Annotated in this window: 101 protein-coding genes, 1 tRNA gene and 1 pseudogene (1 of these 103 only partly in view); 47 read left to right on the top strand and 56 right to left on the bottom strand. The window is 69.0% G+C overall.

Features of this window, described 5'->3' with window-relative positions; genetic code table 11:
• Together ACFO8M_RS21290 and ACFO8M_RS21285 are read left to right on the top strand one after the other, a co-directional pair.
• Positions 1–159, top strand: the 3' portion of a protein-coding gene (locus tag ACFO8M_RS21290; RefSeq protein ID WP_387979303.1) for a pectate lyase family protein. Its footprint begins 846 nt before the window's first position; only the last 159 of its 1,005 coding nucleotides appear in the window; its start codon lies off the left edge, out of view; its stop codon occupies positions 157–159.
• Positions 160–350: 191 nt separating this feature from the next.
• A complete protein-coding gene (locus tag ACFO8M_RS21285; protein ID WP_387979301.1) occupies positions 351–1,301 on the top strand; it encodes a pectate lyase family protein in 951 nt (316 codons plus the stop codon).
• 72 nt (positions 1,302–1,373) lie between these two features.
• Here the strand turns inward: ACFO8M_RS21285 and ACFO8M_RS21280 are convergent, their stop codons facing one another.
• The 7 genes from ACFO8M_RS21280 to gcvT all read right to left on the bottom strand — a co-directional run bounded on the left by ACFO8M_RS21280 (position 1,374) and on the right by gcvT (position 10,290).
• Positions 1,374–2,465 carry a hypothetical protein gene (locus tag ACFO8M_RS21280; RefSeq protein ID WP_387979299.1) on the bottom strand — a complete coding sequence of 364 codons (1,092 nt, stop codon included), beginning with the start codon at positions 2,463–2,465 and terminating at the stop codon, positions 1,374–1,376.
• Between the two features lie 117 nt (positions 2,466–2,582).
• Positions 2,583–3,701 (bottom strand): Gfo/Idh/MocA family protein, encoded by a 1,119-nt coding sequence (locus ACFO8M_RS21275; protein ID WP_387979297.1) that lies wholly within the window; start codon positions 3,699–3,701, stop codon positions 2,583–2,585.
• Entirely contained in the window at positions 3,698–5,071 is a 1,374-nt protein-coding gene (locus ACFO8M_RS21270; RefSeq protein WP_387979295.1) for a mannitol dehydrogenase family protein, read from the bottom strand. Before ACFO8M_RS21270 ends, ACFO8M_RS21275 begins: the two co-directional genes overlap by 4 nt.
• The gene (locus tag ACFO8M_RS21265) at positions 5,056–6,351 is read right to left on the bottom strand and encodes an enolase C-terminal domain-like protein (protein ID WP_387979293.1); all 1,296 of its coding nucleotides are present in this window, start codon (positions 6,349–6,351) and stop codon (positions 5,056–5,058) included. Before ACFO8M_RS21265 ends, ACFO8M_RS21270 begins: the two co-directional genes overlap by 16 nt.
• Complete coding sequence (gene uxaC / locus ACFO8M_RS21260) at positions 6,352–7,785, bottom strand: glucuronate isomerase (RefSeq protein ID WP_387979291.1); 1,434 nt, start codon at positions 7,783–7,785, stop codon at positions 6,352–6,354.
• A gap of 6 nt (positions 7,786–7,791) precedes the next feature.
• Positions 7,792–9,129, bottom strand: coding sequence for a Gfo/Idh/MocA family protein (locus ACFO8M_RS21255; protein WP_387979289.1), 1,338 nt, complete (start codon positions 9,127–9,129; stop codon positions 7,792–7,794).
• A 78-nt stretch (positions 9,130–9,207) separates the two neighbouring features.
• Positions 9,208–10,290 carry a glycine cleavage system aminomethyltransferase GcvT gene (gene gcvT / locus ACFO8M_RS21250; protein WP_387979287.1) on the bottom strand — a complete coding sequence of 361 codons (1,083 nt, stop codon included), beginning with the start codon at positions 10,288–10,290 and terminating at the stop codon, positions 9,208–9,210.
• A 75-nt stretch (positions 10,291–10,365) separates the two neighbouring features.
• On the opposite strand from gcvT, the gene ACFO8M_RS21245 reads away from it, so the two are divergent.
• Positions 10,366–11,823, top strand: coding sequence for a leucyl aminopeptidase (locus tag ACFO8M_RS21245; RefSeq protein ID WP_387979285.1), 1,458 nt, complete (start codon positions 10,366–10,368; stop codon positions 11,821–11,823).
• Between the two features lie 129 nt (positions 11,824–11,952).
• On the opposite strand, the gene ACFO8M_RS21240 is transcribed toward ACFO8M_RS21245, so the two are convergent.
• Complete coding sequence (locus ACFO8M_RS21240) at positions 11,953–12,285, bottom strand: oxidoreductase (protein WP_387979283.1); 333 nt, start codon at positions 12,283–12,285, stop codon at positions 11,953–11,955.
• A 247-nt stretch (positions 12,286–12,532) separates the two neighbouring features.
• On the opposite strand from ACFO8M_RS21240, the gene lpdA reads away from it, so the two are divergent.
• The 7 genes from lpdA to ACFO8M_RS21205 all read left to right on the top strand — a co-directional run bounded on the left by lpdA (position 12,533) and on the right by ACFO8M_RS21205 (position 19,728).
• A complete protein-coding gene (gene lpdA / locus ACFO8M_RS21235; protein WP_387979281.1) occupies positions 12,533–13,921 on the top strand; it encodes a dihydrolipoyl dehydrogenase in 1,389 nt (462 codons plus the stop codon).
• A 27-nt stretch (positions 13,922–13,948) separates the two neighbouring features.
• On the top strand, positions 13,949–15,670 hold the full coding sequence (gene sucB, locus ACFO8M_RS21230) for a 2-oxoglutarate dehydrogenase, E2 component, dihydrolipoamide succinyltransferase (protein ID WP_387979279.1): 1,722 nt from the start codon (positions 13,949–13,951) through the stop codon (positions 15,668–15,670).
• Positions 15,671–15,859: 189 nt separating this feature from the next.
• Positions 15,860–16,291 carry a hypothetical protein gene (locus ACFO8M_RS21225; protein ID WP_387979277.1) on the top strand — a complete coding sequence of 144 codons (432 nt, stop codon included), beginning with the start codon at positions 15,860–15,862 and terminating at the stop codon, positions 16,289–16,291.
• A gap of 102 nt (positions 16,292–16,393) precedes the next feature.
• Positions 16,394–17,365 carry a phosphotransferase family protein gene (locus tag ACFO8M_RS21220; RefSeq protein WP_387979275.1) on the top strand — a complete coding sequence of 324 codons (972 nt, stop codon included), beginning with the start codon at positions 16,394–16,396 and terminating at the stop codon, positions 17,363–17,365.
• Positions 17,362–18,327, top strand: a complete 966-nt coding sequence (locus tag ACFO8M_RS21215) for a phosphotransferase (protein WP_387979273.1) — start codon at positions 17,362–17,364, stop codon at positions 18,325–18,327. Before ACFO8M_RS21220 ends, ACFO8M_RS21215 begins: the two co-directional genes overlap by 4 nt.
• A 56-nt stretch (positions 18,328–18,383) precedes the next feature.
• A complete protein-coding gene (locus ACFO8M_RS21210) occupies positions 18,384–19,199 on the top strand; it encodes a class I SAM-dependent methyltransferase (RefSeq protein ID WP_387979271.1) in 816 nt (271 codons plus the stop codon).
• Positions 19,200–19,383: 184 nt separating this feature from the next.
• Positions 19,384–19,728, top strand: coding sequence for a hypothetical protein (locus ACFO8M_RS21205; RefSeq protein WP_387979269.1), 345 nt, complete (start codon positions 19,384–19,386; stop codon positions 19,726–19,728).
• 102 nt (positions 19,729–19,830) lie between these two features.
• Here the strand turns inward: ACFO8M_RS21205 and ACFO8M_RS21200 are convergent, their stop codons facing one another.
• Positions 19,831–20,355, bottom strand: a complete 525-nt coding sequence (locus ACFO8M_RS21200) for an acyl-CoA thioesterase (RefSeq protein ID WP_387979267.1) — start codon at positions 20,353–20,355, stop codon at positions 19,831–19,833.
• A 281-nt stretch (positions 20,356–20,636) separates the two neighbouring features.
• On the opposite strand from ACFO8M_RS21200, the gene ACFO8M_RS21195 reads away from it, so the two are divergent.
• A complete protein-coding gene (locus tag ACFO8M_RS21195) occupies positions 20,637–21,377 on the top strand; it encodes a class I SAM-dependent DNA methyltransferase (RefSeq protein ID WP_387979265.1) in 741 nt (246 codons plus the stop codon).
• Between the two features lie 397 nt (positions 21,378–21,774).
• Here ACFO8M_RS21195 and ACFO8M_RS21190 read toward each other — a convergent pair whose 3' ends face one another.
• Positions 21,775–22,803, bottom strand: a complete 1,029-nt coding sequence (locus tag ACFO8M_RS21190; protein WP_387979263.1) for a hypothetical protein — start codon at positions 22,801–22,803, stop codon at positions 21,775–21,777.
• Positions 22,804–22,933: 130 nt separating this feature from the next.
• On the opposite strand from ACFO8M_RS21190, the gene ACFO8M_RS21185 reads away from it, so the two are divergent.
• The 3 genes from ACFO8M_RS21185 (at position 22,934) to ACFO8M_RS21175 (ending at position 28,191) form a co-directional block, all read left to right on the top strand.
• Positions 22,934–23,563: a flavin reductase family protein gene (locus ACFO8M_RS21185; protein WP_387980771.1), complete on the top strand. Its 630-nt coding sequence runs from the start codon at positions 22,934–22,936 to the stop codon at positions 23,561–23,563.
• A gap of 74 nt (positions 23,564–23,637) precedes the next feature.
• On the top strand, positions 23,638–25,278 hold the full coding sequence (locus tag ACFO8M_RS21180; RefSeq protein WP_387979261.1) for an FAD-binding dehydrogenase: 1,641 nt from the start codon (positions 23,638–23,640) through the stop codon (positions 25,276–25,278).
• 255 nt (positions 25,279–25,533) lie between these two features.
• Positions 25,534–28,191 carry a transglycosylase domain-containing protein gene (locus ACFO8M_RS21175; RefSeq protein WP_387979259.1) on the top strand — a complete coding sequence of 886 codons (2,658 nt, stop codon included), beginning with the start codon at positions 25,534–25,536 and terminating at the stop codon, positions 28,189–28,191.
• Between the two features lie 64 nt (positions 28,192–28,255).
• On the opposite strand, the gene ACFO8M_RS21170 is transcribed toward ACFO8M_RS21175, so the two are convergent.
• Positions 28,256–29,488, bottom strand: coding sequence for an amino acid deaminase/aldolase (locus ACFO8M_RS21170; RefSeq protein WP_387979257.1), 1,233 nt, complete (start codon positions 29,486–29,488; stop codon positions 28,256–28,258).
• Positions 29,489–29,581: 93 nt separating this feature from the next.
• Between ACFO8M_RS21170 and ACFO8M_RS21165 the strand changes: the two genes are divergently transcribed.
• On the top strand, positions 29,582–30,889 hold the full coding sequence (locus tag ACFO8M_RS21165) for a D-arabinono-1,4-lactone oxidase (protein ID WP_387979255.1): 1,308 nt from the start codon (positions 29,582–29,584) through the stop codon (positions 30,887–30,889).
• Between the two features lie 6 nt (positions 30,890–30,895).
• On the opposite strand, the gene ACFO8M_RS21160 is transcribed toward ACFO8M_RS21165, so the two are convergent.
• Positions 30,896–31,336, bottom strand: a complete 441-nt coding sequence (locus ACFO8M_RS21160; protein ID WP_387979253.1) for a type II toxin-antitoxin system VapC family toxin — start codon at positions 31,334–31,336, stop codon at positions 30,896–30,898.
• Entirely contained in the window at positions 31,333–31,584 is a 252-nt protein-coding gene (locus ACFO8M_RS21155; protein WP_387979251.1) for a ribbon-helix-helix protein, CopG family, read from the bottom strand. The genes ACFO8M_RS21160 and ACFO8M_RS21155 overlap by 4 nt, the downstream gene beginning before the upstream one ends.
• 69 nt (positions 31,585–31,653) lie before the next feature.
• Here ACFO8M_RS21155 and ACFO8M_RS21150 point away from each other — a divergent pair, with 69 nt between their 5' ends.
• From ACFO8M_RS21150 to ACFO8M_RS21125, 6 genes are all read left to right on the top strand, one after another.
• Positions 31,654–32,397, top strand: coding sequence for a pyrimidine reductase family protein (locus tag ACFO8M_RS21150; protein ID WP_387979249.1), 744 nt, complete (start codon positions 31,654–31,656; stop codon positions 32,395–32,397).
• Positions 32,390–34,117 (top strand): ATP-binding protein, encoded by a 1,728-nt coding sequence (locus ACFO8M_RS21145; protein WP_387979247.1) that lies wholly within the window; start codon positions 32,390–32,392, stop codon positions 34,115–34,117. The genes ACFO8M_RS21150 and ACFO8M_RS21145 overlap by 8 nt, the downstream gene beginning before the upstream one ends.
• A gap of 50 nt (positions 34,118–34,167) precedes the next feature.
• Positions 34,168–35,322, top strand: coding sequence for an exonuclease SbcCD subunit D (locus ACFO8M_RS21140; protein WP_387979245.1), 1,155 nt, complete (start codon positions 34,168–34,170; stop codon positions 35,320–35,322).
• The gene (locus tag ACFO8M_RS21135; RefSeq protein WP_387979243.1) at positions 35,322–37,754 is read left to right on the top strand and encodes an AAA family ATPase; all 2,433 of its coding nucleotides are present in this window, start codon (positions 35,322–35,324) and stop codon (positions 37,752–37,754) included. Before ACFO8M_RS21140 ends, ACFO8M_RS21135 begins: the two co-directional genes overlap by 1 nt.
• 229 nt (positions 37,755–37,983) lie before the next feature.
• Positions 37,984–38,778, top strand: a complete 795-nt coding sequence (locus tag ACFO8M_RS21130) for a carbonic anhydrase (protein ID WP_387979241.1) — start codon at positions 37,984–37,986, stop codon at positions 38,776–38,778.
• Positions 38,779–38,846: 68 nt separating this feature from the next.
• A complete protein-coding gene (locus ACFO8M_RS21125; RefSeq protein WP_387979239.1) occupies positions 38,847–39,770 on the top strand; it encodes a hypothetical protein in 924 nt (307 codons plus the stop codon).
• 69 nt (positions 39,771–39,839) lie between these two features.
• Here ACFO8M_RS21125 and ACFO8M_RS21120 read toward each other — a convergent pair whose 3' ends face one another.
• The 7 genes from ACFO8M_RS21120 to ACFO8M_RS21090 form a co-directional block, all read right to left on the bottom strand.
• Positions 39,840–40,529, bottom strand: coding sequence for an aggregation-promoting factor C-terminal-like domain-containing protein (locus ACFO8M_RS21120; RefSeq protein WP_387979237.1), 690 nt, complete (start codon positions 40,527–40,529; stop codon positions 39,840–39,842).
• A 333-nt stretch (positions 40,530–40,862) separates the two neighbouring features.
• Positions 40,863–41,930, bottom strand: coding sequence for an HAAS signaling domain-containing protein (locus ACFO8M_RS21115; RefSeq protein ID WP_387979235.1), 1,068 nt, complete (start codon positions 41,928–41,930; stop codon positions 40,863–40,865).
• A gap of 56 nt (positions 41,931–41,986) precedes the next feature.
• Positions 41,987–42,268 carry a hypothetical protein gene (locus tag ACFO8M_RS21110; RefSeq protein ID WP_387979233.1) on the bottom strand — a complete coding sequence of 94 codons (282 nt, stop codon included), beginning with the start codon at positions 42,266–42,268 and terminating at the stop codon, positions 41,987–41,989.
• Between the two features lie 3 nt (positions 42,269–42,271).
• Entirely contained in the window at positions 42,272–42,601 is a 330-nt protein-coding gene (locus tag ACFO8M_RS21105) for a PadR family transcriptional regulator (RefSeq protein ID WP_387979232.1), read from the bottom strand.
• Positions 42,602–42,693: 92 nt separating this feature from the next.
• Positions 42,694–44,160 (bottom strand): glutamate--tRNA ligase, encoded by a 1,467-nt coding sequence (gltX, locus tag ACFO8M_RS21100; protein WP_387979230.1) that lies wholly within the window; start codon positions 44,158–44,160, stop codon positions 42,694–42,696.
• Positions 44,153–44,929, bottom strand: coding sequence for a fumarylacetoacetate hydrolase family protein (locus ACFO8M_RS21095; RefSeq protein ID WP_387979228.1), 777 nt, complete (start codon positions 44,927–44,929; stop codon positions 44,153–44,155). Before ACFO8M_RS21095 ends, gltX begins: the two co-directional genes overlap by 8 nt.
• Positions 44,930–45,058: 129 nt before the next feature.
• Positions 45,059–45,400, bottom strand: coding sequence for a hypothetical protein (locus ACFO8M_RS21090; RefSeq protein ID WP_387979226.1), 342 nt, complete (start codon positions 45,398–45,400; stop codon positions 45,059–45,061).
• 212 nt (positions 45,401–45,612) lie between these two features.
• On the opposite strand from ACFO8M_RS21090, the gene ACFO8M_RS21085 reads away from it, so the two are divergent.
• Complete coding sequence (locus ACFO8M_RS21085) at positions 45,613–46,728, top strand: hypothetical protein (RefSeq protein WP_387979225.1); 1,116 nt, start codon at positions 45,613–45,615, stop codon at positions 46,726–46,728.
• Positions 46,729–46,798: 70 nt separating this feature from the next.
• On the opposite strand, the gene cimA is transcribed toward ACFO8M_RS21085, so the two are convergent.
• The 7 genes from cimA to rimO form a co-directional block, all read right to left on the bottom strand.
• Positions 46,799–48,511, bottom strand: a complete 1,713-nt coding sequence (cimA, locus tag ACFO8M_RS21080; RefSeq protein ID WP_387979223.1) for a citramalate synthase — start codon at positions 48,509–48,511, stop codon at positions 46,799–46,801.
• 280 nt (positions 48,512–48,791) lie between these two features.
• Complete coding sequence (locus ACFO8M_RS21075) at positions 48,792–49,529, bottom strand: RICIN domain-containing protein (RefSeq protein WP_387979221.1); 738 nt, start codon at positions 49,527–49,529, stop codon at positions 48,792–48,794.
• Positions 49,530–49,610: 81 nt separating this feature from the next.
• Positions 49,611–50,405 (bottom strand): phage shock envelope stress response protein PspM, encoded by a 795-nt coding sequence (gene pspM / locus ACFO8M_RS21070; protein WP_387979219.1) that lies wholly within the window; start codon positions 50,403–50,405, stop codon positions 49,611–49,613.
• 14 nt (positions 50,406–50,419) lie between these two features.
• On the bottom strand, positions 50,420–51,280 hold the full coding sequence (locus ACFO8M_RS21065) for a PspA/IM30 family protein (protein ID WP_387979218.1): 861 nt from the start codon (positions 51,278–51,280) through the stop codon (positions 50,420–50,422).
• A 115-nt stretch (positions 51,281–51,395) separates the two neighbouring features.
• A complete protein-coding gene (locus ACFO8M_RS21060) occupies positions 51,396–51,815 on the bottom strand; it encodes a helix-turn-helix domain-containing protein (protein ID WP_387979216.1) in 420 nt (139 codons plus the stop codon).
• A gap of 69 nt (positions 51,816–51,884) precedes the next feature.
• A complete protein-coding gene (pgsA, locus tag ACFO8M_RS21055) occupies positions 51,885–52,466 on the bottom strand; it encodes a CDP-diacylglycerol--glycerol-3-phosphate 3-phosphatidyltransferase (protein ID WP_387979214.1) in 582 nt (193 codons plus the stop codon).
• Positions 52,463–53,941 carry a 30S ribosomal protein S12 methylthiotransferase RimO gene (gene rimO / locus ACFO8M_RS21050; RefSeq protein ID WP_387979212.1) on the bottom strand — a complete coding sequence of 493 codons (1,479 nt, stop codon included), beginning with the start codon at positions 53,939–53,941 and terminating at the stop codon, positions 52,463–52,465. The genes pgsA and rimO overlap by 4 nt, the downstream gene beginning before the upstream one ends.
• A gap of 225 nt (positions 53,942–54,166) precedes the next feature.
• On the opposite strand from rimO, the gene ACFO8M_RS21045 reads away from it, so the two are divergent.
• The gene (locus ACFO8M_RS21045; RefSeq protein ID WP_387979210.1) at positions 54,167–55,249 is read left to right on the top strand and encodes a hypothetical protein; all 1,083 of its coding nucleotides are present in this window, start codon (positions 54,167–54,169) and stop codon (positions 55,247–55,249) included.
• A gap of 56 nt (positions 55,250–55,305) precedes the next feature.
• Here ACFO8M_RS21045 and ACFO8M_RS21040 read toward each other — a convergent pair whose 3' ends face one another.
• Positions 55,306–57,897: a DNA translocase FtsK gene (locus ACFO8M_RS21040; protein ID WP_449267476.1), complete on the bottom strand. Its 2,592-nt coding sequence runs from the start codon at positions 57,895–57,897 to the stop codon at positions 55,306–55,308.
• 74 nt (positions 57,898–57,971) lie between these two features.
• Here ACFO8M_RS21040 and ACFO8M_RS21035 point away from each other — a divergent pair, with 74 nt between their 5' ends.
• Entirely contained in the window at positions 57,972–58,673 is a 702-nt protein-coding gene (locus tag ACFO8M_RS21035; protein ID WP_387979209.1) for an SDR family oxidoreductase, read from the top strand.
• Between the two features lie 325 nt (positions 58,674–58,998).
• On the top strand, positions 58,999–59,628 hold the full coding sequence (locus tag ACFO8M_RS21030; protein ID WP_387979208.1) for a hypothetical protein: 630 nt from the start codon (positions 58,999–59,001) through the stop codon (positions 59,626–59,628).
• A 190-nt stretch (positions 59,629–59,818) separates the two neighbouring features.
• On the opposite strand, the gene ACFO8M_RS21025 is transcribed toward ACFO8M_RS21030, so the two are convergent.
• The 3 genes from ACFO8M_RS21025 to thyX all read right to left on the bottom strand — a co-directional run bounded on the left by ACFO8M_RS21025 (position 59,819) and on the right by thyX (position 63,283).
• Entirely contained in the window at positions 59,819–61,510 is a 1,692-nt protein-coding gene (locus ACFO8M_RS21025) for a ribonuclease J (RefSeq protein ID WP_387979206.1), read from the bottom strand.
• Positions 61,510–62,403: a 4-hydroxy-tetrahydrodipicolinate synthase gene (gene dapA, locus ACFO8M_RS21020; protein ID WP_387979204.1), complete on the bottom strand. Its 894-nt coding sequence runs from the start codon at positions 62,401–62,403 to the stop codon at positions 61,510–61,512. Before dapA ends, ACFO8M_RS21025 begins: the two co-directional genes overlap by 1 nt.
• Before the next feature lie 127 nt (positions 62,404–62,530).
• On the bottom strand, positions 62,531–63,283 hold the full coding sequence (gene thyX, locus ACFO8M_RS21015; RefSeq protein WP_387979202.1) for an FAD-dependent thymidylate synthase: 753 nt from the start codon (positions 63,281–63,283) through the stop codon (positions 62,531–62,533).
• A 206-nt stretch (positions 63,284–63,489) separates the two neighbouring features.
• On the opposite strand from thyX, the gene ACFO8M_RS21010 reads away from it, so the two are divergent.
• Both ACFO8M_RS21010 and ACFO8M_RS21005 read left to right on the top strand, forming a co-directional pair.
• Positions 63,490–63,981, top strand: coding sequence for a hypothetical protein (locus tag ACFO8M_RS21010; protein ID WP_387979201.1), 492 nt, complete (start codon positions 63,490–63,492; stop codon positions 63,979–63,981).
• Between the two features lie 13 nt (positions 63,982–63,994).
• Complete coding sequence (locus ACFO8M_RS21005; RefSeq protein WP_387979199.1) at positions 63,995–64,816, top strand: DUF4097 family beta strand repeat-containing protein; 822 nt, start codon at positions 63,995–63,997, stop codon at positions 64,814–64,816.
• A gap of 55 nt (positions 64,817–64,871) precedes the next feature.
• Here the strand turns inward: ACFO8M_RS21005 and ACFO8M_RS21000 are convergent, their stop codons facing one another.
• The gene (locus ACFO8M_RS21000) at positions 64,872–65,378 is read right to left on the bottom strand and encodes a DUF2752 domain-containing protein (RefSeq protein ID WP_387979197.1); all 507 of its coding nucleotides are present in this window, start codon (positions 65,376–65,378) and stop codon (positions 64,872–64,874) included.
• Positions 65,379–65,655: 277 nt separating this feature from the next.
• Between ACFO8M_RS21000 and ACFO8M_RS20995 the strand changes: the two genes are divergently transcribed.
• Both ACFO8M_RS20995 and ACFO8M_RS20990 read left to right on the top strand, forming a co-directional pair.
• Positions 65,656–66,342 (top strand): LppM family (lipo)protein, encoded by a 687-nt coding sequence (locus ACFO8M_RS20995; protein ID WP_387979195.1) that lies wholly within the window; start codon positions 65,656–65,658, stop codon positions 66,340–66,342.
• 115 nt (positions 66,343–66,457) lie between these two features.
• A complete protein-coding gene (locus ACFO8M_RS20990; RefSeq protein WP_387979193.1) occupies positions 66,458–67,321 on the top strand; it encodes a hypothetical protein in 864 nt (287 codons plus the stop codon).
• A gap of 45 nt (positions 67,322–67,366) precedes the next feature.
• Here ACFO8M_RS20990 and dapB read toward each other — a convergent pair whose 3' ends face one another.
• The 6 genes from dapB to ACFO8M_RS20960 all read right to left on the bottom strand — a co-directional run bounded on the left by dapB (position 67,367) and on the right by ACFO8M_RS20960 (position 73,804).
• Positions 67,367–68,104: a 4-hydroxy-tetrahydrodipicolinate reductase gene (gene dapB, locus ACFO8M_RS20985; RefSeq protein WP_387979191.1), complete on the bottom strand. Its 738-nt coding sequence runs from the start codon at positions 68,102–68,104 to the stop codon at positions 67,367–67,369.
• On the bottom strand, positions 68,101–69,399 hold the full coding sequence (locus ACFO8M_RS20980) for a M16 family metallopeptidase (RefSeq protein ID WP_387979189.1): 1,299 nt from the start codon (positions 69,397–69,399) through the stop codon (positions 68,101–68,103). The genes dapB and ACFO8M_RS20980 overlap by 4 nt, the downstream gene beginning before the upstream one ends.
• On the bottom strand, positions 69,400–71,844 hold the full coding sequence (locus tag ACFO8M_RS20975) for a polyribonucleotide nucleotidyltransferase (RefSeq protein ID WP_387979187.1): 2,445 nt from the start codon (positions 71,842–71,844) through the stop codon (positions 69,400–69,402).
• Positions 71,845–72,182: 338 nt separating this feature from the next.
• Positions 72,183–72,458, bottom strand: coding sequence for a 30S ribosomal protein S15 (gene rpsO / locus ACFO8M_RS20970; RefSeq protein WP_387979185.1), 276 nt, complete (start codon positions 72,456–72,458; stop codon positions 72,183–72,185).
• An 85-nt stretch (positions 72,459–72,543) separates the two neighbouring features.
• Positions 72,544–73,473: a bifunctional riboflavin kinase/FAD synthetase gene (locus ACFO8M_RS20965; protein ID WP_387979183.1), complete on the bottom strand. Its 930-nt coding sequence runs from the start codon at positions 73,471–73,473 to the stop codon at positions 72,544–72,546.
• 91 nt (positions 73,474–73,564) lie between these two features.
• Positions 73,565–73,804 (bottom strand): hypothetical protein, encoded by a 240-nt coding sequence (locus ACFO8M_RS20960; protein WP_387979182.1) that lies wholly within the window; start codon positions 73,802–73,804, stop codon positions 73,565–73,567.
• Positions 73,805–74,046: 242 nt separating this feature from the next.
• On the opposite strand from ACFO8M_RS20960, the gene ACFO8M_RS20955 reads away from it, so the two are divergent.
• A complete protein-coding gene (locus ACFO8M_RS20955) occupies positions 74,047–75,150 on the top strand; it encodes a phospholipase D-like domain-containing protein (protein ID WP_387979180.1) in 1,104 nt (367 codons plus the stop codon).
• A 45-nt stretch (positions 75,151–75,195) separates the two neighbouring features.
• On the opposite strand, the gene ACFO8M_RS20950 is transcribed toward ACFO8M_RS20955, so the two are convergent.
• The 3 genes from ACFO8M_RS20950 to ACFO8M_RS20940 form a co-directional block, all read right to left on the bottom strand.
• On the bottom strand, positions 75,196–76,149 hold the full coding sequence (locus tag ACFO8M_RS20950) for a carbohydrate ABC transporter permease (RefSeq protein ID WP_387979178.1): 954 nt from the start codon (positions 76,147–76,149) through the stop codon (positions 75,196–75,198).
• Complete coding sequence (locus tag ACFO8M_RS20945; RefSeq protein WP_387979176.1) at positions 76,146–77,123, bottom strand: carbohydrate ABC transporter permease; 978 nt, start codon at positions 77,121–77,123, stop codon at positions 76,146–76,148. The genes ACFO8M_RS20950 and ACFO8M_RS20945 overlap by 4 nt, the downstream gene beginning before the upstream one ends.
• Before the next feature lie 88 nt (positions 77,124–77,211).
• The gene (locus tag ACFO8M_RS20940) at positions 77,212–78,543 is read right to left on the bottom strand and encodes an ABC transporter substrate-binding protein (RefSeq protein ID WP_387979174.1); all 1,332 of its coding nucleotides are present in this window, start codon (positions 78,541–78,543) and stop codon (positions 77,212–77,214) included.
• A gap of 316 nt (positions 78,544–78,859) precedes the next feature.
• Here ACFO8M_RS20940 and ACFO8M_RS20935 point away from each other — a divergent pair, with 316 nt between their 5' ends.
• A complete protein-coding gene (locus ACFO8M_RS20935) occupies positions 78,860–80,206 on the top strand; it encodes a GH1 family beta-glucosidase (protein WP_387979172.1) in 1,347 nt (448 codons plus the stop codon).
• A 114-nt stretch (positions 80,207–80,320) separates the two neighbouring features.
• Here the strand turns inward: ACFO8M_RS20935 and ACFO8M_RS20930 are convergent.
• A pseudogene (locus ACFO8M_RS20930) lies at positions 80,321–80,836 on the bottom strand (thiamine phosphate synthase); the annotation flags it as partial.
• An 81-nt stretch (positions 80,837–80,917) separates the two neighbouring features.
• Here ACFO8M_RS20930 and ACFO8M_RS20925 point away from each other — a divergent pair.
• Together ACFO8M_RS20925 and ACFO8M_RS20920 are read left to right on the top strand one after the other, a co-directional pair.
• Positions 80,918–81,700: a maleylpyruvate isomerase family mycothiol-dependent enzyme gene (locus tag ACFO8M_RS20925; protein ID WP_387979170.1), complete on the top strand. Its 783-nt coding sequence runs from the start codon at positions 80,918–80,920 to the stop codon at positions 81,698–81,700.
• 139 nt (positions 81,701–81,839) lie between these two features.
• On the top strand, positions 81,840–83,126 hold the full coding sequence (locus ACFO8M_RS20920) for a YibE/F family protein (RefSeq protein ID WP_387979168.1): 1,287 nt from the start codon (positions 81,840–81,842) through the stop codon (positions 83,124–83,126).
• On the opposite strand, the gene ACFO8M_RS20915 is transcribed toward ACFO8M_RS20920, so the two are convergent.
• Positions 83,123–84,043 carry a LysR family transcriptional regulator gene (locus tag ACFO8M_RS20915; RefSeq protein WP_387979166.1) on the bottom strand — a complete coding sequence of 307 codons (921 nt, stop codon included), beginning with the start codon at positions 84,041–84,043 and terminating at the stop codon, positions 83,123–83,125. The genes ACFO8M_RS20920 and ACFO8M_RS20915 overlap by 4 nt on opposite strands.
• Before the next feature lie 102 nt (positions 84,044–84,145).
• Between ACFO8M_RS20915 and ACFO8M_RS20910 the strand changes: the two genes are divergently transcribed.
• Entirely contained in the window at positions 84,146–85,393 is a 1,248-nt protein-coding gene (locus ACFO8M_RS20910; RefSeq protein WP_387979164.1) for a pyridoxal phosphate-dependent aminotransferase, read from the top strand.
• A 1-nt stretch (position 85,394) separates the two neighbouring features.
• Here the strand turns inward: ACFO8M_RS20910 and ACFO8M_RS20905 are convergent, their stop codons facing one another.
• The 3 genes from ACFO8M_RS20905 to ACFO8M_RS20895 form a co-directional block, all read right to left on the bottom strand.
• Positions 85,395–85,745 (bottom strand): DUF1707 domain-containing protein, encoded by a 351-nt coding sequence (locus ACFO8M_RS20905; RefSeq protein WP_387979163.1) that lies wholly within the window; start codon positions 85,743–85,745, stop codon positions 85,395–85,397.
• A 179-nt stretch (positions 85,746–85,924) separates the two neighbouring features.
• Positions 85,925–86,215 carry a 4a-hydroxytetrahydrobiopterin dehydratase gene (locus ACFO8M_RS20900; RefSeq protein WP_387979161.1) on the bottom strand — a complete coding sequence of 97 codons (291 nt, stop codon included), beginning with the start codon at positions 86,213–86,215 and terminating at the stop codon, positions 85,925–85,927.
• Positions 86,216–86,268: 53 nt separating this feature from the next.
• Positions 86,269–86,880, bottom strand: coding sequence for a carbonic anhydrase (locus tag ACFO8M_RS20895; RefSeq protein ID WP_387979159.1), 612 nt, complete (start codon positions 86,878–86,880; stop codon positions 86,269–86,271).
• A 236-nt stretch (positions 86,881–87,116) separates the two neighbouring features.
• On the opposite strand from ACFO8M_RS20895, the gene ACFO8M_RS20890 reads away from it, so the two are divergent.
• Positions 87,117–87,797 (top strand): winged helix-turn-helix transcriptional regulator, encoded by a 681-nt coding sequence (locus ACFO8M_RS20890; RefSeq protein ID WP_387979157.1) that lies wholly within the window; start codon positions 87,117–87,119, stop codon positions 87,795–87,797.
• Here ACFO8M_RS20890 and ACFO8M_RS20885 read toward each other — a convergent pair.
• A complete protein-coding gene (locus ACFO8M_RS20885) occupies positions 87,794–88,609 on the bottom strand; it encodes a putative hydro-lyase (RefSeq protein WP_387979155.1) in 816 nt (271 codons plus the stop codon). The genes ACFO8M_RS20890 and ACFO8M_RS20885 overlap by 4 nt on opposite strands.
• A 204-nt stretch (positions 88,610–88,813) precedes the next feature.
• On the opposite strand from ACFO8M_RS20885, the gene ACFO8M_RS20880 reads away from it, so the two are divergent.
• From ACFO8M_RS20880 to ACFO8M_RS20865, 4 genes are all read left to right on the top strand, one after another.
• Positions 88,814–91,849, top strand: coding sequence for an AfsR/SARP family transcriptional regulator (locus ACFO8M_RS20880; protein WP_387979153.1), 3,036 nt, complete (start codon positions 88,814–88,816; stop codon positions 91,847–91,849).
• A gap of 51 nt (positions 91,850–91,900) precedes the next feature.
• On the top strand, positions 91,901–92,170 hold the full coding sequence (locus ACFO8M_RS20875) for a hypothetical protein (RefSeq protein WP_387979151.1): 270 nt from the start codon (positions 91,901–91,903) through the stop codon (positions 92,168–92,170).
• Entirely contained in the window at positions 92,167–92,490 is a 324-nt protein-coding gene (locus ACFO8M_RS20870) for a type II toxin-antitoxin system PemK/MazF family toxin (RefSeq protein WP_387979149.1), read from the top strand. Before ACFO8M_RS20875 ends, ACFO8M_RS20870 begins: the two co-directional genes overlap by 4 nt.
• A 161-nt stretch (positions 92,491–92,651) precedes the next feature.
• On the top strand, positions 92,652–93,632 hold the full coding sequence (locus ACFO8M_RS20865) for a zinc-binding dehydrogenase (protein WP_387979148.1): 981 nt from the start codon (positions 92,652–92,654) through the stop codon (positions 93,630–93,632).
• 314 nt (positions 93,633–93,946) lie between these two features.
• Here ACFO8M_RS20865 and ACFO8M_RS20860 read toward each other — a convergent pair whose 3' ends face one another.
• Positions 93,947–95,146 carry an MFS transporter gene (locus ACFO8M_RS20860; protein WP_387979146.1) on the bottom strand — a complete coding sequence of 400 codons (1,200 nt, stop codon included), beginning with the start codon at positions 95,144–95,146 and terminating at the stop codon, positions 93,947–93,949.
• A 190-nt stretch (positions 95,147–95,336) separates the two neighbouring features.
• Positions 95,337–96,185 (bottom strand): helix-turn-helix transcriptional regulator, encoded by an 849-nt coding sequence (locus ACFO8M_RS20855; protein WP_387979144.1) that lies wholly within the window; start codon positions 96,183–96,185, stop codon positions 95,337–95,339.
• A gap of 101 nt (positions 96,186–96,286) precedes the next feature.
• Between ACFO8M_RS20855 and ACFO8M_RS20850 the strand changes: the two genes are divergently transcribed.
• Positions 96,287–97,033: an SDR family oxidoreductase gene (locus tag ACFO8M_RS20850; RefSeq protein ID WP_387979142.1), complete on the top strand. Its 747-nt coding sequence runs from the start codon at positions 96,287–96,289 to the stop codon at positions 97,031–97,033.
• Positions 97,034–97,158: 125 nt separating this feature from the next.
• Here ACFO8M_RS20850 and ACFO8M_RS20845 read toward each other — a convergent pair.
• A tRNA-Ile gene (locus tag ACFO8M_RS20845) sits at positions 97,159–97,232 on the bottom strand.
• 371 nt (positions 97,233–97,603) lie between these two features.
• On the opposite strand from ACFO8M_RS20845, the gene ACFO8M_RS20840 reads away from it, so the two are divergent.
• Genes ACFO8M_RS20840 through ACFO8M_RS20825 form a run of 4 tightly spaced genes read left to right on the top strand, consistent with a single transcriptional unit; the run spans position 97,604 to position 101,728 of the window.
• Positions 97,604–98,926, top strand: coding sequence for an ABC transporter permease subunit (locus tag ACFO8M_RS20840; protein ID WP_387979140.1), 1,323 nt, complete (start codon positions 97,604–97,606; stop codon positions 98,924–98,926).
• A 9-nt stretch (positions 98,927–98,935) separates the two neighbouring features.
• Entirely contained in the window at positions 98,936–99,979 is a 1,044-nt protein-coding gene (locus ACFO8M_RS20835; RefSeq protein ID WP_387979138.1) for a branched-chain amino acid ABC transporter permease, read from the top strand.
• Positions 99,969–100,883, top strand: coding sequence for an ABC transporter ATP-binding protein (locus ACFO8M_RS20830; protein WP_387979136.1), 915 nt, complete (start codon positions 99,969–99,971; stop codon positions 100,881–100,883). Before ACFO8M_RS20835 ends, ACFO8M_RS20830 begins: the two co-directional genes overlap by 11 nt.
• An 8-nt stretch (positions 100,884–100,891) precedes the next feature.
• Positions 100,892–101,728 (top strand): ABC transporter ATP-binding protein, encoded by an 837-nt coding sequence (locus tag ACFO8M_RS20825; RefSeq protein WP_387979134.1) that lies wholly within the window; start codon positions 100,892–100,894, stop codon positions 101,726–101,728.
• Between the two features lie 183 nt (positions 101,729–101,911).
• Here ACFO8M_RS20825 and ACFO8M_RS20820 read toward each other — a convergent pair whose 3' ends face one another.
• Positions 101,912–103,036: an ABC transporter substrate-binding protein gene (locus ACFO8M_RS20820; protein WP_387979132.1), complete on the bottom strand. Its 1,125-nt coding sequence runs from the start codon at positions 103,034–103,036 to the stop codon at positions 101,912–101,914.
• A gap of 407 nt (positions 103,037–103,443) precedes the next feature.
• On the opposite strand from ACFO8M_RS20820, the gene ACFO8M_RS20815 reads away from it, so the two are divergent.
• The gene (locus ACFO8M_RS20815) at positions 103,444–104,550 is read left to right on the top strand and encodes a hypothetical protein (RefSeq protein WP_387979131.1); all 1,107 of its coding nucleotides are present in this window, start codon (positions 103,444–103,446) and stop codon (positions 104,548–104,550) included.
• Between the two features lie 161 nt (positions 104,551–104,711).
• Positions 104,712–105,644 carry a carbohydrate kinase family protein gene (locus ACFO8M_RS20810; RefSeq protein ID WP_387979129.1) on the top strand — a complete coding sequence of 311 codons (933 nt, stop codon included), beginning with the start codon at positions 104,712–104,714 and terminating at the stop codon, positions 105,642–105,644.
• A gap of 33 nt (positions 105,645–105,677) precedes the next feature.
• On the opposite strand, the gene ACFO8M_RS20805 is transcribed toward ACFO8M_RS20810, so the two are convergent.
• The 5 genes from ACFO8M_RS20805 to ACFO8M_RS20785 form a co-directional block, all read right to left on the bottom strand.
• Entirely contained in the window at positions 105,678–106,841 is a 1,164-nt protein-coding gene (locus tag ACFO8M_RS20805; RefSeq protein ID WP_387979127.1) for a hypothetical protein, read from the bottom strand.
• 62 nt (positions 106,842–106,903) lie between these two features.
• A complete protein-coding gene (locus tag ACFO8M_RS20800) occupies positions 106,904–107,440 on the bottom strand; it encodes a GNAT family N-acetyltransferase (protein ID WP_387979125.1) in 537 nt (178 codons plus the stop codon).
• 42 nt (positions 107,441–107,482) lie between these two features.
• The gene (locus tag ACFO8M_RS20795) at positions 107,483–108,331 is read right to left on the bottom strand and encodes a glutaminyl-peptide cyclotransferase (RefSeq protein ID WP_387979123.1); all 849 of its coding nucleotides are present in this window, start codon (positions 108,329–108,331) and stop codon (positions 107,483–107,485) included.
• A 152-nt stretch (positions 108,332–108,483) separates the two neighbouring features.
• Positions 108,484–109,356, bottom strand: a complete 873-nt coding sequence (locus tag ACFO8M_RS20790; RefSeq protein ID WP_387979121.1) for a putative RNA methyltransferase — start codon at positions 109,354–109,356, stop codon at positions 108,484–108,486.
• Positions 109,353–109,934 carry a TetR/AcrR family transcriptional regulator gene (locus ACFO8M_RS20785; RefSeq protein ID WP_387979119.1) on the bottom strand — a complete coding sequence of 194 codons (582 nt, stop codon included), beginning with the start codon at positions 109,932–109,934 and terminating at the stop codon, positions 109,353–109,355. The genes ACFO8M_RS20790 and ACFO8M_RS20785 overlap by 4 nt, the downstream gene beginning before the upstream one ends.
• Positions 109,935–110,120: 186 nt before the next feature.
• On the opposite strand from ACFO8M_RS20785, the gene ACFO8M_RS20780 reads away from it, so the two are divergent.
• Positions 110,121–112,598, top strand: a complete 2,478-nt coding sequence (locus ACFO8M_RS20780; RefSeq protein ID WP_387979117.1) for a glycoside hydrolase family 3 protein — start codon at positions 110,121–110,123, stop codon at positions 112,596–112,598.
• Positions 112,599–112,606 lie beyond the last annotated feature (8 nt).

The raw sequence follows: 112,606 nt of genomic DNA, 5'->3' as shown, positions 1-112,606 counted from the left end.
TCGGAACCGGGCCGACTCGTCGAGATGGACAACGTCCTGGACGGATCCGGCGAGATCCTCACGGCGGGTTCGGTGGACACCTCCCTGCCGTACAGCTACACGGCCGACCCGGCCGACCAGATTCCGGGCATCGTGGGCGAGGGCGCGGGGGCGAGTTAGCTCCCGTCGGTACCACCGATTGCCAAACGCCCGACGGGGCCGACGAATCATCGTCGGCCCCGTTGGTGTCTATTTCGCCCCCAACCCTTGCAAACGCTGTCCGAAGGGGTTTACCGTCTTATATTGAGACACATCGATGTCTTTGGCCATCGGTTCCGGCGTGTCTCCCCTCCTAAGAAAGGACATCGTCAATGTCGACGATCACCCTCCACGCGCGACGGACCCTCGGGCTCCTCGTGGCAGTGGTCCTGACGACCCTGTCGCTCAGCGTCTACCACCCGGCACCGGCGCTGGCCCAGACCGGCGTCACCGGCTACGCCGCCATGAACGGCGGCACCACCGGCGGCTCCGGCGGCTCCACCACTACGGTCTCCTCGGCCTCCGCGTTCACCGCGGCGGTCTCGGGCGACTCACGCAAGATCGTCCGCGTCAGCGGCACGATCGCCCTCTCCGGCATGGTCAACGTCGGATCCAACACCAGCATCATCGGCAACTCTGGCGCCCAGTTCACCGGGGGCGGGCTCAACTTCGACTCCGACCGCAACGTCATCGTCCAGAACATGCGCTTCAACAACTGGTCCGACGACGCGATCAACGTCCAGGACGCCTCCACGAACCTGTGGTTCGACAACAACACCTTCGGCACCGGATACGACGGCGCGCTCGACATCAAGCGCGGCTCGGACTACATCACGGTGTCCTGGAACCGTTTCGACGGCACCGACAAGACGATGCTCCTGGGCCACTCCGACTCCAACGGCAGCCAGGACATCGGCCACCTGCGGGTCAGCTACCACCACAACTGGTTCAACGGCACCAACCAGCGCACCCCCCGGGTCCGCTTCGGCTCCACCGTCCACGTCTACAGCAACTACTACGTCAACATCGGCGCGTACTGCGTGGCCACCACGATGAACGCGGGCGTCCTCTTCGAAGGGAACTACCTGGAGAACGCGAACGACGCCGTCCACATCGGCGAGGGCGACTCCGACCCCGGCCGGATCCTCTCCCGGAACAACCACCTGGTGAACACCAGCACGCCCGCCTCGAGCGGGTCGGTCTCCGGTGTCCCCTACGGCTACTCGCTCGACACCCCGTCGCAGGTCAAATCCATCGTGACCGCCAGCGCGGGCGCGAGCTAGCCGCTCTCCCTCCCCGATGAAGCGTTCGGGCCCTCGGCGTCGCTGCCGGGGGCCCGGACTCCGTGCACGCGGCTAGCGCTGTCGGCGCACCGAGTCGCGGCGGTACCAGCCGTACTCCTGGACCGCATTCGGGTAGTACGACCACGGGAGCGTGAGAATGTAGCCATCGACCGCCCGGAACTGCTCGGCAGCCTCACCGTGTCGGCCAAGCCGATTCAGGAAGTACGCCAGCACATGCCTGACCTGGCGGACGATGTGCGAGTCGACTTCCCCGAAAGACGACAACTCCTCCAGGCAGGAATCGACCGCCGACGTCACCTGGGGCGTCCGGTATTGCCTGTGCGCCGTCAGCCCATGCTCCTCGAACGCTGCGATCAGGGGGAGCACACTGAGGAAAGTGCCCTGTGGGGCGTTCTCGGCCGCCTCAGCGGCGAAGGAACGCGCCTTGTCGTTCGAACCTCGCCACTTCGCGCACCAGTATTGGAGTGCTGACAGGTGGCCGTCGAATCCGTGGGGGTGCCTGCTGGTGAACTCCCCCCAGAGCTTTTCCATGGCCTCGTGGGGCCAACCTCTGCCCCTCGCGATACGAATCATGTACCGGTACGGGGTCGGATCCTCAGGGGCGGCGGCGATCGCCTTCTCCATGAATCCCTCGGCAAGCTCGATGTAGTGCCGAAAGCCGTGAACCTGCTTGCCGGTGAGGTGTCCGGCGGGCAATGCCCCGCGGACGTCCCAGGCGTACCGGACCGTTCTGTTCGCACGGACCAGCAGCGCTCCCGGATCATCCGGTTCGGACGCCTCCCACTCCGTGAGCCAGGAATCGTTCTTCGCCGCGGCCCTGGAAAGGAGGTAGGTGACGTGTGATCGCTCGTCCCATCGCCGCCAGGTCTGGTCGAGCAGCGAAGCCGCCGTGCGCCAGTCTCCGGCATTCGCGGCCTTGTCGATTTCGAGCTCGGTTTCGGAGGGCGGCGCGTACCGCTCGGTGTCGAGGTCGCGGAGGGCCTTGAATCCGGCGAGGGGCTCGGGTTCGTAGTCCGGTGTGAGTCCGGCGGGGTACAGGCCGGTGATCTTGCGGGTCGCGGCGGCTCCGGCGTCGGGGCCCTTGGTGATCGCGAGATAGGCGAGGTAGCGCACTTGCAGGTATTGGGGCAGGTGTCGGATCATGTCGTTCCTCTTATATGGGGGGAGGAGGAACGCTATCAACTTCGGCGGCGAGGTTTCCGGCGCTCTCACGCGGGCGCCCGCGGCCCCGTCCAGACGGGGCCGCGGGCGTCGGTGGTCTCAGGCCCAGGGGAGGCCGAGTTCGCTGAAGAGCTTCCCTTGGCGGGCGGCGTCCTCCACGGCCTGGTCGGCTCCCTTGAGGATGGTGACGGGGTCGTCGCCGACGCGTTCGAGGTGCTTCGCGTCCACCAGGCGCGGGATCGGGTCGTTGAGGACCGTTTCCAGGACACCGGTGAAGGTCTTCGCGCGGCGCAGGCCCGAGATGAGGCCGACGCCCTTGTTGCGGTGCGCGAGCAGGTTGTCGAGGAGGTCGGTGCGGCCGTACTGCTTCGGTTCGGACTCGCCGGGGAGGATGAGCCGGTCGGTCGGGTACTCGAACCAGGCCTCGCCCTTCGTGCCGCGCACGTAGACGTCGCCTTCGAGTTTGCGCTCGCCGCAGAGGGTCACCGCGACGGTGATCTGGACGCCGTTCTTGTTGGTGGCGCGCCAGACCGCGGTGTCGTCCACTTCGATGTTCTCGCGGCAGCGCAGGCGCTCGAGCTCGATCGCGCCGTCGAGCGGCCAGTCCCCCGCGAGGGCGATGGCCTCCTGGGAGGCGTGCGCGAACGGGTTGGCGAGGGCGCCGTCGGCGATCAGGGTGCCGTTCGCCTCCCGCTTTCCGGCCCAAGGGGACCGGCGGTAGTAGGAGTCGGGGCGGCGCCAGGAGCCGGCGACCGAGACGGCCTCGACCTCGCCCAGCCGCCCGGCTTCGACGGCGTCGCGGAGGGCGTTGAACGCGTGCGAGCCGAGGGCCTGGAAGCCGACCTGGACGTTGCGCCCGGTCTCGGTCATGACCGCGTAGAGGGCCGCGTACTCCTCGAGGTTCGCCACGGGGGGCTTCTCGAGGTAGACGTCCGCGCCGTGGCGCATCGCGGCGGTCGCGATCGGCAGGTGGGTGGGCGGCGGGGTCGCGATGATGACGACGTCGGGGTCGGTGGCGTCGAGCATCGCCCGGTAGTCGTCGAAGACCGGAATGTCGCCCACGGGGATGTCGGCGTCTTCGTAGATCTCGGCGGTGTCGCACAGCGCCACGAAGTCGAGCTCGCCGCTGCGGCGGCGCGGCTCGAGGTTGTGGCGGTGGTGCAGGCCGTATCCGTTGGCGCCCACGAGGGCGATGCGCGGCTTGCGGGTTTCGGTCACAGGTGCTCCAGGGTGGTGGCGACGCCGTGCCGGTCGAGTTCGCGCAGCCACTTCGTGGCGGCCCGGCGCAGCCGGTGGTCGTCGGCGACGGATACGGGGACGATCTGGTGGAGGCCGAGGATAGCGTCGATGCGCGCGGCCGGATTGGTCCCGGCCGCCGCAAGGCTCTGGCGGATGACGTCCTTCAGCGGATCGTCGAGGGGCAGTTCGGCGCCGCCGTCGCTGCGGCCGGCGCAGAAACGGGTCCAGGCGGCCAGCGGCAGCGCGATCAGATCGGGGTCGACGCCGGCTTCGGCCAGGTCGGCGATGGTGGCGAACAGGCGCTGCGGGAGCTTCTGCGAACCGTCCATGGCGATCTGGAGGCACCGGTGGCGGATGCCGGGATTGGCGAACCGCTCGAGGACGCCTTCGCCGTAGGCAACGGTGTCCTGCCCGTCGGGCGGGGTGAGGCTCGGCGCGATCTGCTCGCCGATGAGCCAGCGCGCGAAGCTCTCCGCGCCCGGGAGGGCGAGGGTCTCGCTGATGGTCTCGACGTCGGCGAGGGCGCCGAGGTAGGCGAGCGTGGAGTGGACGCCGTTGAGGGTGCGCAGTTTCAAACGCTCCCAGCCGGCGACGTCATGCGTGTAGGTCGCATCCCAGTCGGGGCGGGGCCCGGCGAAGTCGTCTTCGATGACCCACTGGGAGAACGGTTCGGCTTCGACGGCGGCGAGGTCGGTGACCCCGAGTTCGCCGAGGGCGCGTTCGTAGGTGGCCTGCGTGGAGGCCGGGACGATCCGGTCGACCATGCTGGAGGGGAAGGTCACGTGCTCGTCGGCCCAGGCGCGGGTCGCCGGATCCAGGAGGGGTTCGACGGCGGCGCGGGTGGTCTTGCCGTTGTCGGGCAGGTTGTCGCAGCACAGGATCGTGAGCGGCGGACCGTCTTGGGCGGCGCGTTTGGCGAGCCCGGCGGCGAGGAGCCCGGGGACGCCTTCGGGGTCCCGGTAGGCCTTCTCGGTGACGGTGAGGGTGACGACGTGGGTGGTCTCGGCGGCGACGAGGTCCACGGCGCGTTCGCGTTCGGAGGCGATGTGGACGGTGTCCACGATCGAGCCGATCACGCGCATCGAAGCGCCTTCGGGACCGAGGGTCGCGACGGAGAACAGGCCGTCCTGGCCCGCGAGCGCGTCGATGACGTCGCGCGAGCGGGGCGCGGCGACGGTGATGCCCCAGTCGGTGTCGTCGGTGTAGACGGCCTGGTGAGCGCGATGGAACGCTCCCGCACCGAGGTGCAGGATGCCGGAGGTCTGGGGGCGGTCCCCGGGGACTTGCACGTCCCCGGGGAGCCGCTTCAAGACCGAGTTGGTCAGGTGGTCGTTCAAGAGCGCAGCCATGCCGGCCCGTTCGGGAACGAGAACTCGGCGATCGACTCGTCCTTCAACGTGACCGAGTAGCCGGGCTGCGTGGGCAGCTGGTAGCGGCCGTCGATGACGCGGACGGGGTCGGTGTAGTGCTCGTGCAGGTGGTCGACGTACTCGATCATGCGGCCCTCCAAGGTCTTCCCCACTCGAAGGTATTCGAACATGCCGAGGTGCTGCACGTATTCGCAGAGGCCCACCCCGCCGGAGTGCGGGCAGACCTCGACGCCGCGCTTGGCGGCCATGAGGAGGGTGGCGAGGACCTCGGGGATGCCGCCGACGCGGCAGGCGTCGATCTGGCAGACCCGGATGGCCTCGGCCTGGAGGAGCTGCTTGAAGATGACGCGGTTGGCGGCGACCTCGCCGGTGGCGACGCGGATCGGGGCGACGGCCTTGGCGATCCTGGCGTGGCCGAGGATGTCGTCGGGGTGGGTGGGTTCTTCGATCCAGTACGGGTCGAAGGCCGCGAGCTGCTTCATGTTCTCGATGGCCTCGGGGACGGACCAGATCTGGTTGGCGTCCATCATGAGCAGGCGGTCGGGGCCGAGCACGTCGCGGATGATGCCGGCGCGGCGCACGTCGTCGGCGACGTCGGGCGAGCCGACCTTCATCTTGGCGGCGGTCCAGCCTTCGGCGACGGCCTGCTCGGTGAGGGCGCGGACCTTGTCGTCGGAGTAGCCGAGCCAGCCCACGGAGGTGGTGTACGCGGGGAAGCCGTCGGTCTGGAGGACCTTGAGGCGGTCCTCGTAGCCGATGCGGCCTTCTTCGAGGATCGCTTCGGCTTCGGCCGGGGTGAGCTCGTCCTCGATGTGCCGGTAGTCGATCTGCGCGGCGAGTTCGGCGGAGTCCATCTCGGCGAGGAGCTGCCACATGGGCTTGCCTTCGAGCTTGGCGCGCAGGTCCCACACGGCGTTGACGATGGCGCCGACGGCCATGTGGGTGGCGCCCTTCTCGGGGCCGAGCCAGCGGATCTGCGGTTCCTGGACGATCGAGCGGGAGAACTCGACGGGGTTCGCGAAGATCTCCTCGATGGTCTTGCCCACCACCAGGTGCGCGAAGGCCTTCACCGCTTGGGCGACGATCTCGGTGCCGCGCCCGCCGGTGAAGGTGAAGCCGGTACCCGTGGGGCCGCCGTCGGTGAACAGCTCGACGTAGCAGGCCGAGTAGTCGGCGCGGTTGATCGAGTCCGAGCCGTCGCCGGCGGTCGCGGTCGGGAACCGCACGTCGTGGACTTCGAGGCGTTCGATCTGCGTCACTTAGCTGTCCAATCCATAGATCTTGCGGGGCTGGTTGTAGGCGAGGTCGATCGCGACCTCGGCGGCTTCCTGCTCGGTCATCCGGTGCTCGGCGACGAGGCGGGCCAGGTAGGCGGCGTCGATGCGGCGGGCCACGTCGTGCCTGGCCGGGATGGAGCAGAACGCGCGCGTGTCGTCCACGAATCCGGCGGTGTTGTAGAACCCGGCGGTCTCGTGCACGGCTTCCCTGAAGCGGCGCATGCCTTCGGGCGAGTCGAGGAACCACCAGGGCGCGCCGATGAACACCGAGGCGTAGCCCCCGGCGAGCGGGGCGAGCTCGCGGCTGAACACGGTCTCGTCCAGGGTGTACAGGACGATCCGGAACCGCGGGTGGTTGCCGAAGGCGTCGAGCAGCGGCTTGAGCGCCTTCGTGTACTCGGTCGAGTTCGGGATGTCGCCGCCGACGTCGCGGCCCCAGCCGCCGTAGAGCCACTGGTTGTGGTTCCGGTTCGAGCCCGGGTGGAGCTGCATGACCAGGCCGTCATCGACGCTCATGCGCGCGAACTCGGTGAGCATGAGCGCCGGGAAGCGCAGGATCTCGGCCTCGTCGGCCTCGCCCTTGAGCGCCTTGGCGTAGATCTCGGCGGCGGCCTTCGGGTCGTCCTCGGTCGCCGCGGTGAGGTTGCCGTGGTCGGTGCAGGTGGCCCCGGCGGCGATGAAGTCCTGGCGGCGCTGGCGCAGCGCCCCGAGGAAGCCGTCGAACGTGGACGTGTCGAGGCCGGTGATCTCCGCCAGACGCTCGATGCGCTCGTGCCAACCGGGCCAGCCGGGTTCGACCATGTTGTCCGGCCGGAACGTGGTGACGACCTTGCCGCCCTTGCCGCCCCACTTGCGGCCGCCGGAGGCGGGCATCCCGGCCAGCGCGGCGTGCGGCGCGAGCGAGTCCACCGGGGACTCGGTGGTGGCGAGGACCTCGATGTTGAAGCGTTCGAACAGCGCCCGGGGCCGGTAGGCCGGTTCGGTGAGCCGCGCCGAGAGGTGGTCGTAGAACTCGTCGGCGGTGTCGGAGCCGAGCTCCTTGTAGATTCCGAAGACCTCCGCGAACGTGTGGTCGAGCCACAGTTTCGAAGGGGTGCCGCGGAACAGGCGGTAGTGCTCGGCGAAGCGGCGCCAGATCGTGCGGCCGTCGACTTCGGAGGGCGTGCCGTCGATCGAGGGGACGCCGAGATCGGCGGGGGTGACGCCCTGGCTGTAGAGCATCCGGGTCAGGTAGTGGTCGGGGACGACGAAGAGGCGGGCCGGGTCGGGGAACGGCCGGTTCTCCGAGATCAGGCGCGGGTCGACGTGCCCGTGGGGGCTGACCAGCGGCAGGTCGGTGGTGCGCTGGTGGAGTTCCCTGGCGATGGCGCGCGTGCGCTCGTCGACCGGGAACAACCGGTCGGGGTGCAGACTCATGGTGTCCTACTTGCTGTGCTTCATGGTCGCGGGCTTCGCCGCGAGCAGATCGGCGACTTCGACCGGGAGTCCGGTCGCGATGGAGGCGTTCGAGGCCAGGCCCGCGGCGAGGGCGTTCACGCCGTCCTGCGCACTGGCGGAGCGGTCGTGCGGGTCGGTGTCGCCGTCGAAGAGGACGCCGAGCATCCGCACGTCGCCGCCGCCGTGTCCGGCCCGCTGGTAGTCGCCGAGGTCGATCTTGACGGGCTTGGTCCAGAAGGGGTGGACGTGGAGCTCGTACCAGCCCTCTTCGGGGGAGGCGTCGGTGCCGTGGAGCGAGGCGCCGTTGGGGCCCTTGAGGTTCGGGTTCACGTGGTCGTTCTCGACGACGAGGAGTTCGAGGCGGCCCTGGGTCCCGTTGAAGTGGACCCGGTAGCCCTCCCAAGGGGAGTAGGCCGTGAGCCGGTAGGAGAGCGTGACGCCGGAGTCGTAGTCGATGAGGGCCATCATGTCGTCGTAGATGGTGATGCCGGGGGCGAACACGGACTGGTCGCGGATGTAGCCGTCCTCGTCCTCGGCGTCGAGGTACATGGTCTTGAGGCCGGGGTTGTCCTCCATGTGGAGGGCGAACGGGTCGTCCGCGGCCTGCTCGGAGCCGTGGACGCGGTCGTAGCCGCGGTCGTGGCCGGTGCGCTTGCCGTTGTCGCCGTAAAAGGCGAGCTTGCCTTTGGCGAAGGCGCGCACGGGCGCGGCGTCGAGCCACCAGTTGACGAGGTCGAAGTGGTGGCCGGACTTGTGGACGAGGAGGCCGCCGGAGTTGGCCTCTTCGCGGTGCCAGCGGCGGAAGTAGTCGGCGCCGTGGCGGGTGTCGAGGAGCCAGTCGAAGCCGACGGAGGTGATCTCGCCGATCGCGCCGTCGCGCAGGAGCTCGGCGACCTTCTCGTGCAACGGGTTGTAGCGGTAGTTGAAGGTGACGGTGACCGTGCCCTTTGACTTCGCTTCGGCCTCGAGGATGGCGGCGGCGTGCTCGCCGGTGGTGGTCAAGGGCTTCTCGCAGATGACGTCCTTGTCCGCGGCGAGTGCGGCGAGGAGGTACTCGTGGTGCGTGGCGTCGACCGAGGTGACGATGACGGTGTCGGGATCGGTCTCGGCGAGGAGCTTGTCGAAGTCGGCCGCAGCGTAGGCGGCGGGGGCGGGCTGGCCCGCGGCTTCGACGGCTGCCGTGTGGTGGGCCATGCGCTTGGGGTTGGTGTCCGCGACGGCGACGAGGCGGGCTTTGCCGCTCCGCTCGGTGATGGCCTTGCGGTACATCGTGGCGCGAGATCCGGTCCCCACGAGGGCATAGCGATGCGGCTTGCCAGGCATGTGACTCCTTCGTCGGCGAGGTTTTGGTAAACGCTATCGGAGAACCTCGCGGCAATCAAGAGCCGGGTTGGCCTGCAACTATTTCGGCGTGGCTTTTGTGAAGGGGGGCTTGACAACTCGAATTGGCAACCGGCGGCCACGAACGTCGAGTTCAAGCTCCGCGCCGGGCTTGTACGCCGCGTCGAGAAGCGCCAGCGCCACGCCCTTCTTGAGGGTCGGCGCGTGCGTGCCCGAAGTGGTCTCCCCGACCACCGTGTCGCCGTCGAGGACGGTCATGTGCGCGCGCGGCACGCCCTTCCCGGTGGCCTCCAGGCCCCAGAGCCGGCGCTTCGGACCCTCGGCCCGCTCCTTGGCGACCGCCGCTTTGCCCCAGAACTCGGGCTTGTCCCAGCCGATCGCCCAGTTCAGGCGGGCCTGCACCGGGGAGATGTCAAGGCTCAAGTCCTGGCCGTGCAGCGGATAGCCCATCTCCAGGCGCAGCGTGTCGCGCGCGCCGAGCCCGCACGGGGCCGCGCCCGCGGTGAGGATCCCGTCCCACAGGTCCACGGCGGCCTCGTTCGGCACGACCAGCTCGAAGCCGGTCTCGCCGGTGTAGCCGGAGCGGCAGACGATGACGTCCGAGTGGTTCACCAGGTGCTCGCGGAACGTCATGTACTCGTGGTCGTGCGGCAGGCCCAGGTACTCCAGGATGCGGGGCGACTCCGGCCCCTGCACCGCGATCACCGCGAAACCGCGGTGCACGTCGCGCACCTCGACCCCCTCGGGCGCGGCCTCGCGCAGCCGGCGCGCGACCTCGGCCGTGTTGGCGGCGTTGGGGATCAGGAAGACCTGGTCGTCCGCGAAACGGTAGGCGATGAGGTCGTCGACCACGCCGCCGCTCTCATCGAGGCACAGCGTGTACTGCGCGCCGCCCGCACCGATCCTGTCGAGATCGTTGGCCAGGCACCGGTTCACGAACGCCGCCGCGCCTTCGCCGGTGACCCAGACCTTGCCCAGATGCGAGACGTCGAACGCGCCGACACCGGTGCGGACCGCCTGGTGCTCGGCGAGCACACCGCTCGGGTACTGGAGCGGCATGTCCCAACCGGCGAACTCGGCGAATTTCGCGCCGTGGGCCAGGTGGCGTTCGTGCAGGGGCGAGGTGAGCAGTGTCTCCGACATGGGACAGAGACTATCGCGACCGTCCCAGTGGCTAGGATCGGAGCATTTGGTCCCCCGAACAGCTAAGGATGGATCGTGACTGATCTGATCTCCGCCTCCGGCGACATCGCCTCCGCGGAAGCCGAGGTGCTCGTCGTCGGCGTGTTCTCCGGCGAGGACGCACCCGTGCTCCCCGAGAGCCTCGCGGGTGTCGACGCCGCCTTCGGCGGACGCCTCGCCGAGCAGTTGGCGGTCCTCGGCAACACCGGTGCCGCCTCCTCGCTCACCCGCCTGCCCGCACCCGACGGCCTCGCCGCGAAGCTCGTGTACGCCGTCGGCCTCGGCGACGGCGATGACCTCGACGACGAGACCCTGCGCCGCGCCGCCGGCACCGCCGTGCGCGCCGCGTTCGGCAAGGACAGCGCCGCCATCGTGTTCGAGGGCGACCCCGAGGCCACCGCCGTGGGCGCGGCCCTGGGCGCGTACAAGTTCGAGGGCTTCAAGACCGAGGGCAATGGCGACGCGGCACCCGCCGAGGTGCGGATCTACGGCGCGAGCGAGGACGCCGTGGCCAAGGCCACAGTGCTCGCCGAGAGCGTCTCGCTCGTCAAGGACTGGGCCGACACCCCCGCGAACCTCCTGCGTCCGCCCACGTTCGCCATCGAGATCGAGCAGGCCGCCACCGCCGCCGGCATCGAGGTCGAGATCCTCAACGCCGAGGCGCTCTCCGCGGGCGGCTACGGCGGCGTCCTGGCCGTCGGCGGCGGCTCCGACGCCGAGCCGCGCCTGGTCCGCCTCTCCTACCGCCCCGAAGGCGCGACCAAGCACGTCGCGTTCGTCGGCAAGGGCATCACCTTCGACTCCGGCGGCATCAACATCAAGCCGGGCGCGGGCATGTGGGACATGAAGGGCGACATGGCCGGAGCCGCGGCCGTGGTCGGCGCGACCGTCGCCGCCGCGAAGCTGGGCCTCGGCGTCAACGTCACGTGCACGGTGGCGCTGGCCGAGAACATGCTCTCGGGCTCCTCGTTCCGTCCTTCCGATGTGATCACCATCCGCAACGGCATGACCGTGGAGATCCTGAACACCGACGCCGAGGGCCGCCTCGTGCTCGCCGACGCGATCTCGCGCGCCATCGAGGACGAGCCCGACGCGCTCTACGACGTGGCCACGCTCACCGGCGGGCAGCTCATCGCGCTCGGCCGGCGCACCATGGGCCTCATGGGCACCGACACCGAGACCGAGCGGCTGCGCCGCATCGGCGAGACCACCGGCGAGCACGGCTGGCCGATGCCGTTCCCCGAGGACATCGTGAAGCTCATGGAGTCCTCGATCGCCGACGTCTCGCAGTGCGGCACCGGCCTCAAGCGCGACGGCCACATGATCCAGGGCGGGGTCTTCCTGTCGAAGTTCGTGCCCGAGGAGCTGCCTTGGGCGCACCTCGACATCGCGGGCCCGGCCGACTCGGACTCAAGCTTCGGGTACGTCGCCAAGGGCGCGACCGGCGTTCCGGTGCGCACGCTCGTGGCGCTGCTCGAAGAGTTCGCCGCGTAGTCACAGCGACGTGACGCAGGGGCCCGGCATCAGCCGGGCCCCTGTTCCATGTCCGCGGGCCTCACCACCAAGCGGCGGGACAGTGCGGCGAATATTGCGCAATCGTTGTGTTGACGGCAGCGGAAATCGCTACTGGCGGCGCTGCTGCTCCAGCTTTCGGCGCGCGTCGAAATCCCGCTTACGCTGCGGATATCCCGTCTTCGCGACCTCATAGACCGGGGTGTTGTACTTGCGGCCCAGGGCGAATGCGCCCGCCGGGCCGTCGACGCGGCGCCGCGTCCACTCGCCGTCATGCGCGATGAGCATGACCGTGGTCTCGGTGACAGTGGTCTTCGGCTCGAGGTAGGCCTCGACGCCCATGCGCGTCTTGATGAAATCGATCAGATGTCGCTGGTCAACATTGTCAGAGGCCCGGTCCAGCGTTCCCTTGCCCTGTTTCCTCTTCCGTCCGAACAAGCCCACGGCCGCTCCTCCCGCACCACTTGAGGCGTGACTTCCAAGCGTACACACGCGCTACGACAGCTGTGTCCAGCCGCACACGAACGGGACTTTCCGAATGCTCGCAGCAAGCGGTTGAATGGTGTTGCACACTCCAACCGCCGGGTCTGGACGATCACGAGTCGCCGCCGGTGGAAGGATGGGCTCCGAACCTAAGCACACACGGCGACGCTTGCAAGCCGTAAATTTGCAGAGTTATGTGGGGAGAGCAATGAGCGACCCGAACGCAGGATACGACGTCGTCATCCTGGGCGGCGGCAGCGGCGGCTATGCCAGCGCGTTCCGCGCGGCTGAGCTGGGGCTGACCGTGGCCCTGATCGAGAAGGACAAGGTCGGCGGCACCTGTCTGCACCGTGGCTGCATCCCCACCAAGGCGCTGCTCCACGCCGGCGAGGTCGCCGACACCGCCCGCGAGTCCGAGCAGTTCGGCATCCTGGCCGAGTTCAAGGGCGTCGACATGCCGGCCGTGAAGAAGTACAAGGACGACGTCGTGTCGAAGTTGTACAAGGGCCTGCAGGGCCTGGTCAAGGCCCACAAGGTCGAGTTCATCCAGGGCACCGGCAAGCTCGTCGGCCCGAACACCGTCCAGGTCGACAACGGCCAGACCGTGACGGGCAAGAACGTCGTCCTCGCCACCGGCTCGTACTCCAAGACCCTTCCCGGGCTTGAGATCGACGGCGAGAAGATCATCGCCTCCGAGCACGCGCTCGAGCTCACCGAGCTGCCGAACAAGGCCATCGTCATCGGCGGCGGCGTCATCGGCGTCGAGTTCGCCTCCGCCTGGAAGTCCCTGGGCGTCGAGGTCGAGATCATCGAAGGCCTCCCCCGCCTCATCGCGGCCGAGGACGCCGACTCCTCGAAGCAGCTGGAGCGCGCGTTCCGCAAGCGCGGCATCAAGTTCCACACCGGCAAGTTCTTCGAGAAGGTCGAGAAGACCGCCACGGGCGTGCAGGTCACGATCCAGGGCGGCACCGTCGTCGAGGGCGACGTCGTGCTCGTGGCCGTCGGCCGCGGCCCCGTCACCGCCGGCATCGGCTACGAGGAGCAGGGCATCACCCTCGACCGGGGCTTCGTCCCGGTCAACGAGAACCTCCAGACGAGCGTCCCGGGCGTGTACGCCGTCGGCGACATCGTCCCCGGCATCCAGCTCGCGCACCGCGGTTTCCTCCAGGGCATCTTCGTGGCCGAGCACATCGCGGGCCTGAACCCGGCCCCGATCGACGAGACCGGCATCCCGCGCGTGACCTTCACCGAGCCCGAGGTGGCCTCCATGGGCCTCAACGAGGACAAGGCGAAGGAGAAGTACGGGGCCGACAAGATCAAGTCGGTCAACTACAACCTGGCCGGGAACGGCAAGTCGAACATCCTCAAGACCCAGGGCTTCATCAAGCTCGTCGCGGTCGAGGACGGCCCGATCGTGGGCGTCCACATGGTCGGCGCCCGCATCTCCGAGCAGATCGGCGAGGCGGAGCTGATTTACAACTGGGAGGCGTACGCGACCGACGTCGCGAACCTCATCCACATGCACCCCACCCAGAACGAGGCGATCGGCGAAGCGGCGATGCTGCTGGCCGGCAAGCCGCTGCACGCCCACGACTAATCCACAACCGCAGGAGTTGAACGAACGATGCCGACATCGGTAACGATGCCCGCTCTCGGTGAGTCGGTCACCGAGGGGACTGTCACCCAGTGGCTCAAGAAGGAAGGCGACACCGTCGAGGTCGACGAGCCGCTCCTCGAAGTGTCGACTGACAAGGTCGACACCGAGGTGCCTTCGCCGGTCGCGGGTGTGCTGCTGAAGATCGTGGTCCCTGAGGACACGGACGTCGAGGTCGGCGGCGAGCTGGCGATCATCGGCGACCCGTCCGAGGCCGGTGCCGCTCCTTCGGCTCCGGCGCCTTCCCAGGAGCCGCTGCCGACGCCTGGGCCGGAGGCCGCTCCGGCCCCGGTCGCCGCGGCTCCGGCCGCTGAGGCTCCGGCCGCCCCGGCCGCTCCCGCTGCGGGTGCTGCCGAGGGGACCGAGGTCCTGCTCCCCGAGCTGGGCGAATCGGTCACCGAGGGCACGGTGACGACTTGGCTGAAGGCCGTGGGCGACACCGTCGAGGTGGACGAGCCGCTGCTGGAGATCTCGACTGACAAGGTCGACACGGAGATCCCGTCCCCCGCCGCGGGGACGCTGCTGGAGATCCGGGTCGCCGAGGACGAGACCACTGAGGTCGGTTCCGTGCTCGCGATCATCGGCTCCGGTTCCACCGCCGCTGCGGCTCCGGCGCCTGCCGCCGAGCCGACGCCGACTGTCAAGTCCGAGCCTGAGCCCGCCGTTTCGGCTCCGGCCGCTTCGACGCCGACGGCTCCGGCCCCGGCCAAGGTCGAGTCCGCTCCGGCTCCGGTTGCGGCGCCTGCCGCTCCGGCGTCGAAGCCTTCGGGTTCGTACGTGACGCCGCTGGTGCGCAAGCTCGCCTCGGAGAACGGTGTGGACCTCGCCGAGGTCACCGGTTCCGGTGTGGGCGGACGTATCCGCAAGGAGGACGTCCAGGCCGTCATCGACGCCAAGAAGGCCCCGGAGCCCGCTCCGGCGGCCGCCGCGCCTGCCAAGGCTGCTCCGGCCCCGGCCGAGGTCAGCCCGCTGCGCGGTCGCACCGAGAAGATGAGCCGCCTGCGTCAGGCCGCTGCCAAGGCGCTGCTCAACTCGATGCAGTCCACGGCGCAGCTGACGACGGTGCGCGAAGTGGACGTCACGAAGGTGGCGAAGCTCCGCGCGGCCAAGAAGGACGAGTTCCTCTCCCGCCACGGCGTGAAGCTCTCCTTCCTGCCGTTCTTCTCGATCGCCGCGATCGAGGCACTGCAGCAGTACCCGATCGTCAACGCCTCCATGAACATGGAGGAGAAGACGATCACCTACCCCGAGGCCGAGCACGTGGGCTTCGCGGTGGACACGCCGAAGGGCCTCATCGTCCCGGTCGTCAAGAACGCCGGCGACCTGAACATCCCGGGCCTGGCCAAGCGGATCGCCGAGATCGCCAAGAAGGCCCGCGACGGCGGCCTGGCGCCCGACGACCTGTTCGGCGCCACGTTCACCATCACCAACACCGGTTCTGTCGGCGCGCTGTTCGACACGCCGATCGTCCCGCTCGGACAGTCCGCGATCCTCGGCACCGCCGCGATCGTCAAGCGTCCCCGCGTGATCAACGACCCTGAGCTGGGCGAGGTCATCGCGGTGCGTTCGGTCATGCACCTGACGCTGAGCTACGACCACCGCCTCATCGACGGCGCCGACGCCGCCCGCTACCTCGAAGCGGTCACCAAGCGCATCGAAGAGGGGAACTTCGAACACCAGCTGGGCCTGTAAGGACGGCGAACGACCCTGAAGGGGCGCAGCGGGACGATCCCGCTGCGCCCCTTCTGCATGCGAATGCCGTTCTCCTGCATCTGCAAGCGGCCTCGACAAGTCGCGCCTTCTACCCGTAACCGGCAAAGCGTGTCCTCGTTGTTCCTACAACCCACCTTTTGTGACCCCACGCGGAAGTTAGGAACTCGAATGTCTATCGAGTACAACGAACTCCTCGCCATGTTGATGGAGACCCGCCCCGAATTCGCGACCGATCTGTACAACTGGACCGACGGACCCGACCTCCCCGACTACGACGACATCAGCGTCACCCGAAGAACGATCACCCTGCCCGAGCAGCCGGGCCGGCTCCGCGTCTGCGTCGCGGCGGCCTACTCCAAGGACGGCGAACGCGTCGTCGCCCTCCTGTTCGACGCGGTGCTGCACCAGGACCCCGCGCAGGCCGAATCGTGGCTCCAGTTCATGACCGACGCGCAGCGGACGCTCAGCTGCATGGTGGCGTTCGTAGTGCTGTGCCGTGACGCGCAGACGGCGAACTGGGCCCTCACGTACAGCGCCGTGGGCGACATCGGCTGCTATGTACTGCCGGTGGTGATTCCCTCTTTGCTCGCGAGCGCCTAGAATGAAACCCGGCCCTCGCCGCCGTCCCCACCACGGCAGCGAGGGCCGCTTGCGTCCCTAAACCGATTGCGCCCCTCGCACTTCGCCTCCACACTCGAACCCATGTCCCGATTCGGACCCACGGTCCCCTACGACGCCACAGCCGTCCGCGACACCTGGGCGACCCTCCCCCCGTACGTCCAGGAGCGGATCATCACTGAGCTCGGCGGCGAGCCCGCCGAGATCCGCATGGCCGGCGGCGGTTTCAGCGGCGGCTTCGCCGCCCGCGTCCGCGCCGACTCCGGGGCCGAGCTCTTCGTCAAGGCCACGGGCAGCGACAAGCCCTTCGCGCTCAACGCCTACCGCCAAGAGGCCCGCGTCAATCCCGCCCTCCCCCAAGGCGTCCCGGCCCCGCGCCTCGAATTCGCCGCCGACTTCGAGGACTGGATCGTCCTCGGCTTCGAAGCGGTCGAGGGCCGCGCCCCGACCCTCCCCATGAGCGCCCACGACCTCGACCTCATGCTCGACGCCTGGGCCGCGGCCGCCGCCGCTCTCACCCCGGCCCCGCAGCAGCTGCTCGACCTCGGGGTGAGTGCCGTCCCCATCGATGAAAACCTGCGCCTCTTCGCTCGAGTCGCCGCGGGCGAGGCGGACCCGTTCCCGGTTCCTCCAGCTTTCAAGGACCGCATCGATGAACTGGCCGAAATCGAGAGCCGCATCGACGAAGCCATGACCGCCGACGCCGTCATGCACTTCGATCTCCGTCCCGACAACATGATCGTGAGCGCCGATCGCGCCTGGATCTGCGACTGGAACTGGGTCCAGGTGCACGCACCCTGGTTCGACACCGCGTGCTTCCTCGTTGCGGCCCATGGCGACGGCCATGACGCCGACGCCCTCTTCTGGAGGCACTCGACCGCTGAAGGCGTCAGCCCTGAAGACCTCGACACGGGCCTGGCCGCGATCGTCGGCTACTACCTGTCCCGGTCCGTTGAACCGCCTATCCCGGACGTGTCCCCCCACCTCCGCGCCCACCAGCGCTGGAGCGGCCTGGCCGCCGCCGACTGGCTCGCCCGACGCCGAGGCTGGACGTGACCGACGCAGGCCCGCCGACCGCGCTGGACGCCACCGCGATACGACCGGACTACGCCACACTGCCGGCCCCGGTCCGCGAGCACATCGAGCAAGCCCTCGGCGGCAGGCCCGCAAGCGTCCGGCTCGCGGGCGGCGGCTTCACGAGAGGCTTCGCCGCCCGCCTCCACTCCGACTCCGGAGCCGAACTCTTCATCAAGGCGGCCGGTCCGCAGACCCCGCAGGTGCAGGCCATGTACCGGCAGGAAGCCCGCTACAACGCCGCACTGCCACCGGCCGTGCCCGCGCCCGCGGTCGTCTTCGCCGATGACGTCGAGGACTGGACGGTCACCGGATTCGAAGCGGTGCAAGGCGACGCCGTCACCCTGCCCATGACGCCGGAAACGGTGCGGCAGCTCCTCGACACGTGGGCCGAAGCGGCCGACGCCCTCGACCCGCCCCCGAATGCGCTGGTCGAACTGGGCGTCGGCGTGAAGACCGGTCGGAGTCTGCGCCTCTTCAACGCTGTCGCTTCAGGTGAACGGCCGTCCTTCGCCCTGCCGCCCAGACTCCAAGGCCGCATCGACGAACTCGCAGCGCTCGAAGCCCCGGTCGACGCCGTGATCGCCGCCGATCGGATCTCGCACACCGACCTCCGCCCCGACAACATGCTCATCGGGGACGGCCGCGCCTGGATCTGCGACTGGACCTCACCGCGATACATGGCCCCTTGGGTGGACACGACCCTCATGCTGCTGACCGTTCACGGCGACGGACACGATGCCGACAGCCTCTTCTGGAACCACCCCACCGCCGTCGGAGTCACCGGCGACGAGCTCGACACCATGCTCGCGGCCATGACCGGAGGCCTCCTGCACGGCTGGTCGGACCGCCCCGAGAACCTGATCTCCCCCGCGATCGACGGCATGATGCGCTGGTCGGGTCTGGCAGCGGCCGACTGGCTCGCGAACCGTCGACAGTGGTGACCACATATTGGATTTTTTCTCCCACTGACTGGAACGCCTGGGTTACGGTCTTCCCCATGAAGAAAGAGACTGCGACCTACATCCACGGTCACCACGAATCGGTCCTGCGTTCCCACACTTGGCGAACGGCGGAGAACTCGGCGGCGTACCTGCTGCCGGAACTGCGGGCGGACAGCACGATCCTCGACATCGGCTGCGGCCCGGGCACCATCTCGGCGGACTTCGCCGCCCTCGTTCCGGACGGCCACGTCACGGCGGTCGACTACGCGCCGGCCATCGTGGAACAGGCCGCGAAGGAGGCCGAATCCCGAGGCCTCACCAACATCGCGTTCACCGTGGCCGATATCCACAATCTGGAATTCGCGGACGACAGTTTCGATGTGGCGCACGCCCATCAGGTGCTCCAGCACGTGGGAGACCCGGTCCAGGCACTGAGAGAGATGCGGCGCGTGACCAAGCCGGGCGGCGTGGTCGCGGCGCGGGACAGCGACTACCGGGCTTTCACGTGGTTCCCGGACTCGAAGGGCCTGACCGACTGGCTCGACCTCTATGAGGAGGTCGCCAGGGCCGGAGGCGGCGAACCGGACGCGGGACGGAGGCTGAAGTCCTGGGCCCTGCAGGCGGGCTTCCCAGAGCCGTCGGTGGAAGCGACTTCCTCGACGTGGACCTTCGCCAATGAGCGGGACCGAACCTGGTGGGGCGACCTGTGGTCGGCGAGAAGCCTGCATTCGGACTTCGCGAAGCAGGCGGTGAGCGGCGGCCACGCGACCCTTGAAGCACTGCAAGCGATCTCGGATGCATGGAAGGCCTGGGGACAGGACGAGCAATCCTGGCTGATGATCCCCCACGGCGAAATCCTCTGCCGGGTCTGACCACCGAGGACGAACGCCGACCAGTCGTAGCGCCCGACACTGGTCGGCTCGAGTCGCGTGGACCCCGAATTCCTCGATCTGAGTCCCGCGTCACTCGAACAGAAGAACTGTCGGTGGTCGTCTCTACACTTTCCGCAACGAGGCGATTCGCCCCGGCACAACTGCACAACAACAGGAGGCACCGATGTCAGCACCCGAACTCGAGAACCTCGCCGAATCCATAACCGCGCTCGCCGGAGCCCGCAAGCGGATCCCGCTCAATCACCTGCTCCGCGAGACCGCGCTGAACATCCTCATTCTCGCCCGCATCGCCTCGAACCGCCTGGACGACCGGCTCCGCCGCGAGGAGATCGAATCCGCCGCCGACCATCTGGTCACCCGGATCCGCCACGCCGCCTGGGAGCTCCCGGTTCCGCCCCCGATCGCGCCGCCATCGCCGCCCGATCCGTCCACGCCGCCACCGACTCCGCCGAAATATGCTCCGCCCTCCCCTCCTCCATCACGGCCTGCGCTTCCGCCGGCGACTTAGCAGGAGGACACCAAATCCGGCCCCAGCACCCGGGGCCGGACGCCAGATCAATCCTCAATACTCACCCATTCAAGAAAGAAGGATCACCGGCCAGGCCGAGCCTTACCGCGGTTCGTTGACGCGGGTCGCGGCAGTCCACTGCAGCAGCCACTCGGGCAATTCCAGCTCAGAGGGAAAGCCTCCAGTGAGCTTCTCCAGCTCATCGTGCTCCACCGATCCGCCGGACTTCTTGAGGAAGCGAGTCCGCACGAAAGCCTGGGCATACACGGTCTCGCCGACGCAGAAGGTCTGCTCGATGTATCCCCACCGCTCGTCGAAGCCGAGCACCCGGGTACGGAGCTCGAACAACTGCCACGGCCGCAACGACTTCCGGTAGGTGATGGTCTGCCCGGCCACCACCGGGTACCAGCCCTGCTCCTTCATCTTCGACCAGAACCCGGATCGCATCATCAGTTCGATGCGACCGACGTCCATGATCGTCAAGTATCTCCCGTTGGTCATGTGTCCCAAGGGATCAAGATCAGTGGGCACGACCCGGAAAGGAGTCTCAGCCGTATCCCACAGCCCCATCGGCTCCTGCCGTCGCAAGCGCAGCCACAGCAGCAATAGCCGGAAGTAGAGATTCATCAGAGCACCACCGAGGTTTCGTCGGCATCATTACCTGGAGCGAATATTACTCAACAGTAGCAACACCGGCGACCCCCGCTGCAGGCCCGAACTAACAAGTGCAGCGAGGCCGATACGGAACGGACTGCTGGTGCGGAGCGTGTACGCGGCACAGGGCGGTCGGCATGGAACGGGTGGGCGGGTGGGCGGAATGAGGGTGGGGTGGGGGCGGGGGGGAGGGTCCCCCGAAGCCGATCGAAAAACCTTGGTTTGCAGGCCCTTGCAGCCGTTACGATCCCATGATGATCGAGCTCACGGACCACTTCAGCGGCAGATCGGCGGCCACGTACGACGAGAGTTCGTCCGAGATGTTCGCGCCGGAAAAGGTCGATCCGGTGGTCGACGTCCTGGCCGAACTCGCCGGCGACGGTCGCGCACTTGAATTCGCCTCCGGCACGGGCAGAATCGCACTGCCGCTCGCGGCCCGCGACGTCCCGGTCAGCGGCATCGACCTATCCCCCGACATGACCGCGCAGCTGCGCGCCAAACCGGGCGGTCAGGACATCGACGTCACCATCGGCGACATCGCGGCGACCCGCGTCCAAGGCGACTTCCGCGTGGTCTACCTCGTGTTCAACACGATCGGCAACCTCACCACACAGGACGCCCAGGTCAGCTGCTTCGAGAACGCCGCAGCCCACCTCGAACCCGGCGGCTGCTTCGTCATCGAGTCCGGCCTCCCCGACCTCCGGACCCTCCCGCCCGGCCAACAAGCCGTCCCGTTCGCGATCGGTCCAGGCAGGTTCGCCTTCGACCTCTACGACTGCGCGACCCAGCAGATGAGCTCCAACTACATCACCGTCAACGACGACGGCACCGCCCGCCAGAAGTCGATCCCCTTCCGCTACACCTGGCCCGCAGAACTCGACCTCATGGCCCGCATCGCCGGCATGCGACTCCGCGACCGCTGGGAAGACTGGAAAGCCACGCCCTTCACCCACGAAAGCAAGAACCACATCTCCATCTGGGAAAAGCTCGGCTAAGCCTTGCCTCGCAATCGTTCGGGAGTGACTGGCGTGCATCGCAGCCAAGATCGGTCAGCCCTTGGTGCGTCTCGCGTTGTCACCGAGGTGCGACGCCGCTTCGTGTCACGGCTTTGGCTGGTGCGTGATCCCACCTAGTGCCAGCAGGAAGAGCTGAGCGAACGCATCGCGGAGCTCCGCATCGCCTGCCAACGGCGTGAGAGCGGCGTACCGTGCGGGAGTCAGATCGATGGTGGTGATGCCGTTGGTCGACACGGTACTAGCGGTCGGGCACACGATCAGACACCGATAGGCCCTCACGGCGCCATGTCGTTCCTCTCGCATCAGCGACTGCAAGAGAACCGGTGCTGGTCTGAGCTGGCTGCGGAGTACCGCCATTGAGAACCATCTCCGAGACCTACCTGTTGGAGTCCGTTGATGCATTGGTCCTCATCGATGCCGCGCTCACAGGCCATCCGACGAACTGGCCGTCCTCTTCGAATACCAGTTCGATACCAACGGACGCAATCAGGCTCTTGAGGTCCTCGTTGGGGGCCTCCGGCAGAAGGATTGCCAGCGCTGCGGGTTGAGGGTCGATGTGCCGCTGGTAGTCGAAGAGTTGGCCGATGGCAAGTCGAATCGAGTTCCGGTCGGCCTGACCCTTGGCCTCGTAGAGGATTTTGTCGGCCACGTCGAAGACGTCACTCAGCAATACCGCGTTGAGACCAGGGATGGGGATTTGGCACCGCTTGACTTCGTGGCCTTCCCCTTCCAGATAGGCCCTGAACCTGTCAACCAGTTCCGCTTCCCGACGTCGAACCTCAGTTTCCTCCACGGCCTTGCGCACAATTGCGGACGCAGCGTTGTTCTCAAGCTCAACCAACTTGCTCGTGATCACCTCGACCGGTTCGACCTCCGTGACGGAGTGGAAATCGGTGTAGGAGATGCCGGGCACTACTGGCATCGAGTCGACGGATGGTTCTGCTGTCGGACCGACCGGTCGAAGCTGGAAGACGATAACCTTCCGGAGCTTGCCGTTCTCGTCAGGCGCCTCCGAGATGATGTGCGTCGTCGGCAGGTCAACCTGGTACTCGCCGAGATATCTGTGGAGTCGCGCAGCCGATTTCCCGACGTACCCGACCGCCTCGAAGAGCCGCAGTGATCGCCCGTCCTCGTGGTGGTTGAGGATCGCGGCATTGCCGGGCGTCATCTTTTGGTCGTCGACACGGCCTTCACCGGTGTAGCGCACGAGCGGACCTTCACCGTCGTAGAGGGCAAGGTGGTCGATGTATCCGTAGGTTCGGCCCTTGGGAGGGTCGGAGAAGATCATCACGTTGGGTGTCTTCCTGGAGTGCGCGATTCCGCTGTACCGGGAGCCTCCCCAGTTCTCAACAATCTCGTCGCGGTCGTAAGTCCGACCGAGCTCGAACTCAGGTACCTCCGCCATTGGGTCAATCTACCGTTCCCGCAAGGTTTTCACGTTCCCCTCTTGGCTGAGCGCGAGGTCGTTTTGTGGCCAGCGGGGCCGGGTTCGGGCGGGTTGAGTTGGGGGTGGAGTGGTTGGAGTGGAGGCCTTTGTGCATGTGAGTTCGGATCTCAAGGTGTTGTATTTCGGGACGCCGGTGGTGTTGATCAGTTCTCGGAATGAGGATGGGTCGGCGAATGTGGCTCCGATGTCGTCGGCGTGGTGGCTGGGGCAGAGTTGCATGTTGGGGATGGGGAACCGGTCGAAGACGACTGGGAACCTGTTGCGGGAGCGGGAGTGCGTGTTGAACCTGGTGCCTGCTGAGATGGCGGGCGCGGTTGATCTGCTGGCGCCGCTGACCGGCAGCGATCCGGTGCCGGAGGGCAAGGTGGCCAGGGGGTATCGGTTCGAGGCCGACAAGTTCGGGGCGGCCGGACTGACTCCGCAGGCGTCGGAGCTGGTCGAAGCGCCTCGGGTTCTGGAGTGTCCGATCCAGCTTGAATGCGTGGTCGAGGCGGTCCATGAGTTCGCGAAGACGGCTACCGCGTTCGAGGTGCGGGTCGTGCGTGCGCATGTTGAGGAGCGGCTCTTGATCCCTGGAACCGACTATGTCGATCCGGTCGGGTGGGACCCGCTGATCATGAAGTTCTGCGAATTCTTCGGCGGCGGTGAGAACCTCCGCTCGTCGGCGCTCGCCGAGGCTTGGCGGATGCCGCATCAGGGGATGCTACCGATCAGTTGACGGGTCGTCGCGGTACTGGTATATCTGCGCTACGCGCCAGTAGGCGTTGTAGCTGCTGCTGGGAGGCGTGGGCGATGGACAGTGACGTCATCGTGGTCGGGGCGGGGTTGGCCGGGTTGGCCGCCGCTTCGGAGTTGGTCAGGCTCGGGAAGACCGTGACGGTGGTCGACCAGGAGGGCGAGCAGTCGCTTGGGGGGCAGGCGTTCTGGTCGTTCGGGGGGCTGTTCCTCGTGGATTCGCCCGAGCAGCGGCGGATGGGGATCAAGGACTCGCACGAGCTGGCGTGGCAGGACTGGGTCGGGACCGCCGGGTTCGATCGGCCGGAGGACGAGTGGCCTCGCAAGTGGGCCGAGGCGTATGTCGATTTTGCCTCTGGGGAGAAGCGGGCCTGGCTGCACGCCTTGGGCGTTCGGTTCTTTCCGGTGGTCGGGTGGGCCGAGCGCGGGGGCTATACGGCGCAGGGGCACGGGAACTCGGTGCCGCGCTTCCACATCACCTGGGGCACGGGGCCGGGGATCGTGGAGCCGTTCGCGCGGCGGGTGCAGGAGGCCGAACGCGAGGGGAAGGTGCAGTTCAAGTTCCGTCACCGGGTCGATGAGCTGACGTTGACCGACGGGATCGTGACCGGGGTTTCCGGGACGCTGCTCTCTCCTGACGAGTCCGCCCGCGGTGTGTCGACCACCAGGGAGGCGCTCGGCGAGTTCGCACTGTCCGCGGAGGCTGTCGTCGTCACTTCCGGGGGCATCGGCGGGAACTTCGACCTCGTGCGGCAGAACTGGCCCGAGCGGATGGGGACGCCGCCGAAGCGGCTCGTCTCCGGGGTGCCCGCCCATGTGGACGGCCGGATGCTGGGGATCGCCGAGGCCGCCGGGGCGAACCTGATCAACCGCGACCGGATGTGGCACTACACCGAGGGCATCGAGAACTGGGACCCGATCTGGCCCCACCATGGGATTCGGATTCTGCCCGGGCCCTCGTCGCTGTGGCTCGACGCCACCGGGAAGCGGCTGCCCGCGCCGCTGTTCCCCGGCTTCGACACCCTGGGAACGCTCAAGCACATCATGACCACCGGGCACGAGTACACCTGGTTCGTCCTCACCCAGAAGATCCTCGAGAAGGAGTTCGCGCTCTCGGGGTCCGAGCAGAACCCCGACTTGACGGGGAAGGACATCAAGCTGCTGCTCAAGCGGGTGCTGCCCGGTGCGCCCGGGCCCGTGGAGGCGTTCAAGAAGCATGGTGCGGACTTCGCGGTCGCCGCGACGCTGCCCGAGCTGGTCGCGAAGATGAACGGCATCACCGGGGAAGGGCTGCTGGAGTATGAGACCGTGCGCGCGGCGGTCGAGGCCAGGGACGCCGAGATGGACAACAAGTTCACGAAGGACCTGCAGGTCACCGCGTTGCGAGGGGCCCGGAACTACCGCGGGGACAAGCTCATCCGGGTCGCGACCCCGCACCGGCTGCTCGATCCGAAGGCCGGCCCGCTCATCGGCGTTCGCCTGAACCTCTTGACGCGCAAGACCTTGGGCGGCTTGCAGACCGACTTGGAGGGCCGGGTACTGCGGGCCGACGGGATGCCGCTGCCGGGGCTGTACGCGGCGGGAGAGGCGGCCGGGTTCGGCGGTGGCGGTATGCACGGGTACCGGTCGCTGGAGGGCACGTTCCTGGGCGGGTGCCTGTTCTCGGGAAGGCAGGCCGCGAGGGGCGTCGCGGGTTGATCGTCCCCGGATCGTAACGGTGTGTACCCGTTCGTCCTGAGCATGCCGGTTGCGGTGTGGCACTGAAGGTCTAAGGTGGTCGATAAGCGGCCTTCCTCACCCGCGAAACCGAGGACTCATCGCCTACCGGGCGTGGTCCGCTAACATCCAAGGTTCTGCGAGCGACTGCCTTGCTGCTCCTCAGCAGCGCTCGCCGAAGCCGACCGCGGGCCGCACGCCGCGGGTCGGCACCTCACAACTCGTGGATGGTTGAGCATGAGCGATTTTCAACACCCCGCCCCGTACCAGCCGGCCGGTCCCCCTCCCGGCCCGCCCGTGGGTCCACCGTCCGTCGCCGGATGCGGCGGCAACGTGGGCCGTGCGTCGGTGGTCGGTGCCGCCAGGCCCAAGCCCGTTCCCGGGGCCGCGAAGCAGGGCCGCAAGAAGAAGCGGATGTCCAAGCGCCGCCGCCGCGTCTACGCGGCGCTCATCATGGCCTGCCTGATGATGCTCGGCGCCGTCACCGTGGCCGGGTCTTGGTTCTTCAGTGACATTCCCGCGCCGAAGGACCTCAAGTTCGGCGAGTCCACCACTTTCACCTACTCGGACGGCGAGACCCAGGTCGCCGGGTACGGCGAGTACACCCGCAAGCTGGTCGACAAGTACGAGGACATCCCGGACGAGGTCATCTGGTCGCTGCTCGCCTTGGAGGACAAGGACTACTTCGAGCACGAGGGCGTCGACTACAAGGGCACCATGCGCGCGCTCGTCAACAACCTCAAGGGCGGCGACACGCAGGGCGCCTCGACCATCAGCCAGCAGTACGCGGGCATGGTCACGGAAATCCGCGGCGACATCTCCTACGGCCGCAAGGCCCGTGAGGCCGTCATGGCCATGAAGTTGGAGCAGGGCACCTCGAAGGAGGACATCCTCCTCCACTACCTCAACCTCAACTTCTACGGCCGCGGCACCTACGGCATCGAGGCCGCCGCGGAGATCTGGTTCGGCAAGAAGGTCCAGGACCTCACCTGGGCCGAGGGCATGATGCTGGTCATGCAGGTCAAGGCCGGTGACGGCTCCTTCGACCCGCGGGTCGCCGAGGAGGGCAGCACCGCCCCGCTCGACCGCTGGACCTTCGGCATGGAGACACTGCTCACCATGACCGAGGACCTCAGCGACGAGCAACTGGCGGACGTCCAGGCGCAGCTCGACGCCGGGATGCCCGAAACCAAGAAGGCCCTGGAGAACCCGGGCTCGTGGGGCCACAACACCCCCACCGGCTTCATCACCAACCCGACCGACGGCTACATCTGGGACGAGCTGGAGAGCCGCTACGGCCTCTCGCAGTCGGAGTTCTACGGCGAGGAGGAGAACACCGGCGGTTACACGGTGGCGCTCACCATCGACAAGGACATCCAGGCCGCCGCCGTCTCGACCGCCAGCCGCGGCGAGCTCGAACGCAAGAAGAACGAGGACGGCCAGCTCATCGACGACAACGACGATGTGGTCACGGACAAGGCCGCCGCAGCCGAGTATGTCAACGAGGACGGCTTCTTCGAGTTCGAGGACAGCAACGAGAACGCGGCGCTCTACGAGTACAACAAGTCGATGGCCGACGCCGTCGCGGCGGTCGAGCCGGGCACCGGCGCCGTTCGCGGCTACTTCGGCGGCGTCAACGGCCTCGGCGTCGACAAGGCCGGCATGGAGAACCCGCACCCGCCCTCGTCCACCTTCAAGATGGTGACCGCGGCGACGGCGATCCTGGAGGGCGCATCGATCGACTCGTGGTGGAACTCGGACTCGCCGCGCGAGTTCGAAGGCCGCGAGGACCCCGTCTCGAACGCGGGCCGGACCGAGAACACCGATATGACCCTGACCGATGCGGTGCGCAATTCGCGCAACACGCCCATGTACGCGATCGCCGAGGAGTACGGGGCCACGACGGTCCTGGAGACCGCGATCAGGATGGGCCTGCGGACCATGCAGAACACCGGGACCGGGGACATCTACCGGTTCTACATCGAGGACGACGACACGATCACGTACTCGCTGCACAACGTCGTCGAGGACGGCGAGGGCTACGTCACCGACGCCAACGGCAACATCGACCCGCTGGCGTCGGTCAACGGCTACGACGACGACAAGAACCCGATCCGCACCCCGCTCGACCTGGACGACCCCCGCTTCCCGTTCGACTACGAGATCGGCTTCGGCCAGTTCCCGACCTCCGTGCTGGACATGGCCGCGGTCTACGCGACCATCGCGAACAACGGCACCCACGTCGAGACCCACTTCGTCGAGGCGGTCTACAAGCGCGACGGCACGAAGGTCGAGCCGATCCGCGGCCTGGAGGAGACCCCGGCGCTCGACGCGGGCATCGCGCAGGACCTCCAGTTCGTCGGCTCGACCATCGACGGCGACGCCGGCGCGATCGACCGGGCCTACACCGGCAAGACCGGCACCTGGGAGGCCGGCGACGACTATCCGGACGACGCCAACGCCCACACCTGGTACGTCGGGGCGATCCCGCAGATGAGCATCGCCGCATGGGTCGGCAACGCCACAGCCGAGTCCGCGCCCTTGCTGAACAAGGAGGGCACCACTGACGACGTCTTCGGTGGCACCTTGAGCTATCCGGTCTGGAAGAAGTTCATGGAGGCCACGATCGAGGCGAAGGGCTACGACAAGGAGGACTGGGCCCCGCCTGTGCGCTCCGGTTCGCCGATCGTCGAGGACATCGTGAACGAGGACGGCACGATCGACGCCGACAGTCCCTATTGCGCGGCGAATCCGACCGACTCGCGCTGCGCCCGCGCGACACCGCCGGGCGGCGGCAACGGCGCCTGCGACCCGATATCCGAGTACCTCGGCCTGTGCGAGCAGGGCGGCGGAGGCGGCGGCGGCGGCGGAGGCGGCGGCCGCGACGACGACTAAGGCTTGAACGGAGAAGGGCCCGGTGGGACGATCACGTCCCGCCGGGCCCTTTCTCATTGCAGCTCTATGCGAACGCACGGCCTTCGCCCCGATAGGTCGGGACCTCGTCCACGACCTCGCCGCCCCGGACCAGGTGGATGCTGTTGACCCGTTCGGCCAGCTCCCCGGCCTTGGCGTGGCGCATCCACACCCGGTCGCCGATGGCGAGGCCGTCGGCCGCGCGGCCTTTGAGCGGGGTCTGGACCTCGCCCGCGCCTTCGGTCTTGGAGAAGCGCATCCCGGCCGGGAACGTCGGTTTCGGGAGGCGGTCGGGGCCGGGCACGCCCGAGGCGATCCAGCCGCCGCCGAGGGCCGTCACGATGCCCGGGCGGGGGCGCCTGACCACCGGCAGCGCGAAGAACGCGGCCGGGATCGGGCGGATCGACCGGTAGCCGTCGAAGAGCGCGGGCGAGTACAGGCCGGACCCGGCGGCGATCTCGGTGACGGACGGGTCGACGGCGGTCGAGACGATCGAACCGGTGCCGCCGCCGTTGACGAACTCCAGGTCGGCGACGCTGCGGACGGCGGCCACGGCCTCGGCGCGGCGTTCGGCCAGTTCGGCCCTCGAGACCCGCTGCATGAGCCGCACCAGCGGATACTTCAGGGCCGCAGCGGAGAAGGCGTCCTGAACGCCGGCGATCTGGCCTTCGTAACCCATGATGCCGACGAGGTCGACGCCCGGACGCTTGTCGATCTCGTGGGCCATTCCGAGCGCCTGCTCGGGATTGTGGACCGGGGAGCGGTGCGCGCCGATGTGGACGCGGCCGCCGAGCAGTTCGAGCGAGACGTCGAGTTCGAGGCAGAGCCGCAGCGGCCGGGACGGGTTCGGTTCGACATGGCGTCGCAGGAAGTCGAGGTGCTCGACCGAGTCGACCATGATCGTGATCCGGCGGGCGAGCTCGTCGTCGGCGGCCAGCGCGCGCAGCGCGTCGGTGTCGGCCGTGGGGTAGGCGACGACGATGTCCTCGAATTCCTCTGCGAGCCAGAGCGCTTCAGGAAGTGTGAAGCCGAGGACGCCTTTGAATCCGGGCTGGGCGAGTGCGCGGCGCATGAGCGAGCGGCACCGCAGGGATTTGCTCACCAGACGCAGCGGTTTGCCGATGGCGTTGCGGCGCAGGATGGCCGCGTTGGTGTCGAAGGCTCCCAGGTCAACGACCGCGAACGGCGGCTGGAGGCCGGCGGTGGCGCGGCCGAGTTCGGCGAACCGGTGTTCGAGCCCGCCCTGGCCATCGACACCTGTAACTCGCTCGTAGCCCATCCGATTTCCCTTCCGCAGGTCAATTGGGGTTAGATGAAAGCTACCGTGAAGTACACCTCATCTTCAACCGGAGTAGCTATGGGAGCTGCCGCCATGGGAACCTCGCTCTGGCAGAACTGGTCCGGCACCGAGCACGCCGACCCCGCCCGCATCGTCAGGCCCGCGGACGCGGAGGAGCTTGCCGCGGCTGTGACCGCGGCGGCTTCTGACGGCCTGCGCGTCAAGGCGGTGGGGGCCGGGCACTCCTTCAGCGGGATCGCGGTCGCCGACGGCGTCCAGGTCGACATGGGCGGCCTCGACCAGGTGGTCGCGGTCGAGCAGCGGAGCGGTCTGGTGACCGTTGAGGCGGGGATGCCGCTGTGGCGGCTGAACGAGATTCTCGACGCGCACGGGTTGGCGCTGGAGAACATGGGCGACATCGACCGGCAGACGATCTCGGGGGCGATCTCGACTGGGACGCACGGCACCGGGGATCGGTACCGCGGTTTCGCGTGGCAGGTCAAGGGATTGAAGCTGGTCCTCGCCGACGGCTCGATCGTACGTTGTACGGAGTTCGAGCAGCCGGAGTTGTTCGCGGCGGCGCGGCTGGGGCTCGGGGCCCTCGGGGTGATCACGGAGGTGACGCTGCAGTGCGTCCCGGCGTTCCGCCTCAAGGCGGTCGAGCGGCCCGAACGGCTGGACACGGTGCTGGGGAGCCTCGACGAGCTGGTGTCCGAGAACGACCACTTCGAGTTCTACTGGTTCCCGCACACCGAGCGGACGCTGACGAAGCGGAACAACCGCTATGCGATGTCGGAGCCGAGCCGGGCGCCGAGCCGCCTGTCGTACTGGTGGAGCGAGGGTTTCACCGAGAACACCCTGTTCGAGGCGAGCAACCGGGTCGGGGCGCGGTTCCCGGGGATGGTGCCGGGGCTGAACCGGATCGCGGGGCGGGTGTGGAGCGCCCGAGAGTACACGGACGTGTCGCACAAGGTCTTCGCGTCGCCGCGGTCGGTCGTGTTCCGCGAGATGGAGTACGCGCTGCCGCGCGAGGCGCTGCCGGGCGTGCTGCAGGAGCTGAAGGCGATGGTCGAGCGCGAGCGGCACCTCGTGTCGTTCCCGGTCGAGGTGCGCTTCGCGGCGGCGGACGACATCTGGCTGTCGACCGCGCACGGCCGCCGCACCGCTTATGTGGCGGTGCACCAGTACCACCGGCACGACCACGAGCCGTACTTCAAGGACTGCGCCGCGATCTTCGACGCCGCCAATGGTCGCCCGCACTGGGGCAAAATGCACAGCCTCGATGCCGAGCGCTTCGGCGAGCTCTACGAGCGGTTCGACGACTTCCTGGCTCTGCGCAAGGAGATCGACCCGGACCGCCGCTTCACCAATCCGTACCTGGAAAGGGTCCTCGGAGACTGAGCCGTGCTAGTCGGTCCAGTCGAACGGCAGGATCTCGAATGCGTCGAACCCGGCCGTGAGCGGTCTGATCGCCCGAAAATCGCGCTGGTCCAGCGTGAAAATGCGGTTGGTCTCGTAACGGTCGGCAAGCGCCACGCCGACGGTGTCGGCCAGATCGAGCTTCAAGCCTCGGTAGTCCAGGCGGAGCCGGTTGGCGGTCGCGAAGTCCTCGTAGCGGATCGTGGCGAGCTGGTACCGCCCGCGTTCGAACCGGACCAGCAGGGCTTCGGCCACCTGGACGGCGAAGTCGAAACCGCCCTCTCGGCGCGTCAGATGGTCGAGTTCGGTCATGACGAGCGGTGAGACGAGCAGCGACTCGGTCTCCATGATCCGTTCCGCCGCTTCGTGAAACGGCTGGCGCTCATCGAACGCCGCGAGCACGGCCGAAGTGTCGGCGACGATGATCATCGCTTCTGCGCGCGCCGTTTCATGCTCTGGTAGATCGCCTCGTCCATCTCTTCGACGGTGAGCGGTCGTTCGCTGCGATACTTCGGCAGAGGGGGCAGTGGCGGCTCGGATTCACCGGTCCGGAGCAGCCCTTCGTCGATGAATCGCCGGATGAGTTCAGCCTTCGAGGCACCGAGTTTCCGGGCGGCGGCTTCGAGCCGCATGTCGGCGGCTTCCTCGATGTAGACGGTACTTTTCTTCCGGCTCATGCCACCGATGGTACCACCCGTGGAGCTGGCATCCGCCGACTTGTCGGGGCGGTGGGCTACCTTTCAGCCGTGGCAGAGGTGCGGTACCGAAAACTCGATGAACTGACCGATGACGAGGTCTACGCGGCGTACGCGCCGCCCGCTCCCGATTGGCTTCGGGTCAACTTCGTCTCCAGCGCCGACGGCGCGGCGACCTTGGAGGGGCTTTCCGGTCCTCTTTCAGGTGAAGAGGACAAGCGGGTGTTCAAGGTCCTGCGGGCGCGCTGCGACGTGCTCGTGGCCGGATCGGGGACGGTGACCGCGGAGGGGTACGGGCGGCTGGTCCTCTCCCCCGACCGGATGGCCTGGCGCCGAGCCCAGGGCCTGCCGGAGGTGCCGGTCATGGCGGTCGTGTCGCGCAGCGCCCGCCTCGACCCGAAGGCGGCGATCTTCGCCGAGGCGCCGCGGCGCCCGATCCTCATCGTCCCCGCGGACCTGCCCGAGTCGCGGACCGAGCCCTTCGCGGAGGTCGCCGACGTCATCGCCGTCGGCACCGGCGCGGTCGACTACGCCGCCGCGATGGCGGCCCTGCGCGAGCGCGGGCTGCGCCAGATCCTGTGCGAGGGCGGGCCCACCGTGTTCGGCGACCTCGTCGCCGCCGACCTGGTGGACGAACTCGACTTGACGCTCTCACCGCTCCTGGTCGGGGCCGGTCCCGTGCGCATCGCCGAAGGACGTGCGTCCACTGAGGCGCGGCCCCTGGAGCTGCGACACGTCCTCGAAGCCGGGGGGAACCTCATCCTCCGGTATCTGCGAGGATCAACCGATGAGTGAATCGGTGGGCCGCGTGCTCGGCACAGAGGACGCGACGCCCCTGACGTTCTGGGTCGGCGTCGGACCGGAGGCGTACGCCCAGCTGGACGACGTGCTCACCACCGAACGCCAGGTGCCCGGGGTCGGCTCGGTCCGCATCTCCGGGGTGGTCACCGCGGTGCGCTCGCGCCATGAGGGCGCGCAGTTCGACTCGGACGTCTTCGACATCGCCGGGGGCCTGCTCCCCGCGCAGGTGCAGGAGGCCGCCGAGGTCACCGTGACCCGCGTCGAACCGGAGGTGTTCGTGCCACCGCGCCCGGGCGCCGAGGTCCAGCGCGCCTCGGGCGAGGACCGCGACCGGGCCCTGTACTTCGACGGCATGGCCCGCCAAGTGCCCCTTGGGTTCTCGCGCGACGGCCAGCCGGTGTTCCTCAACCCGGACTTCCTCGACGGCACGCGGGGCGCGCACGTCTCCATCTCGGGCATCTCCGGCGTCGCCACGAAGACCTCGTTCGCGACGTGGATGCTCTACTCGCTGCTGCACTCCGGCGCGCTCGGCGCCGAGGCCGCGAACACGAAGGCGCTCATCTTCAACGTCAAGGGCGAGGACCTGCTGCTCCTCGACCATGACAACACGAAGATCGACGAGACGATCCGCGACTCCTACCGCCGCCTCGGCATGGAGCCCGGCGCGTTCAAGTCCGTCGAGGTCCTCGCGCCGCCCCGCGAGGGCGACTCGAACGGGATCCCGGACGTGGCCTGCCGGTCGACGGGCGTGGACGCGTTCTACTGGACCCTCGCCGAGTTCTGCCAGCTCAGCCTGCTGCCGTTCGTGTTCGCGGACGGCGACGACGACCGCCAGCAGTACACGATGGTCGTCCACCAGGTCGCCGCGCGCCTGCGCAAAGAGGCCCGCCCCAAGGACAACGGCGCCATCAGCGTCGACGGGCAGCTGCTCACCAGCTACCGCGACCTCGTGGACCTCATCTGCGAGCGCCTCTCCGACGACGAGACCCGCACCGAATGGGCCGGGTCGGCGATCGGCCTGGGCACGGTGAACGCGTTCATCCGCCGCCTCATCGCCTCCGGGCGCGACATCGGCCGGCTCATCCGCGGCGACCTGCCGCCGAAGGGCGCCGTCCTCACCTCCGAAGCGCAGGTCACGGTGGTGGACCTGCACAACCTGCCCGACCGGGCCCAGCGCTTCGTCGTCGGCGTGGTGCTGCGCAGCGAGTTCGAGCGCAAGGAGAAGGCCGGCACGGCCCGGCCGCTCCAGTTCGTCGTCCTCGACGAGCTGAACAAGTACGCGCCGCGCGAGGGCACCAGCCCGATCAAGGACATCCTGCTCGACATCGCCGAACGCGGACGGTCCCTCGGGGTCATCCTCATCGGCGCCCAGCAGACCGCGTCCGAAGTGGAGCGCCGGATCGCCTCGAACTCGGCGATCCGGGTAGTCGGCCGCCTCGACGCCGCCGAGGCGACGCGCCCCGAATACGGGTTCCTGACCTCGGCGCAGCGCATGCGGGTGCTCATGGCCAAGCCCGGCACCATGTTCGTGGCGCAGCCCGAACTCCCGGTCCCGCTCGTGGTGAACTTCCCGTTCCCCGCCTGGGCCACCCGCCCCGCGGAGGCCGGGTCCGCCCCGTCCGCCACCGCACGGTCCGGCCGTGCGCTCTCCCCCACGGCGAAGGTCGACCCGTTCGACCTCGCCGGAGACGACGAAGACGACATTCCTTTCTGAGCCCATTGAGGGCTCGCGAGCAGCGCCCAGACCGACCTCAGGAGCAGACCTTGCGGATTCTCCACACTTCCGACTGGCACGTCGGCGTCACCATGAAGGGCCGCTCGCGCCTCGACGAGCAGCGCGCGGTCTTCAAGCAGATGGTCGAGATCGCCCGCGAAGAAGCGGTCGACCTGGTGATCGTCGCCGGGGACCTCTTCGACACCGCGTCCCCCTCGAGCGAGGCGCAGAAACTCCTCACCGCCGCGCTCTCGGCGCTGCACGGGACGGGCGCCGAGGTCGTCGTCATCGCCGGGAACCACGACAACGGCAAGGCCCTCGACGCACTGCGCGACTGGGCCCACGCCGCCGGGATCCACCTGCGCGGCAGCCTCGGCAAGGCCACCGACCACATCGTCACCGGCACCACGCGGGACGGCGAGCGCTGGCGGATCGCCGCGCTGCCGTTCATCGCCCAGCGCCACGCGGTGCGCGCTGCCGAGCTGTTCGAGCTCGGCGCGGCCGGAGCCGAAGCGAACTACGCCGACCACCTGCGCCGCCTCGTCGCGGCGCTCACCCAGGACTTCAGCGCCGACACCGTGAACCTGTTCACCGGGCACCTCACCGTCGTCGGCGGCAAGGTCGGCGGCGGGGAGCGCGAGGTCCACACCGTGGCCGACTACGCCGTGCCCGCCGCGATCTTCCCGCCCACCACTTCCTATGTGGCCCTGGGGCACCTGCACAAGGCCCAGGCGATCACCGGGCCCTGCCCGATCCGCTACTCCGGCGGGCCGCTCGCGGTCGACTTCGGCGAAGAGGACCACACGCCGAGCGTCGCCATCGTGGACGTGGCCGCCGGGGTGCCCGCGCGGGCGCGCACCGTCCCGCTCACCGCCGCCGTGCCCCTCAAGACGGTGCGCGGCAGCCTGGAGCAGCTCGCGAAGGTAGAAGTGGACCAACGGGCGTGGCTGCGGGTGTTCGTCACCGAGCCCGCCCGCGCCGGGCTCCGCGCCGAGGTCGCCGAGCTCTTCCCGCGGGCCGTGCAGATCCACATCGACCCGGTGATGCGCGTCGACGAGTCCAAGCCGCGCGAGCGCCGGTCCGGGCGCAGCCCCGGGGAGCTGTTCACCACGTACCTGCAGGAAGCGGGCCACGACGACCCGGCCGTGGCCGGGCTGTTCGCGAAACTCTACGAAGACACCCAGACCGTCGCCGAGGAGGCCTGATGCGGCCCATCCGATTGGACCTCCAGGGGTTCGCCTCCTACACCGGGTCCGAGACCTTCGACTTCACCGACGTCGACTTCTTCGCGCTCACCGGGCCCACCGGCGCCGGGAAGTCCACAGTGCTGGATGCGATCTGCTTCGCGCTGTACGGGCGCACGCCGCGCTGGCGGGTGAACACCACGCAGAACGCGATCGCGCCTTCGGCGGTGGAGGGCCGGGTGCGGCTCGTGTTCGCCGCCGGCGGCCACAACTACGTCGCCACCAGGATCCTGCGCCGCGACCGCAACGGCAAGGTCAAGACCACCACGGCCGCTTTGGAGCAGCTGCCCGGCGGGGTGAACCCGGCCGATGACGGCGAGCTCGTCGAGGGCCTCGGGAAGGCGATCGCGGGGAGCCCGAGCGAGGTCAGCAACGCGGCCGAACGCGTGATCGGGCTGCCGTTCGAGCAGTTCACCAAATGTGTGCTGCTCCCCCAGGGCGAGTTCGCCGAGTTCCTCCACGCCTCGCCCGCCGACCGGCGCAAGATCCTCGAGAACCTGCTGGGGCACAGCGTCTACCGTCGCGTGCAGCAGCTCGCGAGCGCCAAGCGGGACGCGGCGACCACCGCGATGAAGACCCTGGAGGCGCAGCTCGCGCGCGTCCCGGCGGTCGCTGACGTGGAGCTCGCGACCGCGGCGGAACGGGTCGAGCAGCTCGAGAAGCTCACCGAGCCGGTGCGGGACAAGGCGAACGCGCTCGACGGGCTCGCGGCGGCGGTCGAGACCGCGCGGCGGAGGCTGAGCGAGGCCGAAGCGAACCTCACGTCGCTCACGTACATCAAGGAGCCGAGCGGGGTCGCCGACATCGCCGCGCAGGTCGCCTCGGCGTCGACGGCGGTCACCGAGAAGGCCGCCGAGGTCGAGGCCACCGAGGCCGAGGACGAGCGGCTCCGCACCGAACTCGACGGCTTGGACCTGGGATTGATCGAACGGCAGCTCAAGGCCTGGGCCGAGCTCGCCGAGACCGAGGCGAAGCTCAAGACCGGGCTGGAGCTCACCGAGGAGCTGCGCGACCAGTTCGCGGAGGCCAAGGAGCTCGAAGAGGCGGCCTCGGAAGAGGTCGAGATCCAGCACGCGACCCTCCACAAGATCCGGATGGCCGAACTGGCCGGGACGCTGCGGGCGGGGCTGGCGGTGGGCGACGAATGCCCGGTCTGCGACCGACCGGTGGAGACGGTTCCCGAACACGACCTCTCGGAGTCGATGCACCAGGCCGAGGAGGCCTCGCGCACGGCCACCGTGGAGTTCCGCGACGCGCAGGCCGCCGTGGTGGCGCTGCAGACGAAACTGGAGAACTACGAAGAGCGGCTCACCGAGCTGCAACTGGCCGAGCGGCGGCTGAAGAAGAAGCTCGAAGGCGTCCCCGAACCGGCCGCGCTGCAGCAGCGCCGCACCGATTCGGAAGAGGCCCGGCAGCAGCTCGCGGGCACCGGCGCCGCGCTCAAGGCAGCGCGGCGGGCGCTGCGGGAGGCCGAGAAGCGCAAGGCCGCGGTCGATGAGCGGCAGCAGCGGGCTTGGAAGGAGTTCCACCACGCCCGCGACCAGGTGGCCGTGCTCGGCCCGCCCGCGGCCGGGGACGACCTCGCCGCGAGCTGGACGCACCTCGTCACGTGGGCCGCTTCCTCACTCGAACGCGCGAGCGGCGAGCGCGAGGCCGCCCGTACGGAACTGGCCGGGCTCGACGGCCGGGCCGGGACGCTGCGGTCGGAACTGCGTGTCGCCTTGGGCGAGTTCGATGTCGAGGTGCCGCGGAACGGCACCGGCGGCGACTACGTCGGCCGGCACGCCGCGGCCGTCGAATCGGCGAGAGCGGCTTCGGCGCGGCTGGCCGACGCGCGCCGCCACCGGATCGACCTGGAATCCGACATGCGGAAGTTCAAGAGCGAGGCGGAGGTCGCGAAGGCCCTCGCGTCGCATCTCGAAGCGCGGCGGTTCATGGAGTGGCTGCTGAGCGAGGCGCTGGACGAGCTCGTCACGGGAGCGACCGTGATGCTCAACCGGATCACCGGCGGGCAGTACGACCTGATCTACCGGGACCAGGACTTCTGGGTCGTGGACCACCACGACGCCGACATGGCGCGCCCGGCGCGGAGCCTGTCGGGCGGCGAGACCTTCGCGGCCTCGCTGTCGCTGGCCCTCGCGCTCTCCGACCAGTTGGCGAGCCTGGCGCGGCACGGGGCGAGCCTGGAGTCGATCATCCTCGACGAGGGATTCGGGACGCTCGACCCGGAGACCCTCGACGCGGTGGCGACAACCTTGGAGGCGCTGACGCTCTCGGCCGGTCGGACCGTCGGGCTGGTGACGCATGTGACCGAACTCGCAGAACGGGTGCCGGTGCGGTTCCGGATCACGAAGGACGCCACTGGGTCTCATGTGGAGAAGACCTGGAGTTAGCGCAGGTCACGGGCCCTTGACGAATTATTGACGCGCGTTCGAGCGGGCTGACGGCGTTCATTATGGCAATCGTTCCGGGCGCGGAGTAATTTGATTTCGTTGGTCAGGCTTCAGCGCAACGGGACGTTCACCCCTCGCGTCACATTCGCTTGCGCGCCATCCAATATGCGCACTATGTCCGGCTATGTCGCAGGCCACAAGAAGTTCGTTCACCTTCCATTAAACTTGAATGCTCAAGTACTTCTACGACATGAGTACATTGCACATTCGCGGCAGCCGCCGCAAGCTGATCACCGGAGCCGGCACCGTCGGCGTCGGCGCCGTCACCGTCCTGACTCTCGGAGCGTGCGGAGAGGACGGCGGCGCGGGGGCCGCCGAAGCCGCCACCGCGGACCCGACCGTCTCCAGCCTCCATGACTACGAGTCGGCCGAAGACATCTGGCAGGCCCTCCTCGACGGCAACCAGCGCTGGGCCGACGGCGAAGCCGTCCACCCCGACACCGACGTCGAGTGGCGCGAGTCCCTCGCCGAGGGCCAGGAACCTCGCGCCGCGATCTTCAGCTGCGTCGACTCCCGCGTCGGCCCCGAGCTCGTCTTCGACACCGGAGTCGGCGACATCATGGTCACCCGCACCGCCGGGAACGTCTTCGACCCCCTGGTCTCCGAATCCGTCTCCTACGGCCCGGCCGCCCTCGAAGCCCCGCTCCTGGTCGTCCTCGGCCACCAGAAGTGCGGCGCCGTCACCGCCGCCCACGAAGCCCTCCTCGCCGCCGAGGAGGGCACCGAACTCGAAGAGCACGAGTACGCGCTCCCCGAGACCGTTGAGGCCCTCCGCCCGGCCTACGAGGCCGCCAAGACGGAGTCCGGCGACCCGGTCGACGCGATGATCAAGACGAACGTTCTGCTGACCATCCAGGCGCTCAAGGAGCACCCGAACCTCGCCGAGCTCGTCGCCGACGGCGAGCTCACCGTGGTCGGCGGGATCTACTCGCTCGAGACCGGACTGGTCACCGAAGTCTCCTAACGCGGCCCGCGCGGGCGTCGACGGCGAGCAGTAGTCTGGGCCGCAACCGCTTCGAAAGCAGGTGCGCCTTGCAGATCACCGTCGACGCCTGGGACCCGTCCTTCGCGGACAACCCCGAGTCGCCTTCGCGCGCGAACCAGGCGATCGTGAACGCGGGGATCGAACTCGAGCCCGCCGACTGGTGCCCCGTCGACGCCCCCGCCTCCGGGCCGCGGCGCATCGTCGTGGTCGACGGCGTGCGCCGCATCGACGCCCGTGTCGAACTCCTCGAGGACGGCGAGCGCTGGCCCGGCGTATGCGTCTCCTGGGCGGCCGGAGCGGTCGCCTGCGACCTCGACGGGCAGGTCTCCACCGTCGCCGAGGCGGCCGTCGAACGAGGCCTGTTCGCAGCGGTGGGCCCCGGCGTCGACTTCGGGTACTACCCGTACTGCGAGGCCGCCTCCGCCGACCCGGGCGAGCTCGTCAACGAGGCCCAGCAGAAGATGGCCGACCTGGAAGCGAAGATGGCGGCGCTGTGCGCCTTGGAGGCCGAGCTGTCGGTCCTCGACGGCCCCCTGCGCGGCCGCACCCGCCTGCCGAACTCGGTGGGCTACATCAAGAGCCACCACCGCTCCTACCTGCCGGGCGAGCTCAACGCCGTCGTGGAGCGGCTCAGGCCGGGCCAGCGCACCCCGGTCTTCCACCTCATGTCGGGCTGGCCGCGCTACACCTGGTACCTGCGCCTGCCGGGCACGTCCTCCCGGGGCTGGGCGGGCGTCGCGCGGCTCGAAGCGGCCGACGATCTGAGCGAGGAGGCCGCGATCGCTCTGGCCGACGCCACCGCGGCGGCCTTGCCGCCCTTGGGTTCGGCGGCGCACAAGGACGCGCGGGCCCCGCAGAACCTCACCCCGATCGCGGGACTGGAGCGCCGGTTGAAGCGGATGCTCGGCGACCCGCGGCTGCTGCTGCGCTCGGTGCGCGCGGCTTCGGCGGAGACGGGCGAGAGGCCCTGACGCGGTCGCGCCAGGACCTCTCAGGGTCAGCGAACTCCGGGTCCGCTTTGGTTCGAGCTTAGGTTCGGCCTAGTACCAGCCGTTGGACTCGCTGTGCGACCAGGCGCCGCACGGGCTGCCGTAGCGGCCGTCGATGTAGTCGAGGCCCCAGGCGATCTGGGTGGCAGGGTTGGTCTCCCAGTCGTCGCCGTTGGCGGCCATCTTGTCGCCAGGGAGGGACTGCGGGATGCCGTAGGCGCCCGAGCCCTCGTTGTAGGCGGACTCGTTCCAGCCGGACTCGCGGTCCCAGAGGCTGATGAGGCAGCCGACCTCGTCCATGTCCCAGCCGGCCTCGAGCGTCATGGTGCAGCCGATGGCCTTGTTGCCCGAGTACTCGGAGCAGTCGGCGGCGATGTCGACGCTGCCGCCACCGTCGGAGGAGGACTCGGTGGTCTCCTCCTCGACGGGCTCCTCTTCGACCGGGACCTCGGCGGCCTCGCTCTTCTCGGTCGGCTCGACGACGGCCTCCTCCTTGACGGGGAGGATGCTGTCCATGGGGGCGACCTGGTCCCACTGGTAGTCGGCGTCGCCGGCGTCGGCGACGATCTCGGCGGCGAGCTGCTCCTCCGGGGTCGGGTCGTCGGTGCTGATGATCGCGGCGCTCGCGCTGCTGGCGGTGCCGACTGCGAACAGCACGGCGGCAGCGGACACGAACACGCGTTTGCGGGCGGGGTGCCGCACGGGGTCCGCGGCTCGGTGCCTCGCGCGGGAAGGCTTCATGCGGGTAAACATCGGGGTAACCCTAGGGGCCCGTCCTCAGCGGACCATACCGCTGAGTAACCACACCAATACGGCACACTGCTCGCTGCGAGCGTTCACATCACGTGACCGTCTCGCCCGATAGCGCCGGTATCGCGCCGACTGCCCCACGTCTCCCCGGACCCGGGCGCCGGGCCTCCCCCTAACGACCCATTGACACCCCGCCGGCCCGCCAGATCTTCTTCAACGGAGGTCCATAGAGATCAATGTCATAAGGGACGGTCGAGACGACCGACTTGCCCGGAAAGTGCGAAAACCGGCCCCGCCGCGAGGCGGGGCCGGCTCGGTCGGCGACTACTCGGTCGGCGATTCGCTGGGGGTCGGGGACGCCGATTCCTCGGGGGTCGGCGTCTCGTTCAAGGTCGGCGACTCGCTCTCGGACGGGGACGCCGACTCACCGGGCGACGCCGATTCGGTCGGGGCCGTGGTCATCTCGTCCCCGGGCACGCACAGCGGGTACTGGTAGCCGAGGTTCTCGTCCGCGCTTTCCGTCGGCTCCTCCATGTAGCCGTTCGGATCCTCCGGCGAGGCCGACTCGAACGGGTCGCCGGTGGCGATCGGGCAGGCGTAGGGGTCGCCGATCCACAGCGGGTTGCCGTCCTGGTCGAACAGGTACACCCCGGTGAGCAGATTGCCGTTCTCGTCATAGGCGTAGACGTCGCTGATGTAGGCGTACGAGTCCACCTCGTCGGAGGCCGATTCGATGTACCGGACCGGAAGGTTCCCGGTGAGCAGCCACGAGAACTGGTAGCCCGCCAGCGCGACGATCGCGATCCCTCCGGCGATCATCCAGCGGCGGCGCCTGCCGCGCCATTCGGTGGACTTGGCGCCGAGGCGCATCGAAGCCCACACGCAGACCAGGAGCACGGCGACCATGAGCAGCAGGCCGGGGAGCGAGCCGAAGATCGAGAATCCGGTGACGCCGTACTGGGCGGCCGAGAGCCAGTAGACGAACAGGGCCGCCACGATCGCGCCGCGCAGGACCCACCAGCCGGGGCGCAGGCGTTCGCGGAGCTCGGCGGAGTCGGCGTAGCCGGTGCTCACGGCGTAGCGGTCGGCGGCTGTCCTCACGCGGGCGAGGGCCGGGGCGGCGGTCTCGGAGAACTTGCGGCGCATCCTCTTGGCGACCGGCTCCTTGTCGACCTCGGCGGTGTCGCGGAGTTCGCGGGCGTAGGCCTCGGGGCTGCCGAGGAGGTCGCGGAGCGCGGCACCGGGTTCGAGGTCGGCGGCGACCTCGGTCAGGTGGGCGTCGAGTTCGGACATCAGGTCCTGCCGGATGTGCGTGGGCAGGTCGTTGAGGTGCCGCTCGACCGCGGCCAGGTAGGACGCGATCTCCGTGGACCGGTCGGGTGTGGTCGTCATGGTGCTGCCCTTCTTGGCTGACCTTCTTCAAGCTGCGGGTGTCGATGGTGCGTTGCTCATGCTGTGTAGACCGGTTTCGGCGTCGGCGCCGTTGCATGGTCCTGCTGGAAGGACTCCAGGGCGGGGCTGTAGCCGAGGACCGCGGCGGCGAACCCGGCGGGGCCGCCGAGGCGGTGTTCGAGGGTCTCGCCGGGCCGCAGGTCGGCGGCGACGTCGGCGAGGTGGGCGCGCAGGCCCGCGGTGAGGTCTTCGCGGATCTCCTCGAGCAGGTCGGCGAGGTGGCGCTCGACCTCGTCGCGGTAGGCGGCGGCCTCGGTCCGCGCGGGGGTGTCGGTCATCGGTCAGCCTTTCGTAGGCACGTCGAAAAGCGATCGCATCTTGGCGCTCACGTCTTCCCAGGCTTCGCGCGCCTGGCGGAGGTACTTCCGGCCGGGCTCGGTCAGCGAGTAGTACTTGCGGTGCGGCCCCGACTCGCTGGGCTGCACGTAGGTGGAGAGGTAGCCCGCCCGGTAGAGCCGCCGGAGCGTGCCGTAGACCGAGGCGTCGCCCAGATCGTCGAAGCCCGCCGCGCGCAGGCGGTTCAGGATCTCGTACCCGTAGCCGTCCTGGCGTTCCAGGACGCGCAGCACGATGATGTCGAGCAGGCCCTTGAGCAGTTGCGATCTGTCCACGCTATCCACAGTACCATGCATTGCACAGTAGTGGAGGCGTGCAAACGCCAACGGCCCCGCCGTTGCCGGCAGGGCCGTTGCCTATGCGCTGCTTACAGAGTGGCGCGGGCGGCGCGCAGGCGCGCCAGGCTCACGTCCTTGCCGAGGAGCTCCATCGACTCGTACAGCGGCGGCGACACGGTCTTGCCGCTGATCGCCACGCGCACCGGGCCGAAGGCCTTGCGGGGCTTGAGACCCAGACCGTCCACGAGGGCGGCCTTCAGGGCCTCCTCGATCGCCTCGGTCGTCCACTCGATGTCCGCCAGCGACGCGATCGAGGCGTCGAGCACCTGCGCCGCATCGTCCTTGAAAGTCTTCCTCGCACTGTCCTCGTCCAGCTCGACCTCGGGGCCGCAGAACAGGAACCGCAGCATCTCGACCGCCTGCCCCAGCGTCGCGCACCGCTCCTGCACCAGCGGCACCGCCACCTCGAGCACATGCGCCTGCTCAGGCGTGACCTCCGCGCCGAGCAGCCCCGCGCCCTGGAGCCGCGGCACGAGCAACCCGATCAGCTCCTCGACGTTCACCGCCCGGAAGTGGTCCGAGCAGATCGCGTCGAACTTCCTCTCGTCGAACCGCGCCGGGTTCGACTTCACGTCGTGCAGGTCGAAGGCCTCCAGGAACTCCGCGACGGTGAACACGTCGCGGTCGCCCGAGATCGACCAGCCGAGGGTCGCCACATAGTTCAGCACGCCCTCAGGCAGGTACCCGGCCTCCTTGTACTGCAGGAGGTTCGAGCGCGGGTCGCGCTTGGACATCTTCTTGCCGCGCTCGTCCACGATGAGCGGCAGGTGCGCGTACTCGGGCTCGGCGTCGGCGATGCCGAGCGCCACCAGCGCGCGCCACATGACGATCTGACGCGGCGTCGAGGGCATGAGGTCCTCGCCGCGGGTCACCATGTTGACCTTCATGATCGCGTCGTCCACGGGATTCGTGAGCGTGTACAGCGGCGAGCCGTCCCCACGCGCGATCACGTAGTCCGGCACCGTCCCGGCCGGGGTCGTGACCTCGCCGCGCACCGCGTCCCGGAACGTGATGTCCTCGTTCGGCATCAGCATCCGCAGCACCGGCTTGCGGCCCTCGGCGCGGAAGGCGGCCTTCTGCTCCTCGGTCAGGTCCCGGTCGAAGTTGTCGTAGCCGAGCTTCGGGTCGCGTCCGGCGGCGCGGTGGCGGGCCTCGACCTCCTCATTGGTCGAGAAGGCCTCGTAGGCGTAGCCGCCGTCGAGCAGGCGCTTGATCACGTCGGCGTAGACGTCGAGCCGCTGCGACTGCCGGTAGGGCGCGTACGGCCCGCCGATGTCGGGCCCCTCGTCCCAGGTCATGCCCAGCCACGAGAGGGCCTCCAGCAGCTGGTCGTAGGACTCCTCGGTGTCGCGCGCCGCGTCGGTGTCCTCGATGCGGAACACGAACTCCCCGCCCTTGGCCCGGGCGTACCCCCACGAGAACAGGCAGGTGCGCACCAGGCCCACGTGCGGGGTCCCGGTCGGGCTGGGGCAGAAGCGGGTGCGGACATTACTCACTGGGAACCACCTTGTTGGAGAGCGTGCCGATGCCGGCCACGGAAACGGAGACGGTCTCGCCCGCCTGGAGCGGCCCCACGCCCGCGGGCGTGCCGGTGAGCACCACGTCGCCCGGCAGCAGCGTCATCACCTGCGACACGTAGGCCACGATCGAGAACGGGTCGAAGACCATGTCCTTCGTGGAACCCAGCTGGCGCACCTCGCCGTTCACCTCGCAGCGCACCTCGGCGTCGGCCACCTCGGCGTCCGTCTCGATCCACGGCCCGAGGGGGCAGAACGAGTCGAAGCCCTTGGCGCGCGTGAACTGCACGTCCTGCTTCTGGATGTCGCGGGCGGTAACGTCGTTGGCGCAGGTGTAGCCGAAGACCGCGCCCTTCGCGGCCTCGCGGTCCAAGCCCCGCGCCCCGTGCAGGCCGATGACGACGGCCAGCTCGGCCTCGTGCTCGACCTGGTCGGAGACGGCCGGGAGCCGGATGAGCTCGCCCGGGCCGATCACCGAGGTCGAGGGCTTGAGGAAGATCAAGGGTTCCTTGGGGACCTCGTTGCCCAGCTCGGCGGCGTGGTCGGCGTAGTTGCGCCCCACGCACACCACTTTGGACGGGAGGATCGGGGCGAGCAGCCGCACGTCCTCGAGCGCCCAGCGCTGGCCGGTGTACTTGATCTGCGCGAACGGGTGGCCCTCGATCTCGGCGGCGGTGGCCCCGGGGCCCTCGCCTTCGAGCACAGCGAACGACATGCCGGTCGGGTGAGCGATCCGCGCGATCCGCACAGTCGGCCCCTCTCTGAGACTGGTTCGAAACCTTGCGGCCTCAGCTTAGTTCGGGGTCGGGGTCCACTCGACGCACTATCGCGCACCACGCCGTCGGATCACTGCCGGAACGGGCGCCGCGGCAGCGCGCTAGCGGACGAGCAGGAAGATGCCGCCGATGAGGACGGCGCCGACGAGCGCGCCGACGACGATGCCCATGCCGAGCCGCCGGACCTTCGCGAACAGGCCGATGAAGAACCCGAGCACGAACGTCAGGGGCGTGGCGATCAGGAGTGAGATCGCGGTGGCGCCGAAGCGGACCTTGAGGGTCTCGCCGATGTCGTCGACGAGCACGAAGCCGAAGGCGAAGGCCATGATCACGAGGATCACCAGGCCGAGGAAGAACCCGGACAGGAAGCGGCGGCGCCCATACACGGCCGAATCGGCGGCCATGGCCGCCGCGCGGGCACGATCGGTCTGGTAGGAAGTCACGATGCAACTCTAGTACGGCCTCACCAGGAACGCGGTGACGGCATTCGCCGCAGCGCGCGCATTGGAGGCGTCGGCGGCACGGAGTCCCCATTGGAAAGCGCTGAACCGGGCTGAGCAGGCCTCCCGTTCCGTGACGCGCCGATGCGAATGCCCGGACAGTCGCCCGTCACGTGCAAGACTGCCGTATGCGTCGTTTGATCACACTTTTCGTATTGCTCGGGGCACTGTTCCTCGCGCAGGCGCCCGCCGGAGCGATCGGCTCCCATCTACCGCAGGCCACCGCCTCCTTCAACGACCAGGTCTACAAAGTGGCCTACGACGGCGACACCGTCTACTCCGGCGGGGCCTTCACCCGAGCCAAGAACACCGACGGCACCTACGCCGGCCGCAGCTACCTCGCGGCCGTGAACTCGGCCACGGGGGCGCTCCTGCCGTTCGCGCCGGTCCTGAACGGCCCCGTCCACGAGGTCAAGACCGGCGGCGGCTACCTGTACATCGCCGGGAAGTTCACCGAGGTCGACGGGGTCGCTCGCTCGCGCATCGCCCGCTTCCGGCTCGACACCGGCGAGCTGGATGCGGCCTGGAACCCGAAGCCCTCGGCCACCGTCTACTCGATCGAGCCGGTCGGCTCCACGGTCTACCTCGGCGGCACGTTCCAGTCGGTCGGCGGCTTCGCCCAGCCGGCCCTCGCGGCGGTGAACTCCACTGACGGCAAGGTGATCACGGGCTTCACGCCGAAGGTCACCGAAGGCGCCGTGCGCGACATCCAGTACGGCCACGACCGCCTCTACGTCGCGGGCGCCTTCTCGATGATCGACGGCGACAAGCAATACGGGAAGCTCGGCGCGGTGAACCCGTCCTCGGGCGCCGTCGACCCCTCGTTCGTGTCCAAGGTGTACGTCCTCACCCGCGAGGTCGTGGTCGCCGGGGACCGCGTGTACGCGGCCCTGGACGGTCGCGGCGGCGAGGTCCGGGCGTTCACCACCACCGGCGAGACGCTCTGGTACCAGGCCACGGACGGCGGGATGCAGACCGTCGAGGTGTGGGGCAACACCGTCATCGGCGGCGGCCACTTCGACAAGGCCTGCGTCACCAACCACGCCGGCCCCCAAGGCCAGTGCATGGACGGCGTGCGCGCCCAGCGCGGGAAGCTCCTCGCGGTGGACATGAACGGAAAGCTGCTGGACTGGAACCCGGGCGCGAACGGCATCGTCGGCGCCTGGGACACCACGGCGCACCCGTCGGGCACCAACCTCGCCGTGGGCGGCTCCTTCACGACCTTCGGGGGCGGGGTGCAGGAGCAGAAGCGACTCGCGGTCTTCGACTAGAGCGGCAACGCAAAGGGCCCGGCCATCAGGCCGGGCCCTTTTTACGTGCCTGCCGCACGATCGGCGCGGTTCAGGCTTTGACCCGGTCTTGTGGACCGGGCCTTGTCGGTATCGCTCGTGGCGTGTCGGTAGGAGATAAGGACTTTGTGGGCTTGCGCCGGTTGAGGCCGTACGCCAGGCCGTCGGCCAGCGCGTTCCAGGAGGCCTCGATGAGGTTGGGGGCCACGCCGACCGTGGTCCACTCGGACTCGCCGTCGCTCATGGAGACGAGGACGCGGGTGACCGCGTCAGTGCCCTTGGAGCCGGCGAGGATGCGGACCTTGAAGTCGGAGAGCGTCAGCTCGGCCAGGCGCGGGTGGCGGGCGGCTAGGGCGCCGCGCAGGGCCGCGTCGAGGGCGTTGACCGGGCCGTTCCCCTGGGCGGTGGCGATGACGCGCTCGCCGTCCACGTCGAGGCGCACCGTGGCCTCGGCGACGGTGGTGCCGTTGGGGTCGTGGTCGACGATGACGCGGTAGGTGTCGAGCTTGAACGGCCGGGGGAGGCCGCCTTCGACCTCGTCGCGCACGAGCAGCTCGAAGGACGCGTCGGCGGCCTCGAAGGACCAGCCCTTGGATTCGAGTTCCTTGACGCGCTTGGTGATCCGGTCGAGCGCGGCCTTGTCTCCGGAGAGGTCGATGCCGAGTTCGCGGCCCTTGAGCTCGACGGAGGCGCGGCCGGCCATCTCGGTGACGAGGATGCGCATGTCGTTGCCGACGACGACGGGGTCGACGTGGTTGTACAGGGCCGGGTCGGCCTTGATCGCGGAGGCGTGGATGCCGGCCTTGTGCGCGAACGCGGCGTGGCCGGTGTAGGGGGCGTGCTCGTCGGGGGTCATGTTGGCGATCTCGGCGATCGCGTGGGAGATGCGGGTGAGCTGCTCGAGGCCGCCGTCGGGCAGGACCTTGAGGCCGAGCTTGGTCTCCAGGTTCGCGATGACGCTGAACAGGTTCGCGTTGCCGGGGCGCTCGCCGTAGCCGTTGGCGGTGCCCTGGACGTGCATGACGCCCGCCTGGACGGCGGCGAGGGTGTTGGCGACGGCGCAGCCGGTGTCGTTCTGGGCGTGCATGCCCAGGCGTACGCGCTCGACCGGGAGCACGGCCTCGAGACGGCGGCGCAGTTCGGTGACGGCCTCGGTGATGTCGGAGGGGATGCGCCCGCCGTTGGTGTCGCACAGGACGACCGCTTCGGCGCCCGCTTCGAGGGCGGTGCGTACGACCAGGGTCGCGTATTCGGGGTCGTGGCGGAAGCCGTCGAAGAAGTGCTCGCAGTCGATGAAGACCTGGCGGTCGTGCGCCCTGCCGGTGCGCACGGAGTCGGCGATCATCGCGAGGTTCTCTTCGGGGGTGGTGCGCAGGGCCTGCTCGACGTGGCGCATGTCTGACTTGGCGACCAGGCAGAGCACGGGGGCGCGCGAGTCGAGGAGGGCCTGGAAGCCCGGATCCTCGGCGGCGCTCGAACCGGCGCGGCGGGTCATGCCGAAGGCGACGAGCTTGGCGTGCTTGAAGTTCAGTTCATCGGCCGCGCGGGCGAAGAACTCCGTGTCCGAGGGGATCGCGCCGGGCCAGCCGCCCTCGATGTAGTCGACGCCGAGTTCGTCGAGGAGTTCGGCGACGGCGAGCTTGTCGGCGACGGAGTAGCGGAGGCCCTCCATCTGCGCGCCGTCGCGGAGCGTGGTGTCGAAGACGTGGAAGTCCCCGCCGCTGTTCGCAGATGCGCTGCCGTCTTGCGGGTCTGGTTGCGTCACTTGGTGCTCCAGGTTTCTGTACTTATCGGTCCGGCCGCCGCGGGGCCTACCTGAACGTTCGTTTGCCCTGAACGAAAAAGACCTCCTGCGGGCGCAGGAGGTCTGGCGTTCGGCGGCGGCATCTAACGAAGATGCTCCGCGGAACGCCCGCAGCTAATCATGAGCTGGAAGGTCACGAAAAGTAGTATGCCACCGGCCGGTCACGCGAACCATCATTTCCCATATAGTGGGATTCAGTGTGTCGTGATGATGACTCGGAATGCTTGCGCGCGTTGGCGACTCACCAGTCGGCTCGCAGGGCGCGGCGGCGCTGCCACCACAGGACCAGGGCCGTGCCGCCCGCGAGGGCCACGACGCCGGCCCCGATGCCCGCACCGAGGGCGGTGCCGGTGGTCGGCAGTGCCGGCTTCGGCGACTCGGACGGGTCCTCGGACGGATCTCCGGACGGCGACACCTGCTCCTCGCTCGAACTCGGCGACGGAGTCACCTCCACCGAAGCGGCCTCCATGAGCCACTCCTGCGAGTGCAGGCTCGCACCGTCATCCGTTCGCACGGCGTAGACGGCCGCGCCCTCGCTCGCCTCGGGGTTCGCCTCGGTCCCCAGGTAGTGGCCGTCGGGGGTGATGAGTCGGTAGTCATGATGCGATTGCCGGTCGTCGTAGACGATCGACCAGGTCACGGCATCGGCGCAGTCGACGAGGAAGACAGGGACGACGTCCTCGCCGCCCGCATCGGCGGTGAGGCACCACCCGGAGTCGGCGTGGACGATCTGGTGCGAGCCGAGCCCTTGGAACGCCTCGACGGGCCGGAGCCGCCACTGGTCGTAGTCGGCGGTCAGACGCGGGCTCCCGTCGGCCGCACCGAGCGGCGTTTCCACGTGCTCCTTGAGGTAGAGCTTGACCGGCCCTTCCGGAAGGGACTGCGCCTGGGCGGCGGCGCCTGATCCGACGGCGAGTATGAAGGCGACGGCCGCGGCGGAGGACACCGCGACGGCCGCTCGGAGATTCAGGATATTCACCTTCAAATTAGACCAAATGAGACATATTCTCGTTCGGTCCGTCCAGGTCGCGTCCTGCGCGGCACCGGAAGGCACCGGCGGTCAGCCGGTCGCCTGGGGTCCGACGCTCCCGCGGATCTCGCTCGCCGCGTCCCCGGCCGCGCGCAGCCGGTCGGCGGCGTCGGTGAGCACGTCGAGGGTCTCGTCGGAGCGATGGGCCGACAGCGCCTGCTGCAACCCGATCGAACCGGCCAGGCACTCCCCCGCGGCGCTCACCATGTCCTCGTAGGCGGCCACACCGCTCTCCAAGCGCTCGACCATGCGGTCGAGGTTCGCCCCGAGCCCTGAGCGCTTCGTATCGGGCGCGATCGCGATCGCCGCCTCGACGTCCTTGACGCCCAAGGCGAGCCGGTACAACTCCTGCCCGGCCTTCGCCGCCCCGCCGAGGATCGCCACGGCCTCGTCGTTGCCTTCGAGGCGTTTGGCCATCTGCTCCGCGGCGATCGAGGCCCGCTCCAGCCGCTCGTACGGGCGCAGGGCCCGGCTGCCGCGGAACTGGGCGCGGATGCGCCCGCGCCGGATCGCCTCGGCCGTCTCGCCGAAGAAGCCGCGGGCCTCCTTCGTCAACTGCGCCGGGCCGTGCAGCTCGAGCGAGTCGCGCTCGGCGGCGGGCATGGCCCGCGCGAGGCGCCGGTAGTCGAACCAGCGGACGACCGCCATCGCGGTCGAGAACCCGGCAACCGTCACCCACACGCCGTCGGCCGTGCCGAGACCCGCGTAAGGAACGAAGAAGGCGCTGCCGGCGACAGCGCCTCCCGCGATGGTGGTCCAGGACTTCGCGGAGGACAGGCGGGAGCGCAGGCGCTTGAACGCGCGCTTGCGTTCCTTCGCGTCCACCGGGATCCTCCTGGTCAGCTCTTGGTCTTGTCGGCCTCAGGCTCGGCCGTGCCCTCGTCGTTCCCGAGGGACGCGCGGATGTCGGCCAGACGGGCGTTGGTGACCGACTCCTTCGACTGGATCGCCGGAGTCTCCTTGCCGCCCGAGAGCTGCTCGCCCTCGAGCGAGGCGCGGATCTGGTCAAGGCGCGAGGCCCCGGCCATGTCGCGAGTGGCGCGATTCACCTCGAGGAGGCGGCCCTCCACGGAGTTCGAGGCGAGCTCGGCGCGGCCCATGGCGTTGGAGTAGCGGCCCTCGATCTTGTCGCGGATCTCGTCGAAGTTCGGCACGTTGCCGGGCGCGGCGGTCTGCGACATCGACTCCAGCGAGGAGGCGATGGTCTCCTGCATCTTGGCCTGCTCGAGCTGGCCGAGGAGCTTGGTGCGCTCCTGGAGCTTCTGCTGCAGGATCATCTGGTTGTTCTCAACGGCCTTCTTGGCCTGGTCGGCAGCGGTGAGCGCCTGGTCGTGCATCACCTTCATGTCCTCAAGGGACTGCTCAGTGGAGACCAGTTGACCGGCGAGGATCTCGGCGGTGGACTCGAACTGCTGCGCCTTCGCCTCGTCGCCGTCGGCGCGGGCCTTGTCGGCGAGCACGAGGGCCTGGCGGGCCTGGGCCTGCAGACGCTCCACCTCGGACATCGAGCGGTTGAGCTTCATCTCCAGCTGGCGCTGGTTCCCGATCACCGAGGCCGCCTGCCCCACCAGCGCCTGGTGCTGCTTCTGGGCTTCTTCAATCGCCTGCTGGATTTGAATCTTGGGGTCGGCATGCTCGTCGATCTTCGCACCGAAGAGCGCCATCATGTATTTCCAGCCCTTGACGAACGGATTGGCCATTATCGGGGTCCTTCCGGTGATCGCAACGCCGACATGCCTCTAGTGTCGGACATCGGCGCCACCTTTGTGGGACAGGGTGACGCCTCAATCGCCAAAACTACATCATCGACTGCTTTCAGGCCGCCGCGCGGACCACCGAATCGGTCACCTCGCCACGGCGGTGGCGAGAACGGACCTGTGCGATCGACGCGGGCGCGGCCGAGAGGGCACGGCGCCGGCGGGCGACCTCTTCCTGGGTCTCCAGCTCGCGCGGCCGCGGCAGCACCGCGACCTGGCGGCCCTGCGGCGCGGCCTCGCCGCGCTCGTGGACCGCGACCTCACGGGAGACCTCGGCGAGGACCTCGGACAGGCGCACCTGGAGCGCCCCGCACACCGAGGCGAGCAGCTCGCTCGACGGTTCCTTGTGGCCGCGTTCGATCTCGGAGAGGTACCCGAGGCTCACGTTGGCCTGCTTCGACACGTCGCGCAGCGTCCGCTTCTGGGCGCGGCGACGGCGCCGCAGGGTCTCTCCCAGCAGTTCCCTCAACAACACCATGGGGTCCTCCTCCGCGCCGCGATGACTCGTGCGAGCTCGCTCGTACGAGCCTAAGTGGGTCCTGCAAGCCTAGCTCGTCCGGTTCGGCTCACTCTTCCTTGATTTGAATGCTTTCCAGAGGTAATCCATTCCCGTCACCACGGTGAGGATGAGCGCGGCGCCCATGAGCCAGGGGCCGACCGCGTCCAGCGGCGAGGGCCACGGCCACAGGTACCAGGCCACGGCGGTGATCTGCAGGACGGTCTTGAGCTTGCCGCCGCGGTCGGCGGCGATCACGGTGCGCCGCAGCACGGCCACGCGCAGGGCGGTGATCCCGAGTTCCCTCAGAAGGATGACGGCGGTCACCCACCAGGCGAGGTGGTCGTAGTAGCTCAGCAGGACCAGCGAGGTGCCGATCAGGACCTTGTCGGCGATCGGGTCGGCGAGCTTGCCGAAATCGGTGACCAGGCCGCGCGAGCGCGCCAGCCAGCCGTCGACGAAGTCGGTCGCGGAGATGAAGACGAACAGGGCGCAGGCGGCCATGCGCCAGCCCGAGTGCTCCATGCCCGACAGGACGACGAACACCGCGAACACCGGCACCAGGAAGATCCGGGCCACCGTCACCACGTTCGCGATGTTCCACGGCGAGACCGGTGGGTCCTCGGTGGTCACCAGGCCTCCTCGACGATCTCCGCCACGAGGTCGACCCCGTGCGAGTCGACCACCTTCGCGGTCACGAAGTCGCCGGGCTCGAGGCCCTCCACCTCGCCGACCAGGGCGACGGTGCCGTCGACCTCGGGGGCCTGGTGGGCGCCGCGGCCGTCCACGCCGTCGTCCTCGACGGACTCGACCAGGATCCGCATGACCTCGCCCACGCGCTCGGCGGCCCGCTGGCTCACCAGCTCGTCGACGAGCATCGAGACGCGGGTGTGCCGCTCGGAGACGACGTCCTCGTCCACGTGCCCGTCGAGGTCCACCGCTTCGGTACCGTCCTCGTCGGAGTAGGCGAACACGCCCGTGGAGTCGAGCCGGGCCTCCTCGAGGAAGCCCATGAGCTCCTCGACGTCCTCCTCGGTCTCGCCGGGGAAGCCGACGATGACGTTGGTGCGGGCGCCGGCGAGCGGGTCGACGTCGCGGATCTGCTTGAGCAGCGCCAGGAAGTTCTCGGTGGAGCCGAAGCGGCGCATCCGCCGCAGGACCTTCGCCGAGGAGTGCTGGAACGACAGGTCGAAGTAGGGCACCACTTTCTCGGTTCGCTGCATCGCCTCGATGAGGCTGGGGCGCAGCTCGGCGGGCTGCAGGTAGGAGAGGCGGATCCACTCGATCCCGTCGATGGCGGACATGCCCTCCAGCAGGTGCTCGAGCGCCTGGGAGTCGGCGAGGTCCTTGCCGTAGGAGGTCGTGTTCTCGGAGACGAGGTTGAGCTCCTTGACGCCTTCGGACGCGAGCCAGGCGGCCTCGGCGAGGATCTCCTCGGGAGTGCGCGAGACGAACGAGCCGCGGAAGGACGGGATGGCGCAGAAGGTGCAGCGCCGGTCGCAGCCGGAGGCGAGCTTGAGGTTCGCGACGGGGCCGTCGGTGAGGCGCTTGCGCACGACCGCGAGGTGCTGCGGCGCACCCGCATCGAGCTGGGCGGCGTCGGCCTGCGACGAACGGGAGTGGCCCGGGACCACGGCGGCGGCGGCCTGGCGCGCGGCCGGGGCCAGCGGCAGGAGCTTGCGGCGGTCCGAAGGCTGGTGGGACTCGACCGTGCGCCCGGCGAGGATGTCGTCGAGGCGGGCGGCCATGTCCGGGTAGTGGTCGAAGCCGAGCACCGCGTCGGCCTCGGGGAGGCTCTCGGCCAGCTCCTTGCCGTAGCGCTCGGCCATGCAGCCGGTCGCGACGACCTTCGCGCCGGTCGAGGAGGCGTCGAGGAGGACGTCGATGGACTCGGTCTTCGCCTGCTCGATGAAACCGCAGGTGTTGACCATGACGACGTCGGCGTTCTCGCCGTCGTCGCTGATGCGCCAGCCGCCTGCGGCGAGGCGGGCGGCCAGTTCCTCGGAGTCGGTCTCGTTGCGGGCGCAACCGAGCGTCAGAAGCGCGACGCTCTTGGCGGCGCCACTTGCGGTCGATTCCTCGGAACGGGTCGAATGAGCTGCAGACACCAGGAAAGCGTACCCACCGGCGCGCCGGGAATGCCCCCGGCGGCGGGCGGGGACACAGTGAAACCGAGCGGTAGGGTGACCGACCTTACGGACCGGTCGCCCCTAAAGGCCCGTGTGCGGCGATTGCGATGCATACGGCGCGTACAGATCAGGACTATTCGCGCCCGCCTGCGCAGGGGCAACAGTGGATCACCGCACTTGGTGGCCATACCCTAGGCTTGTCCTATGTCCCCCAAAGACATCGCCCCAGCCCATCCCCCTGCCCGCCGATCGATGCTCGCGGTGCTCGCGACCGCGGCCGTCATGAGCGTCGCCGCCTGCGGCGCCGCGCCCACCGGCACGCTGCACACCCGCGCCGGATACGCGACGACCAGCGACGAGATCCCCGTCTCGGTGTGCCCCGCCGAGGACGAATCGCGGTTCGCCGGCGACGAGGGCCTCCTCGTCGGCGCCCACTTCGCGCTCCGCGTCGAGTGCGTCGCCTCGTTCGACACCGTCCCCGAGGGCTTCAAGCTCGACTACCTGTTCGGCGAGCACGTCAACCTGTACCCGCCCGAGCCCGGCTACGAGTTCACGATCGTCCAGTTCGCGAAGGAGACCGGCGCCGCGGCCGCGTACACGCCCGCGGCCGGCGAGCTCTCCGCCACCTTCACGATCGGCGACCGCACGTGGGACTTCGACGGCGAGGTGCCCGCGCCCGGCGCGGTCTACTTCACCGTCGCGAAGAAGGACGCCCCGATCACGCTCGAAGTGGTCGACTACGAGCGGGCCCAGACCATGGACCTGCGCGAACGCACCCGCGAAGGCCTCATTCAAGCCCTTTACACCGGCACCGCTTCGGTGGAGACCGAGCAGGTCGAAGGCTCGGTCGACGGCTACACAACTTCGGGCAGCTACGAGTACTGGTTCGACGACTGGGTGTACCAGACCCAGTTCGCCCTCACTCGTGAGGTCTTCCGGCCCGCCGACGGCTGGGTGGCCGAACCGGACCGGGCGGTCCTGACCGTCGAGTTCGGATGGCTCCATTCGGCCAGCGGCCTCGAATGGGGCATCGACCTCGAAGAGGCCCTGACGGTCTCGGGCCCCGACGGCGCGCTGACGCCGCTCACCGCCGACCACGTCGACGAGGACCTGTCCAGCGGCGACGGCGTCTGGCGGACCTTCACCCTCACCTACGACGTGCCCGCCGACGCGCTCGCGTACACGTTGAACTTCCACCCGAAGGGCCCCGTCAAGTGGCCCGAGGAGGACATCTCGCTGCCGCTCTCCGGCGAACAGGAACACGAGATCGCCGTGAGCTTCGCGTAAGAGCACAGCAACAGGGCCGGTTCGCTTCCGCGGACCGGCCCTTGCGGTCTCCCGCCTCAGCCCTGGAGCGAGGCGATGACGCCGTCGAGCTCTTCGGGCTTGACGAGCACGTCCCGGGCCTTGGTCCCCTCCGAGGGGCCGACCACGCCGCGCGTCTCCATGAGGTCCATGAGCCGCCCGGCCTTCGCGAAGCCGACGCGCAGCTTGCGCTGCAGCATCGAGGTCGAACCGAACTGGGTGGTCACGACCTGCTCGATCGCCTGGATGAGCAGTTCGAGGTCGTCGCCGATGTCCGGGTCGATGTCGCGCTTCGCGCCCGGGGCGGCGGTGACCTCCTCGATGAACTGCGGCTCCATCTGCGCCTTCACGTGGGCGACGACCGCTTCGATCTCGTCGTCGCTGACCCAGGCGCCCTGAATGCGCTCGGGTTTGGACGCGCCCATCGGCAGGAAGAGCCCGTCGCCGCGGCCGACGAGCTTCTCGGCTCCCGGCTGGTCGAGGATGACCCGCGAGTCCGCCAGCGACGAGGTCGAGAACGCCAGGCGCGAAGGCACGTTCGCCTTGATGAGGCCGGTGACGACGTCGACCGACGGCCGCTGCGTGGCGAGCACCAGGTGGATCCCGGCCGCACGGGCGAGCTGGGTGATGCGGACGACCGATTCCTCGACGTCCCTGGCCGCCACCATCATGAGGTCGGCGAGCTCGTCGACGATCACCAGCAGATAAGGGTGCGGGCGCAGTTCACGGCCCGAGGCCGGATCGGTCTTGAGTTCGCCCGAACGGACCTTGCGATTGAAGTCGTCGACATGCCGCACCCCCGCTTTCGCGAGATCCTCATAGCGCATGTCCATTTCCTTGACCACCCACTGCAAGGCGTCCGAGGCCTTCTTCGGATTGGTGACGATGGGATGGACGAGGTGCGGGACGCCCTCGTAATTGGTGAGCTCGACCCGCTTCGGATCGATGAGCAGCAACCGCACCTGCTCCGGTGTCGCCCTGACCAACATGGACACGAGCAAAGTATTGATGAGGCTAGATTTGCCTGAACCTGTGGCCCCAGCCACCAGCAGGTGCGGGGTCTTCGTCAGGTTAGTGAGGACGTAGCCGCCCTCGACGTCCTTGCCCAGACCCACGATCATCGGGTGGGCGTCGGATTGGGCCAGCGGCGAACGGAGCACGTCGCCGAGCGCCACGTCGTCGCGATCGGTATTCGGGATCTCGACGCCGACCGCGCTCTTCCCCGGAATCGGGTTGATGATGCGGATGTCGGAGCTCTTGACGGCGTAAGCGATGTTCTTCGACAGCTGAATGATCCGCTCGACCTTCACCGCCGGTCCGAGTTCGACCTCGTAGCGGGTCACCGTCGGCCCCCGGGTGAAACCGGTGACCGCGGCGTCCACTTGGAACTGCGCGAACACCTCCTGCAGGGCCGCGATGACCGAATCGTTGGCCTTGGAGCGCTTCTTGGAGACCGGACCGGTCGGGAGGAGGTCCATCGACGGGAGCCGGTAGTCGCCGTCCATGGCCGCGCCGCCGTCGGAGAGCGTCGGCTGCTCGATGCGCTTGGGCGGCGGCGAGTGCTTCGGGGGTTCGCGCACGGGCTCGGGCTCGGCCAGCGGCGTCGAGTCGCGGGCCGAGACGTGCTCCGAGTTCAGCTCGGGGACCTCTTCGGGGGCGAGGCGCGGCAGGACCGTGGTCGGGCGGTGGACGCGTCGGGCCTCTTCCTCCTTGAGGCGCTTGGCCTCGCGGCTCTCGGCGCGCGTCTTGCGGGCGCTCGGCGTCTCGTCCTCGTCCTCGTCGTCCTCATAGGCGTCGACCTTGCCGGTGGCGAGGCCCCAGAGGCGCCCGAGCTTGTAGGGCACCTGGTTGAGCGGCGTCGCCGTCACCACGAGGACGCCGAAGAGCAGCAGCAGGATCAGCAGCGGGAACGCCACGTAAGCCGAGACGCCCAGTGCGAGGCCGCCGCCCACGAGCCAGCCGATCTGGCCGCCCGCGACCATGCGCTCGCCCATATCGGACGGCAGGCCCGAGATCAGGTGCAGCAGACCGAGACTGGAGAGCCAGATCGAGGTCCAGCCCACGAGCGAGCGGCCGTGCGCGTCCTCCACCGGCATCTGCCGCATCACGCGCAGTCCCCACAGGACCAGCAGAACCGGGAGCGCACGGGTGGCCAGGCCCAGCATCCAGTCGAGGATGAACGCGAGCCGGTCGCCGACCGGGCCGGCGACGTCGAACCAGACCGCGCAGGCGAGGACGATCGCGATGGCGATGAGGAAGAGCCCGAGGCCGTCACGACGGTGCGCGGGATCGATGTCGCGGGCCGTAGCGGCCTCCTTGCCGACGGAGCGGGCCATCCAACCGGTGGACCGTGCGGTGCCGACCCAGAGGCCGCGCAGGCCGAGACCGAGGGCCTCGAGCGGTCCGGGGACCGCGTCCATGCCTTTGCGTTTGGCGGCAGTGGTCTTCTTGGCGGTTCGCTTGACCGCCTTCTTCGCAGTCTTCTTTGCCGCTTTCCGGGCGGCGGGCTTCGCGGGCTGCTTGGCGGAGGAGGCGGCGGGCTTGCGGCGCGCCGCGGGCGCGGTGCTCTTGCGAACCGTGCCTCCCTTGCGGGCGTTGCCGCCCGACCTGCCGCTCGTCCTGGCCATCATGCCCCATACGTTACCGCCCTCATGCCGAGCGGAGTCGGCGCGAAGGCAACCATGAAAACGGATAATGTGACCGCATGTCGAAAACTATCCTGGTGACCGGCGCGGGCCGCGGGCTCGGGCGAACCCTGGCCGAGCAGCTCAGCGCCCGCGGCGACAAGGTGATCGCGCACGCGCGGACCGAGTCCGCTCTGGACGGTGTGCCCCACGAGGCGAAACTGGTGCTCGACCTGGCCGAACCGGCGGCCATCGCGGACGCGGTGACCGGTCTGGGCCTCGACCGGCTCGACGGCGTGATCCACAATGCCGGGATCGCGCACATCGCTCCCGTGGCCGACCAGACCCTGGAATGGTGGGAGCAGACGCTCAGGATCAACGTGACAGCCCCGGCCGAGCTCACCCGCGTCCTGCTGCCGGCGCTGCGGGCCGCGCGCGGGCACGTCGTGTTCGTCAACTCGGGCGCCGGCATCGCCTCCGGACCGAAGTGGAGCTCGTACGCCGCGAGCAAGCACGCGCTCAAGGCGCTGGCGGATGCGCTGCGCGGCGAGGAGCAGCCCAACGGGGTGCGGGTGACGAGCGTGTACCCCTCGCATTTCGACACCGACATGCAGCGCAGTGTCCGCGAGCAGTATGACGCGGAGTACGACCGCAGTCGCGCGACGAGCCCGGAATCGATCGCGAAGACCATCACTGATCTGTTCCACACCCCTGAGGACATGGTCATCAACGAGCTCCGCATCGAGCCCCCGAACCCGCTGCCGATCCGCGCGAGAAGCTAGCAAATCCCGCTATATGCCTATAAATCCCCCTTAAGGGACCCCTGGCACAAAAATAACTCGGGGGTACGACACTCCTTGTCGCGCAGCTAAAAGCGATCATTGCTCGTCATTGGACGGCCGCATTTTCGGGGGACCCTGCCTGCGGCATCTGGCCAGTAGCATGGCGCGGGTGAACCCCGAAACTCCGCAGGAGCCCTCCGTCCCTTCGGTTCCGCCGGGCCCGCCCCCGATGGCGCCACCTCATGCAGCGTCGCCGCAGATGAGCCAACCGCAGCCCTACCCGTCGCAAATGGCGGCGCCGCCGGCGCCCGGGCCACCGCCTCAGATGGGGCAGCCGCAATTCGCAGGGCCGCCGCCGATGCTGCCGCCTCGGCCGCCTTCGGACCGGCCCTCGCCCGTCGGCCTCGCCGTCGCCGGGGTGGGCCTCGCACTGCTGTGCATCTCGATGCTGCTCCCCCGCATCAAGATCGACGACCCCGACGGGGAGTTCAGTTACTACTCCTTCGCAGGCGCCTTCGGCGCCTTCGGAGCCTCCGGCTATGGCATCGATACGTCCATAGTGGTCCTTTCAGTGGCGCTGCTCGCGGCGGTCGGCCTGAGCGCACACCGCAGTCCCGCGCTGCGCTGGCCCTCCCGCCTCGGCGCGATCGGCACCGCCGCACTGCTGGCGGCCTTCACCTACCACCCGGTCACGGTGCTGCGCCAGGCCATGGATTCCTTCGAAAGCTTGGACGAGTACGAAGACTACGAGGACGGGGCCTCCTCCACCGTCTCGCAGATCGACATCACCGCGGACAGCGGTGTCTACATCGCCACCGTCGCCGCACTGCTGCTTGCGGTGAGCGCCTTCCTGATGCAGGCGAACACGCGCAGGAACGAACAGTTCCCGGCGAGCCCCCACATGCAACCGCCCCCGCCCGGGAACAACCCGACGGTCTCCGTCAGTCCCGGTTAACGCCAGAACGCGGCGGGGCCGCGCCCACACGGGCGCGGCCCCGCCGCGGTTGTTCCTGTCGATCACACCTCGAGGCTGTGCCTCAAGCGTCCACTCAGACTTCGAGGCTGTGCCTTCTGCGTCCACTCAGACTTCGAGGCTGTGCCTTCTGCGTCCTCTCAGACTTCGAGGCTGTGCCTCAAGCGTCCTCTCAGACTTCGAGGACGTGCGGCACGATCATCGGGCGGCGACGATACGTGTCGTTGACCCACTTGCCGACCGTGCGCCGCAGGATCTGCTGGAGCTGGTGCGGGTCGGTGACGCCGTCCACCGCGGCGCGTTCGATCGCGTCGTTGATGAGCGGCAGCACCCCGTCGAACGCCTTCGGGTCTTCGGAGAACCCGCGCGCGGAGACCGTGGGGCCGCCGACGACCTTGCCGTTCTCGGAGTCGATCACGACCGTGGCGGCGATGAAGCCGCCGTCGCCGAGCACGCGGCGCTCGTTGAGCACCGGCTCGCCGACGTCGCCCACCGAGAGGCCGTCCACATAGATCAGGTTGTTCGGGACGTGCCCGACGATGCGGGCCACGCCGTCGACCAGGTCGACCACGTCGCCGTTCTCGATGACGATGACCTGGTCGACCGGAACCCCCGACTCGATCGCGAGCCGCGCGTGCGCCTGCAGGTGCCGCGCCTCGCCGTGGACCGGAATGAAGTTGGAGGGCTTGACGACGTTGAGCACGTACAGCAGCTCGCCCGCGGGGGCGTGGCCGGAGACGTGGACCTTCGCGACGTCCTTGTGGATCACGGTGGCGCCGGTGCGCGCGAGGCGGTTGATGACCCCGTACACGGCGGTCTCGTTGCCGGGCACCAGGGACGAGGCGAGGATGATCGTGTCCTCGGGCTCGACGGCGATGTGCCGGTGGTCGCCGGAGGCCATGCGGCCCAAGGCGCTCATCGGCTCGCCCTGCGAACCGGTGGACATGTAGACGATCTCGTCGGCGGCCAGGCGGACCGCCTCGTCCATGCTCACGAGCAGGCCGTCGGGGACGTGCATGAGGCCGAGGTCGCGGGCGATCGCCATGTTGCGGACCATCGAGCGGCCCACGAAGGCGACCTTGCGCCCGTGCGCGTACGCGGCGTCGAGGACCTGCTGCACGCGGTGCACGTGGCTGGCGAACGAGGCGACGATGATGCGGCCCTTGACGTCTTCGAAGAGCTTGTCGAGGACGGGACCGATCTGGCGCTCGGAGGTCACGAAGCCGGGGATCTCGGCGTTCGTGGAGTCCGACAGGAGCAGGTCGACGCCCTGGTCGCCGAGCCGGGCGAACCCGGCGAGGTCGGTGATGCGCCCGTCGAGCGGCAGCTGGTCCATCTTGAAGTCGCCGGTGTGGAGCACCAGGCCGGCCTCGGTGCGGACCGCGACGGCCAGCGCGTCGGGGATCGAGTGGTTGACGGCGAGGAATTCGCAGCCGAACGGCCCGAGCTGCAGGGTCTCGTTCTCGGCGACGACGACCCCGGCGGGCTTGATGCGGCGTTCGCGCAGCTTGGCCTCGACGAGCGCGACGGAGAAGCGGGAGCCGACGACGGGGATGTCGTTCTTGTGCTCGAGCAGGAAGGGGATCGCGCCGATGTGGTCCTCGTGGCCGTGGGTGACGACGATGGCCTCGATGTCGTCGAGGCGGTCGAGGATGGGCGTGAAGTCCGGCAGGATGAGGTCGACGCCGGGCTGGTCGACGTCGGGGAAGAGCACGCCGCAGTCGACGATGAGCAGGCGCCCTTCGTATTCGAAGAGCGTCATGTTGCGCCCGATGGCACCGAGCCCGCCGAGCGGGATGACGCGCAGGGCGCCGTCGGGGAGGGCGCTGGGCGCGCCGAGGTTCTTGGGTCGAGTCAGGCCCATCAGGCCTCCTTCAGGTCGGCGAGGGCGTTGGCGATGTCGGCGGTGAGCGCTTGGTCCGCGGGTAGGAGCGGGAGGCGGGGTTCGCCGGCGGGCACGCCTTGGCCGTTGAGGCCGGCCTTGACGGCGATGATGCCGGGTCCGCGTCCCATGAGGGTGTTGACGGCGGGCAGGAGCCGGTCGTTGATCGCGGAGGCCGTGGCGTTGTCGCCTTCGTCGTAGGCGTCGAACATGGCGTTGAGGTGCTTGCCGAGGAGGTGGGCGACGACGGAGACGATGCCGACCTGGCCGGTGGCGTAGGCGGCGAGGTTGAGTTCGTCGACTCCGCAGTAGAAGGCGAGGCCGGTGTCGACGCGGACTCGCTGGGCCTTGGCGAGGTCGCCGGTGGCGTCTTTGACGGCGATGATCCGCGGGTGCTCGGCGAGGCGGGCGAAGGTGTCCTCGCCGATGCCGATGACGGAGCGGGGCGGGATGTCGTAGAGCATGACCGGCAGGTCGGCGGCGTCGGCGATGGCCGTGAAGTGGGCGTGGACGCCGTCCTGGGTGGGCTTGTTGTAGTAGGGGGTGACGAGGAGGAGGCCGTGTGCGCCGGACTTCTCGGCCTGCTGGGCGAGGAGGATGGAGTGGCGCGTGTCGTAGGTCGAGGCGCCGGCGATGACGTGGGCGCGGTCGCCGACGGCTTCGAGGACGGTCTCGATGACCTGGGTCTTCTCGGCGTCGGTGGTGGTGGGGGATTCGCCGGTGGTGCCGTTGACGACGAGGCCTTCGCAGCCCTGCTCGTCGACGAGGTGGCGGGCGAGGACGGCGGTTCCGGGTACGTCGAGTTCACCCGAGGGCGTGAACGGCGTGATCATGGCCGCGAGTGTTCGCCCGAAGGGGCGCGTTGCGTTGCGCATGTTGCTTTCACCAATGCTGGTTCCGGCGGCCGGGGCGCCTGCGCCCGGCCGCTCGCTGCGTTGTAACTGTCTCAAGTCTGTTCGCCGCACCGCCGTGAAATGGCGGTACGGGGATGTGCCTGCGGCTCTAGCCCTCGGTGACGTAGGGGCTGGAGGCGACCTCGGTGCCGTCGTCGAGCTTCGTGATCTGGAAGTCGGCGAAGACGTTGGCGGCCTTCTCTTTGAGCTGCTTGAGGCATTCGATGGCCAGCGCCCGGATCTCGACGTCGGCGTGCTCGGAGGCGCGCATGGCGATGAAGTGGCGCCAGGCGCGGTAGTTGCCGGTCACGACGATGCGGGTCTCGGTTGCGTTGGGCAGTACCGATCGCGCCGCTTGGCGCGCCTGCTTTCGGCGCAGCGTGGGGTTGGCGACGTCGGCGAACTGCTTTTCGAGGCCTTCGAGGAGGTCGTTGTAGGCGCTCTGGGCGGCTTCGGCTGCGGCGAGGAAGCGCTTGTGGAGTTCGGGGTCGGCGGCGATGGCGTCGGGTTCGACCATGGCGGCGTCGCGCTCGGGGACGTAGCGCTGGGAGAGCTGGGAGTACGAGAAGTGGCGGTGGCGGATCAGTTCGTGGGTCAGGGATCGGGAGATGCCGCTGAAGTAGAAGCTGACGGTGCCGTGTTCGAGGACGGAGAGGTGGCCGACCTGGAGGATGTGCTCGAGGTATCCGGCGTTGGTGGCGGTCTTGGGGTTGGGCTTGGTCCAAGACTGGTAGCAGGCGCGACCGGCGAATTCGGCGAGGGCTTCGCCTCCGTCGGCGTCGGTCTCCCAGGGGACTTCGGCCGGGGACTCGAAGTGCGTCCAGGCGATGAGTCGGACGTCCATCGGTACGATTTCGGGCATCCCCGCTCCCCCTCGTTTCGTGTTCGGTGCCTGTTATTGCTGGTTCTCGACTCTCTGAGGGTACTCGGCAGCGGAGTGTGGTCCGGCACGCGCCCGGCTTCGGGGGGTGTCGCGGGTGCTTGCGCGTGGGGGTGGTGGTTCGGATCGCACTGTCTGGTTCCATGACGCCGGTTGACAGACGTCAGAAATGATGTCATCATGGTGTCATGGATTTGACGCCGTATATCGAATCGCTCCGCCGGAGCCTCACCGCTGCCGCCGCGCCCGGTGGCGAGGAAGCCGCGCGGACCGCTGAACTGCTGTCCGAGGCGCTCGACGCGGGGGCTCGCCTGGCACTCATGGAGGCGCTCTCCGAGGCCGCCGCCGAGATCACCGCGGGTCTCGACCAGGCCGGTTCCTCGGCGTCGGTCGATCTGCGCGTGCGCGGCCGGGAGGTCGACCTTCGGGTCAGCGGCGGCGAGACCGCCGAGATCGCGCCGCCTCCGGCCCCGCCGGTGGACGACGACGTCGCCCGCATCACGCTGCGTCTTCCCGAGTCGCTGAAGGAGGACGTCGAGAAGGCGGCCTCCGCCGACGGCGCCTCGGTCAACGCTTGGCTGGTTCGCGCGATCAACAACGCGGTCCACGCCTCGCGCACCTCGGGCCAGCCCGCCGGCGCGAAGTACAGCCAGCGCATCACCGGCTACGCCAGGTCTTAGAGGAGCTGCTCCCATGAACGAGTACACCGAATTCACCCACGACGGGCCGATCACGGCGGCGATCACGCTGGCCGACGGCTCGGTCACCGTCACCGCCCACGAGTCGGACACGGTGCTGGTGGAGATCAAGCCCGCGCAGCGCCGCTCCGAGGGCGACGCCGACGCCGCCGACCTGGCTCGCGTCGAGTTCGAGAACGGGCACCTGCGCGTCGTGGCGCCCGAGAAGCCGCAGAACTGGTTCTTCCGCAAGGAGATCGGGGTGCACCTGGCGGTGAAGGTCCCGGTCCGCTCGGAGATCTCGGTGAAGACGACTTCGGCGCCGATCAGCCTGCACGGCAAGCTCGGTGCGGTCTCCATCAACACGGTCGCCGGCTCGGCGACGGTGGAGAACGCGACCAGCGTGCGGGCCAACACCGTCTCGGGTTCGATCAGCGTCATCGACGCGGTGGAGGACTTCCGGGCGAACACCGCTTCGGGCCAGGTCCGGGCCGACCACGTCGGCGGGGACTTCTCCGCGAAGACGGTGGCCGGTTCGATCACCGCCGAGCGGCTCGATTCGAACGCCAACGTGAACACGCTCTCGGGCGGCATCGAGCTGAGTGCGCTCAGGTCGGGTTCGGTCAAGGCGAACACGGTCTCGGGGCGCATCACCCTCGGCGTGGTCCCGGGCACGGACATCTGGGTCGACCTGGACGCCAAGGCGGGTTCGGTGACCTCCGAGCTGGCCACGGGCGACACCTCGCCGGCCCCGTCGAACGGCGGCACGAGCCTCGAGGTGCGGGCCCGCTCGGTCTCGGGCGACATCTACCTGCACCGCGCGAGCGCTTACGCCTAAAGCTGCGACACAACACCCACATGAGGGCCCGGCTGCGCGAGCGGCCGGGCCTTGGTCATACGTAGAAGAAGCTGAACGGCTCCCACGGCAGGTTCCGAGCGATGAAGAAGACGCCCCAGACGATGAGGAACGTGGTGAGCGCACTGGGCGTGAGGTGGAACGTCGGGAGGCGCCAGGTGCGGCGCGGGACGAGGCGCGGCAGGGCCCAGGCGAGGTACATCCAGACGATGAACGGGGCGGCGAAGACGGCCATGAGGTGGTGTCGCGCGGCCTCGGGCAGGTTGAGGGTGACGAGGTAGTAGAACGCGCGGGTGCCGCCGCAGCCGGGGCAGTCGAAGCCGGTGGCGATCTTGAACAGACAGGTGCTCGGGCCGGTGTTGTCGGTCGGGTTCGTGGCGACGACCCCGGCGGCGGCCGCGGAGAAGCAGCCGAGGATCGCCAGCGGCGCGAACCACGGGTGCGCGAGCACGCTCCCGACCCAGCGCTGGACCGGATTGCCGCGCTTGGGTTCCGGCGCCTGGCCGGACTGCGAAGCCAGGGCGGCCTCATCGACTGCGCACACATCGCCTCCTCCCCGACAGCCTAACGGGAGCGGGCGAACGACGGCCGTCCACGGGCACAGCCAGAGGGACCGAGGCCCGTTCGCAGGCCCCAGCAGCAAGGGTGACATCGGGGTCCGACAATCCGGCTCGCAACCTTTCGCGGGCACGGCGAGCGCGACCGGCGCCCGATCTCGACGCCCCCAGTCGAAAGGGTGACAGGAGGGATCCCGACAATCCAGGCTTGGCGAGTCGGTCGAAAGCGCTGATTCGGCGCTATTCCGGGCCTACGCTCAGGTCATGCTGGGTCATATCGCTCGCCGCGTGCTCGTCGGCTCCGCCGCGCTCGGACTGCTCGTCGCCACTTCCGGGTGCCTCCGGCTCGACCTCGGTCTGCAGGTCCGGCCCGACGACACCGTGGGCGGCACCTTCACCGCCGCCTGGAGCGAGGAGTTCATGGAGAGCGCCGCGGACCAAGGCCTCGACCAGTCGCAGCTCGACGCGTTCCTCGACGCGCTCCTCGACGGCGTGCCCGGCACCGAGCGCACCCCCTACGACGAGGACGGCTTCGTCGGCCAGACCGCGACGTTCACCGACCGCCCGCTCGCCGACTTCGCCGACTTCGGCGGCGACGACTGGGGCTATCTGCGCCTCGAGCACACCGGCCGCGAATACGGCCTCGAAGGCCACTGGGACCTGCGCGCCGCCGGCTTCCTCGACCCTGCGGCGTTCGAGGACGCCGAGATCCTCCTCAGCGTCGACTTCCCCGCCCGCGTCACCGAGCACAACGGCACGCTCGAGGGCCGCACCGTCACCTGGACCATGACTCCCGGCGAGGAGTACGACCTCAACGCGACCGCCGTCGAGAACAGCGGCCTCGCCTTCCTCATCGCCGGGGCCGCGTTCATCGTGGTCGTCTGCGCGCTGCTGTGGCTTTGGCAGTCAGCACGTTTGCGCCGGTACTCGATCGGCAACCACTCCTCTTGACACCGCGCGGGCCGGGCCGTTAACTCCGGCACAAACCGTAGCCGTCTCGTGTACGGCCCGTATTCTGGTGAGCCTGCTCGGCGTAAGGGATCTGTAACACCAGGGGGGAGGGTCGGTGACGCAGTACGAGTCGAAGACCAAGGGCCGCAAGCAACATGAGCCGGGCCTGGAACTGAGCATCGGTCAGGTCCTGGCCGCCACGGGAGCCACCGTCCTCGGCGCGGTCCTCGCCAAACTCCTCGGACTGTGGGGCACCCTCGCCGGCACCGCCGTCCTCAGTGTCTGCTCCTCCATTGGCGCCGTGCTCATCCTCCGCGCCATCCGCAGCACCGGCGAGAAGATCAAAGAGCAGATCACCGCGCTCGCCCCCATCGCCAGGGGAAAGGCCAGCGCGGCCAGCGTCGAGACCAGCACCGCCACGGTTGAGAGCAGCACGGTTGTGAACGGCAAGGTCGAGAGCGTCACGGCGACGGCGAAGATCCCCGACACCGAACAGCTCAGGGCGCTCAACGCCGACACCGTGGTCCTCGCGGACACCGACGAGATCGTCGTGCCGGCCGATCCCGCCCCCGAAGGCCACATCACCAAGACCTCGTCCCGCAAGCGGACCCTCGTCGCGATCCTCATCTCCAGCGTCCTCGTCTTCGGCATCACCATCGGCACCCTCTACCTCCTCGGCACCTTCACCGGCGACCCAGAACGGTTCATCAGCGACAACCCGCAGATGATCGTCAACGAGGTCCCCGTCGAGACCGACACCGCCGAGGACGCCACCTCGGAGGCGCCCGGCGAGTCCGCGCCCCCGAGCGAATCGGCCACCGAGGAGACGCCCTCCGAGAGCACCTCCCCCACCGAATCGGCGACCTCCGAGACCCCCAGCGAAGCCCCCTCAACCGACACCAGCTCCGGCGGCTCCGAGGAGACCGTCAGCCCCACCCCCGAGGACGAGGCCGTCACGGAAAGTCCTTCCGCGGAATAGACGAGAAAAGGGCCCGCCGTTCGGCAGGCCCTTTTTCGTATGCGTCTAATCGAGCAGGTCGTCGATACCCACCGTGAGACCCGGCCGCTTGACGACCTCGCGCACCGCGAGCAGTACCCCGGGCATGAACGAGGCCCGGTCGAGCGAGTCGTGGCTGATCGCGAAGCGCTCGCCGGGACCGCCGAAGCGGACCTCCTGGCTCGCCACGTACCCGGCCGAGCGGATCGCGTGGATCCGCACGCCCTCGATCTCGGCGCCGCGTGCCCCCTGCGGGTCCGTCTCGGTCGCGTCCGGCATGTCGGGCAGCTCGGCCTCGGCACGGGCCGCGGCGATCACCCGCGCGGTGTGCACGGCCGTGCCCGAAGGCGCGTCGACCTTCCGCGGATGGTGCGCCTCGATGATCTCGGCCGAATCGAAGTGCTTGGCGGCCTTCGCCGCGAACTGCATCATCAGCACCGCGCCGATCCCGAAGTTCGGGGCGATCACGGAACCGACCTCAGGGTCCGCCGCGAGGATCTCGCGGGCGGCGTCCAGGCGCTTCTCGTCGAAACCCGACACCCCGACGACCGTGTGGATCCCGTGCTCCACGCACCAGGCCAGGTTGCCCATGACCACGTTCGGCAGCGTGAAGTCCACGACCACGTCGACGCCCTCGAGCTTGTCGAGCGACTCGTCGCGCCCGCTCACCGTGGCGACCAGTTCCAAGTCCTCGGCGGCGTCCACCGCCTCGCACACGGCCCGGCCCATACGGCCCCGGGCGCCGAGCACACCCACCTTGATCATTTGAAATCCTTCTGGTCGAACGGCCCCACGGCCACGGTCGTCATCGGCTGCGACAGGATCTCGGAGGCCACGGCCTTCACCTGGTCCACGGTCACCGCCTCGATGTCGGCGAGCTCCTGCTCCAGGCTCAGGTGCGAGCCGTACAGCAGCTCCTCGCGGCCCAGCCCGTTCATGCGCGAACCGGAGTCCTCCATCGACAGGACCATGCCGCCCTTGCTCATGCCCTTGCCGCGCCGCAGCTCCTCGTCGGTGACGCCTTCGGCGGCCACCTTCGCGAGCTCGGCCAGCACCAGTTCGCGAACCTGGTGGACCTTGTCGGGGTTGGACCCGGCGTAGACGCCGAACAGGCCGGTGTCCGCGAAGTACGTCGAGAACGAGTACACCGTGTACGCCAGGCCGCGCTGCTCGCGCACCGTCTGGAACAGCCGCGAGGACATGCCGCCCCCGAGGATGTTGTTGAGCACCTCGAAGGCGTCCTTGCGGTCGTCGTGCCGCGAGAACAGCCGGCAGCCGACCACCAGGTGCGCCTGCTCGGTGTCGTGGCGCTCCACCTGGAGCCGCACCGGTTCGGGCAGCAGCTCCTCGTCATGGCGGCGCTGGCGCGGCACCTCGACACCGCCCAGGATCGGCGCGAACGCCTCCGCCACGAGCTTCACGGTCTCGCCGTGGTCCACCCCGCCCGCGGCGCACACCGTCAAGTTCGGGGCGCGGTAGTGGCGGCGGTAGAACGCGTAGATCTGGTCGCGCGTGAGCGCCCGCACCGTGTCCGGGTCGCCGGCGATGTCGCGGCCCAGGGCCCCGTCGCCGAACAGCGCCCGGTTGAACAGCTCGTGCACCACGTCCGACGGCTCGTCGGCCGAAGCGGCGATCTCCTCGAGGATCACGTCGCGTTCGACCTCCACGTCAGCGGCGGTCACCAGCGAAGAGCACAGGGCGTCGCCGAGCACGTCGACCGCCATCGGGAGGTCGTCGTCGAGCACCCGCGCGTAGAAGCAGGTCAGCTCCCGCGCCGTGTACGCGTTCGACTCCCCGCCCACCGACTCGATGGACTCGGCGATCTCAGTGGCCGTGCGCTTCGCGGTCCCCTTGAACAGCAAGTGCTCCAGGAAGTGCGAGACGCCGGCGAGCTCGGGGGCCTCGTCGCGGGCCCCCACACCGACCCACACGCCCACCGAAGCGGAACGCATGGTCGGAACGGATTCGGTGAGCACACGCAAACCGCCGGGCAGCACGGTCAGTTTGACCGTGCCGCCCAGCGGATCGTCAATCAGCGTGTGAGTCTGGGGTCGACTCATCTACTCTTCCGAGCCTCCGCCTTCGTCGCTGCGGCGGGTGCGGCGGCGACGGCGTTCGCCGTCGCTGGAGCCGCCGCCGGAGGAGGCGCGCTCACCGCGGTCGCCGCCGGAGCGCTCGCCGCCGCCGGAACGCTCACCGGAGCGCTCGCGGTCGCGGCGCGGGCCGCGGTCACCGCGGTCGCCCCGGTCCCCGCGGGACTCCTTGCGCTCGGCCGGACGGCCCTTCTTGTACCCCTCGGGCTCCTGGCCCTCCGGGTACACCTTGTCCAGGTAGATCTTGCCGCGGTTGTCGATGTCGCCGATCTCGACCTCGACCTTGTCGCCGACGCTCAGCACGTCCTCGACCCGCTCGACGCGCTTGCCGTCGCCGACCTTCGAGATGTGCAGCAGACCGTCGCGGCCCGGCGTCAGCGAGATGAACGCGCCGAAGTCGGTGGTCTTGACGACCGTGCCCAGGAACCGGTCCCCCACGTTCGGGAGGGTCGGGTTCGCGATCGCGTTGATCGTCTCGACGGCGGCCTGCGCGGCCTCGCCGTTCTCCGCCGACACGTAGATCGTGCCGTCGTCCTCGACCGTGATGTCCGCGCCCGTGTCGTCCTGGATCTGGTTGATCGTCTGGCCCTTCGGGCCGATGATCGCGCCGATCTTGTCCACGGGGATCTTCAGGGTCGTGATCCGCGGCGCGGTCGCGGCCAGCTCGCCCGGCTCGCTGATCGCGTCGAGCATGACGTCGAGGATCGCGTGGCGGGCGTCGTTGGCCTGCTGCAGCGCCTTGGCCAGCACGTCCGACGGCAGGCCGTCGAGCTTGGTGTCCAGCTGCAGGGCCGTCACGAACTCGGCGGTGCCGGCGACCTTGAAGTCCATGTCGCCGTAAGCGTCTTCAGCGCCGAGGATGTCGGTCAGCGTGACGTACTTGGTCTCGCCGTCGACCTCCTCGGAGATGAGGCCCATCGCGATGCCCGCGACGGGGGCCTTGATCGGCACACCGGCGTTCATCAGCGACATCGTGGACGCGCAGACCGAGCCCATCGAGGTCGAACCGTTCGACGCGAGCGCCTCGGAGACCTGGCGGATCGCGTACGGGAACTCCTCGCGGCTCGGCAGCACCGGCACGAGCGCACGCTCGGCGAGCGCACCGTGGCCGATCTCGCGACGCTTGGGCGAACCCACGCGGCCGGTCTCACCGGTCGAGTACGGCGGGAAGTTGTAGTTGTGCATGTAGCGCTTCTTGCTGACCGGCGACAGCGTGTCGATGGCCTGCTCCATGCGCAGCATGTTCAGCGTGGTGACACCCATGATCTGGGTCTCGCCGCGCTCGAACAGGGCCGAGCCGTGCACGCGGGGAAGAATCCCGGCCTCGGCGGCGAGCGGCCGGATGTACGCCGGGAGGCGACCGTCGATGCGGACGCCCTCGGTGATGACGCGCTTGCGGACCAGCTTCTTGGTGAGCGAGCGGAGCGCGTTGCCCAGCTCGTTCTCGCGGCCTTCGAAGTCCGCGCCGAGCTTCTCGAGCATGACCGACTTGACGCGGTCGAGCTCGTCCTGGCGGTCGGTCTTGTCGGCGATCTGCAGCGCCTGGTCGAGCTCGGCCGAGACGGCCGCTTCGACGGCGGCGTACGCGTCGTCCTGGTAGTCCAGGAAGCGCGGGTAGTCGGCGACCGGCTTCGCGGCCACGGCGGCCAGTTCGGCCTGGGCGCGGACCAGCTCGGCGATGACCGGCTTGACGGCCTCGAGGCCGCTCGCGACGACCTCTTCGGTCGGCTTGGTGCCGCCGGCCGCGATGAGCGCGAAGGTGTTGTCGGTGGCCTCGGCCTCGACCATCATGATCGCGACGTCGCCCGAGTCGAGGACCCGGCCGGTGACGATCATGTCGAAGGTGGCCTTCTCGATCTGCTCCAGGGTCGGGAACGCGACCCAGGTGCCGTCGATGAGGACGATGCGGGTCGAGCCCAGCGGGCCCGAGAACGGCAGCCCGGAGAGCTGCGTCGACATGGAGGCGCCGTTCATGGCGACCACGTCGTACTCGTCACGGGCGTCCACGGCGAGGATGGTGCCGATGACCTGGACCTCGTTGCGCAGACCCGACACGAAGGACGGGCGCAGGCCGCGGTCGATCAGGCGGCAGGTCAGGATGGCGTTCTCGCTGGGGCGGCCTTCGCGGCGGAAGAACGAGCCGGGAATGCGCCCGGCGGCGTACATCCGCTCCTCGATGTCCACGGTCAGCGGGAAGAAGTCGAAGTGGTCCTTCGGGTTCTTCGAGGCGGCCGTGGTCGAGAGGACCACGGTGTCGTCCATCTGGACGATCGCCGAGCCCTGGGCCAGCTTGGCCAGGCGTCCGGTGCTGAAGACGATCTTGCGGGTGCCGAACGCGCCGTTGTCGATCAGGGCGGTGGCGTGGTGCTCTCCGAGGTTGAAGGCCTCGGGTGTCCGTTCGTTATCGGACATAGAGTGTCGATCTCCTTTTGCAGCGCACAGCGCTGCGTAGTACGAAAAGCGCCGCTCCCCTACGCGCTTTCCGGTCTTCGATCGAAGCACTCGGAAGCCCGGCCCCGCTTCGCGCGGGGCGTTCCGGATGCCACTACCGAGGACCGGGGCGGTCTCTGGCGAGCCGCGCCGCGCCTCGCTGCGAGGCGCTGCGGTCGAGCGTGGTGCTCAAGGCCCACCCTACGTTACCCGGCCGACGCGGCGGCACTGGCGAAGGAAAAGTGAGCCGTGACAGGCGCCTTAGTAAAGAAAGCGAAAGGGAGCGCCCCTCGCGGGACGCTCCCTCTCACAAGTCGCTGTTAGGCGTTGTCGCGGATACCGAGCTTCTCGATGAGCGCACGGTAGCGCGTGATGTCTTCCTTCTTCAGGTACTTGAGAAGGCGGCGGCGCTTGCCGACCAGGAGGAGCAGGCCACGACGCGAGTGGTGGTCGTGCTTGTGCACCTGGACGTGAGCGGTGAGCTCCTTGATGCGGGTCGTCAGGATCGCGACCTGGACGTCGGTGGAACCCGAGTCGCCCTCGGACAGACCGAATTCCTTGATGATCGCGGACTTCTTTTCAGCGTCAAGCGCCATGTTCGAACACCCTTTCGTGAGTTACGGCCAACCCGCGGTGTCGAGCAGGCTGGTCAAGAGACAACCTGACCAGGCTAACAGGGCGTCAGCCCAGCTCCAAAGCCCGGCGGGTGTCTGCGACGTCCGTCTCGATCTGCGCGATCAGCGGCTCGACCCCTGCGAAGGCGATCTGGCCGCGCAGGCGCGCGGTGAAGTCCAGGCGGACCTTCGCCCCGTAGAGGTCGCCGGAGAAGTCCAGGAGGTACGCCTCGACGGTGCGCTCGGTGCCGTCGAACGTCGGGTTCGTGCCGACGCTGATCGCCGCCGGGTACCGGTGCGAGTCGCGGTGGAGCCAGCCGGCGTACACCCCGTCGGCCGGGATCGCGGTGCCCGGCGCAATGTCGAGGTTCGCGGTCGGGAAGCCCAGCGACGTGCCGCCGCGGCCGGCGCCGTGCACGACGGTGCCCTCGACGCCGTAGTCGCGCCCGAGCACCTCGGCCGCACCCGCGACTTCGCCCTCGGCGAGGAGGCGGCGCACGCGGGTGGACGAGAAGGCCTCGTCATCAGCAGTGAGGGTCTGCGGCAGGACCTCGAAGTCGAACTCCTCGCCGAGCTCGGCGAGCTTCTTGACGTCGCCTGAGGCCTTGTGGCCGAAGCGCCAGTTCTCCCCCACGACGACGGCCTTGGCGTGCAGGCCGCCCACGAGCACGTGGCGCACGAAGTAGTCCGGGCTGAGCTGCGAGAGCTCCTTGGTGAACGGCAGCACGCACACCGCGTCGACGCCGAGTGCGCCGAGCAGCTCGATGCGCCGCGAGACGCTCGAGAGCTGCGGCGGCACCGCGTGCGGTGCGACCACGGCGGTCGGATGGGGATCGAAGGTGACGACGACGCAGCGGGCCTCGCGCTCGGCGGCGGCCTTGGCGGCGGTGCGGATGAGGGCGGCGTGGCCGCGGTGCACCCCGTCGAACACGCCGATGGCGACGACGGAGGCGGGCCAGCCCTCGGGGGTCGCGTCTATTCCACGCCAGGTTTCCACGGACCAGATCTTGCCACTCCCGCAACGCGGACGGCACCCTGATGCGGCCATAGTGATGGAGGCGCGGCGGCGCCTCCATATAGCGGAAGGGCTAGAGCATCAGCGACTCGTCGGCGTTGCCGCCTGAGGCGAAGATGATGAGCAGCAGCACTCCCACGGCCACCACCAGCATCATGCCGACGAACAGCCAGCTGTTGCCGGCCGGTTCGGCCAGGCGGGGCTGTTCCTCGGCGAGGACGTTGGGCTCCCGGTGGTCCGGCTCCTGCCGCACCTGTTCGGCGAGTGTCAGGCGGAATTCCTCTGGCAGTTCTTCTGCAGCGCTCGGGTTCATGACGACTCCTGACGGCGAGAAAACGGGCGGGGACCTCTCCGTCAATTGTTGAGAGATCGTCGGCTATCCGACCGTCGTTTCCAGGAATCCGCCTGACAACGATCCCATTTCACCCTCGTGGAAATTACACGCTCGTGACCGACCTACCACGCGAAACGTCCGATAGACGACCGATCGCGCCCCTCCTCGCCAATCTCGTGGAATGTTCGAGTCCAAGAACTCCGACCGATAGGAGGATTGGCATGAAACGCAAGTTCCTGGCATGCGTCAGCGTCGGCGTGTTCCTCGCCGCGGCGACCGGCACCGTCACGGCATCGGCGGCCGGAACCGGCTGCACGCAGACCGGCGATTACACCGTCTGCACCACGGACCCGAACGGCGGCAAGGACACCGCGATCGTCACCGAGGTGGTGCGGCAGATCGACACCACCCGGAAAGGCGACACCGTGCGGGCCGCGGTCTACCAGTGGACACTCGAGAAACCGGTGGCGCCGCTGACCGAGGCGCTGGTGCGGGCCGAAGGGCGCGGCGTCGATGTACGGGCCGTGGTGGGCACGCTCAGTGCCCAGCCTTCGATGAACGACGCCGTGATCAGCAAGCTCAAGGCCGCAGGGGCGCAGGTCCGCCAGTGCGCCGACGGGTGCCTGCCGAACGCCGACGGCACGCGGAAAGGGCCCGACCACAACCGCTTCTTCCTCATCGACCGCGGCGGTTCGCCGTCGGTGCTGGTGACGAGCTTCAACTTCAAGGGGGCGATGGCGACCCAGGCGCACAACCTGATCGGGGTGCACGGCGACCGGCAGCTGTTCGACTTCTACAGCGCCTACTGGAGCCGCCTCTACTCCAAGGACTGGACGGGCTGGACCGACAAGAACAGGAGCACCACCGGCAGCCTGGCGCGGGCCTGGGTGTTCCCGCGCGGGGCCGACCCGGTCGTGGAGCAGCTCAAGGAGATCACCGGCTGTGAGAAGGGCGACCGAGTGCTGGTGGCGCACGCGAACTTCCAGCCGAAGCGCCCGGCGGTGCGGGCCGAACTGGACCGGATCCAGGGGCTCGGCTGCCAGGTCCGGGTGGTGGTCCTCGACAAGGAGACGAACAGTCCGGGTTGGATCAAGGACGCGCTCGGTTCGTCCAACGTGCGGGTCCACGACGCGCACCGCAACAAGTACATCGTCGCGGAGGCGAGTTTCGGCGGAAGGCACCGCTCCGTGGTGTGGACGGGGACGCACAACCTCAACGGCAACGCGATGAAGCACGCGGACGACAACCTGATCCGGGTCGCGAGCCGGCCGGTCGCGGATCTGTACGCGCAGCACTTCCAGCAGCTGTGGAACGGCGCCAATTGAAAAGAGGGGAGGGGCCGGAGCCCCTCCCCTCTTCGACGGTCTCGCTCAGCCCTTGACCGAACCCGCGAGCAGCCCGCGCACGAAGAAGCGCTGGAGCAGCAGGAACACCACGAGCGGCACGATGATCGCGATGAAGGCCGCGGCCGGGAGCCGCGTCCAACCGAAGCCCCAGGTCCCGGCCATGTCACCGAGGACCGCGGTGAGCGGCCTGGTGGCCTCGCCGGGGGCGAAGGTGCGGCCGACGAGGAAGTCGTTCCACACCCACAGGAACTGGAAGATCGCGATCGAGGCCAGCGCCGGGGTCACCAGCGGCAGCACCACCTTGCGGAAGATCTGCGAGTGGCTGGCCCCGTCGATGCGGGCGGCCTCCATGACGTCGGAGGGGAGTTCCCGCATGAAGTTGTGCAGCAGGAAGATCGCCAGCGGCAGGCCGAAGATCGAGTGTGCGATCCAGACCTGGACGATCGTGTACACGCCTTCGAGCTCCCACGCGGGCATGAGCGTCATGTCGCCGATGTGCAGGCCCTTGCTGAAGATCGCGAGCAGCGGGATGAGCGCCATCTGGAGCGGGACGACCTGGAGGGCGAAGATGCCCACGTACAGGAGGTTCCGGCCCTTGAAGTTGATCCACGAGAGGGCGTAGGCGGCCAGCGCGGCGAACGCGACCGGCACGAGCACGCCGGGGATGGTGATGACGACCGTGTTGATCAGGTTGCGGATGAGCCCGCCGCCCTGGGAGTCCGAGTAGAGGACGTAGTTGTAGTTGTAGAGGCTGATCGAGCCCGGGTCGGCGAAGAAGTTCCACCACCCGGAGGTGCGGATGTCGTCGTCGGGCCGGAGCGAGGAGATGAAGAGCCCCGCGGTGGGGATCGTCCACAGTACGGCGATGACGAGGGCGACGAGGCTGGCGACGCGGCTCGACAGGACGCGTCGTAGGCGTTCGCCGCGGGTCTCGCCGATGCGCGCGATCTTCTCCTTCGGTGACGCTTCGGTGGTCATCGGGCCTCCAGTTCCTGGCGGCGCATGTTGCGCACCTGGTAGATGACGACGGGCACGACGAGCAGGAACAGCAGCACGGCCAAGGTGGCGCCGCGGCCGTCGTCGTTGAGGCGGAACGCCTGCTCGACCATGTTGTGGGCGAGGACGTCGGTTTTGTGATGGCCCTGGGTCATCGCGCGCACGATGTCGAAGAGCTTGAGCGTGGCGATGAAGACGGTGACGGCGACGACGAGGATGGCCGAGCGGATCGACGGGACGGTGATGTACCAGAAGATCTCGGAGGGCTTGGCCCCGTCGATGCGGGCGGCCTCGATCATGTCGATGGGCACGCCCTTGAGCGCGGCCGAGAGGACCACGGTGGCGAAACCGACTTCGATCCAGATGAGGACGACCATGAGCAGGAGGTTGTTCCACGGTGACTCGTTGAGCCAGTTGACCGGCTGGAGCCCGAGATTGACGAGGGCCGCGTTGAGCAGGCCGATCTGGTTGCCGCCGGTGCCGCTGTACTGGTAGACGAACTTCCAGATGATGGAGGCGCCCACGAAGGAGATGCCCATGGGCAGGAAGACCAGGGCCTTGTAGGTGCGTTCGCCGGCACGGCCGTCGATGAGGACGGCGTAGATCAAGCCGAGCGCGGTCGAAAGCAGCGGGACGATGATGATCCACGCTGCGGTGTTGATGAGGGTTCGCAGGGCGCCGGGATCGGTGACGGCCCAGGTGTAGTTCTCCATGCCGACGAACGCGGAGCCGTCGGAGTTGAAGAACGACATGACGACGGTGCGCAGGGCCGGGTAGACCAGGCCGATGAGCAGGAACAGCACGGCGGGTGCCAGGAATACGAAGGCGATCGCTCGGCTGCGGTCGCGGCGGGAGGCGAGTTCGGCGAGTCCGTAGAGGGCCAGGAGGATCGCGATGAAGGCGATGAGGCCCACGGCGAGGAGGCCGAACCGGTCGAGGTAATCGGAGATGTCCACGTTGAGTGACTCCAGTTGTCCGGGCAATGGGCCGAGCGGGGCCTGTGAGGACCCCGCTCGGCTTCGCTATTGCTACACGGGCCGGATCTTACGGCCAGGAAGCTTCGATGTCGTCTGCCATCTGCTGACTGGTCTTGTCGCCGTCGACCCACTCGACCACACCGGTCCAGAAGGAGGAGGCGCCGACCGCACCGGGCATGAGGTCAGATCCGTCGAAGCGGACGGTCACGGCCGGGTCGATCAGGATCTCGGTGGCGAACTGGTTGATCGGCGTGGTGGCGTTGGCCGGGTCGACGCCCTGGCGGGCGGTGCTCCACGGGCCGGTCTGGAGACGGGCGTTGTGGTAGAGCTCCGAGGCCAAGAACTGGCGGACCATTTCAGTGGGCTCCGAGTCGGAGAACGCGGCCACGAACTCGCCGCCGACGAGCATCGTGTTGTCGCCCTCGTTGGCCTCGGGGAAGCGGAACGCGAACACGTCGCCGTCCTCGGCCACGGTGGTGCCCTCAGGCCACATGGCGCCGTAGAAGGACGCCTGGCGGCTCATGGCGCAGCTGCCGTCGGCGATCGGGAAGCCGGCCTCCTGGAAGGCGGTGGCGCTGATGGTGTCGGTGCCGCCGTAGACGTACTCCTCGTTCTTGAGGATGGAGCCGGCCTTGTCGATGGCCGTGACGATCTGCGGGTCGTTGAACGGAATCTCGTGGGTGACCCACTGGTCGTAGATGTCAGTGCCTTCGCGGAGGACGATGTCCTCGATCCAGTCGGTGCCCGGCCAGCCGGTGGCCCCGCCGGATTCGAAGCCGACGCACCAGGGCATGACGCCGTCGGCGGCGATCTTGTCGGACAGGGCGATCAGGTCGTCCCAAGTGGTCGGGACCTCGTAGCCGTTGTCGTTGAAGAACGACGGCGAGTACCAGATGAAGGACTTCGCGTTCGACGAGTGCGGCGCGGCGTACAGCGTGCCGTCGATGGTGCCGTAGTTGAGCCAGTCCTCGGTCCAGCCCTCGGTGGCGAGTTTGGTGACCTCATCGGACGCCGGCTTCAGGCTGTCCGCAAAGTTGGACATGAGGCCGGGCTGCGGGAAGAGCGCGATGTCGGGGGCGTTGCCGCCGTCGACGCGGACCTTCATGTCGGACTCGAACTCGCCCGAACCCTCGTATTCGATGGTGGCGCCGGTGCAGGATTCGAAATAGGCCCAGGCCTCCGTCATCTCGTCGGCCTCCACGTCTCGGATGGAGCCCAGGATCGAGACGGTCTCGCCTTCGAGGTCGCCGTACTGCTCGTAGTTGGCGCAGTCGGTGGCGTCGTCGGGGACCGCTCCGCGGCCCTCGTCCTCGTCCTCTGGTGCGCCGCATGCCGTTACGGCGAGCGCGATGGCACTGGCGGCAGCCGCAAGGCAGGAGACTCTTCGTGTCTTGCTCATCGGGGAAATCCCTCTCTTCGCAGGTGTGGTGCTCCCGGCGAGTCCGACTGCCTCCCTGTCCCCACCCTTGGGGAACCGCTATCACTGGTTCCACCCCTGGTGGTGACTGCCTCACCCGCCGTAGGGCGACGCTGGCAATGGTGCTCTGGGTAACACTGAATGTCAAGTGTGCATTGCCGAATCGTTACCGGGTGGCATTGGATCGATATCTGTTGACACCCGCGTCGTGGGAGCGATACCAATGGCGTATCATTCCGGGGCCCGGCAACCCATGCTGTTACGACGAAACAGCCCAAGCTCGCGAAAGGTGCGATCGATGACGCAGCTGACCTTCCCCGAGGGATTCCTCTGGGGAACCGCCACGGCCTCTTACCAGATCGAGGGCGCGGCGAACGAGGACGGCCGGGGCCAGTCCATTTGGGACACGTTCTCGAACACGCCGGGCAAGACCTGGCGCGGCCAGTCCGGGGCCGTGGCCTGCGACCACTACCACCGCGTGGACGAGGACATCGCGCTGATGACCTCGCTCGGCGTCGACACCTACCGGTTCTCGATCGCCTGGCCGCGCATCCAGCCCGACGGCACCGGCCCGGCCAACCCCAAGGGCCTGGACTTCTACGACCGGCTCCTCGACAAGCTCGTGGCGGCCGGGATCAAGCCGATGCCGACGCTCTACCACTGGGACCTCCCGCAGTCCTTCGAGGACCGCGGCGGCTGGCCCGAGCGCGAGACCGCCGAGCGCTTCGGCGACTACGCCGCCATCGTCGGCGCCCGACTCTCCGACCGCGTCCACACCTGGTGGACCCTCAACGAGCCGTGGTGCTCGGCGTTCCTCGGCTACGGCAACGGCCACCACGCGCCGGGCCGCACCGAGCCCGCCGCCGCGCTCGCCTCGGTCCACCACCTCAACCTCGCCCACGGCCTCGCCGTGCAGGCGCTGCGCGCGGCCGGGGCCGATCTGGTCTCGATCGTGCTCAACCCGACCCAGTGCCGCGGCGAGGAAGAGGCCGTGCGGACCGTGGACGGCATCGCGAACCGGGTCTTCTTCGACCCGATCCTGCGCGGCCAGTACCCCGCCGACGTCATCGAGCGCACGCAGCACCACACCGACTGGTCCTTCGTCCAGGACGGCGACCTCGCGCAGATCCACCAGCCGATCGACGTGCTCGGCGTGAACTACTACAGCCCGACCTGGCTGCGCGCCAACCCGGACGAGCCGGAGAGCCCGGTCGGCCCGGGCACGATCGGCGTCGAGGGCTACACGCCCGAGGGCCTGGAGTTCACCGACATGGGCTGGGCCGTCGACGCCACGGGCCTGACCGACCTGCTCGTGCGCATCCACAAGGACTACGGCGTGCCCACGATGATCACCGAGAACGGCGCGGCCTACCCGACCGGGCCGGGCGAGGACGGCGAGGTCCACGACGAGGAGCGCGTCGCGTACCTGCGCTCGCACATCGCGGCCGTCCACGACGCGATCGAGGCCGGCGCCGATGTGCGCGGCTACACCGCCTGGTCGCTCATGGACAACTTCGAGTGGGCCTTCGGCTACGACAAGCGCTTCGGCATCGTCCACGTCGACTACGCGACTCAGAAGCGCACCCCCAAGGACAGCGCGAAGTTCTACTCGAAGGTCATCGCCGACCACGGCCTGACCAGGTAACGCCAGCGCGGCCCGGAGATCGCGCACCGCGCGCTCCGGGTCGGCGGCGCGCATGACCGCGCCCATGACCGCCACCCCCACCGCACCCGCCTCCCTTGCGGCGAGAGCCCGGTCGGGGCCCGTCACGCCGCCGAGCGCGTACATCGGGACCGGGCTCGCCGCGCACGCCTCCGCGAGCGCGGCGAGCCCGATCGCGGGCCCGTAGCCGGGTTTGGAGTCGGTGAGCCAGATCGGCGAGTACGTGCAGTAGTCGAGGCTCGGGTCGATCGTCACGCCGAAATGGACGGATCGGCCCAGCAGCGCGGGCCGCGACTCGGGGACCGGGAAGCGCTCCGAGAGGTGTGCCGCCTCCACCGGACCCAGCGGGTCCGCGACGATGAGGGAACCGCCCGCCGCGTCCAGGATGGGCCGCAACTCTTCCGCCAGAGCGAGGCGCTCCTCCCACCGAAGGTGCTTGTCGCGCAGGACGAGTGCGAACGGCCCGCCGCGCAGGGCGAGCGCGACCTGCTCGGCGAGGGGCCGCGGGCACCCCGGCAGGTCGGAGAGGACGAGGAGCCGGTGCAACACGGTCCCGATGCTACGACGGGAGTGGCGTGAGTGCCATGTGTCGCCTCGCGTCCGTCTCGCCATTGCTTCCGGGTTTTAACACTTATGTATCGGTCCACGTCTCGAACTTGCGTAATTCACGACACAGGTGCGAAACTTCAAGGGATGAACATCGGCGATCAAATCAACGTGCTGCGCACCGAAGGGGAGCGGATCGCTGTCGCTGGTGGAGAACTCGCACTGAACGCGAGTGTGCCCACCTGCCCGGGCTGGAACGTCAAGGACCTCTTGACCCACATCGGGACCGTCCATCGTTGGGCGGCGGCGATCGTGGGCGAAGCGTTGCCTTACGATCCGCGGAAACAGGAATTCCAGCACATCGTGGGGCCCACGCCCCACGACGACCTGCTGGTCGACTGGGTCCGTGAAGGCATCCGGCGGCTCGCGGCCACCTTGGAGGCCGCCCCGAGCGGACTCCAGTGCTGGCAGATGTTCCCCTCCGAGTCCTCGCGCCGATTCTGGGTGCGACGGCAAGCCCACGAGACCACCATCCACCGCGTCGACGCCGAACAGGCCCGAGGCGACGAGATATCACCGATCCGCCCCGAATTCGCGGCGGACGGCATCGACGAACTGCTGCTGGGCTTCCACGGCAGGCCGTCGAGCAGGGTGCGGGCGCTGCGTCCGTCCGTGCTCCACATCCATGCCACCGATCTCCCGCCGGGACGCGGCGACTGGTACGTCCACCCCACCGACACGGGCCCGCTCGTGACGTTCAGCGAGGTCGAGACCCCGCACTGCGTCATCGAAGGCCCGGTGGAGCTCTTGTACCTGGCGCTGTGGAACCGGCTGCCGTTCGACGACCTGCTGGTCCGCGGGGACCTGGCACTGCTCCACTTGTGGCGCAATTACTCCGCGGTCCGCTGGGTCGACCCGGTGGACGTTTGAAGAGCCTACGATTAGCGACTGGAGCGCTACAGTACGAAGTCGCAGGTAGTCCAACGGTAACGGTCCGATTTGTCCGGGGTGTGCAGAAGGGGCGCGCTGCTGCGCGGCTTCGGGTGCGCGGGATCGTATGCTCACCAACGTGAACCAGGATTCTGTGACGCACAGCCATGTCATCCCGAACGACGCCGTACCCCGCGCCGCGCTCTGGGTCCTGGTCCCGGCCGCGGCCCTGACGATCCTCGGCATGATCCTGCTGTGGCCCTCCGGGGTCGCCGACGCCGAGGCGATCGAGGCTTACGGCACCGAAGTCGACGGCCACGTCCTCTCCGTGCACGAGACCGAATGCGACGAGGCCGACGCCGAACTCAACGAGCAGCTGCAGGCCACGGTATGCGGCGACGTCGTCGTGCGCCTCCTCAGCGGGGAGCACGAAGGCGAGGAGACCGTCGTCGACATCCCCAGCGGCCCGGGCGCGCCCGTGGTGGAGGCAGGGGACGACGTCATCCTCATCTACACGCCCGACTCGGTCTCGGGCCAGCAGTACCACCTCATCGACCACGACCGGTCGAGCGCACTGTGGGCGCTCGCGATCGCCTTCGCGCTCGCCGTGGTCGCGTTCGGCCGCTGGAAGGGCCTGCGGTCGCTGGTGAGCCTCGGCATCACCTTCGCGGTCGTGCTGCTGTTCATGGTCCCGGCCGTCCTCGACGGGTCCTCGCCGATCCTGGTGGCGGTCGTCGGCTCGGCCGCGATCATGCTCGTCTCGCTCTATCTCGGGCACGGATGGAACCGCACCACCACCGTGGCCCTGTTCGGAACGCTCGCCTCGCTCGTCGTCACGGTGCTCATCGCCGAGGCCGCGGTGAACCTGACGAAGCTCAACGGGGTCCTAGACGAGAACACCACGAACCTGGCGCTCCAGTACCCGATCGACATGTCCGGCCTGCTCCTGGCGGGCATCCTCGTCGGCGCGCTCGGCGTCATCGACGACGTGACGGTCTCCCAGGCGGCCACCGTCGACGAGGTCGCGAAGGCCAACCCGAAATGGAGCCCGGCACGGCTGTTCAAATCGGGCATGCGCGTGGGACGCGACCACATCACCTCGGTCGTGAACACGCTCGTGCTCGCGTATGCGGGCGCCTCGCTGCCGCTGCTGGTGCTCATCGCAGCCGCGAACCGGCCCTTGGAGCAGATCCTCACCAGCCAGATCATCGCCACGGAGATCGTGCGGTCCGTGGCAGGCACGCTCGGCCTCATCGCAGCCGTGCCGATCACGACCTGGCTCGCCGCGACCCTCGCACGCCGCCAGCCGAAACCGAAGGCGCCCAAGGAACCCAAGGACAAACCGGGCCCGAAGCCGAAACCGAAGCCCGAGCAGAGCACCTGGGACGAGGACGAGTCGCCTTACCCGCCTTCACATCTGCGCTAGACCCTCTCCGCCGCGGCCATGAGCTTGCGTGCGGCCAGGTGCAGCGCCTGCAGCACCGTCATCACCGCCGGGCGGCCCGTCGAGGCCGTCCGGTGGACCACGTAGACGTCCCGGCCCGGCAGGTCCTCCGCGACCCGACGCACCGCCACGTCCTTGCGCTCGGCCGCGGCCATCCACGGCGCCACCGTCACCCCGAGGCCCTTCGCGACCAGCGTGAGGATCGTGTCGAGGCCCTCGAACTCCGAGACCGGCGCGCTGATCCCCTCGGCCCGCCAGAGCCGGGCCAGCGCCATGCGCGAGGGCTCCCCGTCCGGCGACGCGATCCACGACTCCCCCGCCAGCTCGTGCGCCGAAAGGACCTCCTTGACCGCCAACGGGTGCTTGACCGGCAGGACCGCCACGAGCGGGTCGTTCACGAGGTGGTGGAACGTCAGCGGACCGGTGGTGGCGGGCCGGCGCTGGCCCGACCAGTCGTCGATGAGCGCCAGATCGATCTCGCCCGAGCGCACGCGCGCCAGCGACTCCGAGACCGTGTGCTGCTGGAGCAGGACCATCTGGAGCTCGGGGTAGCGGCGCAGGCGCCGCACGATCGGCCCGGCGAGCGCCACGGCCACGGTGGGGAACGCGGTGACGGTGACCCGGCCGCGCGGCTCGGCGGACTCGGCGGCGAGGGAGGTCTCGGCGGCGTCGATCGCCTCGAGGATGTGCGCCGTGTGCTCCACGAGGCGGCGTCCCGCGTCGGTCAATTGGGCGGACCGGGCGGTGCGCTCGAGGAGCGACACACCGGTCTCCTTCTCCAAGGCGGCCAACTGCTGTGAGACCGCGGAGGCGGTCTGGCCGGTCGCCAAGGCAGTGGCGGCTATCGATCCCTGGGCCGCGAATTCGTAGAGAAGTCGCAGGCGGCGCACGTCTAGCATAAGGAAATCTTACCCTCGGCGAAAGGTAGAAATACTTGCGTTGATGCTCGTCGTGGGGGAGATTGGGGACCGTCGAACGGACTATCCACCAAGGAGTCACCCGTGACCGTCTCCGCCACCCTCGCCGCCAACGAAGCCATCGCCGCTCGCCGCGCAGCCGGGCAGGAGGTACTCGCGCTCGGCTTCGGTGAAGCAGGGATCCCGGTTCACCCCTTGCTGAGCCAGCGGCTCGTCCAGGCCGCCGGCCAGATCGCGTACGGTCCCGTCGCCGGGATCGAACCGGCCCGCGAGGCCGCCGCCGGGTACTGGAGCCGCCGCGGCATCCCCACGGACGCGTCGCAGGTGCTGCTCGGGCCCGGCTCCAAGCCGCTGCTGTTCGCGCTCCTGCACGCCGCCGAGGGCGAGGTCGTGCTCCCCGCGCCCGCTTGGGTCTCGTACGCGGCCCAGTCGCACCTGCTCGGCCGCGAGCCGATCCGGGTGCCGGTTCCCGACGGCGAAGGCGGCGTGCCCGACGCCGCACTCATGGACGCGGCGGTGCGCGAGGCGCGCGCCGCCGGCCGCGACCCGCGGATCGTCGTGGTCACTCTGCCGGACAACCCGACCGGGCGCCTCGCCTCCGAGGAGTCCGTGCAGGCCCTCTGCGAGACCGCGCGCGAACTCGACCTCGTCATCGTGGCCGACGAGATCTACCGCGACCTCGTATTCAAGGACGTCGCGTTCCCCTCCCCCGCCAAGTGGGCGCCCGAGCGCACGGTGACCACCACGGCGCTCTCCAAGAACTACGCCCTCGGCGGCTGGCGCGTCGGCGCCGCCCGCTTCCCCGACTCCGACCTGGGCCGCCGGCTCCAGGAATCGGTGCGCGGCATCGCCTCCGAGATCTGGTCCTCCACGCCGATGCCGATGCAGCACGCGGCCGCGTACGCCTGGTCCGACCCGGCCGAGCTGGTCGAGCGCGTCGCGATGGCGCGGCGGTTGCACGGCTCGGTCGCGAAGGCGGTCGCCGAGGTCTTCGCCGCCGTCGGCTGCGAGGTGCGGGCCCCGCAGGGCGGGTTCTACGTTTGGCCGGACTTCTCGCCGCTGCGGGCCGTCCTGGCCGAGCGCTGGGGCGCGACCACGAGCGCGGACCTCGCCCGGGTGCTCCTCGACGAGTTCGGGGTCGTGGTGATCCGCGGGGACGCGTTCGGTGACGCCCCCGAGGCATTGACCGTGCGTGTGGCGGTCACCGGGATCTACGGCGAGTCCGACTCCGAGCGCCTCGCGGCGCTGGTCTCGAACGAGCCGCTCGAGATGCCGTGGATCGCCGAGGCCCTGGAGGGTCTGCGGGACAAGCTGAAGGCGCTGGTGTCCTGAATCATTTCCAGTGTTCGTAGAGGGTGATGGCCGCGTACACGCAGGCCACCACCACTACCAGGGCGATGCTGAGAAGGACCGCCCCCACGAAGCGCTGGATCTCGAGCTCGCGGCCTTCCCTGACCGGCCCGCGCCAACGGCCGTAACGCCAGTGGTCCTCGTGGCCGAGCTGGTCGTCGGCGACGTCCAGCAGGAGTGTCTGGAGTTCGGCGACGCTCTGGGCCCTTTCGGCCAGCTGCCGCCGCAGACGGTACTCCGGGGCGTCGATCATGCCCTTCCGCCGGGCCCTGGCGAGTCGGTCGAGGGCGATGCGCCTGTCGGCCCTGGAGGCCCGGGCGACATATGCGTCCATGACGTGCTCCCACCTGTACTGATGTCCATCATGACAGAGATGAATGTGGTTTGCGTTCCCCGTTTCCACTGGTCGTACACATAGGGGAGTCCCAGGTAACACTCTGCGCTGCAGTTGCCTTCTCCGGGCAAGGGAAAGGGGCCGCTGTACAGCGGCCCCTTCTCGTCGTGTTCGGCGGATTATTCGAGGAGGTCCGAGACCGCCCTCGCCAGGTCGGTGTCCTTCGCGGAGACCTTGTTCCCGGCGGAGTGGGTGGTCGCGGAGACGCGGAGCCTGTTGTAGTTGATCGTCAGGTCCGCGTGGTGGTTGCGCTGCTCGTTCAGGAAGCCGACGGCGGCCGCGGCCGCGAGGGCCCGGAGGTGGCCGTCGAAGGTCCACGTCTGCTCCAGTCGGTCGCCGACGTGGCTCCAGCCGGGCAGTTCCGACAGCGCGAGCTCGATCTCGGCTTCGGTCAAGGGTTGGTCGCTCATACTTCGATTCTCACACCTGCCGCGCCCGGCGTCCGAGTCCCGGCCCAGAAGCTTCAGTCCTCGTCGACGAGGGCCACTTCACCGGTGTCGAGGTCGTAGACCGCGCCGACGACGAGCACGCCGTCGAGGTTGTCGCGCCGCCCCAGGTCGGCGACGGTGCGGCGCACCTGGAGGCGCATCGCGCGCGAAGCGGCCTCTTCCGGCTCCTTCGTCTCCGACCACGCCTGGGACGCGGGCTGCCACAGCTGCTCGACGAGGTAGTCGGTGCGCGGGTCGTGGGTGTCGTCCTCGACCGCGTGCAGCGCGGCGTTGATCGCCCCGCACCGCTCGTGCCCGAGCACGACCACCAGGGACACGCCGAGTTCGGCGACCGCGAATTCGAGCGAGCCGACCGCGGCCCGGTCGGGCACGTGCCCGGCGGTGCGGACCACCAGGAGCTGCCCGAAGTCGCAGTCGAAGACGCTCTCGGCGGTGACGCGGGAGTCGATGCAGGTGAAGACGGCGGCACTGGGCGTCTGCCCGGGCGCGGCCACGCGGGCCGCGGTGATGTCGCGCTTGTACCGGGGCTCACCGGCCACGAATCGGCCGTTGCCTTCAAGGAGTGCGACCAGCGTGCTGGCGGCGTTGTGGTGCTCCATCAGCGAGGAGGCGGTCAGTTCTGGCACGCCCTGAATGGTGCCGCAGGATCCTTCCCCGCGCAAGCGGGACCGGCACTGGACACGCACCTTTTACAGAGCGCACGTTACCGTTTCGAGATCTGTTGGTCATTAACCAGGACTTGAAGCTCGCCTTACGGGACCTTATGATGAATATGTACTACCGCAATGGGATTCACCAGCGGATTCACCCCGAATCCGCTCGGCCGATCCGCGGGCCGTCAAAGCACTCCCTGGAGGACCCCGTGCGCACCTACGGCGACGGCTGCCCCGCGGCCCACGCGCTCGATCTCGTGGGCGAACGCTGGTCGCTGCTCATCGTCCGCGAACTGCTCCTCGGACCCAAGCGTTTCACCGACCTCCGCGCGGGCCTCCACGGGGCCAGCGCCAACGTGCTGTCGCAGCGGCTGCGCGAACTCGAGTCCTACGGCGTGATCTCCAAGCGGCGGCTCCCGCCTCCCGCCGCGTCGAAGGTCTACGAGCTCACCGAATGGGGCCGGGAGCTCGAGGGCCTGATCGTGATGCTCCTGCGCTGGGGCGCCCGGTCGGCGGCGATCCCGCTCGACGCGCCGATGGGCGCGGACGCGCTCATCCTGTCGATGCGCAGCCTGTTCCACCCGGTGGCGGCGCGGGGTTTCGACGCCGCCTTCGAACTGTGGGTCGGGGACCGGCCGTTCATCGCCGAGATCATCGACGCGCAGCTGATCCTCGCCCCGGGGCGGCCCGAGCATCCGCACGCGGTCATCCGCACGGACGCCGAGACGCTCAAGCGCCTCACCTTGGGCGGTCGCAGCCTCGACGTGTCGCTGCACGCCGGCCGCGTCACCGTCCAGGGCGATCAGGCGATGGCCGAGCGGTTCCTGGGCCTGTTCCGCCTGCCGGAACCGTCGCCGGCGTCGGCGGGGGCGACGCCGGGTCCCGCTTAGCGGATGACGCGGACCTCCCCCGTGCCGCTGATCTTGGCACGGCGGTCCGTGATGAGCATGTGGCCGGGCGCGTGGGTGATCGCGAACGGGAGCTTCGCCTTGACCACGGCCTCCTGCAGGGTGACGCCGCAGGCCCAGAACACGGGCACGTCGCCCGCCTCCAGGGCGACGCGGTCGCCGAAGTCGGGTCTGTCGAGGTCGCGGATGCCGATCGCGGCGGGCCGGCCGACGTGGACCGGGGCGCCGTGCGCGTACGGCATGTCCATGGTGATCGCCGCCGCGCGGTCCACCATCGCGGCCGGGAGCGGCCGCATCGAGACCACCACGGGACCCTGGAAGCGCCTGGCTCCCAGGCACTTCAGGGAGGTGCGGTACATGGGGACGTTGGCGCCCTGCTCCAGGTGGCGCAGCGGGATGCCGGCGCGCTCCAGGAACGGCTCGAACGTGAAGGTGCAGCCGATCAGGAAGGTCACCAGGTCGTTGCCCCAGAAGTCGACCACGTCGCTGCGCTCGGCGACGAGTGCGCCTTTGCTCCACACCTGATAGGCGGGGAGGTCGCGGCGCAGGTCGGCGCCGAACGCCAGATCGGTCCAGTACCGGCCCGGCCCGACCACGTCCAGCAGCGGGCACGCCCGCGGGTTGCGCACCGCGAAGCGGCGCAACGCGATCGCGTGGCGGGCCGGCACCGACACCAGGTTGGCCTGGACGTAGCCGTGCGACCAGCCGCTCGTCGTGGTGACGAGGCCGCCCCGGAACCTGGCGCGGGCCTCTTGAGGCTTGGTCTGGGCCTCGGGACGCTGTCTCGTGAACATCGCTCCTCCTTTGCTCGATACGTCGAGCATGGCCGCGGTCACGTCAAGACCTTCATGAGTCGTTCATGAGACAAAGAGCGGTATCTGCGCAGTCACCCTGCGGAAACCCTTTGCAACCGTTCCCAATTGATCATGATCTGCCCATAGACTGGAGCCGTCCCCGCGCAATGACGGCCGCACCTCGACTCCCCGGGAGGTGGACCGGTGGACTTCGGCATCCTCGGGCCCCTGCAGCTGGCTTGGGAGGGCCTGCCCGTGGCACTGCCCGGGCGGACCCTGCCCCGGCTGTTCGCTGTGCTGCTCCTGGAAGCCGGACACGTTGTGCCCCTGCCGAAACTGGTCGAGGCGCTCTGGGAGGAAGGCCCGCCCGCGACCGCGCGGCGGCAGATCCAGAACACCGTCGCGAGCGCCCGCGGCGTCCTGCTCCCCTACGGGACGAGCGAACTCGAGACCGTCGGCGACGGCTACAGGATGCGGGTGCGGCCGGAGAAGCTCGACTCGCTCCGGTTCCAGCGCACCGTCCGCATCGCGCGCGAGCAGGAGGCCGCCTCCGAACCCGAAGCGGCCCTAGTGAGTCTGCGCGAAGCCCTCGCCCTGTGGCGGGGGCCGACCCTCGCCGGGCTGGGCGGGCGCGTCATCGAGTCCGGGGCGCGCCGCTGGGACGAGGAGCGCGCCGCCGCCGAGGAGACCCGCGCCGAACTCGAACTCGCGCTCGCCACGGGCGTGTCCGTCGTGGCCGATCTGCGCCGCGTCCTCGAAGCGCACCCGTACCGCCAGCACACGGCAGAGCTGCTCATGACCTCGCTCTACCGCGAGGACCGGCCCGCCGAGGCCCTCGACGTGTACGAGTCGATCCGCCGCCAGCTCGCCGAGGAGCTCGGCATCGACCCCGGCCGGCGCCTCAAGGAGCTTCATACCGCGATCCTCCGCGACGACCCGTCGCTCAGGGCCGCAGCGCGAACCGAGGCGCCCCGGCCCAGGGCCGAACTGCCGGCGCCCGCGCAGCTGCCCTCGGACAGCATCCATTTCACCGGCCGCGCCGAGCAGCTCGCGGTCCTCGACCGACTCCTCGAATCGGGACCGCAGGTCGCCGTGATCTCGGGGATCGGCGGTTCCGGTAAGACGACGCTCGCGCTGCATTGGGCGCATCTGGTGCGCGAGCGGTTCCCCGACGGGCAGTTGTACGTGAACCTCCGCGGTTTCGACCGCACCCCTTCGCTCGCTCCGCTGGACGCGCTCGCCGGGTTCCTTCGGGCCCTTCGCGTCCCGACCGAGGCGATCCCCTCCGACATCGACGAGGCCGCCGCGCTGCTGCGCTCGCGCCTCGCGGACACGCGGACGCTGCTCATCCTCGACAACGCCCGCAACTCGACGCAGGTGCTGCCGCTGCTTCCCGCGACTGCGGGTTGCGTCGCGGTCGTCACGAGCCGCGGGCGGCTCCCGGATCTCGCGGCCGCCCATGACATCCGGCAGGTCACCGTGGGCGCGCTCGAGGGCGGCGAATCCGTGCGGCTCCTCGAGAGCCTCATCGGCGCCGAGCGCGTCGACCACGAACCCGAAGCGGCCCAGCGGGTCGCGGAGCTCTGCGGCGGCCTGCCGCTCGCGCTGCGCATCGTCGGCACCAACCTCGACGCGCAGCCAGGCACGACGCTCGCCGAGACCGCCACGGCCCTCGCCGGGCACGACCGGCTCTCGCGCCTCGCCGTCGAAGGCGACCCCACGACGACGGTGGCCGCCGCGTTCGACCTGTCGTACCAGGCGCTCGAGCCCGAGGAGGAGCTGCTGTACCTCAACCTCGCGTGCCTGCCGGGCACGGACTTCTCCAAAGGCCTCGCCTGCGCGCTCGTCACGTGGGAACCCGAAGCGGCCGAACGGCTCCTGGCGAACCTCGTCGCCGCACACCGCATCGACGAGTACCGGCCGGGCCGCTACCGGTTCCACGACCTGGTGCGCGAGTACGCCCGCCAGAAGGCCGAGTCGGCGTTCGACCCGTCTGCGCTGCAACGGCTACGGGAGCAGACCGTCGCCTGGTACGCGAAGGGCTCGACCCGGCTCCCGGTGCCGGAGTACCGCAACATCGTGGCGACCTTCCTCGAATGGAACGGCCACCCGCAGGTCTCCCGGCTGCTGACCAGGCTCATCGCGTTCGCCGACGCCGGGTACCGGGAGGATCTCACCGGCCGGCGTCCCCTCGCCGACTCGCAGTACGAGCTCTCCGAGCTCGCCGATGTCGCCGAGCGCGGCATCGCGACCGGGGTGCGGTCGGACGAGCCCATGGACGCCGTGCGCGCCTTCGCGCTCGCCGATGCCGTGGCCTATGCGTCCGGGGCCCTGCACCAGTCCAAGACCTACGCCGAGAAGACCCTGGAATACCTCCGGTTGACGCCGCACGGCGACGCGACGGGCAAGGCCCGCAACGACCTCGCCACGACGCTCACGCAGCTCGGCCGCTACCGGGAGGCCGTCTCGCTGCTGCGCGAGGCGATGCGCGCGGCCGAGCGGTCGGGAAACCGGTACGTCCAGGTCGAGGTCCTGACCTCGCTCGGCACGGTGCTTCGGCGCATGGGCATCTTCGCCGAATCCGAGACCTTGCTGCTGCAGGCCCGCGAGCTCGACGCGGCGGCCGAGGACGGGCCGACCACGGTCTACCCGCTGCTGTCGCTTTCGGAGCTGTACGCGGACCAGGGGCGCATCAGCTCCGCCGAGGAGCTGTGCCACGAGATCGCCGAGATGCTCCGCGACCATCCTTCGAAGTACTACCGGGCCCGGCTCTACTTCCGGCAGGCCGCGGTGCACCATGCGGACCAGGACTTTCCGCGCGCCGAGGCGGCGCTGCTGCACGGCCTCGAGCTGGTCGAGCAGGTCAACGCCTGGCGGCACCAGCTCGTGTACACCTATTGGCTCGCAGAGCTGTACGTCGACACCGAGCAGCTGGACCACGCCCGCGACGCCCTCGAACGGGCCTCGCCGCTGGACCGGTACGAGACCTCCGAGACGCTCGCGGTGAAGGCCCGCGTGATGTGCAAGCTCCACACCGCCGACGGCGACCTGCGGCGGGCGATCAGCATGGGCAGGCAGGCCTGCGACGTCTTCGCCGCCATGCCCGATCCGCTCCGGCAGGCGCGCAGCCTGCGCGCCCTGGCCGACGCCTACCAAGCCGCCGGCCACCCGACCGAAGCCGACGAGTGCCGAGAAGAGTCCCGAAACCTCCTCAGCGCCCTGGGCATCGACCCGGGCTGACCTGCGGTGTTTGACAGGCATCGTGTTTGACAAATGTTGTACAATGGCATCATGGCTATAGGTTTCCGTCCCACCGACGACGACGAGCGGATCATCGAGAGCTTCAAGCGCGAAGGCGAGAGCACCTCCGATGTGATTAGGCGCGGCCTGCGCAGTCTCGAACGCCTCGCCTGGGAGGAGGAGGCCCGGGCCGACATGGCGCGACTGGCGCTCGAAGACCTCTCCGACGAACCGGACGCCTGGGAATACGACCAGGACGGCAATGTTCGCGTGGTCGGCACCGAAATCGTCGTGCCGCGCCGCAAGCGAGCCGAACAATGATTCGAGGCGCGGTCTACCCCATCGACCTCGGCGATGCCAAACGCGGCCATGAACAGCGCGGTAGACGGCTGGGCCTGGTCTTGAGCACGCACCACGAGCAATGGAGCACGGTCATGGTCGTGCCGACCTCGACGAGCGCCCAGGCTTCCGCCTTCCGACCGGAGGCCGTCGTCGCGGGCCGCTCGACGCGCATTCTGGTCGACCAGATGCGGACCATCGACACTCGGTACTTCGTCGGCGACCTGGTCGACTTCCTGAACCGGGAGGACATGGAGCAGGTCGAATACGCCGTAGTCCGGTACCTGGGGCTCCTGGCCTGAAGCGACCCCAAGCCCGCACGGCCGCCCGCTTCGCGGGGCGGCCCGTTTCGTTTCCCGGGCCTTACTTTGGTCGGGGGTGAGTCCAGTCGGTCGACAGATGCGGGGCTAGTCGTCCCGTTTCTACAGTTGTCCCCACACCCACCGACGAGATGAGGGACGACATGCACGCGATCCGACAGCACGAATTCGGCGGACCCGAAGTCCTTGTGTACGAAGAGGTCGCCGACCCCGAGCCCGGTCCCGGGCAGTTGCGCATCGACAGCCGGGCCGCCGGGGTCCACCTGCTCGACACGACTTTCCGCAGCGGCGACAAGAACGGGCCGTACCCGCTCCCGGACCTGCCGATGATCCCCGGCCGCGAGGCCGCCGGGATCGTCGACGCGGTCGGCGAGGGCGTCGACGCGTCGTGGATCGGCAAGCGGGTGGTCGCCCATCTCGGTTTCGCCTCGGCCGGGTACGCCGAGAAGGCCGTGCGCGAGGTCGCGAACGTGCACGAGATCCCCGAGGGCGCCGGATTCCCCGAGGCGATCGCGATGATCGGCACCGGCCGGACCGCGCTCATGGTCCTGTCGGTCGGCCCGGTCACCGCCGATGACGTGGTGATCGTGCCGGCCGCCGCGGGCGGGATCGGGACGCTCCTGGTGCAGGCCGCCAAGAACGCGGGCGCGTTCGTGGTCGGCCTCGCGGGCGGGCCGCACAAGGTGCGGCAGGTCGCCGCCAATGGAGCGGACGCGGCGATCGACTACAAGGCCGAGGGCTGGACCTCGGTGCTGGACAAGGCTTTGGAAGGCCGCGAGGCGACGCTCCTGTACGACTCCGTCGGCGGTGAGACCGGCCGTGCCGCCTTCGACCGGCTCGGCTTCGGCGGCCGGATGGTGGTCTTCGGCTGGTCGGCCGGGAAGGCCACCGAGGCCACGGTCGCGGACATCGTGGGCCGCGGCCTCACCGTCTCCGGCGCGCTCGGCCCGAAGCTCCTCGAGAAGCTGGGCGGCCTCCGGGCCTTGGAAGAGCGCTCGCTCGCCGAGCTCGCGGCCGGGCGCCTGCGCCCGGCGGTGCACACCTTCAAGCTCTCCGAAGCCGCCGAAGCCCATCGCGCCCTGGAGAACCGGGCCACGACGGGCAAGGTGGTGCTGGTGCCCTGACGGGCGCCAGCGGGAACCGAAGCGGCGGAACCGGTTCGGGCTTCCGCGGCGCAGTGCTGGAAGTGATTGGAACGGCGGCACCCCGACACGGCTGGGGCGGAGGACCGGAATCGCCCGGCTCAGGGCCGGGCGGTTCATCAGACGGCGCGCAAAGCGCTCGTTAGCCGAAGCGGCGGAAGCGGGTTCGGGCCTCTGCGGTGCAATGCTCGGAAAGCCGGGAACGGCTGCGCCGCCCCGGAAGTCGTGATCCGGGGCGGCGCTGGAGAGCCGGGGCCGCCCGGCTCAGGGCCGGGCGGTTCGTCGGTCGGCGACCGTTAGGACGCCCGGGCGAGTTCGGCGGTCGTCAGGTGGCTGGGGACCATGACCTCGGCCTCGGTGTGGGCCCGGGCGAGCGGGACCGACAGCACGAGTCCGGCCAGCGCCAGGACGACGCCGACGAGGATCGGCGCGGTCAGGCTCAGCCCGGCCGAGAGCGCCAGGCCGCCGAGCCACGCGCCGTTCGCGTTCGCAAGGTTGAACGCCGCGTGGTGCAGCGAGGAGGCGAGCGACGGGGCCGCGTGGGCGCCGTCGAGCAGGAGCCGCTGCATGATCGGCCCGACCAGCGAGGAGGAGAGCGCCATGAGGAACACCCCGCCGATCGCCAGGACCGGGTTCGCCATCGTGAAGAACATCATCAGCAGGACGACCGCGATGGTGGTGAACGAGGCGAACAGGCCCTGGATCGGGGCCTTGTCGGCGACCTGGCCGCCGACGACGTTGCCGAGCGTGAGGCCGATGCCGAAGACCGCCAGGGTGATCGCGATGGCGATCGCGTTCAGGCCGGTGACCTCTTCGAGGATCGGGGTGAGGTAGGTGTAGCAGGCGAACATGCCGCCGAAGCCGACCGCGCCGGTGACGAGCGGGAGCAGGACGCGCTTGGAGCGGATCGCGCGGATCTCGTCGGAGGCCTTGGTGGGCACGATGACGCCGCGGGTGTCGGGCACGGTGAGCCAGATCGCGATGGCGGCCACGACGCCGAGCGCGGCGACGGCGGCGAAGATCCAGCGCCAGGAGAACTGGCCGATGAGCAGGGCGCTCACCGGGACGCCGACGATGGTGGCGACGGTGAGACCGGACATGATCCCCGAGATGGCGCGGGCGCGCCGCTCGTAGGAGACCAGGCTCGCGCCGACGACCGCGGCGGCGCCGAAGAACGCGCCGTGCGGGAGTCCGGCGAAGAACCGGGAGGCGAGCATGGTCCCGAAGTCGGGGGCCAGCGCGGTGACGAGGTTGGCGACCGCGAACCAGCCCATGAGGCCGATCATCAGGGGCTTGCGGGGGATGCGGGTGGTGGCGACGGTGAGCAGCGGGGCGCCGAGGACGACGCCGATGGCGTAGGCCGAGACGGCGAGGCCGGCTTCGGCGAGCGAGACGCCTGAGGAGGCGGCCATCTGGGGCAGGATGCCCATGATGACGAACTCGGCAGTGCCGATGCCGAACGCGCCGATGGACATGGCGAACAGGGGCATGCGCATGGGAGCAGCTCCGGAAGGAAGTGGGGCGGGTGAGAACGCTGAGGCTGTCACCGGGTGCTTCCTTGCCGTACCGGTCGCTGATCAAGATCGGGGGCGCTTGTCGCGCCTCCGAGACCAATCATAGATACACTCGTTGTCCGAGTAAAAGTCCGGGAGATGAAATTCCGGCGTGATGTCGATCGCGGTGCGGTTACTTACGGCGCGCGGGCGTTTCGAGGGTGACCGGCGTCGATGCCGTCAGCTTGGCGAAGGCGGCCGCCGTAGGCGAATCTGGTTGCGGCACATAGACGATCAGCCTGATCGCGGTCCCGGGCACGTCGAGCACCTGGCAGTCGAACTCCATCGGCCCGAACTGCTCGTGGACCACCCGCTTGGTCTGGACCCGCCGCACGGCCACCTGATGGTCGGCCCACATCTCCCCGAACTCCGGACTCGTGCGCAGCAGCTCCTCCACCAGGGCCCGGATCCTCGCGTCCTTCGGGCTGCGCGCCAACGAGGCCCGCAGGTCGGCGACGCAGTCGCGCATGAACGCCACCGAATGCGGGTCGGCCCGGAGGTGCGGGGCGTACGGCCCGGTGAAGTTGGTGCGCAGGAGGTTCCGCTCAGTCGGCTGCAACTTCCCGAGGTACCCCATCAAGGTGTCGGCGGCGGCGTTCCACGCGAGCATGTCGTAGCAGGCGTCGATCGCGTAGGCCGGAAAGTCGTCGAGGCCCGCGAGGAGGTTCCGGATCGTCGGCGGGACCTCGCGGCTCGACTCGGACTCGGGCAGCTCGTCGACGAGGTGGAACAGATGCGTCCGCTGGTCCCGGTCGAGCACGAGCGCGCGGGCGAGCGCGCCGAGGACCTGCCGGGAGGGCTTGGGTCCGCGGGCCTGCTCGAGGCGGATGTAGTACTCGACGGAGATCCCCGCGAGCTGTGCGACCTCCTGCCGCCGCAGACCGGGCGTGCGGCGGCGCGGCCCCTCGGGAAGGCCCACGTCGCCCGGCCGGATGGCGGCGCGGCGGGTCTTGAGGAAATCGGCGAGCTCGATGCGGTCCATGCTCCAATCCTGCCCCGTTTCCGGCTCGCGAGACAGGTACCGGAGGTACCACCATAAACGGTCCTCTTTGCAAGGCGCGCAATCGCGCGCAGGCTCGAACCATGACCGAGAACATCGCCATCATCACCGGCGCCAACAAAGGCATCGGCTTCGAAATCGCCCGCGGCCTGGCCAATAAGGGCCTTACGGTCCTGGTCGGAGCCCGCTCAGAGGAACGCGGCGAAGCGGCCGCCGCGCGGATCCGCGAGGAAGGGCTCGACGCGCGCTTCCTCCACTTGGACGTGACCGACGAGGACGTCGTCGCCGCCGCCGCGAAGCGCGTGGAGACGGAGTTCGGCAGGCTCGACGTCCTCGTGAACAACGCGGGCATCGCACTGGCCGACGGGGACTGGAACACCAGTGAGCTCACCGTCGCGACGGCGCGGAAGGTCTTCGAGACCAACGTCCTGGGGGTCGTCTCAGTGACCAACGCGTTCCTGCCGCTGATCCGCAAGGCCGAAGCGGGCCGGATCGTGAACGTCTCCAGCGAAGTCGGCTCGCTCGGCTTCATGACCGACCCGGCCAATCCGTTCGCGGCCCTCCAAGGCGGCGCCTACGGCGCCTCGAAGTCGGCGCTGAACATGCTGACCGTCTCCTGGGCCAAGGAACTCGCCCCCACCGGCATCAGGATCAACGCGATGACCCCGGGCTACACCGCGACCGACCTGAACGACAACCAGGGCACGCGCCGGCCCGAGGACGCCGCGGTCGCCGCCGTGAACCTCGCCCTCATCGGCGAGGACGGCCCGAACGGCGGCTTCTTCCAGGAAGGCGTCGAGTACTTCGAGGACACCGTGGTCCCCTGGTAGGCAACGGGGCGGCCCCGTCCCGGGGTCGCCCACCACCGCCGCGCCGGCCGTGAGAGGAAGGCCGACGGCGGCGCAAATCCATGAGCGCCAAAGAGAAGAGGCCCTGCATAGCAGGGCCTCGACCGTAGGGCAGGCAGGACTTGAACCCGCGACCGACCCGTTATGAGCAGGCTGCTCTAACCAGCTGAGCTACTGCCCCGAGCGGGCAATATCCTCTCACACCTTGTGGCCGGGCGGTGGCCGGAGGGGAGCGATGCGGGGGCAGAGCCGCATTGGAACGTCGCAGGGAATTCACAGGCCCCGAATGCACACGGAACCGACGTAGGGAACACAGGGTCGCTTCGAAGACTGTCGCCGGTAACATCTGAGCCACATTTGCAACGGTTCGATAACGACACCTGCAGTTGTTACTCAGCTCTCCATAAGATCCGACTCACTCCCGTCGTTTCGTGTTTCTCGAACAATCCACGATGCGCGGGTTCCGATGCCCAAACCTCCCGAGGGGGCCCATTGAGACGTGCAGTGTTGTTGCTGTCGGCTGCGTTCGCCGGCTTGTTGCTGGGATTGGGGGTGAACAGCAGCGCCACCGCCCAAGACGCCCTAGGCGTCCACGGCACCCTGGAAAACCAGCAGGACGAACCGGTAGCAGGGGTCACGATCACCGTGACCGATGCGGCCGGCACCGAGATCGCCACGGTCACCAGTGCCGAGGACGGCACCTGGGCCGTTCCGATCGAGGCCGAAGGGGACTACGTCGTGACCCTCGACGAGTCCACCCTGCCCGACGGTCTGCTCGTGCGCAACGGCAAACCCGAACTGGAAGTCCAGATCAACTCGGACCGGACCGTCCTGTTCCCGCTCGACACCCAACTTGCCCCCGGAGCCGATTCCGGCGAGGAGGAGCCCACCGGTGGCGCCGACTCCGGTGAATCCCCCGGCGACGACGAGTCCAGCGCCAACCCCGACGAGGCCGCCGACGGCGAGAACCTCGGCGAGATCGAGGATGAAGGCGGGGCCACCAGGGCCGTCAGCCTCCTGTTCTCCGGTCTCCACTTCGGGCTCATGATCGCCCTCGCGGCCGTCGGCCTCTCCATGGTCTTCGGCACGACCGGGCTCACGAACTTCGCCCACGGCGACCTCGTCACCTTCGGTGGCGTCATGGCCCTCCTGTTCAACATCACCTTCGGTGTGCCCGTTTGGATCGCGGCGATCGCCGCCGTCCTGCTCGGCGCCGCCTTCGGCTGGTTCCAGGACTGGGGCCTGTGGTCGCGGCTGTTCAAACGCGGCACCGGCCTGGTCTCGATGATGATCATCTCGATCGGCGTGGCCCTGCTCATCCGCTTCGCGACCCTGTTCTTCGTGGGCGGCGAACGCCGCCGCTACGACGAGTACGTGGGCCAGAAACCCTGGGACTTCGGCTGGCTCGTGATCACCCCCAAGGAGGTCGTGACCGGCTCGGTCGCGCTCGTCGTGTGCATCGCCGTCGGCCTCGCCCTGGTCTACACGCGGCTCGGCAAGGCCACCAGGGCCGTCGCGGACAACCCGTCGCTCGCGGCGTCCACCGGCATCAACGTCGGCCAGGTCGTGCGCCTGGTGTGGACGATCGGCGGCGCCCTCGCCGCCATGTCCGGCGTGTTCCTGGGCATCAGCGACGGCGTCAAGTTCGACATGGGCCAGCACCTGCTGCTGATGGTCTTCGCGGCCGTCGTCCTCGGCGGACTCGGGACCGCGTTCGGCGCGTTCGTCGGCGCCATGCTCATCGGCGTGTTCGTGCAGATGTCGACCCTCGTGGTCGCGCCCGAACTGAAATACGTCGGCGCGCTGGCCGTCCTCATCATCATCATGCTCACCCGGCCGCAGGGCATCCTGGGCCGCCGCGAGCGAATCGGCTAGGAGAGCGAAATGGATTGGCACTTCGTCTTCAGCCAGGCGCTCACACAGGCCATCGGGCCCACGATGCTCGTGTACGCGCTCGGCGCCATCGGCCTGAACCTCCAGTTCGGATACACGGGCCTGCTCAACTTCGGTCAGGCGGCGTTCGCCGCGGTCGGGGCCTACGGCCTCGCGCTCTCGGTGGTCGCCTTCGGGCTGCCGTTCTGGTGGGGCATCCTCATCGGGCTCGCCGCCGCCGTGGTGCTGGCGCTGCTCATGGGCATCCCGACACTGCGGCTGCGCGCCGACTACCTCGCGATCGTCACGATCGCCGCGGCCGAGATCGTCCGGCGGCTCTTCCGGGCCACGGTCTGGTCGGAGCACACCGGCGGCTCGGACGGCATGCGCGGCTTCTCGGACCCGTTCTTCGCGTTGAACCCGCTCCCGGAGGACGCGACCTGGTCGTTCCTCTTCGTCTCCATGGACAGCGGCCGACTCGCCGTCGACTTCGGGCTGTTCGACCTCCAGTACTCGCACCGCGACCTGTGGGTCATGACGGTGGGCTGGACGCTCGTCGCGTTCTTCTGCGTGGTGCTCGGCCTGCTCGTGCACAGCCCGTGGGGCCGCGTCCTCAAGGGCATCCGCGAGGACGAGGAGGCCGTGCGGAGCCTGGGCAAGAACGTGTTCGCGTACAAGATGCAGGCGCTGGTCATCGGCGGTCTCATCGGTGCGGTGGCCGGGTTCCTGTTCGCGCTGAGCCGCGCGAACGTCCAGCCGGACACGTTCTCGACGGACTTCACGTTCTACTTCTACGTGGTCCTCATCCTCGGCGGCGCGGCCCGGATCTTCGGGCCCGTGCTCGGCGCGGCGGTGTTCTGGTTCCTGTACAACATCTTCGCGCAGGGCCTGAGCCAGGCGATCAACGCCGACCTGATCTCCCCCGACCTGATCAACCAGACCCAGGTCGGGCCGCTCGTGTTCTTCCTCCTGGGCCTCGGCATGGTCCTGCTGCTGATCTTCCGGCCGCAGGGCATCCTCGGCAATCGAAGGGAGCTGATGCTCGATGTCCGATAAAGCAGAGCAGCCCGAAAACGCCACGCCCGAGACCGAGGCGGCCGCTCCCGATCCGCTGCTGCGGGCGGGCATCACCGCGGCGCGCGCGGCCCTCGCGGACGTGCCGCCCGAACCCGGTGCGCCGAAAGCGGACCCGATCCTGAAGGCCCACGGCGTACGCCGGGCCTTCGGCGGCCTGGTCGCAGTGGACGTGGAGCACCTGGAGGTCCAGAAGGGCACGATCACCGCCCTCATCGGGCCGAACGGCGCGGGCAAGACCACGTTCTTCAACCTGCTCACCGGTTTCGACCGGCCGAGCAAGGGCGAGTGGGTCTTCGACGGCCGCCGGGCCGACCGTATGCGCTCCTACCAGGTGGCGCGGGCGGGCATGGTCCGCACGTTCCAGCTGACGAAGGCACTCACGCGCATGACCGTCATGGACAACATGCTCATCGGCGCCGACGACCAAGTGGGCGAACGGTTCTGGGCCGGGCTCATCCCACCGCTGTGGAAGCGCCAGGAGGCCGCGAACCGCGAGCGGGCCATGGAGCTCCTGGAGCGGTTCAAGCTCATCGACAAGCGCGAGGACTACGCCGGGGAGCTCTCCGGCGGCCAGCGCAAGCTCTTGGAGATGGCGCGGGCGCTCATGCTGCGTCCGAAGATGGTGATGCTCGACGAGCCGATGGCCGGGGTGAACCCGGCGCTGAAGCAGACCCTGCTGGAGCACATCAAGGACCTGCGCGAGGACGGGATGACCGTCCTGTTCGTGGAGCACGACATGGACATGGTCCACGAGATCGCCGACTGGGTGGCCGTCATGGCGGCCGGGCAGCTGATCACCGAGGGGACGCCGGACCAGATCTCGGCGGACCGGCGGGTCATCGACGCCTACCTCGGCGCCCACCACGACGCGGCTCAGCGTTAGGAGACGACATGAGCGACAACGAAACCGAGGCCGGCATCGGCCCGACGGGCGTGCCCCTGGAGGCCGTTCCGGAGTCGGACACGGAGGTGTGCTCCCGCGAGGGGCACCTCGCGTCCTCGCAGAACGCGCTGCTGCACGTCGACGAGGTCACGGCCGGGTACATCCCCGGCGTGTCCATCCTCAACGGCACGGACCTGTACGCCAACGAAGGCGAACTGGTGGGCATCATCGGCCCGAACGGGGCCGGGAAGTCGACCCTGCTCAAGGCGATGTTCGGGCTCGTGGGGATCACCTCCGGCACGGTGACCCTGCGGGGCGAGGACATCACGAACCGCAGGGCGCACCAGCTGGTGCCCCTGGGCGTGGGCTTCGTGCCGCAGACGAACAACGTCTTCGCGACGCTCACGGTCGAGGAGAACCTCGAAATGGGGGTGTTCCTGCGGCCCAAGGCGTTCAAGGAGCGGTTCGCGTTCGTGACGGACCTGTTCCCGATCCTCGGCGAGCGGCGCGCCCAGCGCGCCGGGTCGCTCTCGGGCGGCGAGCGGCAGATGGTGGCGATGGGCCGGGCGCTCATGATGGAGCCCTCGGTGCTGCTGCTCGACGAGCCGTCGGCGGGCCTGTCCCCGGCGATGCAGGACGAGGTCTTCTTCAACACCAAGCAGATCAACCAGACCGGTGTCACGGTGGTCATGGTCGAGCAGAACGCCCGGCGGTGCCTCCAGATCTGCGACCGGGGCTACGTGCTGGACCAGGGCCGCAGCGCCTACACCGGTCCTGGTGCGAGCCTCATCGACGATCCGAAGGTGGTCGAGCTCTACCTGGGCACGCTAGGGAAGGCTCGCTAGAACACGGATAAGGCGATGCCCCTCGGGTCCTGTGGTCCCGAGGGGCATCGCCGTTTCTCATTGCGGTTCTTCACTACTCCTCGAGGTCGCCGAACGTGCAGGCGAGGTTCGCAACGGACAGGGCGATGCCCCTCGGGTCCTGTGGTCCCGAGGGGCATCGCCGTTTCTCATTGCGGTTCTTGACTACTCCTCGAGGTCGCCGAACGTGTAGGCGAGGTTCTCGTAGGTGTTGTCGGCCTTGTACTGGAAGACGCCGATGGTCGCGGCGGTGACGTCCCCTTCGGCGGAGAACTCGATCGGGCCGGAGTAGCCCTCGTAGTCGATGTCCTCGCCGTCGGCCAGCAGCTCGGCGCACTCGGTGAAGCCGGAGCACTTCGTGCCTTCACGGCTGACGTCGATCAGGTTGTTCTTGATGGTCTCGGAGTCGACCGCATCGCCCTGGATCGCGGCGAGGGCGGCGAGCACCGTGGCGTCGTAGGACTCGGGACCGTAGGTGAAGTCGACCAGGTCCGGGTCCACCTCGAGGAGGCGTTCCTGGATGCCGGCCGTGTCGGCGCCCGGGTAGGTGCCCTTGGCGCCCTCCATGAAGCCCGCGGGGAACTGGTCACCGTAGTTGGAGAGGTTGCCGTCCACGAGGTACCAGCCGACGTCCTGGGCGCTCATGCCCTCTTCGGCGAGGGCCGGGGCCAGGTTCACGATCTCGTTGAAGGTGATGAGGACGACGGCGTCGGCGCCGGAGTCGGCGATCCGTCCGGCTTCAGCGGAGAACTCGGTCGCGGCCGGGTCGTAGACGATCTGCTCGACGACCTCGCCGCCGAAGTCCGTGATGTTCTGCGCCGTGGCCTCGGCGAGGCCGGTGCCGTAGGAGTCCTGCAGGGCCAAGATGGCGATCTTCTCGTGGCCGTCGGCGATGATCGTGTCGGCGAGGACACGGCCCTGGAGGACGTCCGAGGGCGCCGTACGGAAGTAGTAGTCGCCGTTCTCATAGGTGGTGAACTCCGGCGAGGTGTTCGCCGGGGAGATCTGGACGATCCCCTCCTGGTAGAGCTTGTCGATGAAGCTCAGGGACACGCTCGACGAGGCGGCGCCGATGACGGTGTGGACGCCCTGGTTGATGAGCGCGTCCGCCGACTGGCTGGCGATGTCGGTGGTGGTGTCGCCAGAGTCCTGGTGAATGGCCTTGGCATCGCAGCCGAGCACACCGCCGGCCTCGTTGATCTCCTTGATCGCGAGGTCCACGCCGGCGAACTCGGGCGGGCCGAGGAATGCGAGCGAACCGGTCTGCGGCAGGATCGTGCCGATCTTCAATCCGTTTGCGTCGCAGTCACCGCTGCCTGAATCCGAATCGTCGCCGCAAGCGGCGAGCGAGAACGCTGTAATACCCGCTGTAGCCACTGCTAGCAGTGCCCGGGGGAAGCGCGACATGGTTGCTCCTAGGTTGTTCGAGAGAGGACACGCTGTTAGATGTGAAGGTTTGCGTGATCCGAGTTACACACTATGGCAGGCAGCGAGGTCATGACAGGGGTCGTGACCACACCCGATCCCGTTTGTGATGAGTCCGTGACCTTCTCGAACAGGTATTGCAATCGCAGGTCGACGATGTTGCGGCCGAGAGTCCCCCGGCACCGCCTCCCCCGGCCGGTTCCCCCGCCAGGGGGAGGCGGTTCGCCCGCACGCGGGAGGGAATGGGACCCCGAAACCGCGAATCTGAATGCATGACAACGCAACTGACGCCGCTCGCGACGCGGCCCACCCGCATCGGACGCATCACCGTCCTCGCCGCCTTCCTCTGGTCGCTGCTGGCCTTGCCGATCGGTCTCTGGCACCTCCTCGACCCCGAGAACGGCCCCTACGGCCACGAGAACTTCGAACCCACGATCCACCTCCCCGAAGCCCTGCCGGGCTGGATCGCCCCCGCCGCGCTCATCGCCGCCGGCCTCCTCGGACTCCTCATCGCCCGCGCCGAGCCGAGGCTCTGGCCGCTCACCGCGCTCTACGCCGCCGTCTTCGGCCTCCTGCTCACCACCGTCTCGCCGATGGCCTTCGCCGGCTACATGGCGGCCTTCGCGATCCCGCTCGCGGTGCTCGCCGGCCCGGTCCTCCTGGCCCGCGGCACGACCGCCCGCGTCATCACCGGCGCGGCGATCGCCGCGATCCTCATCGCGCTCATCAGCACGGGCGTCGTCGACCCCGCCATGTTCAGCGGCTTCGTGACCAACTTCGGCGACGCGCTCGCCGACCAGTGGGCCTACCTCCTCACGCAGGTCTGGACGGTCGCCGGCGGCGCCATCTGGACCGCACTGACCCTCCAGCACCTCCTGATGCGCGGCGACGGCACCGCCGAGCGCACCTGGCTCGCCCCCGAACGGGCCGCGAAGTGGGGCAGGACCGCGAGCTGGATCGCCTTCGCCTGCGCCCTCCCCTACGGGCTCACCCGGATGACCTGGCTGACCCCGTGGCCCTGGTTCGGCGGCCCCATCGGCGACGAGATCGACCCCGCCATCCGCGTCTGGGGCCTGCTGCTCGGCTTCGCCGCTCTCAGCGGCGGGGTGCTGTGCCTCGGCATGACGCAGCGGTGGGGCACGCGCTGGCCGTTCTGGATGCCGGTGGTGAAGGGCCGCCCGGTGCCGCCGATGATCGCGATCGTCCCTGCCTCGATGATGGCCGCGATGTTCACCTTCATGGCGGTTCCCTTCGCGGTCCTGGGGTTCCGCCAGGACGCCGTCGAACTCGTCTGGGCGTTCCCGTTCTACATCTGGGGCCCGGCCCTCGGAGCGGCGACGCTGGCTTACGCGATCCGCCGCGGCGTCGTCCTCCGATGATCAACTGAAGAGAAAGGGCGGCGGCCTCGGGGTCGCCGCCCTTCGTCGTGTGCGGGACCATGGCGGGGAAGCGGCTTGACCGATCCGCGATCGGCCCATAGGGTGAACGCCTGCAATCGATTCCAGATATATCTGCAAACTCTTGCAAAGGAAGCAATCTCATGCTCGACATCCTGGTCGTCGGCGGCGTCGGCGTCGACACCATCGTGCGCGTCCCCGAGATCGCGATCGGCGAAGGCGATTCGCAAGGCGTGGAACCGATCTACGACTACGTGGCGCACACCGGCAACGGGGTCGCGCTCGGCTGCCTCCACCTCGGCCTCGCCACCCGCTTCATCGACTACATCGGCGAGGACGAGCAGGGCGCGCTGATCCGCCGCCACTACGAGCAGCACGGCCTCGACTTCCGGTACCTGATCTCCCCCAACGGCACCTCCCGCTCGGTGAACCTGGTCGACGCCGGTGGCCGCCGATACTCCTTCTACGACTACCGCCACGACGGCGACCTGCGGATGCCCGCCGAGTTCTTCGGGCCGCACGTCGAGGACACCAAACACGTCCACGTGTCGATCCCGAACCACACCCGCGACGTCCTGACCGCGATCCCCGAGGGCGTGACCGTCTCGACCGACCTGCACGCCTGGGACGGCGAGGCCGAGCACCAGAAGGCGTTCGCGCTGCGCGCGGACCTGGTGACCCTCTCGAACGCGAAGCTCGGCGGGGACCCGGAGAAGGCGATGCGCTGGATCATCGACAACGGCCGCGCCTCGGTCGTCGTCGCGACCGACGGCGAGCGCGGCGGGTACGTGCTCGAACGCGGCGGCCCCCTGGAGCACTACGACGCGATCCACCCCGTCGCGGAGCTCGGCTCCAAGGTGGCGGCGTGGGCCGACTGGTCGCCGGTGGACTCGAACGGCGCGGGCGACGCGTTCGTCTCGGGGATGCTGTGGGCCCGGGCCAAGGGCGGCGACCTCGCGGCGGCGCTCGACGCGGGCCGCCTCGCGGGCGCGTACGCATGCCGCACGAAGGGCACGAGCACCGCGCTCATCTCCGAGGAGCTGCTGACCGAAAGCCTTGCGGCACTGAAGCAGTGAGAGCAACGGCCCCGGCTTCCGCCGGGGCCGTTCCTACTCCGCGGGCTTGTTGGCGGACATGGCCTTCGCGCGGGCGATCACGTCGTCGAACGGCGAGGGCTCCACGGGCACCGAGCGGATCTCCGTGCGCCGCTCGGGCTGCACCACGAGCATGAACAGGCCGCCGACCGCGGCAGCGACCAGCGGCGCGCCCAGGCCGATCTCGGCGGCGGGCCAGATGCCCGTGAACGCACCGGTGCTGATGAGGAACGCGGCCCAGACCGGAATCGCCCAGGCCCCGGCGAGCACGAGCAGGTCGCGGCGGCGGCGCAGTTCGGGGCGGATGAGCCAGACCAGGAAGTCGAGCCAGGCCCCCGAGAGCAGGAAGATCCAGACGTACCCGCCGTACTCGAAGCCCGAGTAGGCGCCGACCATGATGGACGGATAGGCGAACGCGACGGTGAAGAAGCCCAGCGGCAACCGGAACCGGCCGGTCATCATGACCGCGACGGCGAGCACGAGGACCGTGGTGAACACGATGCCCGCCACCGGGAAGCCCTCGAAGACGTTCGGGCCCTCCAGCGACGCCGCGATGGCGAACGGCGAGTTCGTGTACGGCACGAGGTAGGCGAGGAACAGCACCAGCGCGGTCATGATGTAGCCGAGCGAGAGCGCCGGCGCGGCCATGCGGGCCTCGAGCGGGATCGGCTCCGGTTCGACCGCAAGGGCTTCGCGCCGCCACGCCGAGAGCAGGGGCGCGGCGACGATGAGGATTCCGCCGACGGCGAGCGTCAGGTGCGAAGGGCTGAACAGGATCGCGAGGCTCGTCTCGACGCCGAGCACCTCGTGCCAGACCATGTCGGCGATCCCCGAGACGAGGAACAGCGGCACGCCGATCACGGCCGGTCCGTAGCCGTGCGGGACGGCGGCCATGCCGGTCCGCCCGTCGGAGCGGTGGGCGCGCACGAACATCCACGCGATCCAGGCGGCGGTGACGAAGAAGCCGGTGTAGAACGCCAGGTGCCACCAGGTGAAGAACGATTCGGCCCAGCCGCGGGCGTGGGCGTTGACGTCGAGGATGAGGCCGCCGAAGAACCACGCCGACAGGGCGGCGGTGATGAGGTCCTGCCACCAGGTGGCGAAGACGCGCGGCTGCCGGGAGTCGGTCAAGAGGTGCAACTTGTACTCCAGCAATCGGTCCAGGGGTGTGATGGCCATGACCTCATCATGGACTACCCGAACCATCCGCGCAATTCCCGATCTCGCGCGGGTTCGTTCACTCAGGACACTCGGTGAACGATTCCTAACGCGCTCGGGCGTTTCAGCGTCATCACCTTCGTGACGGGCCCGTCCTCCTCGGGCTTGTCCCGTACGTGCAGGAACCCGATCTTCTCCATGACCGCGATGGAGCCGGTGTTGGGCTCCGCAATGGTGGCGTGAACGGCGTCCAGACCGAGCGTTTCGAAACCGTAGTCGCAGATCGCCTCGGCCAATTCGGTGCCGAGTCCGCGACCCCAGGCCGCATGGGTGAGGGCGTAGATGAGCTCGTGGCCGCCGGGGACGACCTCGGTCGGCTTGATCTCGGCGTGGCCGACGTAGACGCCGTTCTCGCGCACGGCCCAGACGTCGAACTTGTTCACCTCGTAGACGTGCGTGAAGACCCGCCAGAACAGCGCCCGGTCCGACTCCTCGGATTCGGGTCCGTCGCCCATCCACTGCGAGACGCGGGTGTCCTGGAAGAGCGCGACGAAGTCCTCTTCGTCAGCGGGGACATACGGTTCGAGGACGAGACGGTCGGTGCGCAGCTCGGGTGTCATAAGGCGCGATGGTGCCATGGACGCGCACCGGCCGCAAAAGGTTTACGAGGCCGGTGTGAAGCGCACGAGGAAGAGCTTCGGCCAGTGCTTCCCGGTCAGGTAGAAGGTGCCCTCTTCCTCGCCGGCGGCGATGCCGTTGAGCACATCGGCGCCCGCCGAGTCCTCCGCGGGGAGCAGCCCGGCGGCGTCGACGACCGCGCCGACCTCGCCCGTGGCCGGGTCGATGCGCACGATCTGGTCGGTCTGCCAGAGGTTGGCCCAGACCTGGCCGTCGACGCATTCGAGCTCGTTGATCTGGGAGACCGCCTCGCCCTCGAGGGTGACCTCGACGGTGCCGGTCTCCTCGAAGGTCACCGGGTCGCGGAACGTCAGGGTCGACGAGCCGTCGCTCATGACGAGCTGCGTCCCGTCATAGCAGATCCCCCAGCCTTCGCCCTCGTACGCAACGCTTTCGACGATGTCGAGGGTGACCGGGTCGCGGCGGTGGGCGACGCCCTCCTGCCAGGTGATCTGCCAGACGTCGGTGTCGGTCAACGTGAGGCCCTCGGCGAACTGCTCCGCGGGGAGGTCCTGGGACGCGAGCACTTCGCCGGTGCCGGGGTCGACGATGCGCGCGTCGGATTCGCCGTAGAGGCCGGCACTCTCGTAGAAGACCGTGCCGTGCTCGGGGTGCTCGGCGAGTTGGAGCCCCTGCGTGAACGAACCGGCGTCGTGGTCGTAGGTCTCGACGACCTCGACCTGGAGTTGCTCCACCGCAGCGTCTTCGGGGACGGTCACCTGCTCCTCGGCGGCGGCGTCGCCGGCGCCGCACCCGGCGAGGGCAAAAAGGCCCGCGGTTCCGAAGGCCAGTCCGCGCCGCGTCGCGCGTTTCTCATCGAACACTGATCTCATCTCCAGCCGTCTAGCGGTATCGCTTCGTACCGTACTGGTCATGACATACGAGGACAAGTGCTCGAACTCGAGCACTCGTTCCGATCCGGGGGGATAGACCGAACCCGGTGGCGCGGAGGATCGGGTTCCTGCATGACGGAATTGGGCCTCTGTCAATGCTTTCCGCGCCACCGGGTCACGGTCGCTGAGACGGTGACCTCGATCTTGTCGGGCAGTCCGGCCACGGCCGCGGCGAGCGCGGCGGCGTCGAGGTGGCGGGCGCTCGGACCCATCCCCACGAGCTGCAGGACCTCGTTGTGTCCCAGCCCGATCGAATAGTGAAGCTCGTCGGTCCGCTCGGCCTCGAACAGGGTGCCGAGTTGATCGGCGGTCCGCTGCGGTTTCGCAGGGTCGACGCTCAGCAAGTCCAAGGCGTCGACGAGTTCGCGCAGGTGGTCCTGCCGGGGGGTCAAGACCACCAGCGCTCCACCTGGGTGGAGGATGCGCGCGATCTCGTCGGCGTTGCGGGGGGCGAAGACGTTGAGGACCGCGGCGGCGGCGTCGTCGCGTACGGGCAGTCGCTGCCACGCGTCGGCGAGCACCGCGGCGAGTCGCCTCTGAGTTCCGGCGGCTCGCCGCGGATCGCTTTCAGCGATCACGCGTTTCGCGCAGCGCCGCAGCGCGTACTTCGAGGTGTCGAGCCCGATGCCTTCGCGCGAGGCGTCGACCGCCAGCGCCGCGGCGAGGTAATGTCCTGTCCCGCAACCGGGTTCGACGATCACGCCGGGCACGTCGGTCAGCGAGGCGTTCGCGACGGCGGCCATGAGCGGGTCGTAGACGCCCGAGTCGAGGAAGTCCTCGCGGGCGGCGACCTGGTCGGCGGTGTCGCCGGTGGTGGCGTTCGACCCGGGTGCGAGCAGCGGCGCGTAGCCCTGCTTGGCGAGGTCGAAGGAGTGCCCTTCGGGGCAGGACAGGCGCCGGTCGGCCTGATCCAGCGGTTGCCCGCAGTTGGGACAGGCGAGCGCGTCGAGGGCAGGCAGGTTCATTCGGCCGCTTTCGGATCGAGAAGCCGGACGAAGGCCCTGAATGCCGCGGGCATGTCGAACGACTCAGGCTCGTGGAGCCACTGGAACTGGAGACCGTCCATGATCGCGATGAGGAGCGGCGCGGCCTCCTCCGGGGTGAGTCCGGACGGGAGCCGGTCACCCCATTCGCGCCGGAGCATCGCGGTGAACGCCTCGCGGACGCGGCGGTAGCGGACCCGGAAGTAGTCGGCGGCGGGGTGGTCCTCGGTGACGGACTCGCCGAGGAGGGCCGAGAAGGTGCGCACGATGGCGACCCGGTTCGCGTTGGCCTCGACCACGGCTTCGGTGGTGGCCATGGTCATCGGGACGGTGACGGTGCCGCGGTCGGCGTCGGTCTGCTCGCGGAAGTCGAGGACGCCGATGAGCAGGTGCTCTTTGCTGGGGAAGTAGTGCAGGAGGCCTTGCTGGGTGAGGCCCACCTTCTCGGCGACGGCGGCGAGGCTGGCGCCGCGGTAGCCGCGTTCGGCGATGACCTCGATCGCGGCCTGGACGATCTCCTCGCGGCGGGCTTGGCCGCGGGCGCCGTGCTGAGCGGGCATGGGTGCCTCTCGTGAGCTGGACGTTCTCGGGTCCTCAGCATAGTTTGTCAAGATTAGGCCACGGAACCTACCGATCACTCGGTAAAAGTGTCACACTCCAAACGAGGAATCCCCCGTCGGGTCAAGCGGGTGCGCGGCGACCCGCGAGATGCCACGGTAGAGGCGACTAGAGAGAGGAAGCGCGGCATGAGCGACTGGAACGCGCCCGTAGACCGGCCGGAATACGCGGAGGCCGTCGAGGCGGCGCTGGCGAAGCTGGACCTGGAGACCAAGGCCGATCTCCTGGCCGGGATCGACATGTGGCGGACCCTCGCGGTTCCCGAAGCGGGTCTGCGGTCCATGACCGTCTCCGACGGCCCCATCGGCGTGCGCGGGCGCTTCTGGACCGCCGCGGACCCGTCCCTGGCGCTGCCGAGCCCGACCGCGCAGGCCGCCTCGTGGGACCCGGTCCTGGTGCGCCGCATCGGGAACCTGCTTGCGGCCGAGTCCCGCCGCAAGGACGTGGACGTGCTCCTCGCACCGACCATCAACCTGCACCGCTCTCCGCTCGGCGGCCGGCACTTCGAGGCCTTCAGCGAGGACCCGTACCTGACCGGGCGCATCGCGCAGGCGTATGTGGCCGGTGTCCAGGAGTGCGGCGTGGGCACCACGATGAAGCACTACGTGGGCAACGACGCCGAGACCGACCGGTTCACCGTCGACAACATCATCGGCGAGCGGACGCTGCGCGAGCTGTACCTGCGCCCGTTCGAGATGGTCACCGCCGCCGTGCGCCCGTGGGGTGTCATGACCGCGTACAACTCCGTCAACGGCCACACCATGACCGCGCACAAGGAGCTCATGGCCACCTTGCGCAATGAGTTCGGGTTCGACGGGTTCAACGTCTCCGACTGGGGCGCCGCCCGCCACACCGTCGAAGACATCGAGGCCGGGCTCGACCTGGCCATGCCCGGACCCTTCACCGTCTACGGCCGCAACCTGGTCGAGGCCGTCCGGGAGGGCCGCACCAGCGAGGCCCACGTGGACGACGCGGTGCGCCGCATGCTCACCCTCGCCGCCCGCGTCGGCGCCCTCGAAGGCGTCCGGGCCGCTGTCGACGAGCGCATCGAGGCCGTCGCGAACCCTGAAGCGCTGCTGCGGGAGATCGCGCAGCGGTCCTTCGTGCTCGCCCGGAACGACGCCCCCGAAGGCGGTGAATCGCCGGTCCTGCCGCTGTACGCGGACGCGGTCCACCGCCTGGCGCTCATCGGCCCGGCCGCGGCCGAGGCCCGCATCCTCGGCGGCGGCTCCGCGACCGTGTTCCCCAAGCAGGTCGTCTCCCCGCTCGACGGCCTCCGCGAGGCCCTCGGCGACCGCGTCCACTACGCGCAGGGCGTCGACCTGTTCGAGCAGATCCTGGCCGCCGACAAGGGCTTCGAGCTGACCGCCCGCCCGGTCCGCGTCGACGGCACCGAACTCCCGGCCGAGCCGCTCGCGAGCGGCGACGTCAAGTGGATGGGCTACCTGCCGGGCGACCTCCCCCAGGACGAGTTCCACCACGCCGTCCTCGAAGGCGTCTTCACCGTCACCGAGACCGGCGAGCACACCTTCGGCACCAGGGGTTTCGGCCACCACAAGCTGGTCATCGACGGCGAGGTGCTCTTCGACGCGGACCAGGAATACACCGGCGACGACCCGTTCGAGGCGTTCTTCGGCCCCGGCGTCGAGCGGGTGACGCTCCCTCTCGAAGCGGGCCGGGAGGTCCCGGTCCGCCTGGAGTTCACGCCGTTCGCCTTCCCGCCCGGGTTCCCGCCCTCAGTCCTGTTCGGGCTCATGCACACCGGGCCGCGCCCCGACGAGGACCGGCTCATCGCCGAGGCCGTCGACGCGGCCCGCAACGCCGAGGTGGCCGTCGTCGTGGTCTCCACCACCGCCCTCACCGAATCCGAGGGCTTCGACCGGCGCGACCTGCGGCTGCCGGGCCGCCAGGACGAGCTCGTCGCGGCCGTAGCGGAGGCGAACCCGAACACGGTCGTGGTCGTCAACACCGGCTCGCCGGTCGAGATGCCCTGGGCCGACGACGTGGCCGCGATCATCCTGACCTGGTTCCCGGGCCAGGAGGGCGGGCACGCGCTCGCCGACGTCCTGCTCGGCGCGGAGCCGGGCGGTCGCCTCACGACCACCTGGCCGAGCAGGCTCGAGGACTCGCCGGTGGTCCAGGTGGTGCCGAACAAGGACGGCGAACTCCACTACGACGAGGGCATCTTCATCGGCTACCGCGCCTGGGAGCAGCGCGACGGCTACGAGCCCGCCTACTGGTTCGGCCACGGCCTCTCCTACACCGAATGGGAGTACGAGGACCTGGTCGCCGACGGCGGCGAAGTGACGATCCGGGTCCGCAACAGCGGCCCGGTGGCCGGCCGCGAGGTCGTCCAGGTCTACCTGACCCCCGAGGTCGGCGTCGACATCGAAGGCGGCGTCGAGACCCATCGCCTCGCGGGCTTCCAGGCCATCAGCGCCGAACCGGGCGAGACCGTCGAGGTCACGATCCCGCTCGAGGAGCGCTCGTTCCAGTTCTGGAGCGAGAAGGCCCGCGCCTGGCGGACCGTGCCGGGCACCTGGGCGGTCGCCGTCGGCCGGAGCGTCAACGACCTGCGCCTGAAGTCCCCTGTCAAGCGGCCATAGCAGCGCGC

This window comes from Glycomyces rhizosphaerae, from assembly GCF_042647865.1.
Classification (GTDB): Bacteria; Actinomycetota; Actinomycetes; order Mycobacteriales; family Micromonosporaceae; genus Glycomyces; species Glycomyces rhizosphaerae.
Note: the sequence above shows the minus strand (reverse complement) of the source record. Positions and strands in the feature narration are given on the sequence as shown.

What these genes read in the sequence shown, in the direction of transcription:
- ACFO8M_RS21285 (WP_387979301.1), top strand. Translation starts at nt 351, where the DNA reads ATGTCGACGATCACCCTCCACGCGCGACGGACCCTCGGGCTCCTCGTG.
- ACFO8M_RS21280 (WP_387979299.1), bottom strand. Translation starts at nt 2,465, where the DNA reads ATGATCCGACACCTGCCCCAATACCTGCAAGTGCGCTACCTCGCCTAT.
- ACFO8M_RS21270 (WP_387979295.1), bottom strand. Translation starts at nt 5,071, where the DNA reads ATGGCTGCGCTCTTGAACGACCACCTGACCAACTCGGTCTTGAAGCGG.
- uxaC (WP_387979291.1), bottom strand. Translation starts at nt 7,785, where the DNA reads ATGAGTCTGCACCCCGACCGGTTGTTCCCGGTCGACGAGCGCACGCGC.
- ACFO8M_RS21255 (WP_387979289.1), bottom strand. Translation starts at nt 9,129, where the DNA reads ATGCCTGGCAAGCCGCATCGCTATGCCCTCGTGGGGACCGGATCTCGC.
- gcvT (WP_387979287.1), bottom strand. Translation starts at nt 10,290, where the DNA reads ATGTCGGAGACACTGCTCACCTCGCCCCTGCACGAACGCCACCTGGCC.
- lpdA (WP_387979281.1), top strand. Translation starts at nt 12,533, where the DNA reads ATGAGCGACCCGAACGCAGGATACGACGTCGTCATCCTGGGCGGCGGC.
- sucB (WP_387979279.1), top strand. Translation starts at nt 13,949, where the DNA reads ATGCCGACATCGGTAACGATGCCCGCTCTCGGTGAGTCGGTCACCGAG.
- ACFO8M_RS21225 (WP_387979277.1), top strand. Translation starts at nt 15,860, where the DNA reads ATGTCTATCGAGTACAACGAACTCCTCGCCATGTTGATGGAGACCCGC.
- ACFO8M_RS21220 (WP_387979275.1), top strand. Translation starts at nt 16,394, where the DNA reads ATGTCCCGATTCGGACCCACGGTCCCCTACGACGCCACAGCCGTCCGC.
- ACFO8M_RS21210 (WP_387979271.1), top strand. Translation starts at nt 18,384, where the DNA reads ATGAAGAAAGAGACTGCGACCTACATCCACGGTCACCACGAATCGGTC.
- ACFO8M_RS21205 (WP_387979269.1), top strand. Translation starts at nt 19,384, where the DNA reads ATGTCAGCACCCGAACTCGAGAACCTCGCCGAATCCATAACCGCGCTC.
- ACFO8M_RS21200 (WP_387979267.1), bottom strand. Translation starts at nt 20,355, where the DNA reads ATGAATCTCTACTTCCGGCTATTGCTGCTGTGGCTGCGCTTGCGACGG.
- ACFO8M_RS21195 (WP_387979265.1), top strand. Translation starts at nt 20,637, where the DNA reads ATGATCGAGCTCACGGACCACTTCAGCGGCAGATCGGCGGCCACGTAC.
- ACFO8M_RS21190 (WP_387979263.1), bottom strand. Translation starts at nt 22,803, where the DNA reads ATGGCGGAGGTACCTGAGTTCGAGCTCGGTCGGACTTACGACCGCGAC.
- ACFO8M_RS21180 (WP_387979261.1), top strand. Translation starts at nt 23,638, where the DNA reads ATGGACAGTGACGTCATCGTGGTCGGGGCGGGGTTGGCCGGGTTGGCC.
- ACFO8M_RS21175 (WP_387979259.1), top strand. Translation starts at nt 25,534, where the DNA reads ATGAGCGATTTTCAACACCCCGCCCCGTACCAGCCGGCCGGTCCCCCT.
- ACFO8M_RS21170 (WP_387979257.1), bottom strand. Translation starts at nt 29,488, where the DNA reads ATGGGCTACGAGCGAGTTACAGGTGTCGATGGCCAGGGCGGGCTCGAA.
- ACFO8M_RS21165 (WP_387979255.1), top strand. Translation starts at nt 29,582, where the DNA reads ATGGGAACCTCGCTCTGGCAGAACTGGTCCGGCACCGAGCACGCCGAC.
- ACFO8M_RS21160 (WP_387979253.1), bottom strand. Translation starts at nt 31,336, where the DNA reads ATGATCATCGTCGCCGACACTTCGGCCGTGCTCGCGGCGTTCGATGAG.
- ACFO8M_RS21155 (WP_387979251.1), bottom strand. Translation starts at nt 31,584, where the DNA reads ATGAGCCGGAAGAAAAGTACCGTCTACATCGAGGAAGCCGCCGACATG.
- ACFO8M_RS21145 (WP_387979247.1), top strand. Translation starts at nt 32,390, where the DNA reads ATGAGTGAATCGGTGGGCCGCGTGCTCGGCACAGAGGACGCGACGCCC.
- ACFO8M_RS21135 (WP_387979243.1), top strand. Translation starts at nt 35,322, where the DNA reads ATGCGGCCCATCCGATTGGACCTCCAGGGGTTCGCCTCCTACACCGGG.
- ACFO8M_RS21130 (WP_387979241.1), top strand. Translation starts at nt 37,984, where the DNA reads ATGCTCAAGTACTTCTACGACATGAGTACATTGCACATTCGCGGCAGC.
- ACFO8M_RS21120 (WP_387979237.1), bottom strand. Translation starts at nt 40,529, where the DNA reads ATGAAGCCTTCCCGCGCGAGGCACCGAGCCGCGGACCCCGTGCGGCAC.
- ACFO8M_RS21115 (WP_387979235.1), bottom strand. Translation starts at nt 41,930, where the DNA reads ATGACGACCACACCCGACCGGTCCACGGAGATCGCGTCCTACCTGGCC.
- ACFO8M_RS21110 (WP_387979233.1), bottom strand. Translation starts at nt 42,268, where the DNA reads ATGACCGACACCCCCGCGCGGACCGAGGCCGCCGCCTACCGCGACGAG.
- ACFO8M_RS21065 (WP_387979218.1), bottom strand. Translation starts at nt 51,280, where the DNA reads ATGGCCAATCCGTTCGTCAAGGGCTGGAAATACATGATGGCGCTCTTC.
- ACFO8M_RS21060 (WP_387979216.1), bottom strand. Translation starts at nt 51,815, where the DNA reads ATGGTGTTGTTGAGGGAACTGCTGGGAGAGACCCTGCGGCGCCGTCGC.
- ACFO8M_RS21045 (WP_387979210.1), top strand. Translation starts at nt 54,167, where the DNA reads ATGTCCCCCAAAGACATCGCCCCAGCCCATCCCCCTGCCCGCCGATCG.
- ACFO8M_RS21040 (WP_449267476.1), bottom strand. Translation starts at nt 57,897, where the DNA reads ATGATGGCCAGGACGAGCGGCAGGTCGGGCGGCAACGCCCGCAAGGGA.
- ACFO8M_RS21035 (WP_387979209.1), top strand. Translation starts at nt 57,972, where the DNA reads ATGTCGAAAACTATCCTGGTGACCGGCGCGGGCCGCGGGCTCGGGCGA.
- ACFO8M_RS21030 (WP_387979208.1), top strand. Translation starts at nt 58,999, where the DNA reads ATGGGGCAGCCGCAATTCGCAGGGCCGCCGCCGATGCTGCCGCCTCGG.
- ACFO8M_RS21025 (WP_387979206.1), bottom strand. Translation starts at nt 61,510, where the DNA reads ATGGGCCTGACTCGACCCAAGAACCTCGGCGCGCCCAGCGCCCTCCCC.
- dapA (WP_387979204.1), bottom strand. Translation starts at nt 62,403, where the DNA reads ATGCGCAACGCAACGCGCCCCTTCGGGCGAACACTCGCGGCCATGATC.
- thyX (WP_387979202.1), bottom strand. Translation starts at nt 63,283, where the DNA reads ATGCCCGAAATCGTACCGATGGACGTCCGACTCATCGCCTGGACGCAC.
- ACFO8M_RS21010 (WP_387979201.1), top strand. Translation starts at nt 63,490, where the DNA reads ATGGATTTGACGCCGTATATCGAATCGCTCCGCCGGAGCCTCACCGCT.
- ACFO8M_RS21005 (WP_387979199.1), top strand. Translation starts at nt 63,995, where the DNA reads ATGAACGAGTACACCGAATTCACCCACGACGGGCCGATCACGGCGGCG.
- ACFO8M_RS20995 (WP_387979195.1), top strand. Translation starts at nt 65,656, where the DNA reads ATGCTGGGTCATATCGCTCGCCGCGTGCTCGTCGGCTCCGCCGCGCTC.
- dapB (WP_387979191.1), bottom strand. Translation starts at nt 68,104, where the DNA reads ATGATCAAGGTGGGTGTGCTCGGCGCCCGGGGCCGTATGGGCCGGGCC.
- ACFO8M_RS20980 (WP_387979189.1), bottom strand. Translation starts at nt 69,399, where the DNA reads ATGAGTCGACCCCAGACTCACACGCTGATTGACGATCCGCTGGGCGGC.
- ACFO8M_RS20975 (WP_387979187.1), bottom strand. Translation starts at nt 71,844, where the DNA reads ATGTCCGATAACGAACGGACACCCGAGGCCTTCAACCTCGGAGAGCAC.
- rpsO (WP_387979185.1), bottom strand. Translation starts at nt 72,458, where the DNA reads ATGGCGCTTGACGCTGAAAAGAAGTCCGCGATCATCAAGGAATTCGGT.
- ACFO8M_RS20960 (WP_387979182.1), bottom strand. Translation starts at nt 73,804, where the DNA reads ATGAACCCGAGCGCTGCAGAAGAACTGCCAGAGGAATTCCGCCTGACA.
- ACFO8M_RS20955 (WP_387979180.1), top strand. Translation starts at nt 74,047, where the DNA reads ATGAAACGCAAGTTCCTGGCATGCGTCAGCGTCGGCGTGTTCCTCGCC.
- ACFO8M_RS20950 (WP_387979178.1), bottom strand. Translation starts at nt 76,149, where the DNA reads ATGACCACCGAAGCGTCACCGAAGGAGAAGATCGCGCGCATCGGCGAG.
- ACFO8M_RS20940 (WP_387979174.1), bottom strand. Translation starts at nt 78,543, where the DNA reads ATGAGCAAGACACGAAGAGTCTCCTGCCTTGCGGCTGCCGCCAGTGCC.
- ACFO8M_RS20935 (WP_387979172.1), top strand. Translation starts at nt 78,860, where the DNA reads ATGACGCAGCTGACCTTCCCCGAGGGATTCCTCTGGGGAACCGCCACG.
- ACFO8M_RS20925 (WP_387979170.1), top strand. Translation starts at nt 80,918, where the DNA reads ATGAACATCGGCGATCAAATCAACGTGCTGCGCACCGAAGGGGAGCGG.
- ACFO8M_RS20915 (WP_387979166.1), bottom strand. Translation starts at nt 84,043, where the DNA reads ATGCTAGACGTGCGCCGCCTGCGACTTCTCTACGAATTCGCGGCCCAG.
- ACFO8M_RS20905 (WP_387979163.1), bottom strand. Translation starts at nt 85,745, where the DNA reads ATGGACGCATATGTCGCCCGGGCCTCCAGGGCCGACAGGCGCATCGCC.
- ACFO8M_RS20900 (WP_387979161.1), bottom strand. Translation starts at nt 86,215, where the DNA reads ATGAGCGACCAACCCTTGACCGAAGCCGAGATCGAGCTCGCGCTGTCG.
- ACFO8M_RS20885 (WP_387979155.1), bottom strand. Translation starts at nt 88,609, where the DNA reads ATGTTCACGAGACAGCGTCCCGAGGCCCAGACCAAGCCTCAAGAGGCC.
- ACFO8M_RS20875 (WP_387979151.1), top strand. Translation starts at nt 91,901, where the DNA reads ATGGCTATAGGTTTCCGTCCCACCGACGACGACGAGCGGATCATCGAG.
- ACFO8M_RS20870 (WP_387979149.1), top strand. Translation starts at nt 92,167, where the DNA reads ATGATTCGAGGCGCGGTCTACCCCATCGACCTCGGCGATGCCAAACGC.
- ACFO8M_RS20865 (WP_387979148.1), top strand. Translation starts at nt 92,652, where the DNA reads ATGCACGCGATCCGACAGCACGAATTCGGCGGACCCGAAGTCCTTGTG.
- ACFO8M_RS20860 (WP_387979146.1), bottom strand. Translation starts at nt 95,146, where the DNA reads ATGCGCATGCCCCTGTTCGCCATGTCCATCGGCGCGTTCGGCATCGGC.
- ACFO8M_RS20855 (WP_387979144.1), bottom strand. Translation starts at nt 96,185, where the DNA reads ATGGACCGCATCGAGCTCGCCGATTTCCTCAAGACCCGCCGCGCCGCC.
- ACFO8M_RS20850 (WP_387979142.1), top strand. Translation starts at nt 96,287, where the DNA reads ATGACCGAGAACATCGCCATCATCACCGGCGCCAACAAAGGCATCGGC.
- ACFO8M_RS20835 (WP_387979138.1), top strand. Translation starts at nt 98,936, where the DNA reads ATGGATTGGCACTTCGTCTTCAGCCAGGCGCTCACACAGGCCATCGGG.
- ACFO8M_RS20830 (WP_387979136.1), top strand. Translation starts at nt 99,969, where the DNA reads ATGTCCGATAAAGCAGAGCAGCCCGAAAACGCCACGCCCGAGACCGAG.
- ACFO8M_RS20825 (WP_387979134.1), top strand. Translation starts at nt 100,892, where the DNA reads ATGAGCGACAACGAAACCGAGGCCGGCATCGGCCCGACGGGCGTGCCC.
- ACFO8M_RS20815 (WP_387979131.1), top strand. Translation starts at nt 103,444, where the DNA reads ATGACAACGCAACTGACGCCGCTCGCGACGCGGCCCACCCGCATCGGA.
- ACFO8M_RS20810 (WP_387979129.1), top strand. Translation starts at nt 104,712, where the DNA reads ATGCTCGACATCCTGGTCGTCGGCGGCGTCGGCGTCGACACCATCGTG.
- ACFO8M_RS20805 (WP_387979127.1), bottom strand. Translation starts at nt 106,841, where the DNA reads ATGGCCATCACACCCCTGGACCGATTGCTGGAGTACAAGTTGCACCTC.
- ACFO8M_RS20800 (WP_387979125.1), bottom strand. Translation starts at nt 107,440, where the DNA reads ATGACACCCGAGCTGCGCACCGACCGTCTCGTCCTCGAACCGTATGTC.
- ACFO8M_RS20795 (WP_387979123.1), bottom strand. Translation starts at nt 108,331, where the DNA reads ATGAGATCAGTGTTCGATGAGAAACGCGCGACGCGGCGCGGACTGGCC.
- ACFO8M_RS20790 (WP_387979121.1), bottom strand. Translation starts at nt 109,356, where the DNA reads ATGAACCTGCCTGCCCTCGACGCGCTCGCCTGTCCCAACTGCGGGCAA.
- ACFO8M_RS20785 (WP_387979119.1), bottom strand. Translation starts at nt 109,934, where the DNA reads ATGCCCGCTCAGCACGGCGCCCGCGGCCAAGCCCGCCGCGAGGAGATC.
- ACFO8M_RS20780 (WP_387979117.1), top strand. Translation starts at nt 110,121, where the DNA reads ATGAGCGACTGGAACGCGCCCGTAGACCGGCCGGAATACGCGGAGGCC.